Below are 113,689 nucleotides of genomic sequence, written 5' to 3' on the forward strand. Positions count from 1 at the left end.
CGGCAGTAGCCGTAGTTCGCCCAGCCGGCCAGGTCGGAGCGCTTGACGGTCTCCCGGGAGCGGGCGCACTCCACAGGGGTGGAGTCCACGATCCACAGGTTGTCCAGCCACAGGTCGGTGTCCGCCGACAGCGATCGGATAGCCCGTTTGACCAGGGGTAGTGCGGCCCGCAGGCGTTTGTTGTAGGCCGGGCGCTGGGGCAGGTAGGGGAACAGTCCGTGAAGGTGGGCGTGGGCGAAGCGCAGCCAGCGGGCTTCGCAGTGGAAGCCCAGCATCGCCTGGGCCACGGCCAGGGTGACCAGTTCCGCATCGGTCAGCCGGGGCGGTCGGCCGCGCCAGCGCGGGGTCTTCAGATGGTCATCGACGTGCACGTACAGTGCGGTCAAGAGGGTGTCTAACTCGGTCGTCACAACCCGATGTTGGACACCCTCCCTGCGTCCGTGAAGCCCACAATCGGAACTACTCGTCTAGGGCCCTGCTGATGGATGTGCGTGGCGGATCCGATCAGCGGTCGTCCTCGGGGTGCCGCTCCCCCGTCGCGTACGGGTTCTCCTGGCCCTCGGGCAGGACGCCCACGAACGGCTCGCCCTCGTCGGCGAAGGTGTAGGCGCCGCCCTCGATCCGCTCGATCAGGCCGCTGGTCCACTCGGCCTCGGAGTCGGCCGTGTGGATCCACATGTTCATGATCTCGCCGATGTGGCCGAGCTGTTCGGGTCCGTCCTCGGGCACGTAGTGCGCGAGGACGGAGGACCGCCACTCCTCGATCCGCCGGGTCCGCTCCTTCAGCAGCGACACCGCCTCGGCCCTCGGCAGGTCGACGATGAAGCCGATCGCCGCCGTCTTCACGTCGCCCCGCTGGTCGTACGTGGTCAGCGCGTCGCGCAGCAGCGCGAAGTACTCCTCGGTGCCCTTCTCGGTGATCTCGTACTCCGTGCGCGGCGGACCGCCCACCGTGGACGGGGCGGTCTCGTGCGCGTGCAGCAGCCCCTGCTTGGCCATCTGCTTCAGGGCGTGGTAGATCGAACCTGGCTTGGCGTGGGACCACTCGTGCGCGCCCCAGTACTCCAGGTCGCCCCGCACCTGGTAGCCGTGGGCCCGCCCGTGCATGCGGACCGCGCCGAGCACGAGGAGACGGATCGCTGACATGCGCTCCAGCGTAGAACCCGGGAGGTCACCCCCAGGACGTGCCCTGCTCCATGGCCACCAGCTCGAAGGCCGTCCTGCCGTCCAGGGACTCGCGGACGATGTCGGCGTGGCCGGCGTGCCGGGCCGTCTCGCGGATCAGGTGCAGGACCAGCCAGCGCAGGGAGACGCGGCCCTCCGGCGGGAACCAGGGCTGGTCGGGCAGCGCGAAGGTGTCGTCGAGGCTGGGTACCGAGCGGATGAACGCCTCCGTTTCGGCGGCGACCTTGTCCCAGTACGCCAGCTGCGACTCGACGGTCTCCCCCTCGACGAGCCGGAAACACTCGTGCCAGTTCGACTCGTCCCGGCGAACGGCCGGCTCCTCGCCCTTGGCACGGGCGATCCAGCCCTGCTCGACCTCGGCGACGTGCTTGACCAGCCCGGCCAGGGTGAGCTCGCTGGCGCTGGGCCGGGAGCTCGCCTGCTCGTCCGTCAGGCCGAGCACCGCGCGCCGGATGCCGCCGCGCTGCTCGGCGAGGAAGGAGAGCAGCGCGCCGCGCTCGTCGCCGGGTGCTTCCGCGGGAACGTGAGTGACCATGACCGGCCGCCTTTCGTGGGAACCGGCTCCTCGTCCTGAGGAGCTCTGGCACCGACGAAGCTACGGGCCCTTGCGGTCAAGTTCTGTCCGCAAGGGCCCGGGGAGTTTCACGAAAGTCGGGAGGGCTAGAACGGGAAGCCGCTCCGGCCGTGCTGCACCGAGATCCACTTCAGCGTGGTGAAGGAGTCCAGCATCGTGTCGCCGTTCAGGCGGCCAATGCCCGAGTGCTTCTCGCCGCCGAAGGGGACGATCGGCTCGTCGTGCACGGTGCCGTCGTTCACGTGGAACATGCCGGTGTCGATCCGCTTGGCGAAGTGCACGCCGCGCTCGATGTTCCCGGTGTGGACGGCGCCGCTCAGGCCGTACGGGGTGTCGTTGACGATGCGTACGGCCTCCTCCTCGCCGTCGAACGGGATGAGGAAGGCGACCGGGCCGAAGACCTCCTGCCTCAACAGGGCCGAGTCGGCGGGGACGTCCGTCAGGACGGACGGCTCGACGAGGTTGTCGGTCCTGCCGCCGCGCACCAGGGCCGTCGCGCCCTCGGCGAGCGCCTGCTCGACCACGCCCGACACCGCGTCCGCCTGCGAGGAGTTGATGACCGGGCCGATGATGGTCTCCGGGTCGCGCGGGTCGCCGGTCTTGAGGGTCCTGACCTTGGCGACGAACTTCTCGGTGAACTCCGCGGCGATCGAACGGTCCACCAGAACGCGGTTGGCGGCCATGCAGACCTGGCCCTGATGGACGTAGCGGCTGAAGACGGCGGCGTCGACCGCGTAGTCGATGTCGGCGTCGTCGAGGACCACCAGGGCGCTGTTGCCGCCCAGTTCGAGCACCGAGCGCTTGAAGTGGGCGGCGCAGACGGTGGCGACGTGGCGGCCGACCTGGTCGGAGCCGGTGAAGGAGATGACCTTCGGGATGGGGTGCTCCAGGAAGGCGTCGCCTATCTCGGCTATGTCGGTGATGACGACGTTCAGCAGGCCGGCCGGAAGCCCCGCGTCCTCGAAGATCTTCCCGACCAGGGAGCCGCCGACGATCGGCGTGTTCTGGTGCGGCTTGAGGACGACGGCGTTGCCGAGCGCGAGCGCCGGGGCGACCGACTTGATCGACAGCAGGAAGGGGAAGTTGAAGGGGCTGATGACGCCCACGACACCGACCGGGACGCGGTAGACGCGGTTCTCCTTGCCGTCCACCGGCGAGGGGATGATCCGGCCCTCGGGGGCCAGCGACAGGTGGATCGCCTCGCGCAGGAACTCCTTGGCGAGGTGCAGCTCGAAGGCGGCCTTCAGGCGCGTGCCGCCGAGCTCGGCGATGATCGCCTCGGAGATCTCCGCCTCGCGGTCCTCGATCAGGTGCAGCGCCTTCTCGAAGACGGCGCGCCGGGCGTAGGGGTTGGTGCCGGCCCACTGCCGCTGGGCGCGGGCGGCGGCCTGGTAGGCCTGATCCACCTCGTCGACCGTGGCTATGGTGATCGACGCCAGCTTCTCGTTGTCGTACGGGTTGAAGTCGATGATGTCCCAGGAGCCGGTGCCCGGGCGCCACTCACCGTCGATGTACTGCTGAGCCAGGTCGGTGAAGTAGGACGACGACATGTGATCCCTCAATCCCTCGCTGCCGGAGCAGGTCGAGCCGTGGCGGTCCAAGCCGTGGCAGTCGACACAGGCACCTGATCAACTTCACGGTCTGATCACACGTCATCCTACTTGTGTTTCAAGAGAGTTGAAGGAGTCCTCGGAGAAGGTCCCGGCTCTCGGACGGGCCCGGACTGTCCTGCTGGAGCTCCTTCAGCGCCTTCTCGTACTGGGCGACGTCCTCGGCCTTGTCGAGATACAGGGCGCTGGTGAGCTGCTCCAGGTACACGACGTCCGACAGGTCGGACTCCGGGAAGCTGAGGATCGTGAACGCGCCGCTTTCGCCGGAGTGGCCGCCGAAGCTGAACGGCATGACCTGCAGCCGGACGTTGGGCCGCTCGGAGATCTCGATCAGGTGCTGGAGCTGGCCGCGCATCACCTCGCGGTCGCCGTACGGGCGGCGCAGGGCGGCCTCGTCGAGGATGACGTGGAACTCGGGCGCGTTCTCGGAGACCAGGTATTTCTGCCGCTCCAGGCGCAGCGCCACGCGCTTTTCGACGTCGGCCTCGCTCGCGCCCTTCATGCCGCGCCTGACGACCGCCCGGGCGTACTCCTCGGTCTGCAACAGGCCGTGCACGAACTGCACTTCGTACGCCCGGATCAGCGAGGCCGCGCCCTCCAGGCCGACGTACGTCGGGAACCAGCTGGGCAGCACGTCCGAGTAACTGTGCCACCAGCCCGCGACGTTGGCCTCCTTGGCGAGGGAGAGCAGGGAGGCGCGCTCCTGCTCGTCCGTGATGCCGTACAGCGTCAGCAGGTCCTCTACGTCCCTGGTTTTGAAGCTCACCCGGCCCAACTCCATCCGGCTGATCTTCGACTCCGAGGCGCGGATCGAGTACCCCGCCGCCTCGCGCGTGATCCCCCGCGCCTCACGCAGTCGCCTGAGTTGTGATCCGAGCAGCATGCGCCGCACCACCGATCCCGGCTCTCCCGCGCTCACGTTCGCCAGCCTCCCCAACGTCTCCAGGGGCCGAAGTCTGCCACTAAAACACTTCGAGCAGTACTCGTCCGGTTACGGAAACGGAATTCGGACAGCGGATCCGCCCTGCTGCGGGACGGGGCGGACAAGGAAGGGGGAAGAGAACGGCGAGAACAGCCCGCGAAGATGACGGAAAAATTGACCAAGAAGCGGTACGGGCAGGTCCATTTCGGTCACCTGCACGTGCATCTGCCCTTGCATCTGCTGTACGCATCCGAAACCATGGTCCCCGCACCACCGCATCGCTTCGGCCGCGAACTCCCGGGAGTGCCTCGCATGGGGACGAATGGATCGACCATGCTCGAGCCTTTACGGCAGGGCCTTCCGCCGCTGGATCCCGCGGCCGTGTCCGACGCCGCATCCTGCGCTCTGCCCTCTCGCTACGAAGCCGTGCGTGAGGCACGGCAGTTCACGCGCAGGACGCTCGACCAGTGGGACCTGGGCGACCGCTTCGACGACGTGTGCCTCGTGGTCTCCGAACTGGTCACCAACGCCCTGCGGCACGCGCTGCCGGCGGGCGCCGCGCGCGGGACGGAGCAGGAACCGCCCGTGCGGCTGCATCTGATGCGCTGGACCGAGCGGCTGGTGTGCGCGGTGCGCGATCCCAGTCATGACAGCCCGGTCGCCCGCGACTCGGACGACTTCTCGGCCGAGTCGGGCCGGGGGCTGTTCCTCGTCGACTCCTTCAGCGACAGCTGGGGCTGGCATCCGCTGGCGGGGGCGCTCAGCGGGAAGGTGGTCTGGGCGCTGTTCCGGCTGCCGCGCAACACGGAGTGAGGTACCGCGGCGCTTCTTCGCGCCGCGGTTCTACGCGCGTTACAGCGGGTGGGTCGCGTTGGTTCAAGGCAGCTTGTGCTGGTTTGCCCTGACGGGCATCAGCCCGCGATCAGGTGGTCGAACTCGCCGTCCTTGACGCCGAGCAGCATGGCCTCGATCTCCGCACGCGTGTAGACGAGCGCGGGGCCGTCGGGGAAGCGGGAGTTGCGCACGGCCACGTCTCCCCCGGGCAGGCGGGCGAACTCCACGCAGGAGCCCTGCGAGTTGCTGTGCCGGCTCTTCTGCCAGGCGACACCGTGCAGCTTCGTGGCCGCCATGCCGTTGTAGTACACGTCGTGGTCCACAGGTCGCTCCCCGGTGGTGCACTGGCTGGTGTGGCCATTGATGCAGATGCAGTGGTCAACTGACCCGGATCATAGCTGTGTTCATGTGCAGATGCATGGGCAGATGCACGTGCACGCGGGGTGGTCCTGTGGTTACAGCTTTGGTTGCAACTTTGACGTCCGCTTTACCGAGCCCTCCTGACTGTTGGACGGGGTTGTAGGCGAAGTCGTTCCAGGGGCGTCGGCGAAGTTGTGCCGGGCGGGCTGCGCGCAGGCGCCTGGCTGGTCTCCCCTGCTCGAGCGAAGCAGAGAGCGTTGAGAGCCTGGGGGAGGGTGGGCGCGGCCGCACCCGGCAGCACCGGGTTGCGCGACCCACCCCGCCTCAGCACCGGCGCCGGGCGGCTGGGCACCCGGCTCGGCGCAGCGGCCCGTGAAAAATTCTCAGCGGCTGGAGTACGGCAGGAGTGCCATCTCCCGGGCGTTCTTGATGGCCTTGGCCAGCTGGCGCTGCTGCTGGGACGTCACGCGGGTGACCCTGCGGCTGCGGATCTTGCCGCGGTCGGAGATGAACTTCCGCAGCAGATCGGTGTCCTTGTAGTCGATGTACGTGATCCCGGCCTGGTCCAGCGGGTTGGGGCGGTGCTTCGCAGGCTTGCGGTCGGTCTTGCGGGGCATGGGGGTCAGACCTCCAGGAGGGCGTCGAAGGCGTGTGGCAGCCGCTGCCAGGCGTCGCGCCCGGCGGCGTACTCGGCATCGGTCAGCAGGCAGGACTCGAGGAGTCGTTCGAGTCCGTCGCGATCCAGGCCGGGGGACGTGAAGACGAGGTGCTGGCAGCGGTCGCCGTGCTCGGGGTGCCAGTCCAGCGCGGCGGCCGCGCGGCGCACCGGCGGGACCATCTCCCAGGCCGCGTCGGGGAGCGAGGCGAGCCACGGGCCCGCGCTCTCCACGCACAGGGCTCCGCCCGCCGCGTCCCAGTGGAACAGCGTGTCGGGCTTGTCGGCGAGCCAGAACCGGCCCCGGCTGCGGGCGGCGGCGCAGGTCAGGTCCTCGAGGGCCTGGTAGAGCCGCTCCGGGTGGAAGGGGCGGTGCTGGCGCCAGACGAGGGTGGAGACACCGTGTGCGTCGGCCTCGGCGGGGAGCAGGGCGCAGGCCGGGTGCTGGGCCGCCGCGGCCGCCTCCACGTCGAAGCCGACGAGTGCGGCGCCCGCCAGGTCACCGTGGCCGATCAGGACCTGGCGGGCCGTCGGATGCAGCTGGGCGAGCAGCTCGCGGTCCTCGTCGTCGGCCTCCGGGGAGTCGGTGACGGCGAGGACGGGGGCGTACTCCAGCTGGCGCGCGAAGGTGTCGGCGACCGTGCGCTGGTCGGTGGGGGCCGCGGCGAGGCCGCCCTCGGCGAGGTCGTCACCGTTGCCGAGGCAGGGCAGGACGAGGGCCGGGTCGACGGCGGTGATCACGCCGGTGACCGTGTGCCCGCCGGCCGTGATGACCTCGGCCATCGCCTTGGGCTCGACCGAGTCCCACAGCTCGACGATCGCGAGTCCTGTGCCGCCCGCGTCCCGGATCCGGTCCAGTTCCGGCACCAGGTCCTCGCGCAGGGCGCAGCAGGCGCAGTCGTTGACGAGGGGTGCCTCGCCGGCGTCGATGACGCCGGTGGCGTCCCGGATGGTTCGTACGACCGTGCCCGCGGTGGCCGTCGCCAGGTCGTGGTGGAGGACGACGCTGTCCGGCACCTCGGCGAGCAGCCGCTCGACGGCCGCCTTGCGGGCGTCGGCGTGCAGGCCGCCGACGATCACGACGGGGAGCCCGGAGAACTCTGCCACGGTGCTAGCTCCGCTTTCCGTAGCGGCGCTCGAAGCGCTCCACGCGCCCCGCCGTGTCCAGGACACGAGCCGTGCCGGTGTAGAAGGGGTGGCTCACGTCGGAGATCTCGACGTCGACGACCGGGTAGGTGTTGCCGTCCTCCCACTCGATCGTCTTGTCCGTCGGCACGCCGGCGAGCGTCGAGCGGGTGAGGAAGGCGTAGTTCGCGGCGCGGTCGCGGAAGACGACGGGACCGTAGTCCGGGTGGATTCCCTTGCGCATGGCGGTGGTCAGCGCTCCTCTCGGAAGTCGACGTGGCGGGCGACGACCGGGTCGTACTTGCGCAGGGTCAGGCGGTCGGGGTCGTTGCGGCGGTTCTTGCGGGTGACGTACGTGTAGCCCGTTCCGGCGGTGGACCGGAGTTTGATGACCGGGCGGAGTTCGTTGCGTGCCATGCTGGTATCTTACTGAAAATGAATTCCATTTACATACCCGCTTCGAGAGAGGTGCATCACCTGTGTCCGCGCACTGCATGCTGACCGGGGCCCGGCCCGGATTCGGCAACACCATCTCCCACTCGCACCGGCGGACCTCCCGCCGCTTCGACCCCAACATCCAGAGCAAGCGGTACTGGCTGCCGAGCGAGGGGCGCTACGTGCGGCTGAAGCTGAGCGCCAAGGGGATCAAGACCGTCGACGCGATCGGCGTCGAGGCGGCCGTCGCCCGGATCCGCGCCCGGGGGGTGAAGGTCTGATGGCGAAGAAGAGCAAGATCGCGAAGAACGAGAAGCGTCAGGAGATCGTCGCGCGGTACGCCGCACGCCGGGCCGAGCTGAAGGAGATCATCCGGCGGCCCTCCTCGACGGAGGCCGAACGGCTCGCCGCGCAGGCCGAGTTGCGCAGGCAGCCGCGCGACGCGAGCGCCACGCGCGTGCGCAACCGGGACCAGGTGGACGGACGGCCGCGCGGCTACTTCCGGGCGTTCGGGCTGTCGCGGGTGAGTCTGCGGCAGCAGGCGCACGCGGGGTATCTGCCGGGCGTGCGCAAGTCGTCCTGGTAGGGGCGGACTGTCGACGGGGCCGCGGGCACGCGCGCGTGGTGGTCCGGTGGCTGATGAGCCTTCTGAGGTCTGCTGAGGTCTTCTGAGGTCTCCTGAGGCCTCCTGATAGCTTGCTGCGGTCCTTCCGGTCCGTCTGCCGCTCGGAGGCTTGCAGTGACTTCGGTGATCTCGTCGCGGGCCTCGCGTCCCTCGGGTCCCCCACGTACCTGGTGCGCGGCCGCAGCCGTCGTGGCGGGTGCGCTCGTACTGACCGCGTGCGGTGGCGACGGCGACACCGGGGACGACTCCGCGGCCAGTCCCAGCCCGTCCGCCACGGCGAGCTCCGGCCCCGGCGGCGGTACGGGCGGCGGCTCCGGAGCGTCCGCGTCCCCGTCCGGGGCGCTGGAGGGCAGCTGGCTCGCCACGACCGGCGGCAAGGCGGTGGCGCTGGTGATCACCGGCGAGCGGGCCGGGCTCTTCGCGACCGGAGGGACCGTGTGCAGCGGTACCGCGGGCGAGAAGGCCGGGATGCGGGTGATCCGCCTGAAGTGCACGGACGGCAGCAAGGACCGGGCGGCCTGCGTGGTCGACTCCGTGAACCGGACCACGCTCAAGGTGACCTGGGAGGGTGGCCTCGGCGCGGAGACGTACACCAAGGCCGAGGGCGGCAAGCTGCCGTCCGGGCTGCCGACGGCGAGTCTCGGGTCGTAGGGCTTCGTAGGGCTTCGTAGGTCAGTCTTCGTGGGCTTCGTGGGCCTTCGTAGGCCTTTGTCTTCGTGGGGTCACGGGCGGGGCGGGCGATCGCGCCGCGTCCTCATGCGTGATGATCCTTGAGCCGGGCCCGCCCGCCGGGAGCACCGGCCCCGCTCATCGACGTCACCCCCAGAGGAGCCCCATGCGCGCCCTTCCCCTCGCCGTCCCCGCCGCCCTCGCCGCGACCCTCCTGCTCGCCGCCTGCGACAACGGCGGCGAGGAGAACAAGAGCAAGGAACCGGCGGGCAGTTCGGCCTGCGCGATCGACGACATGGGCGTGCAGGTCGCGGCCGGTGCCGCCCCGGCCGCCGGGGACACCGGCAACGTCACCGTCACCCTCACCAACCGCGGCGCCCAGTGCCTGCTGAAGGGCTCCCCCGGCGTCGACCTCGTCGCCGGCGACACCTCGGCCACCGTCCCCGCGGACCCGGCCGCGAAGTCCCGGCGGCTGACCCTCGCCGAGAACGCCACCGCGTCCTTCACGATCACCTACGTCCGGGGCGCGGCGGGAGGCGAGCGGAGCCTGGCGGTGAAGACGGTGACGTTCGCCCTGCCCGACGCCACCGCCACACACGACTTCGCGTGGCCGTACGGCGATGTCGCGCTCAAGGGCGACGCGGGCCGGCCGGACGCCTCGGTGAGCGCCTTCCAGACCGCGGGGGACTGACGGTTACGTCAGTCGAGTGGCGGCCGTGCTCTGACCTCGGCGCGGTCCGCCGCCTGCGCGCCCTCGGTCCAGCCCGCCGCGTCGCGCACACCGCGCAGCCGGGTCGTCGTGGTCTCGGGGAACATGCGGTCCAGGCGGTCGGCGACGGCGACCTCGCGGGAGGCGAGGACCGGGAGCAGGTCGTCGCTCACCTGGGTGTCGGCGGCGGCCTGGAGGCGGGTGCCGATGCGGTGGGCGTAGGCCGCGAGGAAGGACTGCCGGAAGGCCTTGGTGCGCCTGCGGCCGCCCGCGCGCTGAGCGGCCTCCGCCTTCGTCATCGCCGCCTGGGCCTGGACCAGGAGCGACGTGTAGAGGAGTTCGACGGCTTCCAGGTCGGATGCGAAGCCGACGACCGTGGAGAAGGCGAGGGGTTCGTTCCACACCGCGCGGCAGTGGTTCGCGGTGGCGACCGCGTCCAGCAGCACCGCCTTGGCCTGCTCGTACGGCGGTTCGACACCGATCCGGCAGGCGCCGGGCGTCTGCGCCGACGGCGTCCGGGCGGCGAGCAGCGCCTCGTCGATGCTGTGCCGGGCCATCAGCTCCTGGGCCTTGGCGCTCAGCGCCTCCGCCTCCTCCGGGAACCCGGTCGCCTCCGCCTTGGCGAGCAGCGCGCGGATACGGGTGAGCATGCGGGACTCGGGCCGGGGGTTCGCGGAGGGTTCGTCGAATGGCTCGTCGAGGGGTTCGATCGCGGGCAGGCGCAGCAGCAGGCGGTACAGCTCCAGCACGGCAGTGGCGTGCGAGAAGCGGTCGGTGCGGGGCGGGGGTTCGGTGGTCAGCTCGTCGAGCTGGGCCTGCCAGCGGGGCCCCCGCCGCCCGTCGTACGCGGCCTGCGCGCGGATCAGCGCCGACACCACGCGCACGTGGACGTCGTCCAGCTCGCGCCGCACGATCCGTACGACGTCCGCCGGCTGCCAGCCGCGCCGCCAGGCCGTTGCCACGAACTCCTGGCCGCGCCGCGCCAGTTCGGCGTCGGCCGCGGGGTCGGACGCGAGCAGGGACGCGCCGGTGTCGAGGGACGTGTCGGTGGTGTCGTACAGGGCGGCCTGGAAGGCGCGGTCGACGGTGGAGGACGTACTCACGGGGCCGATGGTGTCACGCGCCACGCGCGCGTACGCGGTGCGGAACCTACGGCGATGGCGATGCAGTGCGGCGCAGGCCACCACGCGCGCGTACGCCGTGCGGAGCCCTACGGCGATGGCCATGCAGTGCGGCACAGGCCGCCACGCGCGCGTACGCCGTGCTGTGCCGCCGCTGCCGTCTCACTCTCCGGAATTCGGTCGTCGCCGCCCGGCATCGCTTCGAGCATGGCCGCATGGTGGACATGTCTCTGTACGCGGCGTTCCTTGTCGCCGCCTTCGCGCTCTGCATCACTCCCGGTCCCGACATGATGTTCATCGTGGCGATGGGCGGCCGGGGCGGGCCCACAGCCGGGGTGATGGCGGCCTTCGGGGTGGCCTGCGCCATGCTGGTGCACTCGGTCGCCGCCGCGCTCGGCCTGTCGGCGCTGTTCACGGCGCTGCCGACGCTGTACCACGCGCTGCGCTGGGCGGGGGCGGCCTATCTGCTCTACCTGGCGGTGAAGGCGTTCCGCGACCGGTCGGTGCCGGGCGGGGAGGGCACCGCCGCCGCAGGCCCCGGAATGCGGCGGGCCTTCTGGCAGGGCACGATCACGAACCTGCTCAACCCCAAGGTGATCCTCTTCAACGTGGCGTTTCTGCCCCAGTTCGTGGATCCGTCCCTGGGGCACGTCCAGGGCCAGCTTCTGCTGCTCGGCGTCACCCTGGTGGTGATGGGCTTCCTGTGGGACGGCGCCATCGGCCTGCTCGAGGGGCGTCTGGCCCTCCTCCTCAGGCGCAGTGCGCGGGTGCACCGGTGGCTGAACATCGTTTCCGGGACGGTGTTCACGGGGCTGGCGGTGCGACTGGTGGTGGCCTCCCCGAAGTAGCCCGAGCAACTGTCAACTCTTGGTTGACACTCGCGGGGGCGCAACCTACGGTTGACACATGACGAACTCGACCATCAAGTCATCCGTGCGACTCGACGACCTCATCGAGGCGATCAAGAAGGCCCACGCCGAGCCCCTCGAACAGCTCCAGGACGCGGTGATCGCGGCCGAGCACCTGGACGAGGTGGCCGACCACTTGATCGGTCACTTCGTGGACCAGGCCCGGCGTTCCGGCGCGTCCTGGACGGACATCGGCAAGCGGATGGGCGTCACCCGGCAGGCGGCGCAGAAGCGCTTCGTGCCCAAGGAGGGCACCGACCTCGACGCGAGCCAGGGCTTCAGCCGCTACACGCCGCGGGCCCGCAACGCGGTGATGGCCGCGCACAACGAGGCCAAGAGCGCCCGCAGCGCCGAGGGCCTGCCCGAGCACCTGGTCCTCGGCCTGCTGGCCGAGCGGGAGGGCCTCGCCGCGAAGGCGATCGCCGCGCAGGGCGTCACCCTCGACGCGGTCCGCGAGGCGGCGACCGCCGCGCTGCCGCCGGCCGCCGACGAGGTCCCCGAGCTGGTGCCGTACGGCCCGGCCGCCAAGAAGGTCCTGGAACTCACCTTCCGCGAGGCACTGCGCCTCGGCCACAACTACATCGGCACCGAGCACCTCCTGCTCGCCCTGCTGGAGCACGAGAACGGCACGGGCGTCCTCAGCGGCCTCGGCATCGACAAGGCGAGGACGGAGGAGTACGTGACCGAGGTGCTGGCCCAGTTCCTGAAGGAGAAGGAGCGGGAGGAGAAGCAGCAGGACTGACGGGCCGGGGCGGAGCGGGGGGCGTTGTCAGACCCCCCTGTCACACTCGCAGCATGACCGACCGGTGGGCGCTCGCTCCGGCCGAGGACGGTGGCGTGGACGTCGCCCCCCTCGGTCCGGACGGGCTGCCCGCCGGGCCGGTGCGGCGGGAGGCGGATCTCGCCGAGGCCGTGCGGAGCCGGCCGGACGTCAAGCGGTGGGTGTGGCGGTCCACCGCCGAGGTCTATCCGCGTCTGCTCGCCACGGGGGTGCGGGTGGAGCGGTGCTACGACATCGAGGACGCCGAGACGCTCCTGCTCGGCCACGAGGGCCGGTACGGGGAACCCCGCTCGGCCGCGGCCGCCCTGGCCCGGCTGCGCGGCGGCCCAGTACCGCCCGATCCGCCGCAGCGGTCCGCCGAGCCGGGGTCCCAGTCCCCGCTCTTCGAGCCGCAGGGCGTCCGTCTGCCGCTGGCGGACCTCCTCGCGGTCTACGCCGAGCAGCAGCGGCGGCACGAGCGCGCCGAACACCCGGACCGCATGCGCCTGCTGACGGCCGCCGAGTCGGCGGGCATGCTGGTGGCCGCCGAGATGAACGCGGCCGGGCTGCCGTGGCGCGCGGACGTGCACCGCGCGGTGCTGCACGACCTGCTCGGCGAGCGGTACGCGGGCGGCGGCGAGCCACGCCGCCTGGCCGAGCTCGCCGACGAGGTGTCGGCCGCGTTCGGGCGCCGGGTGCGGCCCGATCTGCCCGCCGACGTCATCAAGGCCTTCGCCAAGGCCGGGATCAAGGTGAAGTCCACGCGCAGGTGGGAGATCGAGTCCGTCGACCATCCGGCGGTGAAACCGCTGATCGAGTACAAGAAGCTGTACCGGATCTGGGTGGCCCACGGCTGGTCCTGGCTGCAGGACTGGGTGCGGGACGGGCGGTTCCGGCCCGAGTTCCTCGCCGGCGGGACCGTCACCGGGCGCTGGGTGACCAACGGCGGGGGCGGGCTTCAGATCCCCAAGGTGATCCGGCGGGCCGTGGTCGCCGACCCCGGGTGGCGGCTCGTCGTCGCCGACGCCGACCAGATGGAGCCGCGCGTACTGGCGGCGATCTCGCGCGACCCCGGGCTGATGGAGGTGGCGGGCCGGGAGACCGACCTGTACCAGTCGGTGTCCGACCGGGCCTTCTCCGGCGACCGCGCCCAGGCCAAACTCGCCGTGCTCGGCGCGGTCTACGGCCAGACCTCCGGCGACGGCCTGAAGAACCTCGCGGCGCTCAGACGCCGCTTCCCCCGGGCGGTGGCGTACGTCGACGAGGCGGCCCGGGCCGGTGAGGAGGGACGGCTCGTACGGACCTGGCTGGGCCGCACCTGCCCGCCCGCGGCCCGTGCGACGGACGACGCCACGGAGGAGGCGGGCATCCCGGTCACGGCGGCGGACGACGAGCCCGACGACCGCCAGTGGGTCCCCGGCTACGCCTCCACCAACGCCCGCGCCCGCGGCCGCTTCGCCCGCAACTTCGTCGTCCAGGGCAGCGCCGCCGACTGGGCCCTGCTGCTGCTCGCCGCACTGCGGCGGACCTGCGCGGACATGGCGGCCGAACTGGTCTTCTTCCAGCACGACGAGGTGATCGTGCACTGCCCCGAGGAGGAGGCCGAGGCGGTGGTGACCGCGATCCGGGAGGCGGCGGACGTGGCCGGACGGCTGACCTTCGGGGACACGCCGGTGCGGTTTCCGTTCACCGCGGCGGTGGTGGAGTGCTATGCCGACGCCAAGTGATCACCGGATGCCCGGACCGGTGTCCGTGCCGGTCAGCAGGTCCCTCAGTTCCGCCACCACCGTCTGATCATCCGTGCCGTCCAGCGCCGTGAGAGCCTGCCGCCACTCCTCGTACGCCTCCCGCACACGTCCTCTCTCCCGCAGCAGGAGCCCGTGCTGGTGGCGGGCGAGGCCGCCCGTGTAGCGGTCGGTGCGGGCGTCGGCGCGGCGCAGCAGCTCCGCGCACTCGCGCGTGGCGCGTTCGGTGCGGCCCAGCAGGCGCAGGGCGCGGACCAGGCCGAGCCGGGTCTGGGACTCGCCGTGCCAGTCGCCGTGCCCGCCGAGGATGCGCAGGCTCTCCTCGAAGTGCGGCAGGGCGGCGGCCGGTTCGCCGAGGCGGAGGTGGGCGTAGCCGATGTTGCAGTGCGCGGAGTGCTGCACGAGGACGGCGCCGATCTCGACGCCGATGGCGAGCGAACGCCGGTGCTGCTCGATGGCGGCCCGCGGGTCCGTGTGCTCGTACAGGTTGCCGAGGTGGCTGTGGGTTACGGCCTCGCCGTAGGGGTCGTTCAACTGCCGCGAGTACGCCAGGCTCTGCCGCAACGCGTCCCCGGACTCGGCGTGCCGGCCGAGGCCTTCCAGCAGCAGGCCCCGGTTGTTCAGGCAGCGGCGGATCCAGGAGAGGTGGTCCAGCCGCCGCCAGATCGCCAGGGCCTGGTCGTTGAGGGCGAGGGCATCGCTCTGGCGACCGGTCAGGAAGTGCAGCCCGGCCAGATCACCCAGCGCGTACGCCTCCGCCGCGGCGTCACCGAGCCGCCGCGCCACCCGGAGGGCGGCCCGCCCGAGCACCTCCATCTCGGCGACACGACCGCTGCGGTGGAGGTAGGGGAAGAGGAGGCGGACGAGAGTGGAGACGTAGGCCTCGCTGCCGTCGGCCGCGCCGTTTCGGAGGGGATCGCCAACGTACCGCCGCACCAGCGCCACGACATTGTCCAGCTCCATGTCGCCCCAGGCGAAGGCGTCCTCGGAGCCTGCGAAGGGCGGGACGGTGGCCACGTGGGCCGTGTGGTCGGGGGGCTGGCAGGCGGTCGGGCGGCGGCGGTCGTCCTGGTCGAGGCCGGGTGCGACGATCGCGGTGAGGGTGTGCTCGGCGACGGCGGCGTACCAGCGCAGGGCGGTCTCGGCGGTGTCCGTGGCCTGGTCGTCGGCCCCCGCCAGTTCGCGGGCGAAGTCGCGGACCAGGTCGTGGGGGGCGTAGCGGCCGTACGCGGTCTCCTCCAGGAGGGCCACGTCGACGAGGCGGTCGAGCGCGGCCTCGGCGCGGCGTACATCGGTGCCGGCGAGGCGGGCCAGCAGGGGTGCGCCGTACGTCGGCAGGTCGAGCGCGCCGATGCGGCGCAGGACGAGGGCCGCGTCCCGGTCGGCCGCACGGTCGGAGGCGGCGAGCGCGTCGTGGGCGACGGCGAGGGAACGGCGGACGCTCAGGTCGTCGTACTCCAGGTGCTGCAACCGCCCTTCGGTGGCGGCCAGTTGACCGGCCAGGACATCCGGAGTGAGCGCCCGGCGCGCGGCGAGCCGGGCGGCGACGACACGCAGGGCGAGCGGGAGACGGCCGGTGAGTTCGACGAGGGGGTGGGCGGCGTCGAGGCCTGCGAGGCCGTCGAGGTCGCCGCGTCCGGAGGCCGCGCGCAGCAGCGCGGCGCTCTCCTCGTCGGTGAGCGGGACGAGCGGGAAGCGGGCCGCCCCGTCGAGGGCGGTGAGCGGCGAACGGCTGGTCACGATCACCGCGCAGCCGGAGCCGCCCGGCAGCAGCGGCCGTACCTGCGCGGCGTTCGCGGCGTCGTCCAGGACCAGGAGCGTGCGCGTGGGGGCGAGCAGCGAGCGCAGCAACGCGCCTGCCGCGTCCGGGTGTTCGGGGATACGGCATGGCTCGACGCCGAGGTCGCGCAGCAGGGCCGTGAGGGCCTGGCCGGACGTGAGGGGGGCCATGCCGGGGGTGGCGCCATGCAGGTTGATGTAGAGCTGGCCGTCAGGGAAACGTTCCGCCAACCCGTGCGCGACATGCAGCGCCAGCGCGCTCTTGCCGACGCCGGCCATGCCGCTGATGACGGCGATCGCGAGGGGCGGGGGGTTCGGGGCGTCCGCCCCGGGGGTGAGGGTGCGGTGCAGGGCGGCGGCGTCAGTGGTGCGGCCGGTGAAGTGGGCCGGTGGCGGGGGTAGTTGGGCGGGGTGGGGTGGGCGCCGGACGGCGCGGGATGCCTCGCCCGGGGCTTCGGGACGGGTGGGCGGAGCCCCGTCGTGCAGGACACCGTCCTGCGGGGCGGCCGCGCCCGCAGGAGCGCCGTGTACAAGCTCACCACCCTCCGACTCACCACCCTCCGGCCTCCCGTCCGCGACTCCCCGCAGTACCTCCACATGGGCTTCCCGCACCCCCGGGCCGGGTTCGATCCCGAGGTCCTCGACGAGGCGGGTGCGCAGGTCGTGGTGGACGGCCAGGGCCTCGGCCCGGCGGCCGGTGCGGTGCAGGGCGAGCATGAGCTGGCGGTGGTAGGCCTCGCGCAGGGGATGCTCGGCGGCCAGCGCCGCCAGCTCCGGTACGAGTGCGCCGAGTCGCCCGCCGCCGAGAGCCAGCTCGGCGTCGTACCGCCACTCCAGGAGCAGCAGCCGCGCCTCCCGCAGACGCTGCCCGAAGGCGTACCCGCCCACCTCGGGCGGCAGCCCGGCGAGCGGCGCGCCTCGCCACAGCGCGAGCGCGGCGGTGCACTCACGCACCACCCGTGGCCAGTCACGCCCGGCGTGCGCGGCGCGCGCCGCGGCGACGTGGGCGTCGAAGACCTGGACGTCCAGCTCGCCGTCGGCGACGCGCAGCAGATACCCGGAGGGCATCGTCCGCAGCCGTCCGGGGTCGTCGAGCAGCCGGCGCAGCCGGGTCACGTGGTTGTGCAGCGAGGCTCGCGCGGAGGCGGGCGGGGCACCGCCCCACAGCGCGTGCTGGAGCGACTCGACGGAGACGGTCCGGCCGGCGTCGAGCAGCAGCGCGGCCAGCAGGGTGCACACCTTGACGCTGCGGACGCTGCGGACCTCACGGTCGCCGTACGCGCCACGCCGTCGGTCGCCCGAGCCGGCCCGGACGTCGTACAGCACCGGCGGCCCCAGCAGTCCGAACCGCAGCACGCACCCCTCCCCCGGGCTCTCGGCCGCTCCCCAAAACCGCTTCTGACGGAACTCCGCCCTCCGCACGGCGGTTTTCCGCCACCTTCGTCACGACGGTCTCCGCCGGACACCGCTGCCGTTCCGGCTGTCGCCGTCATGCTCCGGCGACTTCACGCCAACCGGCCTACGACGAAACGGAGAACCGTTGGCCACATGTTAGCGGTGTGTTGGCGCAACCTGATGTGATCACTACATCGGAGTCGGCCCGGGGGCGCGCGCGTTGGACGCGCAACTCGGGGGAGTGTCGCCGCCGCGGCCGGGTCCGGACGCGAGAGGGTCCCGGTCGGCGGAGGTGAACGACCGGGGCCCTGTCCACTTTCCGCCGCGTCAACCGGGGCCCTGTTTACTTCACACGGCGTCGATGGGACCCCGCCCACCTCACACGGCGTCAGATGACGGGCGGCCGTCCGAGTCGGGTGAGCCGCCACACCGTCCGCCAGCGCATGGGCCGCCGCTCGCCCGCCGGCTCCCGCACGCCTTCCACGAAACCGCCGAACCATGCGCGCAGCCCCGCGGCCGACCGGATCCGGACGAGAGTGAGCAGCACCCACACGCCCAGGTGGACCGGGACGAGCGGGAGGGGCAGCCGGCGGCGGACCAGCCAGACCCGGTTGCGGGCGTTGACCCGGTAGTAGATGGCGTGCCGGGCGGGCGAGGTCCTCGGGTGCTGGAGGAGCAGTTCGGGCGCGTACAGGATCCGCCAGCCGGCGTCGGCCGCCCGCCAGGCCAGGTCGATCTCCTCGTGGGCGAAGAAGAACTCGGCGGGCCAGTCGCCGGTCTCGTCGAGCATCGCCATCCGCAGGGCGTGCCCGCCGCCGAGGAATCCGGTGACGTACCCGCCCCGCAGGGGATCGGAGGCACCGATCCGCGGCACGTGCCGCCGGTGCGTCTCGCCCAGCTCGTCGGCGATGCGGAAGCCGACGATGCCGAGCCGGTCGTCGGCGGCGAACAGGTCCTGGACGCGGCGCAGCACATCCGGGTCGACGAGCAGACCGTCGTCGTCCAGCTCGACGACGACGTCGATGTCACCGAACTCCCGCAGCCGCGCGATCGCCGCGTTGCGCCCGCCGGGGCAGCCGAGGTTCTCGTCGAGTTCGACCGCGGTGACCTCACCGGGCAGGGAGAGCCGCTCGGCGAACCCGGGCAGCGGGCAGCCGTTGCCGACGATCACGATCCGCTCGGGCGGGACGTCCTGCTTGGCCACGGACTCCAGCAGCGCGTCGACTTCGGCGGGCCGGTTCCCCATGGTCACCACGGCGATGGCGATCCTCGGTGCCCCCATGTCCTCACCTCGTCCCGGCCGGCGACTGACCCGCGATGCTAGCCGTTCACGACAAGGACTTCCTGAGTACGCCTGGCGGTCGGCGGTCCGATTACGCCATTCGGCCACCGGCCCCTCCACCGTCCGCACGGCCCGCGCCCGCCGCCGTCGCCGCGTCCGCTGAACGATAAAACCCCAGGTCAGCTGGTATCTGACCTGGGGTTCCAGTGGAGCCGCCTTCGGGATTCGAACCCGAGACCTACGCATTACGAGTGCGTTGCTCTGGCCATCTGAGCTAAGGCGGCGCGCCGTCCGCACCATGGTGCGATCAGCAACGCCGGTAAGTCTACACAGTTTCCGGGGGTGCTCCGACCACGCCCCGGAAGCGGGGCTCCCGGGACGCGGCGAGGCGGCTACGAGCAGCGCTTTCCGCTCCTCGGCGGGGTGCCCTTGAGGAGGTAGGCGTTGATCGTCGAGTCGATGCAGCGGCTGCCTCGGCCGTAGGCGGTGTGGCCGTCGCCGTCGTAGGTGAGGAGGCGGGCCGAGGAGAGCTGCCGGGCCAGGGACTGCGCCCAGCGGTACGGCGTCGCCGGGTCGCGGGTGGTGCCGACCACGACGATCGGGGCCGCGCCCTCGGCCTTGATGCGGTGCGGCTCGCCGGTGGGCTGCACCGGCCAGTACGCGCAGCCCAGCGAGGCCCACGCGAGGCCCTCGCCGAACACGGGGGACGCCTTCTCGAAGGCGGGCAGCGCCCTGCGGACCTCGTCGGGGCCGGAGAAGGCGGCCGGCAGGTCCAGGCAGTTCACCGCCGCGTTGGCGAACATCAGGTTCGAGTAGCGGCCGTCCGCGTCACGCTCGTAGTAGCTGTCGGAGAGGACGAGCAGGCCCGCGCCGTCGTCCTCCTTCATCGCCGAGGCCAGCGCCTCGCGCAGCTGCTGCCAGGCGCTCTCGTCGTACATCGCCGCGATCACACCCATGGTGGCGAGCGACTCGGTGAGCCTGCGGCCGTCGGCGTCGCCGGTGGGGATGGGGCGGGCGTCCAGCCTGTCGAAGAATGCCTTCAGGTTCCGGCCGACCTGCGCGGGCTTGGTGCCCGGGCCGCCCAGGGGGCAGTCGGACTGCCGTACGCAGTGCTTCGCGAAGGACTGGAACGCCGTGTCGAAGCCCGCCGTCTGCTCCAGGTTCAGCCGCCGGGCGGGCAGCGACGGGTCCATCGCGCCGTCCAGCACCAGCCGGCCCACCCGGCCCGGGAAGAGCCCCGCGTACGTCGCCCCCAGGAACGTGCCGTACGAGGCACCCACATAGGTCAGCCTCTCGTCCCCGAGCACCGCCCGCAGGATGTCCATGTCCCGGGCCGCCTCGACGGTGGACACGTGGCGCAGCAGCTTCGGCGCGTCCGCGCCGCAGCCCTCGGCGAACGTCCGGTACGCGTCGACCAGCCCGTCGGTCTCCTTCCGGTCGTCGGGGGTGAAGTCCGTCTGCGTGTACGCGTCCATCTCGCGCCCGCCCAGGCACTCGACGGGCTCGCTGCGGGCCACGCCCCGCGGGTCGACGGCCACCATGTCGTAGCGGGCGCGCACCTCGGCGGGGTAGCCGATTCCCGCGTACGACTGGAGGTAGCCGACCGCGGAGCCGCCCGGGCCGCCGGGGTTCACCAGCAGCGAGCCGAGCCGCTTCCCCGGGCCCGTGGCCTTCTTGCGGGCGACGGCGAGGCGGACGTCGCCGGCGGACGGCTCGGCGTAGTCGAGCGGTGCCTTCAGCGTGGCGCACTGGTAGCCCTGGGTGCCGCAGCTGCGCCACTTCAGCTTCTGCCCGTAGTACGGCGCGAGCGCGGCCGGTGTGGACCGCGGCAGCGCGGCCGGCGCCGCCGCCTCCGCCTCCGCCTCCGCCTCCGAGCTGGCCGTACTCGTCGTACTCCCGGAGGAGCAGGCGGAGACGAGCAGCGCGGCGGCGGCGAGGAAGACGGCTGCGGTGCGGGTTCTGCGGAGGGGGCGCCTTGTGTACATCCAGTGATCGTAACTCTGAGCGACGATATCGGCGCTCTTCGTGCACGCTGTGACTCGTACGAGTGACCCCGTACGTCAGCGCGCGGATGCCTGGCCGCCGGCTCTCCTCAGCCCGCTCTGAGGGCCATGGTCATCGCCTCCACGGCCAGCAGCGGGGCCACGTTGCGGTCGAGGGCCTCGCGGCAGGCGGCGATGGCCTCTATGCGGCGGAGGGTGGACTCCGGGGTGCTGCTGCGGGCGAGGCGCTCCAGGGCGTCCTCGGCGTCCGCGTTGGCGATGGCCACGCGGGAGCCGAGCTGGAGGGCGAGGACGTCGCGGTAGAAGGCGGTGAGGTCGGTCAGGGCGAGGTCGAGGCTGTCGCGCTGGGTCCGTGTCCTGCGGCGCTTCTGCTTGTCCTCCAGGTCCTTCATCACGCCCGCGGTGCCGCGGGGCATCCGGCCGCCGCCCGGGGCCGCGCCGAGGGCCGTCTTCAGCTCCTCGGTCTCCTTGGCGTCGGTGTCCTCGGCGAGCTGCTTGGCGTCCTCGGCGGCCGCGTCGACGAGTTCCTGCGCGGCCTTGAGCGCGCTGCCGATCTCCTCGACCCGCAGCGGCAGCTTCAGCACGGCGGCGCGCCGCTCACGGGCGGCCGGGTCGGTGGCCAGGCGACGGGACCGGTCGACGTGGCCCTGCGTGGCCCGGGCGGCCGCGGCGGCGACGTCCGGCTCGATGCCCTCGCGCCGTACGAGCATGTCGGCCACGGCGTCGACGGACGGCGTGCGCAGGTTCAGGTGGCGGCAGCGGGAGCGGATGGTCGGCAGGACGTCCTCGACGGAGGGCGCGCACAGCAGCCACACCGTGCGCGGGGCGGGCTCCTCCACCGCCTTCAGGACGGCGTTGGCCGACTTCTCGTTCAGCCGCTCGGCGTCCTCGACGAGGATGACCTGCCAGCGGCCGTTCGCCGGGGACGTGAACGACTTGCGGACGGTGTCCCGCATGTCGTCGGCCAGGATCTGCGTGCCGACGGCGGCGACGGTGGTGACGTCGGCGTGCGTGCCGATCAGGGCGGTGTGACATCCGTCGCAGAAGCCGCAGCCGGGGGCTCCGCCGAGCGCGCGGTCGGGGCTGACGCACTGGAGCGCGGCGGCGAAGGCCCGCGCCGCATGGATGTGCCCGGCTCCGGGCGGCCCCGTGAACAGCCAGGCGTGCGTCATCTTCGACGCCTCGGGCACGGGGGCGTCGGCCGCGACCGCGGTGACGAGGGCATCGGCATCCCGGGCAGCGGCGGCGAGCTGCTCGCTCACCTTCTCCTGCCCGACGAGGTCGTCCCACACGCTCATGGGTCACGCCGCCCTTTCGTCACGTCCAGCTTGCGGGATCCATTGTGGAGGCCGGCACTGACAACCGGGCACGGGCCGGTGCTGACAGGAGGACGCGGCCGGGGCCGACAGGGGCACGGGCCCGGTGCTCGCAGCGCGCGGTCCGCCGGCTGCGGGCAGTCTGCCGCCTGGGGCGATGGAGGTCCCCCCTGCTCGAGCGAAGCCGAGAGCTTGGGGGAGGGTGGGCGCGGCCGCACCCCGCAGCGCCGGGCTGCGCAACCCACCCCGTTCAGCCGCGGCCCACGCCGGCCCGCTGACCGACCTCGGCGCCGCCGGCCACCAGCCCTCAGCGCCGCCGCCCGCGGCCCCGACCGCCCCCGTCCTCGTCGTGCTCCTCCTCATGCGGCCCCAGCAGCTCGTCCGCCAACGTCGGCAGATCGTCCAGCGGCGTCTCCTCGGCCCAGTCGGACCGCTGGCGCCGCCGAGGGGCGCCCTCCGCGTCGACCTGGGGCAGCTCACGCGTACGGTCCTCGGTGCCGTCGGGCCCGGCGCCGGGACGCTCGTCCCGGAAGAACCCCGGCGGCACACGGTCCACGGGGCCCTCCCCGGGCACGGGCGGAAGCACAGCCGTCTCCTCGGCGTCCCCGTCCCCCGGCCGCACCGGAGGCAACACCGCCGTCTCGTCCCCGGCCCCCGGCACCACCGGAGGCAGCACCGCCGTTTCGTCCGCCGCGCCCGGAGGAACCGGCGGCTTCGGCAGCTCGGCCGTCACCTCGGCGTCGGACCCACCGGACGGCCTGGAAGACTCCGATCCGCCGGGGGCCTGCGCGGAGGACTGACCGGAGGACAGGCCGGCGGAACGATCGGTGAAACGATCGGCGGCGTCGGTCTCCTCCCCCCGCACCTGCGGCAACACGGCCGTCTCGTCCACCGGCCCGCCGGACGCGTTCGTCGGCGTCACCACCGGCGTCGGCACGGTCGCCGCGTCCGGCGCGGCGCCAGCCGCCGGACCCGCGGCGGGCCGCTTCGGTCCCGCCTCCGCCGCGGCCGCCGCCGCTTCCGCGAGGCGGCGTGCCTCCTCGGCCCGCAGCAGCGCCTCCTCGGCCTTGCGCTGCTTCTCCAGGCGCCGCGCCTCGGCCTCGGCACGGATGCGCGCCTCCTCCTCGGCCTGCTTGCGGCGCCGCTCCTCATCGGCCTTGCGCCGGGCTTCCTCCTCGGCCCGTGCCTGCTCCTCGGCGAGGAGCCGCGCGCGCTCCTCCTCGGCCTTCCGGCGCGCTTCCTCGGCGCGCCGCCGGGCCTCCTCCGCCTGCCGTTCGGCCTCGCGCCGCTGCGCCTCCTCCAGCTCGCGCCGCTTGCGTTCCTCCTCCTCGGCACGCAGCCGGGCGAGCTGCTCCTGTCGCTCGCGCTCCAGACGCTCCTCCTCGGCCTTCCTCCGGGCCTCTTCCTCGGCCTTGCGGCGGGCCTCCTCCTCGGCCTTCTTCCGGGCCTCCTCGCGGGCCTTGATCTCGGCCTCGGACAGCGGCAGCACCTGGTCCAGCCGGTGCCGGATCACCGTGGTCACCGCCTCGGGCTCCTGCCCGGCGTCGACGACCAGGTACCGCCCGGGGTCGGCCGCCGCCAGCGTCAGGAACCCGGCCCGCACGCGCGCGTGGAACTCGGCGGGCTCCGACTCCAGCCGGTCCGGCGCCTCGGTGAACCGCTCGCGCGCGGTCTCCGGCGCGACGTCCAGCAGCACGGTCAGGTGCGGAACGAGCCCGTTGGTGGCCCAGCGGCTGATCCGGGCGATCTCGACCGGCGACAGGTCGCGGCCCGCGCCCTGGTAGGCCACCGAGGAGTCGATGTACCGGTCGGAGATCACGACCGCGCCGCGTTCCAGGGCGGGCCGTACGACCGTATCCACGTGCTCCGCGCGGTCCGCCGCGTACAGCAGCGCCTCCGCCCGGTGGGACAGACCGGCACTCGACACGTCCAGCAGGATCGACCGCAGCCGCTTCCCCACCGGCGTCGCCCCCGGCTCACGGGTCAGCACGACCTCGTGGCCCTTGGAGCGGATCCACTCGGCGAGCGCCTCGGCCTGCGTGGACTTGCCGGCGCCGTCGCCGCCCTCCAGGGCGATGAAGAAGCCGGTCGCGGCGGGCGCCTGCTCGGGGTCGTCGCCGCCGAGCAGCGCGTCGCGCAGGTCCTGCCGCAGCGGCACCCCGGAGCGGTCGTCGGCCTTGGCCAGCACCAGCGCGGCCACCGGCAGCAGCAGCGCGCCGACCAGCATCAGCGTGAAGGCCGCGCCGCCGTGCGCGAAGACGAACTTGCCGTTCTCCAGCCGGTGCGGCCCGATGCCCGCCGCCACCAGGGGGGCGATCACCGCGCCGAGCGCGACGAAGACCCGCACCACCGCGTGCAGATGCTCCGTCGTACGCGCCCGCCGGAAGTCCTCGGTCTCCTGATCGAGCAGCGTGTGCCCGATGTTGGCGGCCATGCCCGCGCCGACGCCGGCCAGCGCGACGATCACCAGCACGCTGGTGACGTCCGGCACCAGCCCGGCGGCCAGCAGCGCGACGCCGGTGAAGGCGATCGCCAGCGCGAGGAGCCGCCGCCGCGACAGGGCGGGCAGCACGGCAGGGGCCGTACGGATGCCGACGACGACACCGCCGGTCAGCGCGCCCACCAGCAGCCCGAACAGCACCGGGCCGCCGCCCAGGTCCTTGGCGTGCAGCACCGCCACGGCGACGGCGGCCGAAACCGCCGCGGCGACGGACGCGCAGGCGAGCACCAGCAGCGGCAGCGCGCCGGTGCGGCCCCTCTCGGCGCCCGTGCCGGTCTTGGGACGGCGCAGCCCCTCGAGCGGCGACCGCGCGCGGGGGGTGCGCGTGGCGGGCAGCTCCAGGAAGGTCAGCACGGACAGGGACGCGGCGAACAGCCCGGCCGCGACGTACGAGGCGAGGGCCGCCTGGTGCTGGCCGAACCAGTCGATGCCGGCGCCCAGCAGATTGTTGAACAGGCCCGCGACGACGAGCGCGACGGCCGCGAGCGGGATCGCCACGAAGCTCGTCCGCAGCGACAGGCGCCGCAGCGCGTCCATGTGGTCCGGCAGCGGCCGGATCGAGGCGCCCTCCGGCGGCGGGGCGGGCAGCAGCGCGGGGGCCGCGCTCTCGCGGCACACCGTCCAGAACCGCTCGGCGACCCCGGTCACGAAGGCGGTGACCAGGAGGACGGCCAGTGCGTCGTCGGGCGTCCAGTCGATCCACAGCGGCGCGATGATCAGCAGCGCCGCCCGCAGCCCGTCCGCGCCGACCATGGTCCAGCGGCGGTCCAGCGGACCGTCCTGGGAGGTCAGCGAGGTCAGCGGGCCGAGGAGGACGGCACCGAAGAGGAGCGTCGCGAGGATGCGGACGCCGAAAACGGTCGCCACTGCGAACGCCACACCCCGGTAGCCCCCGCCGAACGAACCCGCGGCGACGGCCGCCTGGAGGGCGAGGACGACCAGCACCAGGAGGGCGAGGATGTCGCCCACACCGCCCACCAGCTGGGCGCTCCACAACCGCTTCAGCTGCGGCCGGCGCAGCAGAGCACGGACGGCGCGCTCGCGGGAGTCCGCGACCAGGGCGTCGTCAGGGGCGGGGTGAGGGGCCGTTGGCTGCTCGGCTCGCGTCATGCGTTCAGCCTATCGGCACCCGCCGACACGCTGGAGGGCGCGCCCGGGCGTGCGCACGCCCCGACACCGAACCGATGCCGGGGCGTTCGCACAACGAACCCGCCGTGAAGATCCGGGCCATGGCCCGCTCGGGACTGAGCCGCCCTCAGTCCTCCGCCGCCTTCGACGCGGTCGCCTTCTTCGCGGCCGTCTTCTTGGCGGTGGTCTTCTTCGCCGTGGTCGTCTTCTTGGCAGCCGTCGTCTTCTTCGCGGCCGCCGCCTTCTTGGCCGGGGCCTTCTTCGCGGCGGTCTTCTTCGCCGTCTTCTTGGCGGGCGCCTTCGCGCGCTTCTCGGCGAGCAGCTCGAAGCCGCGCTCCGGGGTGATCGTCTCGACGCTGTCGCCGGAGCGCAGGGTCGCGTTGGTCTCCCCGTCGGTGACGTACGGCCCGAAACGGCCGTCCTTGACGACGACCGGCTTGCCGCTGACCGGGTCGGTGCCCAGCTCCTTCAGCGGCGGCTTGGCGGCCGCCCGGCCACGCTGTTTGGGCTGGGCGTAGATCGCCTGCGCCTCCTCCAGCGTGATCGTGAAGAGCTGGTCCTCGGACTGCAGGGACCGCGAGTCCGTGCCCTTCTTCAGGTACGGGCCGTAGCGGCCGTTCTGCGCGGTGATCTCCTGGCCGTCGGTGTCGGTGCCGACGACGCGCGGCAGCGACATCAGCTTCAGCGCCTCCTCGAGGGTCACCGTGTCCAGGGACATCGACTTGAAGAGGGACGCCGTGCGCGGCTTGACCGCGTTCTTGCCCGTCTTCGGGGTGCCCTCGGGGAGGATCTCCGTGACGTACGGGCCGTAGCGGCCGTCCTTGGCGACGATCGTGTGGCCGGTCGCCGGGTCGGTGCCCAGCTCGTAGTCGCCGCTCGGCTTGGCGAGCAGCTCCTCCGCGAGCTCGACGGTCAGCTCGTCCGGCGCCAGGTCATCGGGGATGTCGGCGCGCTGGTGCTGTTCGGTGTCCTTCTCGCCGCGCTCGATGTACGGGCCGTAGCGCCCGACCCGCAGCACGATGCCGTTGCCCACCGGGAACGACGACACCTCGCGTGCGTCGATCGCGCCCAGGTCGGTCACCAGCTCCTTGAGGCCGCCGAGGTGGTCCCCGTCGCCGTTGCCGGCGTCGGCCGCGTCACCGTTGCTGACGCCCTCGCCGAAGTAGAACCGCTTCAGCCACGGCACGGCCTGCGCCTCGCCCCGGGCGATGCGGTCGAGGTCGTCCTCCATCTTGGCGGTGAAGTCGTAGTCGACGAGCCGCCCGAAGTGCTTCTCCAGGAGGTTGACCACGGCGAAGGACAGGAAGGACGGCACCAGGGCCGTGCCCTTCTTGAACACGTAGCCGCGGTCGAGGATCGTGCCGATGATCGACGCGTACGTCGACGGGCGGCCGATCTCGCGCTCTTCCAGCTCCTTGACCAGGCTGGCCTCCGTGTAGCGGGCCGGGGGCTTGGTGGCGTGCCCGTCGACCGTGATCTCCTCGGCGGTCAGGGCGTCGCCCTGGGCGACCTGCGGCAGCCGGCGCTCGCGGTCGTCCAGCTCGGCGTTCGGGTCGTCGGCGCCCTCGACGTACGCCTTCAGGAAGCCGTGGAAGGTGATCGTCTTGCCGGACGCGCTGAACTCGACGTCCCGGCCGTCGGCGGCGGTGCCACCGATCTTCACCGTCACGGAATTACCCGTGGCGTCCTTCATCTGGGAGGCGACGGTCCGCTTCCAGATCAGCTCGTAGAGCTTGAACTGGTCGCCGGTCAGTCCCGTCTCGGCGGGCGTGCGGAAACGATCACCCGAGGGCCGGATGGCCTCGTGCGCCTCCTGCGCGTTCTTGACCTTGGCGGCGTACGTCCTCGGCTGCGGCGGCAGGTAGTCGGCGCCGTACAGCTGCGTGACCTGGGCGCGGGCGGCGGCGATGGCCGTGTCGCTCAGGGTCGTGGAGTCCGTACGCATGTACGTGATGTAGCCGTTCTCGTACAGCTTCTGCGCGATCTGCATGGTCGCCTTCGCGCCGAAGCCGAGCTTGCGGCTGGCCTCCTGCTGCAGCGTCGTCGTACGGAACGGGGCGTACGGCGAGCGGCGGTACGGCTTGGACTCGACGGACCGCACGGAGAAGCGGGTGTTCTCCAGGGCGGCGGCCAGGGCGCGGGCGGTCGCCTCGTCGAGGTGGAGGATGTTCGCGCTCTTGAGTTGTCCCAGGGAGTCGAAGTCGCGGCCCTGCGCGACCCGGCGGCCGTCGACGGTCTGCAGGCGGGCGACCAGCGACGACGGGTCCGACGGATCTCCCGCGCGGCCGGTCGCGAAGGTGCCCGTCAGGTCCCAGTACTCAGCAGAACGGAAAGCCATGCGCTCGCGTTCCCGCTCCACCACGAGCCGGGTGGCGACGGACTGCACGCGGCCGGCGGACAGCCGCGGCATGACCTTCTTCCACAGCACCGGCGAGACCTCGTAGCCGTAGAGACGGTCGAGGATGCGGCGGGTCTCCTGGGCGTCGACCAGCTTCTGGTTGAGCTGACGCGGGTTGGCCACGGCCTCCCGGATCGCGTCCTTGGTGATCTCGTGGAACACCATGCGCTTGACCGGGATCTTGGGCTTGAGGACCTCCTGGAGGTGCCAGGCGATGGCCTCGCCCTCGCGGTCCTCATCGGTGGCGAGGTAGAGCTCGTCGGAGTCCTTCAGCAGGTCCTTGAGCTTCTTGACCTGCGCCTTCTTATCGGCGTTGACCACATAGATCGGCTGGAAGTCGTGTTCGACGTCCACACCGAGGCGGCGGACCTCGCCGGTGTACTTCTCGGGCACCTCCGCGGCGCCGTTGGGAAGGTCGCGAATGTGCCCGACGCTCGCCTCGACGGTGTAGCCGGGGCCGAGATAGCCCTTGATCGTCTTCGCCTTGGCAGGCGACTCGACGATGACGAGTCGGCGGCCGCCCTTCGCGGTCTCGCTGGTCGGGGACAACTTCGCTCTTCTCTCCGGTCGACGCTGGGGCCTCCCCAGGCCTGTGCTCCCGGGGTCGGGGGGTGGTGACGCTGCGGAGTGTGACGGTACATCCCGCCCCCGTGTCAAACGGGAAAAGCCCGCAACGGCCACTCGAACGGTAACCCGACTACCACTATTCCTGCCGCACGGAGTACCGGGTGCTCTCGGGGCCCCATGCGGAGCGCGACCTTCTGGTTACCGAGGGCCGCGGCGCCTCCGGGTGGTCAGACGCGGGTGAAGCACCATACGCCGAGGGTCACAGTGATCACCGCGGCGAGGCTCGCGAGGGTCACCGATGCGACGGGGCTCACACCCTGGGCGACGGGCCGGTGGTGCCGCACACGGGCCGCGGTCCACACCAGCAGTCCGCCTCCGAACAGGGAGAACACCATTCCCGCGAAGATCGCCGGTCCGCTCTCCATGGCCCCCCGTGCCCCTTGTCTCCGGTCCGCGTGTGCCCAGCCCCGGGAGACTGACACGCACGGGCGGCGGACAGGCGAACCTGAGGTGAACGCCGGACCGACGAGCCTGTGGATCACGGCCGACCGCCCCTTGCGACCCGTCCGGACGAGCTGCCCAAATCGGCGTGATTTTGTCGGAGCCCCGCCCTCACGTCTTCGTCCGGGCGTCTTTTCGTCGGGACATCTTCTTCGAGGGGCACCTTCTTCGTCGCCCCCCTTCTTCCCAGAGCACCTTCTTCGCACCGCACCCTCTTCGTCGGGGCACCGTCGCGTCTTGGCCGGGGCGCCTCGCGTCTGCGCCGGAGCCGCCCTCCCGTCTCAGCCGGCCGGCTCCAGGAACCCCTGCTCGATCAGCAGCCGGATCTGGGCCGGCGTGCGGTCGCGCAACAGCACCGGGTCCTCGCCGACGAGCTGGGCGATGGCGTCCAGGATCCGGCCCGCGCTCATCGTGCCGTCGCAGACGCCCGCGAAGCCCGCGCCGATGGTGTCCACCTTCGTGGCCCGGCGCATGCCGCGGTTCTGGCGCAGCACGACGTGCTCGGGGTCCTCGGCGCCGGGCAGCCCGACCTGCTCCTGGACGACCTCGGCGGCCAGCTTGAAGTGCGCTTCGAGCAGGGCCGCGTCGTCGTGCGTCCGCAGGTAGTCGAGCCGGTCGAAGTGCGCGCGGACCGTCTCACCGAGCGGTTGCTCGACCGGATGCGGCCACTCCTCCGTGGTGATCGAGGGTGCGGCGGAGTCCGTCCTGCGCAGCGTGATCCAGCCGAAGCCGACGGCCTTCACCTTGCGCGCCTCGAACTCGTCGAGCCATGCGTCGTACCGCGCCTGGTACTCGGCCACGTCACCACGGTGGTCCCCCGCGTCCCGGAGCCACAGCTCGGCGTACTGAGTGATGTCCTGCACCTCGCGCTGCACGATCCAGGCGTCGCACCCGCGAGGCACCCACGACCTGACCCTGTCCTGCCAGTCCTCCCCTTCCACGTGCTGCCAGTTGGCGAGGAACTGCGCGAACCCGCCCACGTTCAGCCGTTCCCCTGCCCCTTGAACGAGCGCGCGGCACAGATCGTCCCCGCCCATCCCGCCGTCGCGGTAGGTGAGCCGGGCACCCGGCGAGATCACGAACGGCGGGTTCGACACGATCAGGTCGTACGTCTCGTCCGCCCTGATCGGCTCGAACAGCGACCCCTCCCGCAGATCGGCGGCCGGGGCGCCGGACAGGGCGAGCGTGAGCGCGGCGATGTGCAGGGCGCGCGGATTGACGTCGGTCGCCGTCACGCGCGTGGCGTGCTGCGCGGCGTGCAGCGCCTGGATGCCGGAGCCGGTGCCGAGGTCGAGCGCGGAGGCGACGGGAGTCCGGACGGTGATCCCGGCCAGCGTCGTGGACGCCCCGCCGACCCCGAGGACCACTCCCTCGTCCCGCTTGCCGATGCCGCCGGCGCCGCCGACCGCGCAGCCCAGGTCGGACACGATGAACCAGTCCTCGCCGTCGAGCCCGCCGTACGGCCGTACGTCCACGGTCGCGGCGACGTCGTCCCCGCCGGAGTCCCCGCCTGAGTCCCCGCCGACGCGCACCAGCCAGCCGCTCTCCAGGCACGCGTCGACGGGCAGGACCTCCGCCACGCGCGCGTGCCGTACCGGCTGCTGAAGCAGGAACAGCCGTACGAGCATCTCCAGCGGCGTGTCCCCGCGGGTCGCCCGGAGCGCGGGGACGGTCTCACCGCGTGCGAGCGCCGCGTACGCCGGGGCGCCGAGCAGTTCGAGCAATCCGTCGGCGGTGAAGGAGGCTCCGAGCAGCGCGTCCCGGAGCCGGGCGGCGACGTCGGGGCGGTCGGAGGAGGGCAGGGCGGGCTGGGGTGACTGGCTGGCGTTGCTCACGCCCCCCATTCTGGCCGTTCGGAACGGCAAGGCCCCGGCACGCGCGCGTACCGGGGCCTGTTTCGGTTGACGAACGACCGCTCCTCCTGTTCGGCGCCCAGCCTGAGGCGGGGCTCAGCTTCGAGCGGCTCTCAAGCCGGGGCGCCGCAGCCGGGCCCGGCTCTCAGCCCGCCGTGGCCGACGCCGACCCGGTCGCCGCCTTGCAGCTGGGCTGCTTGGCCATGGCCTGGCCGACGTCGCCCTCCTCGAGCGTGCGCAGGGCGTCGTTCCCGCTCTTGCTGAGCTTGTCCAGCTCGGTGGCGATGTCCTTGAGGCCGTCGGCGAACTTCGCCTGGTCCTTGGTGTTGAGCGCGTCGACCTGCTTCTTCAGGGACGCGTACGAGGAGGAGATGCCGTTGAGCTCCGTCACGGCGTCCTTCTGCTTCTTCTCGCCGTTCTCGACGTCGGGCGCACCGGCCTTCTGGACGGCGGCGCCGATCGCCTTGTAGGCGTCGGACATGTCCTGGAAGGCCTGCGAGTCGGTCTTCTGGACTTCTTCCGGAGTGCTGTTGTCCGAGGTCTCCTTCTGGATCGCGGCGTTGGCGGCCTCGATCTTCTTGGCCTGCGGCTGCACCGCGTCGCAGACCTGCTTCGCCCAGGAGTCCAGCTTGTCGTTGTCGTCGCCGCCGCATCCCGACAGCGCCAGTACCAGTACCGCACCGCCGGACAGTGCGGCCGCGAGCTTCTTGTTCACCGGATTGGTCCCTTCCATGGCTCTCTCGGCCCCGGAACATACACGCCAGATGGGCTACAACCGCATGCCGAACGACTATTAAGACCTTTTTGTAACCATTTGCACCAAGAGAGAGAAGGCTCACGGTGAAGGGTGTGAACAGACACAGAGCGGGCGGGCGACGCGTCAACGCGCACCGCCCGCCCGCACCTTGAGCTGGAGCTTGTCCGAGGACCTACGAGGTGGCCTACGAAACCACCGCGGGGTCAGCCGACTTGGATTCCCGTTCGGCGCTGTCTTCGTCACCCATGGCGATGCCGCGGCGCTTGGAGACGTAGACCGCGCCGACGATCACGACGAACGCGAGGGCCGCGATCAGGATCCGTACCCCGATGCTCTTGTCGGCGCCGTACGAGAAGTTGATCACTGCGGGGGCGATCAGCAGCGACACCAGGTTCATGACCTTCAGCAGCGGGTTGATCGCGGGACCGGCAGTGTCCTTGAAGGGGTCGCCGACGGTGTCGCCGATGACGGTGGCCGCGTGGGCCTCGCTGCCCTTGCCGCCGTGGTGGCCGTCCTCGACGAGCTTCTTCGCGTTGTCCCAGGCGCCACCGGAGTTGGCGAGGAACACCGCCATCAGCGTGCCCGCGCCGATCGCGCCCGCCAGGAACGCGCCCAGCGGCCCGACGCCGAGCGTGAACCCGATGAAGATGGGCGCCATCACGGCGAGCAGACCGGGGGTGGCGAGTTCACGCAGGGCGTCCTTGGTGCAGATGTCGACGACCTTTCCGTACTCCGGTTTCTCGGTGTAGTCCATGATCCCGGGCTTCTCGCGGAACTGCCGCCGCACCTCGAAGACCACCGCACCCGCCGACCGCGACACCGCGTTGATCGCCAGCCCCGAGAAGAGGAAGACGACCGCCGCGCCCGCGATGAGGCCGACCAGGTTGTTGGGCTGCGAGATGTCCATCATCAGGCTCATCGGCGCCCCCGACCCGGACAGCTGCTCGCCCACGTCCCGCGCCCCGGTGATGATCGCGTCGCGGTACGACCCGAACAGCGCCGCCGCGGCGAGCACGGCCGTGGCGATCGCGATGCCCTTGGTGATCGCCTTGGTGGTGTTGCCGACCGCGTCCAGGTTGGTGAGCACCTGGGCGCCCGCGCCCTGGACGTCGCCGGACATCTCGGCGATGCCCTGCGCGTTGTCGGAGACGGGCCCGAAGGTGTCCATCGCGACGATCACACCGACCGTGGTGAGCAGGCCGGTGCCGGCCAGCGCCACCGCGAACAGTGCCAGCATGATCGACGCACCGCCGAGCAGGAACGCCCCGTACACGCCGAGGCCGATCAACAGGGCGGTGTAGACGGCCGACTCGAGCCCGACGGAGATACCGGCGAGGACGACGGTGGCGGGCCCCGTCAGCGAGGTCTTGCCGATGTCCCGCACGGGCCGCCGGGTGGTCTCGGTGAAGTAGCCGGTCAGTTGCTGGATCAGGGCGGCCAGCACGATGCCGATGGCCACCGCGACGAGCGCGAGGATCCGCGGGTCGCCGCTCTTGCCCGTGATCGCGGCATCGGTGACGCCGTCGAGTTCGGAGTACTTCCCGGGCAGGTAGATGAAGACGGCCGCCGCCACCAGTACGAGCGAGATCACCGCGGAGATGAAGAACCCGCGGTTGATCGCGGTCATGCCGCTGCGGTCGGCGCGCCTCGGCGCCACCGCGAAGATGCCGATCATGGCCGTGATCACACCGATCGCGGGCACGAGCAGCGGGAAGGCGAGCCCGGCGTCACCGAAGGCGGCCGAGCCCAGGATCAGCGCGGCGACCAGGGTCACGGCGTACGACTCGAAGAGGTCGGCCGCCATGCCCGCGCAGTCGCCGACGTTGTCGCCCACGTTGTCGGCGATGGTCGCGGCATTGCGCGGGTCGTCCTCCGGAATGCCCTGCTCGACCTTGCCGACCAGGTCGGCGCCGACGTCGGCGGCCTTGGTGAAGATGCCGCCGCCGACCCTCATGAACATCGCGATGAGCGCCGCGCCGAGGCCGAAGCCCTCGAGCACCTTCGGCGCGTCGGCCGCGTACACCAGCACCACGCAGGAGGCGCCCAGCAGGCCGAGCCCCACCGTGAACATGCCGACGACGCCGCCCGTGCGAAATGCGATCTTCATCGCTTTGTGCGAGACGGCGGTGAGATCCTTTTCCGGCTCGCCCGCCGCCGGTGTCGCTTCGCGCGCCGCCGCGGCGACGCGCACATTGCTGCGTACGGCCAGCCACATGCCGATATAGCCGGTGGCCGCCGAGAACGCCGCGCCGATCAAGAAGAACACCGACCGTCCGGCACGCTGATTCCAGTCGTCCGCGGGCAGCAGCATGAGCAGGAAGAAAACGATCACGGCGAATACGCCGAGCGTGCGCAGCTGACGGGCCAGATAGGCGTTGGCGCCCTCCTGGACCGCTGCCGCGATCTTCTTCATGCTGTCGGTGCCCTCGCCGGCCGCGAGCACCTGGCGCACCAGGACGCCCGCGACCACGAGCGCCGCCAGGGCCACGACCGCGATGACCGCCACGAGCACGCGGTTGTCGTCGGTCAGCACGGCGGCTGCGAGGTCTGTGGGGTGGCCCGACTGATGTGAGATGGAAAGCCCCGCCATTCGTCCTCCTTGACGCTTGGGCTGAGCTCAAGATGTGGACGGGATTGTAGGTACCGGAACCTGATCAAAACAGTGCGCGATAAATCGAATTGGCGAAATCGGTAACGCCCTCAAAGCATTCGCGCACGACCTCATAGATCGCCTATTGGGCGCACGAATGATCGTGAACGAATTCACGCAATGAACCGCACAGGAACCACTGTAAACGCGGGCACCGACAGCCGCACATGCCGAAGGGCCCCAACGAGTGGGGCCCTTCGGAACAGAAATAGTTGCGCAGTGAACGAGGTGAACGAAGGGAACCAGGTGACGAGGTGACTAGGTCAGGGAAGCAGCGTGGCCGGCGGCGTGGTCGGCCACCTCATGCGGATCTGTCCGCCCTGCTCCCCTGTGGTGACCTCGACGTCGTCGACGAGCCCGCTGATGACCGCGAGGCCCATCTCGTCCTCGTCGGCCTCCACGTCGCCGTCACCGGGCCCGGCGCCCGGCGCCCGCTCACCGGGGGCGGCGTGCGGGGCCTCGTCGCCGACCTCGATGGAGAACTGTTTCTCCTCCTCGATCAGCAGCACCTTCACCGGCGCCGAGATTCCGCTGGTCTGGTGCAGTCCGACGGCCCGGCTGCAGGCCTCGCCGACGGCCAGCCTGACCTCGTCGAGGACGGCCTCGTCCACTCCGGCCCTGCGCGCCACCGCTGCCGCCACCAGCCGGGCGGTCCGGACGTGCTCGGGCAGCGCGCTGAAGCGGAGCTCAACGGTGGCCATGCATCCCCCTCGCAACTACGGGCGTGCTGTCGAGGCGGCCGGGCCGCCGAAAGCCCGGGCCCCCTCGCTGTTCACTTTCCGAACGTCTCGCCGAACATCTCCTGCCCCGGGCACGCGGCCCGGGGCAGGTGATCAGTCGGTCGCCGCCACCGCTTCCTCGACCGAGGTGTGAATCGGGAACACCTTGGTGAGGCCGGTGATGCGGAAGATCTTCAGAATGCGCTCCTGGTTGCAGACCAGGCGCAGGGAGCCCTCATGGGCCCGCACGCGCTTGAGGCCGCCGACCAGCACGCCGAGGCCGGTGGAGTCGAGGAAGTCCACACCTTCCATGTCGACGACAAGGTGGAAACTGCCGTCGTTCACCAGCTCGACCAGCTGCTCGCGCAGCTTGGGCGCGGTATATACGTCGATTTCGCCACCGACCCTGACGATCGTGCGATCGCCCATGGTCTCGGTCGACAGGGACAGGTCCACGGATCCTCCAGCACCTTGCTATCGAGCGGTCGCCCTTGGGGCATCTCGGCTTCGGCCCCTGGACGGTTCGCCAGCCGCGATGGCATTCAATCACTTACCGGCAGGCGTGCACGACGCCTTGGCCCCATTGTCCGTCACGCCAGTGACACACTCGGTGCCGATGGCCAAGAATCACCGATCCGATCGACCCCCGACGGACCCCGCCTCCCGACCGGCGCCGGGCGCGGTCCTGGACCGGCTCGCCTCCGGGCCGAGCCGGGCTTCGCGCATTACTCATACGGAGCACTTGCCCCCGCGTGAGGGTCGCCATGCCGTCTGGCCGGACCGGATCCGCGCCGAGGTCATCGCAGCCGTGCAGGCCGCGGGCATCCAGCAGCCCTGGGCCCACCAGGCACGCGCGGCGGAGCACGCCCTGGACGGCCACTCGGTCGTCGTCGCCACCGGCACCGCCTCCGGCAAGTCCCTGGCGTACCTCGTGCCGGTCCTGTCGACGCTCCTGGACGGCGCCGAGGCCCCGAACGGCCGCGGCGCCACCGCCCTCTACCTGGCGCCCACGAAGGCGCTTGCGGCGGACCAGTGCCGATCCGTGAAGGAACTTTCACACCCGTTGGGCCATTCGGTGCGCGCCGCGGTCTACGACGGCGACACCCCGTTCGAGGAACGCGAGTGGATCCGCCAGTACGCCAACTACGTGCTGACCAACCCGGACATGCTGCACCGCGGCATCCTCCCCTCCCACCCGCGCTGGGCCTCCTTCCTGAAGTCGCTGAAGTACGTCGTCATCGACGAGTGCCACACCTACCGGGGCGTCTTCGGCTCGCACGTCGCCCAGGTGCTGCGCCGACTGCGCCGCCTGTGCGCCCGCTACGGCGCCTCACCCGTCTTCCTGCTGGCCTCGGCGACCGCCGCCGAGCCCGCGGTGGCCGCCCGCCGCCTCACCGGCCTGCCGGTGGTGGAGGTCGCCGACGACGCCTCCCCGCGCGGTGAACTGGTGTTCGCCCTCTGGGAACCCCCGCTGACGGAGATGGAGGGCGAGAAGGGCGCACCCGTCCGCCGCACGGCCACCGCCGAGGCCGCCGACCTGCTGACCGACCTCACCGTGCAGGGCGTCCGCTCGGTCGCCTTCATCCGCTCCCGGCGCGGCGCGGAGCTGATCTCCGTCATCGCCCAGGAACGCCTCGCCGAGGTCGACCGCTCCCTGGCCCGGCGCGTGGCGGCCTACCGTGGCGGCTACCTCCCCGAGGAGCGCCGCGCCCTGGAACGCGCCCTGCACTCCGGCGAGCTCCTCGGCCTCGCCGCGACCAACGCCCTGGAACTCGGCATCGACATCTCCGGCCTGGACGCGGTCGTCATCGCCGGCTATCCGGGCACGCGCGCGTCCCTGTGGCAGCAGGCGGGCCGGGCCGGACGGTCCGGGCAGGGAGCGCTGGCCGTCCTGGTCGCCCGCGACGACCCGCTGGACACCTTCCTCGTCCACCACCCCGAGGCCCTGTTCGACCAGCCGGTGGAGTCCACGGTCCTCGACCCCGACAACCCGTACGTGCTGGCCCCCCACCTGTGCGCGGCGGCGGCGGAGCTGCCCCTCACGGACGAGGACCTGGACCTGTTCGGCCCCGCCTGCGAGGAGCTCCTCCCCCAGCTGGAGGCCGCGAAGCTGCTGCGCCGCCGGGCCAAGGCCTGGCACTGGACCCGCCGGGAGCGGGCCGCGGACCTGACCGACATCCGCGGGGAAGGCGGACAGCCGGTCCAGGTCGTCGAGGCCGGTACGGGCCGCCTGCTGGGCACCGTCGACGCGGGCGCCGCCCACTCCACGGTGCACGAGGGCGCGGTCCACCTGCACCAGGGCCGCACGTACCTGGTGCGGTCACTGGACCTGGAGGACTCCGTCGCCCTGGTCGAGGAGGCCAGCCCGCCGTACTCCACGGTCGCCCGCGACACCACGTCGATCTCCGTCCTGGAGACGGACATCGAGGTCCCGTGGGGGGACGGCCGCCTGTGCTACGGCTCCGTCGAGGTCACCAACCAGGTCGTCTCCTTCCTCCGCCGCCGCCTCATCACCGGCGAGGTGCTGGGCGAGACCAAACTCGACCTCCCTCCCCGTACGCTGCGCACCCGTGCCGTGTGGTGGACGGTCACCGAGGACCAGCTGGACCGGGCCCGGATCAACCCGGAGATCCTCGGCGGCGCCCTGCACGCCGCCGAGCACGCGTCGATCGGCATGCTGCCGCTCTTCGCGACCTGCGACCGCTGGGACATCGGCGGCGTGTCGATCCCACTGCACCCCGACACGCTCCTGCCCACCGTCTTCGTGTACGACGGCCACCCCGGCGGCGCGGGCTTCGCGGAACGCGCCTTCCACACCGCCCGCGCCTGGCTCACCGCCACCCACCAGGCCATCGCCTCCTGCGAGTGCGACGCCGGCTGCCCGTCCTGCATCCAGTCCCCCAAGTGCGGCAACGGCAACGATCCGCTGCACAAGCGGGGCGCTGTACGACTGCTCACGGTGTTGCTGGAGGGGGCGCCGAAGGAGGAGGCTGCGGCTGAAGAGGGCCGGGACGAGCCGCCGACTGATGAGGACCGGAGTGGACCGCCGGCTGAGGGGGACCGGAGTGGGCCGCCGGCGGTACCGGGACGCCAGCGGCGCCCGTCGGGGGAACCTGGCCAGCGGGCCCCGTCGACGGACCCGGCTCCGCCCGCCCCACGGCCTCCGCAGGACCCGCCCGGGCCCTGACCTCCGCCGCGAACGGCCCCCGCCCGGATGCCACCGTCACGTCCGAGACGTCACCGACGATCGCGCACCGCACGAGCCGCGTGGCCTGCGCCCGGGCCACCCGGCCCGCCCGTCCACAGGCCGCCGCCTCGCCCTCCGCCCAGTGATCCGCCGCCGCGAGCGCCGCGAGATCCGCGCCCCCGGCCGCACGGTGCCGGGTCACGACGGCCTGCCCCAGGGCGAGTGCGAGGCCGAAGACGACGCACAGGACGGCGATGATCCCGACGCTCCAGACGGTGGCGGAGCCGCGGTCAGGACACCGAACGCCGCCGGCCGACCACCGCTTCCCCAAAATCCCCCTCACGACCCCACCTCCACCGACGCCACGGCCTCCTCCCGCACATCGAAGGGCAGGCCATGCAGGACCGGCGGCTCGGCAACGACGACGACACGGACCTGGTCCGCCTCCTGGCTGACCGTGACCTCCGCCCCGGGCGGTGCCACCTCGCGGGTCACCTCGACGACCGCGCCCGGCGGATCCTGACGGGCCGCCGCACGAGCGCCGGTCCGCGCCGCGTCCACGCACTGGATCTGCGCGACCACCACCAGCAGCCCCCACACCAGCGCCGCCGCGAACAACACCAGCACGGGCAGCACCACGGCCGACTCCGCCGTCACGAACCCCTCATCACCCGTGCCCCCATTCGCATCCGCATCCGCACCGACACGCGCGCCCGCGCCTGCCCCTGCCCCTGCGCCCGCACCGCGCTCACATCCGCGCATCGAGCGCCCGCTTCACGATGTTCTGCAACTCCGCGCTGACCGTGCCGCTCGTGACCACCTTGTAGAGCACCACGGCGAACGCCACCGCCGCCACGATGCCCATCGCGTACTCGGAGGTGACCATCCCCGCGTCCCTGCGCACCGCCGCGCGCGCCTTGCACACCAGGGCACGCAGCCGTGCCCGTACCGCCTGATACATCTCAACCCCCGTAAGGAAGAGTCCCGTTGAAGTGACAAAGGTCCTGTCGAAGTGACAAAGGTCCTGTCGAACTGCTGCTCGCTGCTGCCCACTTGTCCTGCGTGCCGGCGCTCACCGACCCCCGGCATCCCGCTCCGTCATCCACCACCCCCTCCCGACACCCCACCCGCCAGCCCGATCACCAGCGGCAGCACCCCGACCGCGATGAACGCGGGCAGGAAGCACAGCCCCACCGGCGCGGTGACCAGGACGGACGCCCGCCGGGCCCGTGCCGTCGCGGTGCGTGTCCAGTCGGCGCGGGCCTCCGCGGCGAGCCGTGCGACCGGTGTGGCGGCAGGCAGTCCGGAGACGTCGGCCCGCTCCAGCAACCGGGCCAGAGGTCCGGCGCCCGGTGTCGCGGCCAACCGCCGCCAGGCCGCGCCCGGTTCCCCACCGAGCCGCACTTCCGCCGCGCCCCGCGCCAGCACCTCCCCGACAGGCCCGCCCAGGGCCTCGCCCACGGCCTGCGCCGCGATCACCGGACCGGCGCCCGCCGCGATACAGGCCGCCAACAGGTCTGCGGCAAGCGGTAGTTGACGCGTCGCCTCAGCGGCGTCGCAGTCCCCGGCGGGCGTGCCGGTGACCGCCTGCCGCAGTCGCCATCGCCCCAGCGCGACCGCGGCCACCAGCCCCACCGCTACTCCCGCGAGGCCGCCGACCAGCACCCACCCGGCGCATGCCACACCCGCCAGGGGCAGCCATCTGCGCGCCGCGTTCCCCACCGCGAGGCGCGGGGCAGCCGCCGGCGTCTGCACGGCCAGCAGCGCGGCCACGCGCCGCCGCACCCTGCGCTCCCGCCGCACCGCCGACAGCGACCGCGCCAGCCATCCGAGCAGCAGCACCACCCCCACGGCCGCCCACAGCCTGTGGACAACGTCCCCGTTCACGCCGCCGCCTCCGCTCCCCGCACGATGCGCAGCACCCACCACAGCCCCAGTCCCTCCAGCACGCCGCCGGCCAGCAGACAGCCCAGGCCCGCCCCGGTGTGCAGCACCACGTGCAGCGGGTCGACGCCGAGGGCGGTGCCGAGCAGGAGCCCGAGCACCGGCAGCCCGGCGAGCATCACGGCCGTGGCGCGGGTGCCCGCCAACTGGGCACGCAGGTCGGCGCGTTGGTCGCGCTCGGCACGCAGGGCGCCTTCGAGCCGGTCGAGTCCGGCCGCGAGCCCGGCGCCCTGGTCCACGGCCACCCGCCAGCACGCCGCGAGTCCCCGGAGCCCTTCGGCACCCGGTTGCCGTGCCGCCGCCGCGAGCGCGCCCGGGACGTCCCCGCCGAACCGCGCCGCCGCCAGGACCCCCGCCTGAGCCGCACCGAGCCCGTCGGAGTCACGCGCGGCCCGCATCAGCGCCTCACCCGGCTGCCGCCCGGCCCGTACCTCCCCGGCGAGAGCCCCGCACAGCGCGATCACGGCGTCACCCCGGCGCTCCCGATCGCGCCTCGTCTGACGGGCGAGCCGCGCCCGGCGCAGCAGAGGCACCCCGGCCGCCCCCGCGACGACCGGCAGCACCGACGCGCCCAGCACCGCCAGGACCAGCCCGGCCGCCAGCGACCACCACTCGGCCCGCAGCCGCCCCCGCAGCCGCCGCAGCGCACCGGTCAGCTGCGGCCATGCGGGCGGCCCGCTGCCGACCACGCCACCGCCCGCGAGCAGCAACCGCGCCCGCCGCACCCCGGGCTGCCGCCCACCCAGCAGCCAGACCGCCGCCCCGAGGCACGCCACGGCCGCCCCCATCGACAGCTCAGCCGTCTCGTCCATCGCTCGATCCCCCTCCACAGCCGTCGTTCCGGAGCAGCCCCCGCAACCGCTCCCACCCCCGCTCGTACGCGAACGCCGCCGCGCCCCACCGCAGCGCCGGCACCGTCCGCACCAGCCCCGAGGGGTCCCGCTCCAGCACGTGCACCTCGGCGATCCGCCGCCGCCCGGCCCGGTCGCGCACCAAGTGCAGGACCACCGACAGCGCGGCCGCCAACTGGCTGTGCAGCGCCGCCCGGTCCAGCCCGGCGGCCGTGCCGAGCGCCTCCAGCCGGGCCGGTACGTCGGCGGCCGCGTTCGCGTGCACGGTGCCGCAGCCGCCCTCGTGGCCGGTGTTCAACGCGGCGAGCAGATGGACCACTTCGGGGCCGCGCACCTCGCCGACGACCAGCCGGTCCGGCCGCATCCGCAGCGCCTGCCGCACCAGGTCCTCGAGGGTCACCAGCCCCGCGCCCTCCTGGTTGGCGGGCCTGGTCTCCAGCCGCACCACATGCGGATGGTCCGGCCGCAGTTCGGCTGAGTCCTCGGCGAGGACGATCCGCTCGTCCGCCCCGACCAGCCCCAGCAGCGCGCTCAGCAACGTCGTCTTGCCGCTGCCGGTCCCGCCGCTGATGAGGAACGACAGCCGCGCCCGCAGCAGCGCCCGCAGCACCCGGTCCCCACCCGGCGGCACCGTGCCGGCCGCCACCAGTTCGTCGAGCGTGAAGGCACGCGGCCGTACGACGCGCAGCGACAGGCACGTGCAGCCGACGGCTACCGGCGGCAGCACCGCGTGCAGGCGGGTCCCGTCGGGCAGCCGGGCGTCGACCCACGGCCGGGCGTCGTCGAGCCGGCGTCCGGCCACGGCGGCCAGGCGCTGCGCGAGACGTCGTACGGCCGCCGCATCCGCGAAACCGACGGACGTCAGCTCCAGTCCGCCGCCCCGGTCCACCCAGACCCGGTCGGGGGCGGAGACCAGCACGTCGGTCACCGACGGATCGGCGAGCAGCGGCTCCAGCGGCCCGCTGCCGACCAGCTCGGACCGCAACCGCTCGGCGGCACCGAGCACTTCGGCGTCCCCGAGCACCCGTCCCTGCTCCCGCAGGGCCTGCGCCACCCGCGCGGGCGTCGGCTCGGCCCCGCTCTCAGCCAGCCACTGCCGCACCCCGTCGAGCAGCCCGGCACCGTCCGGTCCGGCGAACGCGCTCACGCGGCACCCGCCTCGATGAGCGCCCGCTCCCAGAATTCCCTGCAGAAGCGCGCGAGCGGCCCCCGCGCGGCCGCGCCGGGCGGCTGCCCGCTGTCGTTCGGGGACAGCAGCCCCGCCTCGACGGGCACCGCGCCCGCCAGGGGCAGTCCGAGCAGCCGGGCCACCTCGCGGTCGTCGAGGCCGGGCGCGTACGGCCCCCGGACCGCCACCCGAAGATCGCGCAGGACCATGCCGACGGCGGAGGCGACGCGGCCGGCCGCCGCGACGGCGCGCAGCTCGGCGGGCACCACCAGCAGACCCAGATCCAGCTGGGCGAGGACTTCGGCCACCCCGTCGTCGATGCGGCGCGGCAGGTCGACGACGACCGTGCCGCCCCGGCGCCGGGCCGCCGCGAGCACGGCGCGGACGGCCTGCGGCGGTACGGCGACGCTGTCGCCGCGGTCCCAGCTGAGCACCCGCAGCGAGTGCAGCTTCGGCAGCGACTCCTCAAGGGCACCGCCGCCGACCCGCCCCCGCGAGGCGGCGAACGCGGGCCAGCGCAGGCCTTCGGCCGTCTCGCCACCGAGGAGTACGTCGAGTCCGCCACCGAGCGGATCCGCGTCCACGAGGAGGGTGCGCAGTCCCTCCCGCGCGGAGGTGACGGCGAGCGCGCACGCGAGCGTGGACGCTCCGGCCCCGCCGCGCCCGCCGATGACGCCGACGGTGAGGGCGGGCCGCCCGACGCCCTCGGCGACGTCGGCGATGCGGTCGACGAGCCACTGTTCTCCGTCGGGCAGCATCAGCACGTGGTCGGCGCCGATCTCGACGGCCCGGCGCCAGACCCCGGAGTCGTCCTGGTCCCGGCCGACCAGCACCACTCCGCGCCGGCGCGCGGCCCCGCGTACGCGCCGCGCCGCGTCGTCGCCGACCAGGACGAGCGGGGCGGTCTCCCAGCTGCCTCTGCGTTCAGGCACCCCGTGGTGGACCTCGGGTGTGGCGCCGGCCGCCGCGCACAGGCGCAGCAGGTCGTCGAGGAGTCCGGCGTCCTCGGTGACGATCAGTGGTCCGCTCTGCCGCCCTGAGGCGGCGGGCGGCGGATCGTGTGTGACGGCTCCGGGCACGGTCTGCATCCCCCTTCGCTGCATCTCTCGCGCAGCCCCTGCGGCCCCGCGATTCCCAAACGTGTGAAGAACCGGCAAGCGGTCTCCATATGAGCGGCCGACGGAAACCGGCCATACGCGCCCGGCAAACAGATCCGGCCAGGAACTCGCCGCGAGCGGGCCGCGCAGGAATCACGGTGCAGCGATCCCGGAAATCGTGTGGATCTTGGTCGATAACTGTGGACAACTCGATGGTTGTGAATATCGCCGTCACCCAAACGGGCTAGCCCCGCGCACCCCATGTGCGAGTTCCGCAGAGCAGTCCGACGGCTACGCACAGTGACAGATCATGGGCATCAAAAAGCGGCGGCCGTGGCCGCCTCGAAGCGGCATCCCGGCCGCGCAGACAAGAAGAAAACCCACCCGGACATGCGACGACCCCCGCCGGGGGGGAGAGCGGGGGTCGTCTCCACGGCCGACTCGGGGGGGGAGGAGTCGGACCGGGTTAGCACGGTCGCGAACGATCCGTGACTTCCATGGTGTACCCGAGAGGCCTCTCAGGCAAACCCACGCGCCCACCTTACGCCGAATGGGCTGCCCCTATGCTCAAGGGCGTGGAAAACCACTCCTTGGCCCGCACAGCGGCCTTCTTCGACCTGGACAAGACGGTCATTGCGAAGTCGAGCGCGCTCACCTTCAGCAAGTCGTTCTACCAAGGGGGGCTGATCAACCGCAGGGCTGTCCTGCGTACCGCGTATGCCCAGTTCGTCTTCCTCGCCGGCGGCGCCGACCACGACCAGATGGAGCGGATGCGCGAGTACCTGTCCGCGCTGTGCCGCGGCTGGAACGTCCAGCAGGTCAAGGAGATCATCGCCGAGACGCTGCACGACCTGATCGACCCGATCATCTACGACGAGGCCGCCTCCCTCATCGAGGAGCACCACACCGCCGGCCGCGACGTCGTGATCGTGTCGACGTCGGGCGCCGAGGTGGTCGAGCCGATCGGTGAACTGCTCGGCGCGGACCGGGTCGTGGCGACCCGCATGGTCGTGGGCGACGACGGCTGCTTCACCGGGGAGGTGGAGTACTACGCGTACGGCCCGACGAAGGCCGAGGCGATCAGGGAGCTGGCCGCGTCCGAGGGGTACGACCTCTCCCGCTGCTACGCCTACAGCGACTCGGTGACCGACCTGCCGATGCTGGAGTCCGTCGGCCACCCCCATGCCGTGAACCCGGACCGCGCGCTGCGCCGCGAGGCACTCGGGCGCGGGTGGCCGATTCTGGACTTCCACCGGCCGGTCCGGCTCAAGCAGCGGCTTCCCGCGTTCTCCGTACCGCCGCGCCCCGCGCTCGTCGCGGTCGCCGCCATAGGCGCGGCGGCGGCCACCGCGGGCCTCGTCTGGTACGCGAACCGGCGCCGGACTTCGGCGGCCTGACTGCTCGCCCGATTGACACCCCCTGGCCTGCTCGCCCGCATTGACACCTCTTTGAACCTAAAAGTAAAGAAGTACAGCGAGGGGTTCCGCTTACCCAGGTTCCGGAGTACAAAGGACTCAACGGCCCGCGAGACCAAGGGCATCCGAGAGGATCACCTTCAAAACGCAACTGGCCCCACGGACCGAGCATGAACACCGGGCACCCACGCGACGTCGACCCGTCGATTACGGGCCAGCCGCACCAGGTACGGGCAAAAGTCCCCGGCCTGATGGGCACATATCGAGGACGCTTGGTAACTCGGTGGACATGCCAGCGGCGGTACGAGAACTCGTACCGCCGCATTTTGCTGAGGCCGACTGCGGCCCGTATTTCGATGAGGCCGCTTTACGCCGCCCCGCGCTGCAGCGCCTCGCACACCGCCGTCGACTCGCGCGCGCCGAGTTCGACGGCCCTGCCGCAGTGCGCGATCCAGGCGGCCATCCCCTCCGGGGTGCCGGAGACGTACCCGTCGAGGGCCGTGAGGTAGGCCTCGCGGCCCAGCTCGGCGTGGCCGACCTCGGCCGGGCACACCGACTTCGGGTCCAAGCCGCTGCCGACCAGGACGATGCGCTCGGCCGTGCGCGCGACCAGGCCGTTCTGGGAGGCGAAGGGCCGCAGCGCCAGCAGCTCGCCGTGCACGACGGCGGCCGTCACCAGGGCGGGGGCCGAACCGCCCGCGATGATCAGCTCGGCGAGGCCCTCCAGCCGGCCGTGCATCTCCGCCGCGCCCGGCAGCGGCAGCCCGATCAGCGGCTCGTCGACGGGCTCGCCCTCCTGCCGGGGCCGCCCGACGTGGTCGGCCTTGTCCGCCGCCGCCACCAGGTGCAGCCGGGCCAGCACCCTGAGGGGCGACTGCCGCCAGATGGACAGCAGTTGGCCTGCCTCGGCGGTCAGCCGGAGGGCCGCGCCCATGGTGCGCGCCTCGTCGTCCCCGCTGAAGTCGCTGCGGCGGCGCACCTCCTCCAGCGCCCAGTCGGCGCCGGCCAGCGCGGCCGAGCCGCGGGCGCCGCGCAGCGCCGCCTCGGAGGTGATCGCGTTGCTGCGGCGCCGCATGATCCGGTGCCCGTAGACCCGGTCCACGGCCTTGCGCACGGACTCCACGGACTCGGCCACGCCGGGCAGCGAGCCCAGGGTTGCAAGGGGGTCCCCCGCGCTCGAGCTCTTCCGGGAGCTCGGGGGAGGATCGGCGGTCGCGCCTGTCGTACTCATGAGTACGACAGTACGCACCCCGGGCGCCCGCCCCACGATGGAGTGGTCTTCTTCACGCCCGCGTGCCACGGAAAGCGATCACTCCACTACCCTTGGTGAACATGAAAATTGCTTTCGTGGGCAAGGGCGGCAGCGGCAAGACGACCCTGTCCTCCCTGTTCATCCGTCATCTCACGGCCACCGGCGCGCCCGTCGTCGCGATCGACGCCGACATCAACCAGCACCTCGGTGCCGCGCTCGGCCTCGACGAGGCGGAGGCCGCCGCACTGCCCGCGATGGGCGACCACCTGAGGCTGATCAAGGACTACCTGCGCGGCTCCAACCCGCGCATCGCCTCCGCCGAGACGATGATCAAGACGACGCCGCCCGGCGAGGGCTCGCGGCTGCTGCGGGTGCGCGAGGACAACCCGGTCTACGACGCCTGCGCCCGGCCGGTGGAACTCGACGGCGGAGCCGTCCGTTTGATGGTCACCGGCCCCTTCACGGACGCCGACGTGGGGGTCGCGTGCTACCACTCCAAGACAGGAGCGGTGGAGCTGTGCCTGAACCACCTGGTGGACGGGCCGGGCGAGTACGTCGTGGTGGACATGACGGCAGGCTCTGACTCCTTCGCCTCCGGCATGTTCACCCGCTTCGACATGACGTTCCTCGTCGCCGAGCCGACCCGCAGGGGGGTGTCCGTCTATCGCCAGTACAAGGAGTACGCCAGTGACTACGACATCGCCCTGAAGGTCGTCGGCAACAAGGTGCACGGTCAGGACGACCTCGACTTCCTGCGCGCCGGGATCGGGAACGACCTGCTCGCGACGGTCGGGCACTCCGACTGGGTGCGCGCCATGGAGAAGGGCCGGCCGCCCCGGTTCGACCTCCTGGAGGAGCCCAACCGCCACGCCCTGCAGCTGCTGCACGCGACCGCCGACGCGACGTACGAGCGGCGCGACTGGGAGCGCTACACACGCCAGATGGTGCACTTCCACCTGAAGAACGCCCGGTCCTGGGGCAACGAGCGCACCGGGGCCGACCTGGCGGCGCAGGTCGACCCCGAGTTCGTGCTCGGTGAGGGTGTCGTGGCGACCGCCTGACACCCAGGTGTGTCAGGGCGACCGCTTGGCCGCCGGCACCCCGGGCGCCCCCTTGGGGGCCGGGGCGGGGCGGTCGGCGAGGAAGGACGCCCAGCCCTGCTTCGGGGCCTCGCCGACCTTCAGGGTGCGCAGCTTCTGAAGCGTCTTCGGGTCCTGGGCGTCCAGCCAGTCCACGAGCTGCCGGAAGGAGACGCAGCGCACCTCGGCCTTGGTGCACACCTGCTCGATGACCTCCTCGACGGCCCGCATGTACGTGCCGCCGTTCCAGGACTCGAAGTGGTTGCCGATGATCAGGGGCGCGCGGTTGCCGTCGTAGGCCCGCTGGAAGCCCTGGAGCAGGCCGTCCCGCATCTGGTCGCCCCAGTGGTCGTACTTGGCGGGGTCGCCCTGGGTGGTGGTGCCCGACTGGTTGACCATGAAGTTGTAGTCCATGGTGAGCTGCTCGAAGGAATGCCCGGGGAACGGCACGAGCTGCAAGGACACGTCCCACAAGCCCTGCTTCTTCGTGGGCCAGACCTGGTCGCTGACGCCGCTGGTGTCGTAGCGGAAGCCCAGCTCACGGGCGGCCTTCAGGAAGTTCGTCCGGCCCTCCAGGCAGGGGGTGCGGGCGCCGATGAGCTCCTTGTCGTAGTCGAAGGGCAGCGGGGCCGCGTCCTTCAGGCCAGCGTTGGTCTTCCAAGTCTTCACGAACTGCTTGGCCTGGGCGATCTCGTCCTTCCACTCCTTGACCGACCACTCGCCGACCCCGCCGCCGCTGCCGCAGAAGTGGCCGTTGAAGTGGGTGCCGATCTCGTTGCCCTCCAGCCACGCCAGGCGCAGCTGCTCCACGGTGGCGGCGATGCCCTTTCGGTCGTTGAAGCCGATGTCGGAGCGGCCCGGGGTGTGCTGCGGCGGCCGGTACAGGTCGCGCTTGTCGTCCGGCAGCAGGTACACGCCGCTCAGGAAGTACGTCATCGTCGCGTTGTTCGCCTTGGCGACCTTGCGGAAGTGGGAGAAGAGCCGCTGGCCGTCCTCGCCCGCGCCGTCCCAGGAGAAGACCACGAACTGCGGGGGCTTCTGCCCGGGCTTGAGCCGCTCGGGCCTGGGCAGATGCGGCTGCGCTCCGGTGTAGGCGGTCGAGCCGTCGCCGATCAGCCGGAACGCACTCTTCGGCGCCGGCGCCGGTTGTGCCTGCTGCGGGCCGTTCGCCCCCTGCCGCGAACCGTCGGAGCCGAACGCGCAACCGGCGAGCGATGCGGCACAGACCGCGGCGACCGCGGAGCCCGTAACGATCCTGTGGGTGGCGGCCATCCGCCCACCTTCTTCCTTCTCTCGGGTGCCGACAGCGCCGCCAAGGTCGCACGGCAGAAAGAAGGAATTAGTACGACGAGCCGATTGAAATCTCTGCTTCACCTCTGCGAGTGACTTATTGGGCCATTTGCCCGGAAATCCTATGCTCGCCCTTTACTCTGCATTACGATTCGTTTACTGATTGTGATGCATCCCGCCGCTGTACGCCGTGACCCACGGCCGCGACCGAACCCCGCCCCCGAGCGGGGGACCACCAGATACGCGACCGCGCAGCCCCGGAGGAGACGGGAAACATGTCAGCCTGCGTCCCCGCCCGCGCCGCCGACTCGACTCGGACGACGCGCTTCCACCCGCCCCACAGTCCGCCACCCAGCGGCCCCCGCCGCTTCCGTGTCGCGGGGGCCGACCTGTCGGCCTCGATCACGGTCTTCCTGATCGCCCTTCCCCTGTCCCTCGGCATCGCCCTGGCCACCGGAGCGCCCCTGCAGGCCGGCCTCGTCGCCGCCGCCGTGGGCGGACTCGTCGTCGGGTGGCTCGGCGGCTGCCCGCTCCAGGTCAGCGGCCCGGCCGCCGGGCTCACCGTGGTCACCGCCGACCTCATCCAGCGCTACGGATGGCGGACCACCTGCGCCATCACCGTCCTGGCCGGTCTCGCCCAGCTGGGCCTCGGCTGTCTGCGCGTGGCGCGCAGCGCGCTCGCCGTCAGCCCCGCCATCGTGCACGGCATGCTCGCCGGCATCGGCGTCACCATCGCCGTCGCGCAGCTGCACATCGTCCTCGGCGGTACGCCGCAGAGCTCCGTCCCCGACAACTTGCGCGCGCTGCCCGCCCAGTTGGCGGACCTGCACCCCGCGGCCGTGTCGGTGAGCGCGCTGACCCTGGCGCTCTTGCTGGTCTGGCCGCGGCTCCCGGGCCGGGTCGGGGGCATCCTGCGCAAGGTCCCGGCCGCGCTCGTCGCCGTCGCCGGGGCGACCGCGGCCGCCGCCCTGGCGGGCCTGCACCTGCCCAAGGTGGACCTGCCGTCCTGGAGCAACCACGCCCTGGCCGGACTGCCCGAGGGCCCCGTGCTCGGCCTCGTCGCGGCCGTGCTCACCACCACGCTGGTGTGCAGCGTGCAGTCACTGCTCGGCGCGGTCGCCGTGGACAAGCTGGTGGCCGCACGCCCCGGCCCGCACATCCGGCGCTCCGACCTGGACCGTGAACTGCTCGGTCAGGGCACCGCGAACATCGTCTCCGGCACACTCGGCGGCCTGCCCGTGGCCGGCGTGGCCGTACGCAGTACCGCGAATGTGCACGCGGGTGCCGTCAGCCGGAACTCCACGATGCTGCACGGCGTTTTCGTAGTAGTCGCCGCGCTGCTGATGGTCCCGATCCTGGAGCTCATCCCGCTCGCCTCGCTCGCCGCCCTGGTGATGGCCATCGGCATCCAGATGGTGTCCCTGCACCACATCCGCACGGTGACCCGCCACCGGGAAGTGCTGGTCTACGCCGTCACCACCCTCGGCGTGGTGTCCTTCGGTGTCCTGGAGGGCGTGGCGCTGGGGATCGCCGTCGCCGTCGGCGTCGCCCTGCACCGCCTGACCCGCACCCGTATCACGCACGAAGAGAGGGAAGGAGTCCATCATGTACACGTACGAGGGCAGTTGACGTTCCTCGCGGTGCCCCGGCTCAGCAGGGCCCTGCATCTCGTGCCCCAAGGGACGGACGCCGTCGTGGAGTTGGACGGCTCGTTCATGGACCACGCCGCGTACGAGACGCTGCAGGACTGGCAGAACACGCACACCGCGCGGGGCGGCACCGTCCAGATCACCGGCCGCCGCGCGGCAGTCAAGATCGCCGAACCCGCGGCCCTCCGCGAGCACGACCCGCAGGACGGAACCGACGGGACCGACGAAACCGCCGGCTCCTCCTCCGGCTGCCGCTGCCGTCCCTGGACGCCCTGGCGCAACCACCAGCGCGAATGCCCGCAGTCCGCACCGTCCCCCGAGCAGCACCACGAGGGGTCCGTCCGGCCCGAGCCCACCGGAGCCGGCACCAGCGGGCACGAACTGGCGCGTGGCATCAGCGCGTTCCAGCGCAACACCGCACCCCTGGTGCGCGGCGAGCTGGCCCGGCTGGCACGGGAGGGACAGCGGCCGTCCCAGCTCTTCCTCACCTGCGCCGACTCACGGCTCGTCACCTCGATGATCACCTCCAGTGGTCCGGGCGACCTGTTCGTGGTGCGCAACGTGGGCAACCTCGTGCCGCAACCCGGTGAGGAGAGCGGCGACGACTCGGTGGCGGCGGCCATCGAGTACGCGGTGGACGTACTGAAGGTGCGGTCCATCACGGTGTGCGGGCACTCCGGGTGCGGGGCCATGCAGGCGCTGCTCAGCTCCGAACCGGACGGCGCGCGGACGCCGCTCAGGCGGTGGCTGCGGCACGGGCTGCCGAGCCTGGAGCGCATGACCGACGACAACCGGCCGTGCCCGCGGCTGGCCGGGCGGGCGCCCGCCGACCCGGTGGAGCAGCTGTGCCTGACCAACGTCGTCCAGCAGCTGGAGCACCTGCGCGCCCACGACTCGGTGGCCCGCGCCCTGGGGGAGGGCGACCTGGAGCTGCACGGGATGTACTTCCACGTGGGCGAGGCCCAGGCGTACCTGCTCACCGAGGCGGACGGGGAGAGGATCTTCGACCGGGTGATGGCGGCGGACCTGACGGCGTGACGCCGAACGCGTCCGGTGGCGCGGCCCCGCCCGGTGCGGGGCCGCGCCGCGTCCTCAGGGGCCGGGTGTGAAAGGCGTCAGACAGGCTGAACTTTGCCTGGTCGGCGTCCGTGACTACGGATGACCCGGGCCACGGGGCAACACGACCGAAAGGTCTACACCAATTGCCCGACGACCCTTGTCAGCGGACCCCCCGGTCTGATGAGCTGTGGCCTGGGACACAACGGACACCCTGGGAAAGGCAGATGCCGTGAGCAACGAAAGCCTGGCCAACCTGTTGCGCGAAGAGCGCAGGTTCGAACCCCCCGCCGACCTGGCCGCGAACGCCAACGTCACCGCGGAGGCGTATGAACAGGCCAAGGCTGACAGGCTCGGCTTCTGGGCCGAGCAAGCCCGCCGGCTGACCTGGGCCAAGGAGCCCACCGAGACCCTGGACTGGTCGAACCCGCCGTTCGCCAAATGGTTCAAGGACGGCCGGCTCAACGTCGCGTACAACTGCGTGGACCGGCATGTGGAGGCGGGTCACGGTGACCGGGTCGCCATCCACTTCGAAGGGGAGCCCGGCGACAGCCGCGCCCTCACCTACGCCGAGCTCAAGGACGAGGTCTCCAGGGCCGCCAACGCGCTTGAGGAGCTGGGCGTTCAGAAGGGCGACCGGGTCGCCGTCTACATGCCGATGATCCCGGAGACGGCGATCGCGATGCTGGCCTGCGCCCGCATCGGCGCCGCGCACTCGGTCGTCTTCGGCGGCTTCTCGGCGGACGCGCTCGCCACCCGCATCCAGGACGCCGACGCCAAGGTCGTCATCACCTCCGACGGCGGCTACCGGCGCGGCAAGCCGTCCGCGCTCAAGCCGGCCGTGGACGAGGCGATCGAGAAGGCGGGCAACGTCGAGCACGTCCTCGTGGTCCGCCGCACCGGCCAGGAGGTCGCCTGGACCGAGGGCCGCGACGTGTGGTGGCACGACCTCGTCGGGCGGCAGTCCGCCGAGCACACGCCCGAGGCGTTCGAGGCGGAGCACCCGCTGTTCATCCTCTACACCTCCGGCACGACGGGCAAGCCGAAGGGCATCCTGCACACCTCCGGCGGCTACCTCACGCAGGCCGCGTACACGCACTGGGCGGTCTTCGACCTCAAGCCGGAGACCGACGTGTACTGGTGCACCGCCGACGTCGGCTGGGTCACCGGGCACTCGTACATCGTGTACGGGCCGCTGGCCAACGGCGCGACCCAGGTCATGTACGAGGGCACGCCCGACACCCCGCACCAGGGCCGTTTCTGGGAGATCGTGCAGAAGTACGGCGTGACGATCCTGTACACCGCGCCGACCGCGATCCGTACCTTCATGAAGTGGGGCGACGACATCCCCGCGAAGTTCGACCTGTCCTCGCTGAGGGTCCTCGGCTCCGTCGGTGAACCCATCAACCCCGAGGCGTGGATCTGGTACCGCAAGCACATCGGCGGCGACCGCACCCCGATCGTGGACACCTGGTGGCAGACCGAGACCGGGGCGATGATGATCACGCCGCTGCCGGGCGTGACGGCGACCAAGCCCGGGTCCGCACAGACCCCGCTGCCCGGCATCTCCGCGACCGTCGTCGACGACGAGGCCAACGAGGTGCCCGACGGCGGCGGTGGCTACCTGGTGCTCACCGAGCCGTGGCCGTCGATGCTGCGCACCATCTGGGGCGACGACCAGCGGTTCATCGACACGTACTGGTCGCGCTTCGAGGGCAAGTACTTCGCCGGTGACGGTGCGAAGAAGGACGACGACGGCGACATCTGGCTGCTCGGCCGCGTCGACGACGTGATGCTGGTGTCCGGCCACAACATCTCGACCACCGAGGTCGAGTCCGCTCTCGTCTCCCACCCGTCGGTCGCCGAGGCGGCCGTCGTCGGCGCGGCGGACGAGACGACCGGGCAGGCGATCGTCGCCTTCGTGATCCTGCGCGGTACGGCCGCCGAGACCGAGGACCTGGTCGCCGAGCTGCGCAACCACGTCGGCGCCACGCTCGGCCCGATCGCCAAGCCGAAGCGGATCCTGCCGGTGGCCGAGCTGCCGAAGACCCGGTCCGGCAAGATCATGCGGCGCCTGCTGCGGGACATCGCCGAGAACCGCCAGCTGGGTGACGTCACCACGCTGACGGACTCGACGGTGATGGACCTGATCCAGGCGAAGCTGCCCAAGGCGCCGAGCGAGGATTGATCACCGCACGGCAGGGCACCCGGCAGCGGACGCGCCGGGTGCCCTTTCGGTGCCTACATGTGAAAATCGCCGGGTAGGGCCTGACGCGCGTTGGCCAAAACCCAACACCGTTAGCTAAACTAAGCAAAACAACAGTCTCCAACCGTCTCAAGGTGTGCCGGGAAGTCTGGTCGGCAAGCGCTCTGTGCTGCCCACCGACTGGAGGTCCTTCCGTGCCCGCGCCCCGCACCACCAGCCCCCGCAAGATCTTCGGACGTCTCTCCCTGCCGGAGCGGACCTTCGTCGCGGACGCGCTGCGCACCGAGACCGTCGGCGGCGTCCTCCTGCTCGTCGCCGCGATCGCCGCGCTGGTCTGGGCGAACATACCGGCGCTGCACGACAGCTACGAGAGCGTCGCCCACTATCACCTGGGCCCCGCCTCCCTCGGCCTGGACCTGTCGATCGCGCACTGGGCCGCCGACGGGCTGCTGGCGATCTTCTTCTTCGTCGCCGGCATCGAGCTCAAGCGCGAGCTCGTCGCGGGCGACCTGCGGGACCCCAAGGCCGCCGCGCTGCCGGTCGTCGCCGCGCTGTGCGGCATGGTCGCGCCGGCCCTCGTCTACGTCCTCACCAACATCACCGGCGGCGGCTCGCTGGCCGGCTGGGCCGTGCCCACCGCCACGGACATCGCCTTCGCGCTCGCCGTGCTCGCCGTCATCGGCACATCCCTGCCGAGCGCGCTGCGTGCCTTCCTGCTCACGCTCGCCGTCGTCGACGACCTCTTCGCGATCCTGATCATCGCGGTGTTCTTCACGGCCGACCTGAACTTCGCCGCGCTCGGCGGCGCCGTCGTGGGCCTCGCCGTCTTCTGGCTGCTGCTGCGCAAGGGCGTACGCGGCTGGTACGTGTACATCCCGCTCGCCCTCGTCATCTGGGCCCTGATGTACAACAGCGGCGTCCACGCCACCATCGCCGGCGTCGCCATGGGCCTGATGCTGCGCTGCCACCGGCAGGAGGTCGCCGGGCCGAATGGGCGGGAGATGGAGAAGCACTCCCCCGGCGAGCACATCGAGCACCTCGTACGCCCCCTGTCGGCGGGTCTGGCCGTTCCGCTGTTCGCGCTGTTCAGCGCGGGCGTGTCCGTCTCCGGCGGCGCGCTCGGCGACGTGTTCACCAAGCCGGAGACCCTTGGCGTGGTCCTCGGGCTCGTCGTCGGCAAGGCGCTCGGCATCTTCGGCGGTACGTGGCTGACGGCCCGCTTCACCCGGGCCTCGCTCAGCGACGACCTGGAGTGGGCCGACGTGTTCGCGGTGGCGACCCTCGCGGGCATCGGTTTCACCGTCTCGCTGCTCATCGGCGAACTCGCCTTCGAGGGCGACGCGACCCTGACGGACGAGGTCAAGGCCGCCGTCCTGCTGGGCTCGCTGATCGCCGCCATCCTGGCGACCGTGCTGCTGAAGATACGTAACGCCAAGTACCGCCGCCTGTGGGAGGCGGAGGAGCGCGACGAGGACCTCGACGGCATTCCGGACGTCTACGAGGAGGACGACCCGGCGTACCACCTGCGGATGGCGGAGATCTACGACCGCAAGGCCGCCGAACACCGCAGGATCGCCGAGGAGAAGGAAGCCGAGCGACGCGCGCTTGCCGAAGTACCGGGCGGGGCAGGCGAGGACCGCGACGGTCGGGCATGATCTGACGAGACGGCACAAAAGACGGGACCGTACGCAGTCAGGCACGCAAAACGATCGATCACGGAACCGCACGCAACAGCAGAAGAGGGAGACCGCGATGAGCGCACCCGACGGCAGCCCGGTCGGCGCCGAACGCAGCATCGGCCAGCTGTTCGCCTCCGCGACGGCGGACATGTCGGCGCTGGTGCACGACGAGATCGCGCTGGCGAAGGCGCAGCTCAAGCAGGACGTCAAGCGCGGCGCGACAAGCGGCGGCGCGTTCACGGTGGCCGCAGCGATCCTGCTGTTCTCCCTGCCGATGCTGAACTTCGCGCTGGCGTACGGCATCCGCACCTGGAGCGACTGGAACCTCGCGATCTGCTTCCTGCTGTCCTTCGCGGCGAACGTGCTGATCGCGCTCGTCCTCGCCCTGATCGGCGTGGTCTTCGCGAAGAAGGCCAAGAAGAGCAAGGGCCCGCAGAAGGTCGCCGCCTCGATGAAGCAGACCGCGGGCGTGCTGCAGAAGGCCAAGCCGCACCCGCGGCCGGAACTGCCGAAGGACCGGACCCCCGAAGCCATCGAGGCTGTGGCACGCTCATCCTCATGACGGGCTCCTCCACCCCTTCGGGGCAATCCCCCTCCGCGCAACCCGCTTCGGTCGTACGGCCGGAAGGCCCCTGGAGCCACCGCGATGTCGCCGCCAACGGCGCGCGTTTCCACATCGCGGAGCTCGGCGACGGCCCGCTGGTACTGCTGCTGCACGGCTTCCCGCAGTTCTGGTGGACCTGGCGGCACCAGCTCGTGGCGCTCGCCGACGCGGGCTTCAGGGCCGTCGCCATGGACCTGCGGGGCGTCGGCGGCAGCGACCGCACGCCGCGCGGTTACGACCCCGCCAACCTCGCGCTCGACATCACCGGCGTGATCCGCTCCCTGGGCGAGCCGGACGCCGCGCTGGTCGGTCACGACCTGGGCGGATATCTCGCGTGGACGGCGGCCGCGATGCGCCCCAAGCTGGTGCGGCGGCTCGCGGTCACCTCCATGCCGCACCCGCGGCGCTGGCGCGCGGCGATGCTGAGGGACGTCAAGCAGACGCGCGCGGGGTCCTACGTCTGGGGGTTCCAGCGCCCCTGGATCCCGGAGCGGCAGCTGACCGCCGACGACGGCGCGCTCGTCGCCGAGCTGATCCGGGAATGGTCGGGGCCGCGCCTGCCGGACGAGAAGGCGCTGGACACCTACCGGCGTGCCATGTGCATCCCGTCCACGGCGCACTGCTCGATCGAGCCGTACCGCTGGATGGTGCGCTCCCTGGCCCGCCCGGACGGCATCCAGTTCAACCGCCGTATGAAACGGCCCGTGCGCGTGCCGACGCTGCATCTGCACGGCTCTCTCGACCCCGTGATGCGCACGCGCAGCGCCGCCGGCTCCGGCGAGTACGTCGAAGCCCCGTACCGCTGGCGGCTGTTCGACGGACTCGGCCACTTCCCGCACGAGGAGGACCCGGTCGCGTTCTCGTCAGAACTGATCAACTGGCTGAAGGATCCCGAACCCGATCGGTGACCGATCGAGCGCGCCCGGTGTCCGCACCTGAACGCCCGTCCTACGAACGGCCAATTGCCCGGCGCATAGGCCAATTGAGTGCCCTGGAGGCGGTTATCGACCATGGGGCAGGGGCACACGTCGGGGTATGGGCTGGACGCACGACTACAGTGACGCAAGCCGCAATCGCCGCTCGGCGGGCGGTGCAGGATCCCACCAGCGAAGCGGTCCACCGCAGATGGCGAGCACGGACCCGAGGGTGGGGATCCCGCGGATTCTCCGCCGCCGGGCCCGCTGGGTCTCGGTACGTCTGCGCCACCCGCGCGGCTGACACGCCTGACGCTCTAGGCCCAGGGCCTAGAGCGCGCAGCTGTCGCTGCCCACCTGCTGGTTGGCGGTACGCCCCTTGGCGATGTCCTCCTGGATCTCGTCCACGGTGAGCGCGTATCCCGTCTCGGCGTCGTCGAGGGACTTCGCGAAGACCACGCCGTAGACCCTGCCGTCCGGGGTGAGCAGGGGGCCACCGGAGTTGCCCTGGCGGACGACCGCGTACAGCGAGTACACGTCACGGCGGACCGTGCCGCGGTGGTAGATGTCCGGGCCGTTGGCGTTGATGCGCCCGCGCACGCGCGCGGCACGCACGTCGTACGCCCCGTTCTCCGGGAACCCGGCGACGATCGCGCTGTCGCCGCTGCTCGCGTCCTTGGACGTGAACTGCAGCGCGGGCGCGTCCAGGTCCGGCACGTCGAGTACGGCGATGTCACGCCGCCAGTCGTAGAGGACGACGGTGGCGTCGTATTTGCGGCCCTCACCGCCTATCTGCACGGTCGGCTCGTCGACGCCGCCCACCACGTGCGCGTTGGTCATGACGCGGCGGTCGGCGAAGACGAAGCCGGTCCCCTCCAGGACCTTGCCGCAGCTCGGCGCGGTGCCCATGACCTTGACGATGGAGCGCTGGGCGCGGGTGGCCACCGCGCTGTCGGCGAGGGCCGGGTCCGGGGGCCGTACGTCGGTGATCGGCTCGTTGGCGAACGGGCTGAAGACCTGCGGGAAGCCGTTCTGCGCGAGGACGGAGGAGAAGTCCGCGAACCAGGTGTCGGCCTGGTCGGGGAGCGCCCGGGAGACGCCGAGCAGCACCTTGGAGCTGCGGACCTCCTTGCCGACCGTCGGCAGCGTCGTACCGGCGAGGGCCGAGCCGATCAGCCAGGCGACCAGGAGCATCGCGACGACGTTGACCAGGGCGCCGCCGGTGGCGTCGAGGGCGCGGGCCGGGGACCAGGTGATGTACCGGCGTAGCTTGTTGCCGAGGTGGGTGGTCAGGGCCTGGCCGACGGAGGCGCAGACGATCACGACGACGACCGCGACGATGGCGGCGGTCGTGCTGACCTCCGCGTTGTCCGTCAGGGCGTCCCAGATCACGGGCAGCACGTACACGGCGGCGAGTCCGCCGCCCAGGAAGCCGATCACCGACAGGATGCCGACGACGAAGCCCTGGCGATAGCCGACGATCGCGAACCATACGGCGGCGACCAGCAACAGGATGTCCAGCACGTTCACGAGGGCCACCCTGTCATGACCGCCAGTCCAGCGGGACCTGCTTCTCTCTGTCCCAGGGCCGCTCCCAGCCCGCGAAGTGCAGCAGCCGGTCGATGATCCCGGCCGTGAAGCCCCACACCAGGGCCGATTCGACCAGAAATGCCGGACCTCGGTGGCCGCTGGGGTGGATCGCCGTGGCTCTGTTGGCGGGATCCGTGAGATCCGCCACGGGGACTGTGAAGACCCGGGCGGTCTCGTTGGGATCGACGACCCCGACCGGGCTCGGCTCGCGCCACCAGCCCAGCACCGGGGTGACGACGAAGCCGCTGACCGGGATGTACAGCCTGGGCAGGACGCCGAAGAGCTGGACACCGGACGGGTCCAGCCCGGTCTCCTCCTCGGCCTCGCGCAGGGCGGCCCGCAGCGGACCGTCGACCTGCGGGTCGCCGTCCTCGGGGTCGAGGGCGCCGCCGGGGAAGGACGGCTGCCCGGCATGCGACCGCAGGGAGCTCGCGCGCTCCATGAGCAGCACCTCCGGCCCGCGCTCGCCCTCCCCGAAAAGGATCAGGACGGCGGACTGGCGCCCGGCGCCGTTCTCCGGCGGCAGGAAGCGGCTCAGCTGCCCCGGCCGGACCGTCTCCACGGCCCGCACCACCGGGTCCAGCCAGCCGGGCAGGCCCTCTTTGCTGAGCATCACCTGGCCGCCCTGGGTATCACTCGCGCGCGTCATCGCCACCCCCGTCGTCCTGCCCGATCCAACGCCCGACGGCCCGTAGATCGTTCCTGGGCCGTGGCCGGCGTTTGCCGGGATCGCTGCTGAGATCGCTGCCGGCGCCTGGGTTCGTCCGACCGCCCGTCATCCGGCCCCCAGCGGCGGGGCCGGCTTGCCGCCCGCGTCCAGATAGGCCTGCGGGGGCTTCAGGCGCTGGCCCGGGAAGCCGCCTTTCTCGTACTTCAGCAGCTTCTGCGCCTTCTCCGGGTCCGTCTCGCCCTCGCCGTACGCCGGGCAGAGCGGGGCGATGGGGCAGGCCCCGCAGGCGGGTTTGCGGGCGTGGCAGATACGGCGACCGTGCCAGATCACGTGGTGCGACAGGTCCGTCCAGTCGCTCTTCGGGAACAGCGCCCCGACGGCCGCCTCGATCTTGTCGGGGTCGGTCTCGTCGGTCCACTGCCAGCGGCGCACCAGGCGCTGGAAGTGCGTGTCCACCGTGATGCCGGGGCGGCCGAAGGCGTTGCCGAGCACGACGAAGGCGGTCTTGCGGCCGACGCCGGGCAGCTTGACCAGGTCCTCCAGCCGGCCCGGGACCTCTCCTGAGAAGTCCTCCACCAGGGCTTTGGACAGCCCTATCACCGACCTGGTCTTCGCCCGGAAGAAGCCGCACGGGCGAAGGATCTCCTCCACCTCCTCCGGGTTGGCGACGGCCAGGTCCTCGGGGGTGGGGTATTTGGCGAAGAGCGCGGGGGTCGTCTGGTTGACGCGCAGGTCGGTGGTCTGGGCGGACAGCACCGTGGCGACCAGCAGCTGGAACGGGTTCTCGAAGTCCAGCTCGGGGTGGGCGTACGGGTAGACCTCGGCGAGCTCGCGGTTGATACGGCGGGCGCGGCGGACCAGCGCGGTGCGCGACTCGTTCCTGGGCGGCTTGACGACGGTCTTCGCCGGAGCGGCGCCCTTGACGGCGGCGGTGGCCTTCTTGGGGGCGACGACGACCTTCTTGGCGGGCGGGGCCTTCTTCACGACCTTCACGGCCGGCCGCGCCGCGGTGACCTTCTTCGCGGGCGCCTTCTTGGCGGGCGCCTTCTTGGCGGGCGCCTTCTTCGCCGTCGCCGTCTTCGGTGTCGCCGTCTTCGGTGTCGCCGTCTTCGCCGTGGCCTGTTCGGCGGGCGCGGCCTTCTTGGCGGGCGCCTTCTTTACCGTCGCCTTCCCGGCAGCTGCCCCCTCAGCGGGCGCGGCCTTGCTGGCGGGCGCCTTCTTGGCCGTCGCCTTCTTGGCGGCCGTCTTCTTAGCGGCCGCTTTCTCCGCCGCTGCCTTCTTCGCAGGCGTGGCCTTCTTCCCGGCCGCCGCATCCTTCACCGGCGCCTTCTCTGTCGCTTTCGCCGTTTTCCTACCGCCATCAGGGCTCTGTTCGCCCACAGCGGAATCGCGACGTACAACCACCCGCGCAGCCCCCTCGGCCTGTGCTCTCACCGGCGATTTGGACACCCGGCCAGCCTACGACCCGGCACCGACATCCGCCCCGGCCCCTGAAGATCGGCCCCCAATTGGACCCCTGCCGCGTACCCCGGGACACCTGTACGGCATCCTTGTGACAGATCACACTGTTTGGACCGTCCGGCAAAATGGGCACCACGGTCCCCTGGTACACGGGGGAGCAAGATCCCCTGAGCAGGTCGACAAGGAGAGAACTCGTGGACGACGTTCTGCGGCGCAATCCGCTCTTCGCGGCTCTCGACGACGAGCAGGCCGCGGAGCTTCGCGCCTCCATGAGTGAGGTGACCCTCGCGCGGGGCGACTCCCTGTTCCACGAGGGCGACCCCGGAGACCGGCTCTACGTGGTCACCGAGGGCAAGGTCAAGCTCCACCGCACGTCCCCGGACGGCCGCGAGAACATGCTGGCCGTCGTGGGCCCCGGCGAGCTCATCGGCGAGCTGTCGCTGTTCGACCCGGGCCCGCGCACCGCGACCGCCACCGCGCTGACCGAGGTCAAGCTGCTCGGTCTCGGCCACGGTGACCTCCAGCCCTGGCTGAACGCCCGCCCCGAGGTGGCGGCGGCGCTCCTGCGCGCGGTCGCGCGCCGACTGCGCAAGACCAACGACGCGATGTCCGACCTGGTCTTCTCGGACGTCCCGGGCCGGGTGGCCCGCGCCCTGCTGGACCTTTCCCGCCGGTTCGGCGTGCAGTCCGAGGAGGGCATCCACGTCGTCCACGACCTCACGCAGGAGGAGCTGGCCCAGCTGGTCGGCGCGTCCCGCGAGACGGTCAACAAGGCCCTTGCCGACTTCGCGCAGCGCGGCTGGCTCCGCCTGGAGGCCCGTGCCGTGATCCTGCTGGACGTGGAACGCCTCGCCAAGCGCTCGCGCTGACGTCGCTCTGCCGGCCGTACGCATCGGGCCCCGTCTCCTCTCGAGACGGGGCCCGACGTCGTACCGGCACCGGCACCGGCATCGGCTCAGCCACCCGGCGTCAGCGCACCCCGGCTAGATCAGTCCGTGCTCCTCCAGATAGTCCAGCTGCGCCCGCACCGACAGCTCCGCCGCCGGCCACAGGGAGCGGTCCACGTCCGCGTACACGTGGGCGACGACCTCGGCCGGGGTGCGGTAGCCGTCCTCGACGGCCGTCTCGACCTGGGCGAGGCGGTGGGCGCGGTGGGCGAGGTAGTACTCGACGGCGCCCTGGGCGTCCTCCAGGACCGGCCCGTGGCCCGGGAGCACCGTGTGCACCCCGTCGTCGACCGTGAGCGACCTGAGCCGCCGCAGGGAGTCCAGGTAGTCGCCGAGGCGGCCGTCGGGGTGGGCCACGACGGTCGTACCGCGGCCCAGGATGGTGTCGCCGGTCAGGACCGCGCGGTCGGCCGGGAGGTGGAAGGAGAGGGAGTCGGCGGTGTGCCCGGGGGTCGGTACGACCCGCAGCTCCAGGCCGCCGACGGTGATCACGTTCCCGGCGGCCAGGCCCTCGTCGCCGAGCCGCAGCGCCGGGTCGAGGGCGCGCACGCGCGTGCCGGTCAGTTCGGCGAAGCGGGCGGCGCCCTCGGCGTGGTCGGGGTGACCGTGCGTCAGCAGGGTCAGGGCGATGCGCCTGCCGGCCTTCTCGGCCGTGTCGACGACGTGCCGGAGGTGTCCCCCGTCCAGCGGGCCCGGGTCGACCACGACGGCCAGGTCGGAGTCGGGTTCCGACAGGATCCAGGTGTTCGTGCCGTCCAGGGTCATCGCCGAGGGGTTGGGCGCCAGGACATTGACGGCCCGGGGAGTGGCGGGGCCGGAGAGGGCTCCGCCTCGGGGCTGGCCGGGAAGGGCTGCTGCGTCCGTCATGCGGGGGCTCCACCGGTGGGGAGGTTCGGGATGTGCTTGGTGAACTCGTCGTGCCCGGGCCAGGAGAGCACGATCTCGCCGTCCTCCAGGCGGGCCGTGGCCAGGACCGGGGTCAGGTCGCGCTGCGGGGCCGCGGCGAGCGCGTCGGCCGCCGTGGCGTACGGCATCAGCTGGCGCAGGGTCGCGATGGTCGGCGGCATCATCAGCAGCTCGCCCTTGTCGTACGCGGCCGCCGCCTCGCCCGGCGCGATCCACACCGTGCGGTCGGCCTCCGTGGAGGCGTTGCGGGTGCGCTGCCCCTCGGGGAGCGCGGCCACGAAGAACCAGGTGTCGTAGCGGCGGGGCTCGAACTCCGGGGTGATCCAGCGCGTCCAGGCACCCAGGAGGTCCGAGCGCAGGGCCAGGCCGCGGCGGTCGAGGAACTCGGCGAAGGACAGATCGCGGGCCACCAGGGCGGCCCGGTCCGCCTCCCAGTCCTCCCCCGTGGTGTCGCCGACCACCGAGTCCGGCGTCGGTCCGGCCAGGAGGACGCCCGCCTCCTCGTACGTCTCCCGCACGGCCGCGCAGACGATCGCCTGGGCGGCCGTCTCGTCGACGCCGAGCCGGTGGGCCCACCACGCGCGCGTGGGGCCCGCCCAGCGGATCTGGTGATCGTCGTCACGGGGGTCGACGCCGCCGCCCGGATACGCGTACGCGCCCCCGGCGAAGGCCATGGAGGCGCGTCGGCGCAACATGTGGACGGCGGGACCGGCGTCGGTGTCCTTCAGGAGCATGACGGTGGCCGCGCGCTTCGGGGTGACCGGGGTGAGGGCGCCCGCCGCGAGCGCGCGGATGCGATCCGGCCACTCCGGGGGATACCACTGACCATTCGCCATGGCCGGAGGCTATCCCGTGGTGAGCGGATGTTCGAGAGGGGACAGTGGGCTAGACGAGCTCCACCTGGATCTCGACCTCCACCGGCGCGTCCAGCGGCAGCACCGCGACGCCCACCGCGCTGCGCGCGTGCACGCCCTTGTCGCCGAGGACCGCGCCCAGCAGCTCGCTCGCACCGTTGAGGACGCCCGGCTGGCCCGTGAAGTCGGTGGCCGAGGCCACGAAGCCGACCACCTTCACGACGCGCGCGATGCGGTCCAGATCACCGGCGACGGATTTGACGGCGGCCAGGGCGTTCAGCGCACACGTGCGTGCCAGCTCCTTGGCCTCCTCGGGCGTGACCTCCGCGCCGACCTTGCCGGTGACCGGAAGCTTGCCGTCCACCATCGGCAGCTGCCCGGCCGTGTACACGTACGGCCCGGACTGCACGGCAGGCTGGTAGGCCGCGAGCGGCGGAACGACCTCGGGAAGGGTCAGCCCGAGTTCGGCCAGCTTCGCCTCGACGGCGCTCATTTCTGCTTCTCCCGCTTCAGGTAGGCCACGAGCTGCTCGGGGTTGTTCGGCCCGGGCACGACCTGGACGAGCTCCCAGCCGTCCTCGCCCCAGGTGTCCAGAATCTGCTTGGTCGCGTGGACGAGCAGCGGCACGGTTGCGTATTCCCACTTGGTCATGCGGCCGACTCTAGCCGCTGCCGGTCACGGCTCCGGTGGCCGACCACGACCCCTGTTGTCCACAGCCTCCTGCTTGGACCGCGCCCGGACTGGTTACGCTCGAATACGTGAGCAGGCTCCAGGTCGTCAGCGGCAAGGGCGGTACCGGCAAGACCACGGTGGCCGCGGCCCTCGCGCTGGCCCTGGCCACGGAGGGGAAGCGGACGCTTCTCGTCGAGGTCGAGGGCCGCCAGGGCATCGCGCAGCTCTTCGAAACGGAAGCGCTGCCTTATGAGGAGCGGAAGATCGCCGTCGCTCCCGGGGGCGGGGAGGTGTACGCCCTCGCCATCGACCCCGAACTGGCCCTTCTGGACTACCTCCAGATGTTCTACAAGCTGGGGGGCGCCGGACGGGCCCTGAAGAAGCTCGGCGCGATCGACTTCGCCACCACCATCGCGCCGGGCCTGAGGGACGTACTCCTGACCGGCAAGGCGTGCGAGGCGGTGCGCCGCAAGGACAAGTCCGGGCGGTTCGCGTACGACTACGTCGTCATGGACGCGCCGCCGACCGGGCGCATCACCCGCTTCCTCAACGTCAACGACGAGGTCGCCGGGCTCGCCAAGATCGGCCCGATACACAATCAGGCGCAGGCCGTGATGCGGGTGCTGAAGTCGGCGGAGACGGCCGTGCACCTGGTGACGCTGCTGGAGGAGATGCCCGTCCAGGAGACGGTGGACGGCATCGCCGAGCTGCGCTCCGCGCGGCTGCCGGTGGGCCGGATCATCGTGAACATGGTGCGGCCCGAGGTGTTGGACGCGGCCGATCTGGAACTCGTGCGGACGGTCCCGCGTTCCTCTGTTGCCCGGGCACTGTCGGCCGCCGGGCTCGGCGGGGCGCGGCGCGGCGGGCACGCCGAGCGGCTGGTGGACCCGCTGCTCGCGCAGGCCGAGGAGTACGCCGAGCGGTACGCGCTGGAGCAGGAACAGCGTGCGGTGCTGGGCGAGGTGGGCCTGCCGACGCACGAACTGCCGCTGCTCGCCGAGGGCATGGACCTGGCGGGCCTGTACGAACTGGCCCGCGAACTGCGCGAGCAGGGCGTGTCGTGAGGCCGGCTGTCCAGGAGACGGGGCTTGTCATGAGTCGGAAGCAGGGGATGTCATGAGTCGTACGGACCCGGCGCACACGCACGACCCGGCCCGCCACCACCTCACCCCCGCGCGCGCACTCGACCTCGATCCGCTCATCGAGGACCCGAAGACCCGGATCGTGGTGTGCTGCGGCGCGGGCGGCGTCGGCAAGACGACCACCGCGGCGGCCCTGGGCCTGCGCGCGGCCGAGCGGGGCCGCAAGGTGGTGGTCCTCACCATCGACCCGGCCCGCCGGCTCGCCCAGTCCATGGGCATCGACTCGCTGGACAACACCCCGCGCCGGGTGAAGGGCATCGACGACTCCGCAGGCGGCGAACTGCACGCGATGATGCTCGACATGAAGCGCACCTTCGACGAGATCGTCGAGGCGCACGCCGACCCGGAGCGGGCGGCGGCGATCCTGAGCAACCCCTTCTACCAGTCGCTCTCGGCGGGCTTCGCGGGCACGCAGGAGTACATGGCGATGGAGAAGCTGGGCCAGCTGCGGGCCCGGGACGAGTGGGACCTGATCGTGGTCGACACCCCGCCGTCCCGCTCGGCGCTCGACTTCCTGGACGCGCCCAAGCGCCTCGGGTCGTTCCTGGACGGGCGGCTGATCCGGCTGCTGACGGCTCCGGCGAAGCTGGGCGGCCGCGCGGGGATGAAGTTCCTGAACGTCGGCATGTCGATGATGACCGGCACCCTCGGCAAGCTGCTCGGCGGACAGCTGCTGAAGGACGTCCAGACGTTCGTGGCCGCGATGGACACGACCTTCGGCGGGTTCCGTACGCGCGCGGACGCGACGTACAAGCTGCTGCAGGCGCCCGGCACGGCGTTCCTGGTGGTGGCCGCCCCGGAGCGGGACGCGCTGCGCGAGGCCGCGTACTTCGTGGAACGCCTGGCGGCGGAGCAGATGCCGCTGGCCGGTCTGGTGCTCAACCGGGTGCACGGCAGCGGCGCCGACCGGCTGTCGGCCGAGCGGGCGCTCGCCGCCGCGGAAAATCTTGAGGACTCCCGCATTGTGGATCAGGAGGGCGGGAAAGCTGGACTTCGTAACTCCCCCGACACGTACGACAGTTCAGACTCTCCCGCATCCTCTCCCGCGTCCGGTGCACCAGCTCCCGACGATGGCTCCCCCGCCACGACGGATCTGCCTGCGGCTACCGATGCGCCCGCCGACGCCACGGACGGTACGGACGGGGAGCGGTCCGTGGACCGACTCGCCGCAGGCCTGCTGAGGCTGCACGCGGATCGTATGCAGTTGCTCGCCCGCGAGCAGCGCACGCGTGACCGCTTCACCGCGCTCCATCCCGAGGTGGCGGTGGCGGAAGTGGCCGCGCTCCCCGGCGATGTGCACGACCTCACGGGACTGCGGGACATCGGAAACCGGCTCGCGGACAACCGGCCGGAGCTGCCCCAGGCGAGCGCCTGAACGCAGGCACGCCTGAGGAGTGTCCGGCCCGACCGAGGAGGTCACGGACCGAGAGCCCGACGAGGAGGTCACGGACCGAGAGCCCGAGGAGGCCCGGAGGGGACCCCTCAGCTCACCGCCGCGTAGTTCTCGTACACCTCGTCGTCGCCCAGGGGCACGACACCGGTGCCCCGCTCGTACTCCATGCGCGCGGTCTCCAGCAGCCGGCGCCAGGAGGTCACCGTCGGCCGCCGGCGCAACAATGCGCGGCGCTCGCGCTCCGTCATGCCTCCCCACACGCCGAACTCGACGCGGTTGTCCAGCGCGTCGGCCAGGCACTCCGTGCGCACCGGGCATCCGGTGCACACCGCCTTGGCCCTGTTCTGCGCTGCTCCCTGAACGAACAGTTCATCCGGATCGGTAGTGCGGCAGGCCGCCTGCGCACTCCAGTCGGTTACCCAGCCCATACCGGCGCCGTCCTCTCCCGAATCGAGGCTCCCCCACGGCGGCAGCGGCATATTCACCGCCGCCAGTTGAGGACGTTACGGAAGGTGGGCACAGCGCAACACCCCCAGCGGGCCCAATCTTGAATGGTCCGAACGGACTATGGGTAAGCGGCAGATCACCCGGGGGAGTGAGCTGACGACATGTGCGACATCCCTGGCAAACCGGGACAGTTCTCTTGCGTCACAACGGACGCCGGATGACACACAAGGCGGATTCGGACACGCCCCCGCCGAAAAAGTTGGGGAACACCCGGAACGTTTCGGGGTCGCCGGACGTATTGATACGTGGCCTCACTGCTGTGACAGTTGAGAGCAGCTTAGGCCAAGGCCTGTGGGCCTGTCCGGCGAATGCGAAGGTAGCCGCAGGACTCTGTCATGCCGTCATGCGGGGGGCCGGATGCCTTCATCCGGGGGGCAGATGCCTTCATCCGGGGTGGCGCCTGCTGTCATCCGGGGTGGCGTTGGTCCCACGGGTCGGCCGCCCTTAGGAACGTTCACCGTCACGGATTAGGCTGCCTCCATGCCAAAGAAGCGCTCGGGCGGGGGCCTGTCTCCCACGCAGCAGGCCGCCAAGTTCCTCGGTGTCAGTGTCCTCGCGGGAGCCGTGCTGGCCGGCATCGCGCTTCCGGCCGTCGGCGCGCTGGGACTGGCGGCGAAGGGATCGGTCGAGAGCTTCGACGACCTCCCGGCCACCATGAAGACCCCGCCGCTCAGTCAGCGCACCACGATCCTCGACGCCGACGGCGGCCTGATCGCCACGGTCTACTCGCGCGACCGCACGGTGGTCGGCCTGAAGAACATCTCGCCGTACATGCAGAAGGCGATCGTCGCGATCGAGGACGCGCGCTTCTACCGGCACGGCGCGGTCGACCTGAAGGGCATCCTGCGCGCCCTCAACCGCAACGCGCAGACCGGCGGCGTCGCCGAAGGCGCGTCCACGCTGACGCAGCAGTACGTGAAGAACGTCTTCGTGGAGGAGGCCGGCGACGACCCGACGAAGGTCGCGCAGGCCACCCAGCAGACCCTCGGCCGCAAGATCCGCGAGCTGAAGTACGCGATCCAGGTCGAGGAGGAGCTCGGCAAGAAGAAGATCCTCGAGAACTACCTGAACATCACGTTCTTCGGCCAGCAGGCCTACGGCGTCCAGGCCGCCGCCCAGCGTTACTTCTCCAAGTCGGCCAAGGACCTCAACCTCCAGGAGTCGGCCCTGCTGGCCGGCATCGTCCAGTCGCCCAGCCGGTACGACCCGGTCAACGACGAGGCGGAGGCCATCAAGCGGCGCAACGTCGTGCTGCAGCGCATGGCCGAGGTCGGCGACATCTCCCAGGCGGAGGCCGACCGGGCGAAGCGGACGCCGCTCGGCCTGGACATCAGCAAGCCGAAGAACGGCTGCATCACGGCGGTCAAGGGCGCCGGCTTCTTCTGCGACTACGTGCGCGAGGTCTTCCTGAACGACCCGGTCTTCGGCAAGACCAAGGAGGCCCGTGCCAAGGTTTGGAACCAGGGCGGTCTGACCGTCCGTACCACGCTCGACCCGCAGGCCCAGGAGTCGGCACAGGACTCGATCAAGGAGCACGTCTACAAGAGCGACGACGTGGCGACCGCCGCCACCATCGTCGAGCCCGGCACCGGCAAGATCCTCGCCATGGGCCAGTCGCGTCCGTACGGCTTCCGCAAGAACGAGACGCAGATCAACCTCTCCGTGGACCAGCGGATGGGCGGCGGCATGGGCTACCAGCCCGGTTCGACGTTCAAGCCGATCGTGGCCGCTGCCGCCATCGAGGACGGCATGCCGGCGACGAAGGTGTACCCCTCGCCGTACGAGATGGCGTATCCGAGCCCGGTCTCGGCCTGCGGCGGCAAGATCTGGAAGAACGACCCGAACGACCCCGCCAAGCTCGAGAACGAGAACGAGACGGAGGTCGGCCCGTACGACATGAAGGAGGCGACCGCCAAGTCGGTCAACACCTACTACGTGCAGATGATCAGCGACATCGGCATCTGCCCGGTGACGACGATGGCGAAGAAGATGGGCGTCGAGCGGGCCGACGGCAGGAAGATGGACCAGGCTCCGTCCATCGCCCTGGGCACCCAGGAGATGTCCCCGCTGACCATGGCGAACGCGTACGCCACCTTCGCCTCGCGCGGGATGTACTGCACGCCGGTCGCCATCGAGTCGGTCAGCCAGCGGATCGGCGACAAGACGAAGTCGCTCCCGGTTCCCAAGTCGACCTGCTCGCGGGCGATGTCCGAGACCACCGCCGACACCATCAACACGCTGCTCAGGGGCGTCGTCGAGGACGGTACGGGTCAGCAGGCGGGCCTCGGCAGCCGCCCGAGCGCAGGCAAGACCGGTACGACGGACTTCCGCTACGCGGCCTGGTTCGTGGGCTACACGCCGAACATGGCCGGCGCCGTGTGGGTCGGCGACCCCGCGCACAAGCGGAAGATGGTCGACATCACCATCGGCGGCCGGCCGTACGGCAAGGTCTTCGGTGGTGAGGTTCCCGGTCCGATCTGGCGCGACATGATGTCGGGCGCGCTGGAGGGCAAGCCCGCGCCCGACTTCACCCTCGTCGACATCCCGGACGCCCTCGACCGCGACCGCGACCGCGACCGCGGTGACGGCAACGGTGACGACGACGGGAACAACGGCGACAACGGGAACGGCAACGGCGGCTTCATCGGCGGCACGGGCGGCGACACCTTCCCGACGCCCTCCTTCTCCATCCCGGAGGACTTCTTCCAGGGACAGGGCAACGGGGGGAACGGTGGCAACGGCGGCAACGGGAACGGTGGAGGACGCGGCTGAGCGGGCCACCGAACCAGCGGACCAGCGGACCAGCGGACCAGCGGCTGAACGACTGAAGAGCTGAACGGGTGAACGGCTGAACGCGCCATGAGATCGGCCCCTTCCTCCGTACGGGTTCGTACGGAGGAAGGGGCCGACTGTCGAGCCGGGCCTTCGGCGGCCTGTCAGCCGGCCAGCATCTTCTTGACCGCGGCGGCGACGCGGCCGCCCTCGGCCTGGCCGGCCACCTTCGGGTTCACGATCTTCATGACCGCGCCCATGGCCCGCGGCCCCTCGGCGCCGGCGGCCTTCGCCTCCTCGACCGCCTGGGCGACAATCGCGTTCAGCTCGTCGTCGGACAGCTGCTTGGGCAGGTACGCGGCGAGCACCTCGCCCTCCGCCTTCTCCCGCTCCGCCTGCTCTGCGCGGCCACCCTGCGCGAAGGCGTCCGCGGCCTCGCGGCGCTTCTTCGCCTCGCGGGTGATCACCTTGAGGACCTCGTCGTCGGAGAGCTCACGCTTCTCCTTCCCCGCAACCTCCTCCTTGGTGATCGCGGCGAGCGTCAGCCGGAGCGTCGAGGAGCGGAGCTCGTCGCGCTCCTTGATCGCGGCGTTGAGGTCATCCTGCAGCTTCGACTTGAGCGTGGTCATGGGTGCGATTGTCGCAGGTGCGGGAGGAAGGGCGCCTGCTGATTTGGGTGGCCTGTTTTCAAGGCTGTTTTAGGTCGCTTGTGCGCAAGGGGCGTTGGAGGGGGGTCGCCCGGCACGCGATACCGGCCCGGTCTGACACGATGGAGGTATGCGCGCGCGATACGGAGTGCCCCTGGGAATCGCGGCGGCTGGCGCCGCCGGTCTGTTGTACGCGGCGGGCTTCGAGGTCCGCTCCTTCCGCCTGCGACGGGTGACGGTCCCCGTCCTGCCGTCCGGGATGCGCCCCCTGCGCGTGCTGCAGGTCTCCGACATCCACATGGTCGGCGGCCAGCGCAAGAAACAGCGCTGGCTGCGCTCGCTGGCGGGCCTGCGCCCCGACTTCGTGATCAACACGGGCGACAACCTCTCCGACCCCGAGGGCATACCGGAGGTCCTGGACGCCCTGGGCCCTCTGATGGAGTTCCCGGGCGCGTACGTCTTCGGCTCGAACGACTACTACGGCCCCAAGCTCCGCAACCCCGCCCGCTACCTGCTCGAGAAGGCCCAGGGCCGCCACGGCCTGAACGGCAACCCGCCGGCCGTCGGCGTGGTCCACAACCCGTGGGAGGACCTGCGGGACGCCTTCGACGCGTCGGGCTGGCTGAACCTGACGAACACCCGGGGCCTGCTGAAGATCGACGGCCTGTCGATCGAGCTGACGGGCCTGGACGACCCGCACATCAAGCGGGACCGGTACGCGGAGGTCGCGGGCGGCCCCTCCGGGACGGCGGACTTCTCGATGGGCGTGGTGCACGCCCCGTACCTGCGCGTCCTGGACGCGTTCACGGCCGACGGCTACCCCCTGATCCTGGCCGGCCACACGCACGGGGGGCAGTTGTGCATACCGTTCTACGGGGCGCTGGTGACCAACTGCGACCTGGACACGGAGCGGGTGAAGGGCCTGTCCACGCACACCGCCGAGGGCCGTACGGCGTACCTCCACGTGTCGGCGGGCTGCGGCACGAACCGGTACACGCCGGTGCGGTTCGCGTGCCCGCCGGAGGCGACGTTGCTGACGTTGGTGGGGCGGGAGTAGGGACCCGGCCGGGCTGGACTGGGCCGGTCGGGGCCAGGCCAGGCCGGCAGTAACGGCACCCGGCCGGAATGACGGACGGTAACCCACACAGCCGCACCCACAGCGCCCGATATGCACCGTTCTGCCTAGCGTGAGGGCATGACCGCCCCGATACCCAGGGACATCCCGGACCTCCCCGCGCTTCCGCGCAGAGCCGCGCTGCTGCCCTCACCCGTCCCCGCCGCGGCCGTGATGCCCCCCGTCCGCCGCCCCCTGACCGCCGTCTTCCGCCTGCTGACCGCCCTGGCGGCGGCCGCGGGCGTGACGGTCGAACTGCTCCTCGACAGCCCGGCCCGGGTACTGAGCCACTTCACGGTCCAGAGCGCCATCCTGCTGGCACTGGTCCTCACACTCTCGGCCCGCCGCGCCTGGACGGCCCGCCGCCCCCTGCCCGGCGCGCTGACGGGCGCGGCGCTGCTGTACGTCGTGATCGCCGCCCTGGTCCACCACCTGCTCCTGGCGCATCCGGCGAGCCCCTTCGCCCTGCCGGCCGAGGCCGCCCCCACGGGCTGGGCGGCGACGCTCGCCGACCACACCCTGCACACCGTCGTCCCCCTGGCAGCGGTGCTGGACTGGCTCCTCCTGACCGCCCCCGGCCGCCTCCACCTGCGCCAGGCCGCCTGCTGGCCGCTCTACCCCCTGGCCTACCTGGGCTTCTCCCTGGCCCGCGGCGAACTGCTCCTCCCCGGCACCCAGGCCCGCTACCTCTACCCCTTCCTGGACGTCGACCAGCACGGCTACGAGAGCGTCCTCGGCAATGCCCTCCTGCTGGGCCTGTCGATCTACGCCCTGGCCATCCTCCTCGTGGCCCTCGACCACGCCCGCCCGGACCCCACCCGTCACCGCGGGAAAACCGGATTTCGTCTCGAGCCACCAGTGGGCTAAAGTAAACGACGTCGCCGCGACGAGCGGCGACGATCGGGGTGTAGCGCAGCTTGGCAGCGCGCTTCGTTCGGGACGAAGAGGTCGTGGGTTCAAATCCCGCCACCCCGACAGAGAAACACCAGGTCAGGCCCGGTGCTGAGAGATCAGCACCGGGCCTGATTTGCTGTGCGGCCCCGTTTTGGGAGCCATTTGGGAGCCAACTGGGTGTGATCTTCGGGATGCGGCTCCCGGCGGCTCCCAGCGAGGGGCGTTCCGCCTTCGAGCGCGCTGTGCGCCGGGTGCACCCCGGGAGAGCCCTTCCCCACGGCTTGTGCCAAAGAGCCCACGGACGGTACGACGATCGCCATGCACCCATGGTCTCCGTTAAATGACCGGCAGCTCGCGCTCCTCACCCGCATCGGTGGGGACGGAACCGACCCTGTCACGTCGGACAGCCCCGAGCTCGCGACCACGGCCCGCGCGCTCAAGGACCGGGGGTCGGCAAGACCACCCTGGCCCACCAGGTGGTCTTCGCTGCTTGTCACGCAGACGGCGACGCGACGCAGACTGGAGCGGCACGGACGTCACCGTCGATGACGAGCGGCTGCGGCCAGCGCATCATCACCCCGGCCACGTCCTGCCGGGACGGCATCCTCAGGTCCGAGGGCAGGAAGTCGGGCGCCACCGATTCCTCCGTAGCCGGAGCCGGTGCGGTCGGATCGGGGGTAACGGGCCACGGCTGCGTGGCCTGCAGAAGCAGAGCGAAGCCCGCACGCTGGGCCTCGCGGAATGCGCGGTCCTCACGAGCGCGTCGAAAGAACAAGATCTCTTCCTCTCTGTAATCCGGCGGGCACGGGAAACGTGCCTCTGCTCGGGGAGACTGGCGACGAGCCGCACACCAGCGGCTCCAATGGGGCAGGAGTCGTCAGCTGCGGCGGACGACGGTGAGTCGGCCCTCGGCGCTCTCGGGCACAGTGCGGCGGGGCACCGGGACCGGCGAGGCGAGCGAGGAGGCGAACGCGGCGACCAGGTCGTGGGGGACGCTGGCGCTGAAGCTGGCGCACCACAGGTACGGTGCGCCGGGAACGGGGTCCGCCCACGCCTGCCAGCCCACCAGGTCAGGACGCGGGTCGGCATCCTCGATGAACGGCGGCAGCATCTCCAGGGACACGCTGCAGGAGAACCCGGGGTCCACCGCGGTGGTACGAGGACGATCCAAATCGCGGACCCAGCCACGGGCACAGAGCGCGTTGAGGACGGCCTCGGGCCCCGCGAAGCCGACGTCGGGCGTCTTATGGCTGTCGATCTCCACGAGGAGGTCGGCGAGCGCCTCGTACGGAACGCCGGCGGTGAAGTACGCATTCCACTCCGTCATCACGGACGCGGCATGCGAGCGGGCGCTCAGCTGCCAGGCCACCGGCAGTCCGCCCAGCTCGAACGGGTAGGCCGCGAGGACCCATTCGGCGCCCCGCAGCCCGTCCGGGCTCCCGTACAGCAGGGTGTGGCGGGCGGTGGGCCACACGCGCCAGCCGAGGCTGGTCAGGGTGTCGCCGATCCGCTCGGCGAGCGCGTCGTCATCGCCGGCCAAGTGACGCGGGGTGACCCAGTACACGGGGTCAGGCGAGTCAAGATGGGAGGGTTCGCTGGGGTGGTGCGGGTGCAGGGGCGCCTCCGGGCGAAGGGGGTGGTGTCCAACAGGGCGTTGTACGTTGACATGGCTTGCCGCACGTGCACCAGCCCTTCGAGGGTCTTTCCTGTCTGCCTCCGGCGAACTTGTCCGTCCACGAGTGATCTTGACCGTTTATCAGGTGCGTTTGATCGCCGTGTTTCCGTTTTTCCGGGTCTGCCACCGTCGGCCATGCGCGTTGGCTACCGTCCCCTAATGAAGTCACAGGTCGCCGAAACCACTGAAGCTTGTACCTGCCCCGCGAAGGACAGCGTCTGTCAGGACTGCAGAGGCGAAGGGTGGGTGACGCCGCTGCCTGAAGACGGGCGTCGGCGAGACGCCACTGGCCGCTGCACTTCGTGCGCTGGGCGGGGAGGCCACCGCCTGCCACACGAACCGACGTGCCCTGTGATGCAGAAGCATCCTGGGCTTGAATACTTCGCACCGCAGCTCATCAGTGACTCGGGCGACATCACGTTCTTCAGTACCGGCAACGCACTCGCTCGACCAGAGGTACGGCAGCGTCTCGCGCAGATTCTGTTCGGGCCGCGTCCCTGACGACCGGAGCCGCGCCGTGAGCAGAGTCCTCGGACAACTGGTCAAGATCACTTGTCAGCGGGGAGAACTGACACCGGGCGCCCTACAGGCGCATCTCTTCTTCGATAGCCCGAGCGATCTCTGGCCACGGTGCGCGCAGGACGCCGAAGATCGACCAGTAACCGTACATGTGCCGTACCAGGGCCCCGACGCCAAGGCGTGCGGCGTCTCGGTCGATGGTACCTATGACCCGCCGGGTGATTCCTCCCGCTCCTCGGGCGGCTGGGGTGATCCCGTGCCCGAGGAGGAGCGTGCCCGTTCGGATGGCATCCAGTGTGGTCGGTGGCGCAGCTCCAGAAAAACTGCCGTAGATCAGTTGGTGCCAGGGCTCTTGGGTGCGGGCCCAGGCCAGGCGTTCCAGGCCGCTGCCGAGGTCTACGGCCATGCGGTCTGGGCGTTCGGTGTTCCACAGAAGGACGATGTCGCCGAGGGTGCGGTCCAGATGGCGGAAGCGCAGCGTGATTCCCTCGACCTGTCGCCGCCGCCACGAGACCAGCTTGCCGTTGATGCTCAGGTGCCTTGCGTGGAAGCCGAGTTGGGAGAGGACCGTCAGCCAGCCGTCAAGGACGGCGCCGTACTCGTCCAGGCCACCTATGGGTTGGACCCGGGAAACGTTGACGAAGGAGGTCAGGAAGCCGTCCTTCAAGTGGCCGGTGGCATCGCGCTCGCCTGTGAAGCGGACGACTGGCTGGGGAAGGAACCCGCTTCGGTACGTGCGGAGTTGGCCGTCCTTGAGGAGTGGGTCGAGTGCTTGGATGGCGGAGATGGTCAGTTCGGTCTCCCGCCCCCAACGGAGGGGAAGGCAGGCATCACGTGCGACCCCAGCCCGGGCGAAGCCGGTCTCCAGGGAGTCGAGTAGGTCCCTCCAAGAGGGTGGTTTGCGTGGTGGCCTGTAGGGGGTACCGCGGTTCGGGTGGCGGACCTCGATGTGATGGTCGTCGCCCGTGAACTCCCAATGAGGGCCTAACGCGGTGCGCATAGCGACCGGTATCTGCTTGGCCAAGATGTCTCCGGCCGTGCTTTTCGCGCGGGTCAGCACGGCCGCGTTGCCATCGCCTTGAAGTGGCGTGCCGGGTCGAAGCGCCGCATCCCGATGTCTTGGACCCTGCGGTGGTCGAGACCTTCCGCCTGCGCGATTGCGTCGGCGAGCCTCCGTGCCGCCGTCTCATCGTCTTCCCGCGGGTCGACGACGGCGATCGCGCCCGTCTCGTCACACAGGGCGGCCTGGGCGCATGTCCCAACCCGCCAGGTCAGAGCGGCCATGGGAGTGCCGGCGCGGAGGGATTCACCGAAGACGGCGGCCCCGGCTTCCACGTACGCACGGGCGTACGTGTAGACGAAGACGGACGCTTCGGCGATCGCGGCGGTCTTGTCGGGGCCGCCGAGTTCCCCGATCCACTTCACGTGGTCGGCCATGAGGAGCCGCTCGTGCCGGCGTACGTACTCCTCGTCGAAGACGGGACCGACGATCCGGATGCGACGGCCAAGGATCTGCGCCGCCCGCACCGCGATGTGCGGGGCCTTGTCCTCGTCGACCCGGCCGAGCCAGACGAGGTCGGTACCAGCGATGGCGGGAGGCTCCTCCTCGCGGAGGCCCAGGTGAACGGCGAGTTCGGGGATCGGCCGGTGGTCGACGTACCGCTCGATCATCTCGGGCGAGTAGCAGTAGAGCCGCAACCGCTGGCCATCGAAGGCCGTGGCGGTGTGTTGGAAGACCGGCGAGTGCTGGAACGTGGCGACGTCGCAGTCCAGCTCGCGCCACGTACGGGTCCAAGCCGGAAGCGACGGGTACTCGTGGCCCACGACCAGGAGGTCGTACCCGCTGTCGCGTAGCTCGCGCTCGGCGAGCGTTCCGGGGGTGACGTCCTCCAGGCGGACCGGCTTGCGGACCCAGTCGTGTTCCAGGTCCGTGAGCCAGCCCGGCCCGAGGAGGTGTACGTCGGCGCCTGCGGCTCGGGCGCCTGTGGCGACCGCCCACAGCCATCGTTCGATTCCGCCGTATCCGGCAGGTGGAAAGGCGTAGCTACCAGGGAAGTCGCAGACGCCGACGAGCACTATGCCTCCGGTGTTCCGTCCGCCGAGATCCGGCGGAAGCCGAGGTACGGGACGAGGGATTCGGGCAGGAGGATGGAACCGTCCTGCTGCTGGCACTGCTCAAGGAGAGCGGCTAGGGTGCGGCCGATGGGCAGGCCGGAGCCGTTGAGGGTGGCGACGAGCTTGGGCTTGCCGTCCTCGCCACGAGTCCGGATGTTCGCCCGGCGAGCCTGGAAGGTGCCGAAGTTGGAGACCGAGGAGATCTCGCGGTACGTGTTCTGGCTAGGGATCCAGACTTCGATGTCGTAGGTGAGCTGGGCGGAGAAGCCCGTGTCGCCGGCGGCCAGCTTGATGACGCGGTAGGCGAGGCCGAGCTCCTTCAGGCACGCCTCGGCGTGTCCGATCATTTTCTCCAGCTCGGCGTCGGCGTCCGCGGGGTCGACGATGCGGACGATCTCGACCTTGGCGAACTGGTGCTGGCGGATCAGGCCGCGGGTGTCGCGGCCGTACGAGCCGGCCTCGGACCGGAAGCACGGGGTGTGCGCGGTGAGTGCGAGCGGCAGCTCGGCCGGGGGGATGATCTCGTCGGCGTAGAGGTTGGTCAGCGGGACCTCGGCCGTCGGGATGAGGAACAGCTCGCGGTCGGCGACGCCGGTCTTGAACAGGTCTTCCTCGAACTTCGGGAGCTGGCCGGTGCCGGTCATGGTCTTGCGGCTGACCAGGTAGGGGACCGCGTACTCGACGTAGCCGTGCCGACGGGTGTGGAGGTCGAGGAAGAGCGTGGCCAGGGCGCGCTCCAGGGCGGCACCAGCCCCGCGGGAGACCGCGAAGCGCGGGCCGGACAGCTTCGTGGCCCTGCCGAAGTCGAGGATGCCGGTCGCCTCGCCCAGGTCGACGTGGTCCTTCGGCTCGAACGGGAACGCCGGGGGCGTGCCGACGCGCCGGATCTCCACGGCGAACTCCTCGGAGTCGCCGTCGGGGGCCGAGTCGTCCGGCAGGTTCGGGATGCTGAGGAGCAGGTCGCGGAGCTGGGCCTCGATCTGCTCCTGTCCGGCCTCGATCTCGCGGATCTGGTCCTTCAGCTCGCGGGCGCGCTCCTTGAGCTTGGTGATGTCGCCGCCCTGCCTGGCCGTCTGCTGGACCTCGCTCGCCACTCGCTTGGACTCTGCCCGCATCTCGTCGGCCGAGCGGATGTTCTGGTTGCGCCGAGAGTAGAGGGACTCCAGCTCGGACAGGTCCAGGGTGTAGCCGCGACGAGCGAGCCGACGAACCGCTTCGGCACCCATGTCGATCAGGGCGCGGGCATCATGCATGAGGAAGATCCTTCTGATCTTGCGAGTGGGATGGGGATGCGGAATCGACGGTAGCAACCGCCGAGTTGTTCCCGTTCCGGAATATCCCACTGTCGCCGGTATCGGCGGCAAGGCGCTCTGGGCCGACTTCAAGATCGTTCATCAGTGTCCCGATGAATTCCGGCAGCTCCTCGTCAGGGATGGCGATGGGCTCGACGTACGGCGCCTCAGGGAAGAACAAGGGCATGGCCTGCCCCGGAGTCCGGGCGCTGTGCCACAGGAGTACGGAGAGCAGTAGGCCGTGGGCCACGAGGACGCGGGGGCCGGGGTGGTCCAGGGATGCGAGGACCCCCGTGAGCATCCTGCGGATGCCCTCGCTCTGCGATTCGGCACTGCCAGGCGGTCGCTCGTCGGCGCTGTGTCCGTCGAGCCATGCGGCGTATTCGAGGAACGGGCCCCCTTCGAAGTCCCCGTAGTCGAGTTCGTTCAGCCGCGCGTCGATGATCAGTTCCGGTCCGGGAACCCCCATCAACAGGTTCGCGGTCTGCTGGGCGCGGGGGAATTCGCTCGCCACCCACGCTCTCACGCTGTGGAGGGGCAAGGTGCTCCATCCCCTGGTCAACGCGTGCCGACCGTCCTCGTTCAGGTGGATGGGTTTGGCCGGGTCGCCGTTGACGAGATAGCGCCGGCTGTAGTCTGTCGGCCCGTGGCGGAGGACGTAAGTCGTCATGGTCGGGTCCCTGGGGTTGGCGCCGACAGCCACGCGAGGACGTCGGCCATCCGTGGCACGCGTGGATCGGCGGTTTCGAGGTAGTAGAGGAGACCGTCCAGTGCCAGGGCTCGGCACCACGGTGCGAGCACGGGGACGGGGATGCGGGCGATCCGGGCGGCTGTTGCCAGGCGAGTGTCCGTGTCGTGCCCGAGGTCGTAGTACACGGTCCAGAAGGCCCAATCGAAGGCGGCGTCACCGACCATCGGAAGAGGATCGATGAACCTTGGGTGCCCCAGCCAGTCGAACAGCACGTTTTCGCGGTAGAGGTCTGTGTGCAAGACCGTCGCGCGGCCGTCGTCCTCCTCCAGGGCCATGAGCTCGGGGAGGATCGCGCTGGCGAGGTCGCGCCACGGGCCAAGATCGACCGACTCCAATCTGCGCCAGATCCGGGGGCGAATCCCCTGGTGCAGGTATGTGGCCAGAAGCGGGATTTCACGCTGTCGGCGACGGAGACGGCCGAAAGTGTGGAGGCCCTGAAGGGCGGCGGCCACCGTTTGCAGCTCCCGTGGTGGCCGCTCGCCGCCGCCCGGCTGGCCATTGACCATCTCCAGGGCCGCCACGGCGAGGTCGTCCGCCACCTCGACAACGTCCGCCGTGGGTCCGCCCGCCCAGAGGCGCAGGGCGGTCACCTCGTTGTGGAACCGTGCGGGGTCGGCCCATGCCTTGAGGAGCAGCGGACGCCCGTCGAGGGTGTCGGCCGTGGCGATCACGGAGGCGTGTCCGGCGTCGTGGTACCCGCCGAGCGTGAGCTTCCAGCGCTCCGCCGCCTGATCCAACAGAGCCGGCACAGCATCGAGCCACCCGGAGACCTCGGTGCCATAGTGGGTGATCAGGCGCCGCCGACACTCCGGGGAGACCTCTCCAAGCGTCCGCTTCACCATCAGCTCAGCACGATCCCGTCGGAGACCAGCTCGTCGGTGAGGGCGGGAAACTCTCCCAGCGCCTCCTCCACCAGCGCCTGCACCTTGTCCACCTCGGCGTCCGGAGACGACAGGCGGACGAGAACACGCCACGGCTGGTCGAGCCGCTGCCCGGTAGCACTCACCAGGTGGACCTCGGCGTACTCCCCGGTCGCCTCGTGCAGCCGCTCGGCGAGCCGTCGCGCGGCGATGTTGTAGAGCTTGCCCACGTGATACACGGGGTTCTTGCCGTTGGCGCCCTCCAGGTTCATCGGTCGCAGCGGCGTGATGAGCCCGTTGACACGGTTGCCCCGGCCGACGACTCCTTCGTCACCGGACTCGATCGAGCTGCCGGTGTAGGTCAGATACAGCTCGTCTTTCTCGGGTACGTCGCGCGCATTGAGTCGGAACCGCGCCCACGCACCAGCGAGCCGGAGGCCCGCGAGCCTGTGGCACTCGGCGAGCACGCTCTCCGCGTTCAGCACGTACTCGGCCCGGCTGGCGACGAACCGCGACTTCTGCGGGACGCAGAGCACGACGTCAGCCTGCTCCCCATCCCAGTAGCCCATGAGCTTGACGTCCGACCCGCACCAGGCGTGGGTACGGGTGAACTCGCTGTCCCCAGAGAAGTGGTTCACCAGCTCGCGGACGAACGACTCGAAGCTGTTCTCCGGTGCCCAGCCCGTACCCAGTGAGGTGTCGTTGGACAGCCGCACCCGCCGCTCCCGCAGGTCCTCGATCGAACGCGGGTTGAACCAACGCGTCCGGTCAGGCACCGCGTCGCCCGTGAGGACGGCACCCGGGCTCGAATTGCTGGTGATGTTGAAGACGATGTCGAGGTGGTCCGAGACCTCGGGGAGCCGCTCGGCGAAGAACGCCCGCACCTCGGCCTCCACGATCTCCTCAACGGGAATCCGCTCCCCGCCGCACATGGGCGCGGCACGGCCGTTGACGAGCACCCTGACCGGGGAGGTCATCCGGCCCGCGCCGTACCGGACCTCGCTCGCACCGCCGAGGAGGGCGAGCTTGTCGAAGTTGTGGTGCAGCACGGCACCGAAGCGCTCGACGGTGTGGTGGCTGTAGGCGCGGGAAAGCCGCTCGGCGAGGTGGTCGGCCAGGGTGTCCGGGTGACCGAGGCCCTTCCGTTCGACGATGGACGTCGCGTCCGGTCTGGCCATGGCTGTGTCGATGACAAGGTTGCTGTTGCCGATGATCGTGCTGGTACGAGGCATGACGAACTCCCATTTGGCGTGGACGAAAGGTGGATGAGTGCACGCGTCGACGCGCCTGGTCGAGCAGTGAGCGAGGAGTCAGCGCGGGACGCCGGCGGCACGCAGGGCAGAGACAGCCCGAGCCAGCGACGCGTACGCGGCTGGGGCCTGGTCCTCAGCGGCCAGCCGGTGGACATCGCGGGCCGCGATGAGGTCGATGTCCTCAGGGCGACGGCGATCAAGCCAGAGCAGCAGGCGCCAGGCCAGAGCAGGACCGCAGAACGGCAGGCGGATCATGAGATCGATCGGGACACGGCCTGGCTTCACGCCCGCGTACAGCAGGTCACGCACGAGGTGGAACACCACGTCGGCGTAGTCGACGACGGCAGGCCCGCGGGCACTGGCCTCCCAGTCAACGACGCTCAGCCGGTGGCCATCGACCAACAGGTGCTCAGGCTTGAGATCACCGTGAAGGTAGACGACGGGATGCGATTGAAGAGGCTGGAGTGACGCGGCCAAGTCTGCCCACCACGGTTGTGGTCGGCAGCGAGGAGAGAGCTGGTTGAGCAGGAAGTGGTGGAGCGCAGGGTGCCCTCCTTCATCGGTCCAGCCGGAACCAGGCGTGAGCCCGGGCGTAGGCCGGTGAAGCCTCTCCGCCAGACCAAGGACGTGGCCGACGTACTCCTCGACCGCCTCGCCCGAACGGACGCTGCATGGCACCCCCGGCAGCACACGGAACACCGACCACGACTCAGCGTCGCACCTGCCCGTGGCCAGGACTTCTGATACGGACAGACCCCAGTGAGCCGCACGCCGGACCGTGTCTGCTTCACGGCGCCGCCGGCCCTCGGGATCGACCCCCACGTAGACCTTCAGCAGAGAATCGCCGTCGGCTGCCCGCTGCGTCCTGGAGTACGGCTTGACGGTCGCACAGCCGAAGGGACCGTACCGGAGCTCGGCCGTCCGTAACGTCACGTCGCCCTCGGGCACAGGTCGCCTCCTGTCAGGGGAGTCATTCCAACGGTCGGACGAGTGCGAATCCGCCGGCGCGCTCACAGCCTCAGCCCCGATAGCAGGTTCGCGACCGAAGCCGTGACGTCCTTCACGAACGGGCCGACGTTGCGGGTCCCAGCGAGGTAGAGGCCGAAGACCGCACACACCAAGGCATGACCCGCCTTGAGCCCACCTCCTCGGCACAAGAAGACGATCACGATGCCGAGGAGCAGCAGGACAGCGACATCGACAGCCACCGCGGAGCCCCTTCCGATCTCGTACGGACACTGGAGACCGAAGCGGACTATGTGGTGCGCGTCGGTGTGACCATGACAGCGGCTTGGAGCTGTGCGGAGTATCACAAGCTGTTGCCGAAGCTAATCATCAGCAGCTCATGGCCGGTTGGTCTGACTTTTCAACATCCGCTTACACACGGGTTCATGACAGGCAGACTTAGGCTCCGGATCATGACCAGGGATGGGCAGGCGGTAGGAGCAGTGGGGAAGAGTCGCCCGGGGTGGCGCCCGGACAGGCTGAGGCAGCAACGCGAAGCCCACGGCCTGACGCTCGAAGGCGCGGGTGAGCAACTGCGCGAGGTGGCCCGGGCAGCCGGCCTCACGGTGCCAGCCGCCAACTTCCAGACGCTGTGGCAGCACGAGCAAGGTGAGGTCTATCCCGGACCGCACTATCGCCGCGCCTACTGCCTGCTGTACCGCGCGACCGAGCCTGAGCTCGGCTTTCGCAATGCCCTACCCGACGAGGCCAGGAAGCTCAAGTTCACCGCGTCGAGCGAACAACACAACGGCGCCCATGTGCTGGCAGTAGAGCGCGCCTTGCTCCAACTCGCTCCCGGTACTGAGGACACCGACGGACAGGGCGTACAGCAGCGGATCCTCGACGCCTGGAAGCGCCGCCACACCGGCGGCGACCCGAACAAGCCGACCCTGATGATGGTCGGCGGCTACGCGGGCAGCGGGAAGTCGGAATTCGCCCGCTTCATATCCCAGCTCACCGGCTGGCCCGTCCTCGACAAGGACCCGATCACGCGCCCCCTCGTCGAGCGACTCCTCGTGGAGATGGGCAGCGACCCGAATGACCGGCACACTGACCTCTACCGGGAGAAGGTCCGCCCGCTGGAGTACCAGTGCTTGCTGGAGACCGCGTACGCGAACATCGACTGCGCGATCAGCACCGTACTCTCCGCCCCGTTCATCGCCGAAGCCACAGATGCCCGGTGGATGCGCCGCCTGATCAACCGCTGCGAAGCACGCGGGGTCACCGTCGTTGTCGTGTGGATCCAGTGCGACATCGAGACGATGCACGAATACATCAGCTTCCGGTCCGCCGCCCGGGACAGCTGGAAGCTCCAGAACTGGGACACCTACGCCGCGGGTATAGATCTCGAACTGCGACCCGTCGTACCGCACTTGGTTGTCGACAACCGGCTTGGGGCCGCGATCTCGCTCACAGACCAGGTGCGCCAGGTCTTCGGGACGGTGTTCCAATGAGGCAGGGCATTCTGCTGTACGGGCCGCCGGCAGCAGGCAAGGACACGATCACAGACGTACTCCGTGAACTCGATGCGCGATACGTGCCGTTCAGCCGCCTGAAGATGGGGACCGGGAAGACCAAGGGCTACCGGATGGGCACACCGGAGCAGCTGGCCGACCTGGAGGCACGTAGCGACGTCATCTACCGCAACGAGCGGTACGGCAACATCTACGTCGTCGACCGCCCCGGCCTCGACCAGGTCATGGAGGGGGAAAAAATCCCCATCGTCCACCTGGGGCAGATGGTGGGGATGGAGCAGGTGACCGCCCGCTTCCCGGCGAACTGGGTGCGCGTGCTGCTGTGGTGCTCCAGAGAGACCACCGCCCGACGCTCGCCACAGCGGGGCGACACCGACACGGCGGCTCGGCTGGCCGCGTGGGACGTCACCGAGGCCGATCTTGCGGCTCATCTCCAGGCTCAGTGGGAGCTGCGCGTGGACACGGATACGACGCCTCCCCCTGAGGCAGCGAAGAGGATCGACGACATCGTCCGCGCCACGTCACATCGTGCCTGACAGCCAGGACGCCAACGACCCAGCGGATGCGATCTAATCAACTCGGACCGTCCAGGTCCCTCTCACCACGTAGGGCCTCCAGTGCCTCGGCGACATCGAGCCGCTCGTCCCTCTTGCCATCCCATCGGGCGAGCGTCGAGGCAGCGGCATGCATCAGGGAGTCCGGCAGGTCGGCGTCTGCCAGCAGAGCCGCTGCGTCCTCGAGCTCCGGGCCCCAACGCCAGGCGCGAGCTGCGGTCTTGGGGATGTAGTCGGTCTCCAGAAGGTAGCTTCGGGTGCGCTTGGCCGCGATCACCAGCAGCTCGTCCGCTACTCCGTACGATTCGGCTGCTCCGTACGCCACAGCGGCGAGGACGCGGGAGACCTTCTGGTAACTGGAGTACGCGAGCTTGAGCGCGGACGCTTGGCCGATGCTGTCGCCCAGCACGTGGGTCCGCACATCGGTTCTCGCGAAGAGTTCGACGATCCGGTCGGCCTGCTTGCTAGGGCCGGAGAGGTACAGCGTGGGAGTCTTTCCGCCCACCGGAGGCGATCCGACCACTGCGGCATCAATGACCGGCATGGGGGCCAGGCGGTCGGCGATGCGCTGGACGCGCGGCGGCGCGACGGCGTTCGCTTCGACATAGATCCTGCTCGTGTCGAGCACGCCCTGCTGGGCCACCTGGGCGGCAACGTCCTCCGCAGCGGCCGGCGGGCAGAGAGTGAGCAGCACGTCGGAGCGGGAGACGAGCTCGGGCAACGTCCCGGGTTCGAGGCCCGCCTGCTCGGCCCGGTGGCGGGTTGCGTTGCTGCGCCCATCGGGACACCACAGGACCGTATGGCCTCCGGCGCGCAGCTGGGCGCCGAAGGCACATCCCATGCTGCCGGGGTGCAGCAGTCCAACGGTGTACGTCATGCCCTGGTCCTTGCGCGGTTTGCGGTGTGTAGAAGCAGGTGGTCGATGGCGGCGCGTGCGTGCGGCACCGTGTGGTCGGGCCCTGGGTCGTCCAGCGGCCAGGAGCGGCCGTTGCTTACCCAGATTGTGCGCAGACCCGCGGAACGTCCGCCGTCGATGTCGTTTACTGGGTTGTCGCCGACCATCCAGCCGCCGTCGCCCAGCACAGCGCCGCAGCGGGCCGCAGCCAGGGCGAAGTGCTGGCGCTGCGGTTTGCGGGCGTCAGCCTCCTCGGAGACGAAGACGCCGTCTACACGTTCGGCAACACCAGTTGCCCGCAGCTTGGCGCGCTGGATGTCCGACGCACCGTTGGTCGCCACCCCGACCCGCCAGCCGACCGCACGCAGTTCGTCCAAGCCGTCGAGGGTCTCGGCGGGGCACGACACCATGGCCGCGATGTCGGCGCAGTACGCTCGCCACAACTCCGCAGCTGACATGGGTAGCCGGTACCGGATGCGGATCGCGTCAAAGGTGGATGGATATGCTCGCACAGCCACCCTGCTCAGGATATACTCCCTCTCCTCATCCCCCAGGTCGTGGCGGGCGGTGAACTCAGCCGCCCAGTCGGCGAGCGTGCCTCGCCGGTCCACGAGTGTGTTGTCGAGGTCGAAGAGAACCAGGAGGCGCTGCACATCCCGCACCCTAATGCGAGAGGGACAGCGCTATGAGCAACCCTGGCCTTCGGGCAGCGAACGGCCTGCCCGCGTGAGGTGCAGGCGCCGGTCATCCTGGCTCATCCAGCTCGGTGACACCCGGCGGCCGTCGAGTTCACGCAAGGTCCAGGTATGTCTCGGTGGCTGGGTGCGGCCACGGCAGTTCGTCGTAGTCGCTCACCTGCTGCGCGATGTGGGCCTCGACCTCCACGACCAGCTTGTAAACGTCGTGGACGATGCCACCGTGAGTACGCCGACGTCCGTCATGCACCGTGTCCCACTTACTCTTTTTGCTCTGGCGGGTCGTCGCCCCCTGCTCTTTGCTACCGAAGCCCTTGAGCTTGCTGTTCCAGACCGGCGTGTATCCAACGCGCAGCGCGTTCTCTCCCAGATCGGCGTGCACGTCAGGCAACAGGAGAGCCCGGAACCGGAACTCGGCGATCGGCAGCCCACCCTCCATGATCGACAGACGGTGTTGCTTGAGCCTGCTATGGAGGGGGTACCGCTCCCGAACCCTTTCCCCGGTAGCGCTGTTACTGGAAAGCGCCTGCCCCGCGTAGACGGGGATTTGAAGGCCGGCAAGCGGGAGGTACAGGTCTACGCTCGAACCGCGGTAGTACAGGGCGTAGAGCCCGGAGCCCTCGAACCTCGGGATCTCGTGCGTCATGGAGACCAGAGGTTGCCGCTCGAAGGTCTCACAGATGGTGATCGCGATCTGCTCGGTCGACAGAGGGTCGAATTTCGCGGGGGTGTACTCGGCGGGCATGGCTTCCTGATCCTTGATCGACCCACCCTGGGAGATGTCTACCGGGGGAGGGCCTATGTACGGCTACTGCGGTTTCCGGTCACTCATCGGCGTCAAAAAGATCATCCTGGGTGATCTCCTCGAGCGACGCCTCGGGCTCGCTCTCGACCACCTCGCCAGACCGGTAGTACCGCCAGGCACTCTTGTACTCGTTCGGGGAGTCCGAGTACATGATCACGTACCCCATGAGGGCAGTGATCTGCCACTTCTCTGGAAGCGTCGCGGAGACCATACGGAACGCCTGGTCAGCGGAGAGGCCAGTCTGCGGCACTGTCAAGAAGGTCGCCTTGGAGCGCGGCGGTTCGAGGTACCGGAAGTTGTAAGACAGCCCGTTCTTGAGCGCCTTAAGGAAGGAACTCAACGCGATCTGCCCAGGTTCCAAACCCTCGACGGGACGATCCAGGTCAATCGGATATAGAACGTCGAAGTGGTTCTTCTTCAGGACCGTGCTGTCACGCTGACGCCCCGGGTCCTTATTGCCGAACCCGTTGTTGTTCCACGGTATGTTGCCCATTTCCTTGTGGTGGCTTATGAGCAACTGCTCGGGCGCCAGGGCGGAGAAGTCCTCATCGACGTACAGGCAGGAGAAGGTGACGTCGCGGAGGTCGACGTTACGCCGACCCGAGAGCTTCCGTAGGTGGTTAGCCAGTCGACCGGGCAGGGATTTGTCAGCCTTGCCTACGTAGACGAACTCACCGTGCAGGTAGAGCTGGTATACGCCGGGCCGCTCATCGAGACTGGCGAGGTACTGATCGGCGAGCGGGGCCCGACCGAGGTGCTTCAATGCCTTGGCCAGTTGATCGCCAAGGGCCTTGGTGATGCTCAGTCGGAAGTCATCGTGATAGGTGCCACGGCCGTCCGACCTGGCCGCCTGCGTCATGCTCTTGAGCCCCTTCTGCCGCGTTGATCACTGAGAACCCTATGGTCTTGGTCACTTACGAGCGACTCGTTCGAGTGAAAAGCCGCCGTGATCACTAACTCCGCGGTATGGTTTCCCCATGGTTGACCTGCCTGAAGAACCGAAGAAGCCTCGGACCAGCGTCGAACTGTTCGCGGGTGGAGGCGGCCTTGCCATGGCGGTCCACCAAGCGGGCTTCCGCCCACTCCTGTTCAACGAGTTCAACAACCGAGCCTGCGAGACGCTCATCGCGAGCGCGCGGAAGACCCTCGGCGTCGACGGCTTGGAACTCACCGAGGACAAGAACCCCAAGCCGCCGCAGCCGGGGCAGCCCGCCCCCCTCTACCCGGGAGACGTGCGCGACCTAGACCTGAGCGCCTTCCAGGGCGAGGTCGACGTCCTCGCCGGAGGCCCTCCATGCCAGCCGTTCAGTGCTGGCGGGGTCGCCAAGGGCGATGAGGACAAGCGCAATATGTTCCCCGCCATGTTCAAGGCCGTGCGGGAGATGCGACCGAAGGCGGTTATCTGCGAAAACGTCCGCGGGCTCCTGCGGCCGTCGTTCGCCGAGTACTTCCAATACATCCAGAACGAACTGTGCCTTCCGTTTGAGAAGCGCGTGGATGAGGTCAAGTGGCAGGACCACAACGCCCACCTAACGCGCATCCTCGACCAACTATCCGATGAGGACAGTGACCCGGATCACTACAAGGTCGTGGTGGTGCCGGTCAACGCCGCCAAGTACGGCGTCCCACAGGTACGTAACCGGGTCATGATCGTGGCCTTCCGGGCAGACCTCGGCGTGGATGTCGATGCCTTCGAGAAGTACGTCAAGACGGAAAGGTTCTCTGAGGCGGCTCTATTCCGGTCCATGCGCGACGAAGACGGCCCCTACTGGAAGCGCCACCCAGACGTGGAGGACCATGTTCGCGACCGAGTGCGCGCACGCCTCCCCAAGGTGATCAAGGAGGATGACTGCCAACCGTGGCGCACATTGCGTGACGCCATCCAGGGCTACGGCACAGACGTGGAACTTCCGGCGCTGCCACCTGTCGACCTGGATCGCCTCCACGAGAAGCCCGACTTCGGCCGAGAGATCGATGTCGTAGGTCACATTGGATGGCCTGGGGCCCGAATCTATAAGGGTCACACCCCAAACGAACTAGACCGTCCCGCGAAGACGGTCAAGGCCGGCGTTCACGGCGTGCCGGGCGGCGAGTCCGTGATGCTGCTCGACGACCGCATCCCCGACACCTCGTCGCCGGATGGCTGGAAATACTTGCACCGCTACATGACCGTGCGCGAGACGGCTCGAGTGATGACGTTCCCAGACGAGTGGCACGGCTCAGGCCCCCGCGGCGAACAGATGCGGCAACTGGGCAACGCGGTTCCGGTCGTCCTGGGCGAGTTCTTCGCGAAGGCCGTCGCCGACGCCCTGGCCGCAGCGGGACACTAGATTCATGCCGCAGACAGGGGTCGGAGGGCACTGGAAGGACAGGCTGCCCCCGGAGCGTGCGTACAAGCGTCGAGCTGGCGCGGCCGCGCCAGCAATCGAACAGGACCGCGCCGCCGGCGGTCGCAATCGGCGCAATGTCGACCTGGGCGACGGGCGCCTCGCACGCGCCTCGATCACCCTCCGCTTGTACCGGAGCACACGGCGCATTCGCGCCTATCTACGCTGGTCAAAGGACGGCAAGACCGAGGAGAGGTACGTCTGCGAGGTCGAGTCCGATTCACGCAAAGAGAATCTAGCTGAGGCATGGCGGCAAGCGCGGGCGAAGGGGCTCCTAGCAGAAGAACAGCTGCCTCCCGAGTCAACCGCGTCGTCGCTCGACGTGCGGGCCTCGATGCGTGGCAACCGCGGCAAGGACACCAAGCCGGAACTACTACTCCGCAGCCTGCTCTATCGCCGCGGCATGCGTTACCGGGTCGACATCCGGCCAATCGCTGATGTCCGGCGCAGGGCCGACCTCGTCTTCCCAGGCGCCCGCATCGCGGTGTTCATGGACGGCTGCTTCTGGCATGGCTGCCCGGACCACTACCGGCCCGCCGTGAAGAACGCGGACTTCTGGCGGGAGAAGATCAACAGCAACAAGGCAAGGGACGTTGAGACCAACGAGACGCTGGCGGCGGCCGGATGGACAGTCATCCGCGTATGGGAGCACGACGACCCGGCCCGAGCAGCAGCTCAAATCGAGAACGCCGTCCGGCGAAAGCGTGGCTCAGCGCACCTCGTCGCTACAGCAGACGCCCACTCATCAGGTCACTGACAGCGTCATCCAAACGGCGAAGGACGATTCTGCCATCCCCGTCACTGTGAGCCAGCAATGTCTCACCCGGGTTAATCCCAGCCTCGGCCAAGATGCTCATGGGCAGGGCAACCGTGCCGTCGGCGCCGACGGTGACTTCGGATGGGCTTTGAATCATCACCCCAGTCTTTCATGTATGGAGAGGGAGAGGGCCGGACGCAAAGGGGTGCAGCGATGGTGAGGCAGTTGTTTAGCCGTGTGGTGTGAGTCGACGCGGGCACGACATCTGGCTACGGAGTCCGCCGAGACGTGGGCACGGGGCCAGTGAGGCGAGCGACCGTTGCTGGCCGGCGACGACCAAGCGACTTCTGGCAGGTCAAGATCGCCGCACCCTGATCCGGGACGTCGAGATGGATCGGATCCTCGCTGACAGCGCTGAGAAGTCGTGCGGCTCTGGGAGCGCGAGGACCCTGATGTCGCTGTGGAACGCGTCGCGGACCTGGTGCGCGAGAAGGCCGCGGCCGCTACAGCCGCCAGCTCTGCCACACCATCCGGGACCGGATTATCCCTGTTCACACGGGTTTGACGCCTTCTTCCCCGTCCCCGTAGCCACACGATTCGCCGGGGTCCGCAAACTACGGCCGGATTGTCAGTGGCACCCCCTACTCTCGAGATCGAAAGCTCGGCTCATGAGAGTCGGGCGGCTTCGCCGTGCCTACGCATGCCGCGGCCACCGTGACAGCGTCCCGATCCGCCAGGAGGGTTCCGCCGGAGTGAAGATCACCCCTTCCGCCCGCGTGCTGAGCATGCTGGGCGAGATCGACTTCGATGAGTGGCAGTGCGTCGCCGAACTCGTCGACAACCCTTTCGATGACTTCCTCGACATCATCCGCGCGGGGACGGAGTGGCCGGACGGCTTCACGGTGAGCGTGACCCTGCCGTCGTCCCCGAAGGGGATCCTGGAGGTCCGCGACACGGGGCGGGGCATGTCGTACGACCGGCTGGCGCGCGCAGTGCGGGCCGGCTGGTCCGGGAACGACATGCACGACAAGCTCGGCCTGTTTGGCATGGGCTTCAACATCTCGACCGCCCGCCTCGGCAGGCGCACCCGCGTCCTGACGACCCGCGCGGGCGACACGGAGTGGATCGGCGTCGAGATCGACCTCGACCAGATCAAGGACGACTTCGAGGCGAAGGACATCACCGAGCCGAAGACCGACCCGTCCCAGCACGGAACGAGGATCATCGTCGACCGCCTGCACAGGACGCGCGCCGAGTGGCTGCGCCGCAACGGCGCCTCGCTGCGCAACATCCTGGGCTCCGTGTACTCGTGGATCCTCACCGAGCACCCTTTCGAGCTCTACGTGGGCGGGACCCGCGTCAAGCCGGTCCGCCACTGCCGCTGGGGCGACGACCGATATGTGCTCTACAACGGCAAGGAGCGGATCCCCGCCTACATCCCGATCGACGAGAAGCTCCAGGATGGGATCGCCTGCCGGGACTGCGGGGAGTGGCAGATCGGTTCGGGCGAGATTTGCTCGGTCTGCGGCAGCGGCAATCTGACCGTGCGCGAGCGCCGGATCCACGGCTGGCTCGGCGTCCAGCGCTATCTCGACAAGACCGAGTACGGGATCGACTTCCTGCGCAACGGCCGGAAGATCCTGCGCTGGGACAAGCAGCTCTTCACCTGGAACAACCCTGACGGGATCGCGGGGAACGAGGAGCCCGAGTACCCGGTCGAGCTCGCCCACCAGGGCGGCCGTCTCATCGGTGAGATCCACCTGGACCACGTCCCCGTCACCTACCAGAAAGACGCCTTCGAGTACGGGGATCGCAGCTGGCTCACCGCTGTCGAGCTGCTGCGCGGCCTGGCTCCGCTCCAGCCCCAGCGCGCCCGCAAGCTCGGCTACCCGGAGAACGAGAGCCCGCTGGCCCTGCTGTTCAAGGGCTTCCGCCGCAATGACGCGGGCCTGCGCTGCCTCGTCCCCGGCGACGGCCACAAGCCGATCCACGCGGATACCCGGGACTGGGGCCGGAAGTTCCAGGCAGGTGTCTCCGAGTTCCAGACCGACGAACACTGGTGGCAGGCGGTCCTGCGGCACGAGGAAATCAAGAAGCGAGGCAAGGAGGCCAAGACGGCGGCCAGTGTGCCGGCGCAGCCCGACGAGCAGGCTGTCCTGGGCGCCCTCGGCCTGCCCGCCGACATCCCCGCCTCCGGCGCCGCCAAGCCCGAGACCGAGCAAAAGACTGTCACCACTCTGCCCGCCCCGGCTGCTGTGGCGGTCAAGGAGAAGACGGAGACCCGTGGCGAGCGCCTGGCCCGGTACGAGAGCGCGGCGTCGCCGCACACCTACCTGAGCCGGTCGTTCGGGCACCCCGAGCTCGGTTACGTGAAGGTGCGGACCCTGCTGCTGAAGCCGGGCGAGCGGCTCCTCGACGACAACGGGCTGCCCGTCCCGGTCCTCCTCGACCAGCGGTCCGGCAACGAACTTACCGCCCTCGTCGACCCCGAGCACGATGCCTTCCGGCGGTTCGGCGCGGACTACGCTGACCTCCTCCTGGTCGAACTGGGCGCCGTCCTGAAAGTGCGGGCGCGCTCCGACTGGAGCCCATCTCAGCTCGTTGCCGCGATTCGCGCCGAGTCCCTGCAGGACAGCGTGCTCGACGGCACGACAGTCGGCGCGGAGGCCCGCGACCTCCTGTCGGAGATCCGCGAGCGCGTGGCCGAGGCCCTCGATGAGAGCGGCAGCTGCACTACGGCCTACGGTCATCTCTCCGACGAGGAGGAGAACGCGACCGAGGAGGCGGTGATCGCCGCCGGACGGGTCGGCCTCGTCGGCCGTCTCGGCCAGGACTCCGGTTTCGTCCACCACATGCCCGCACTGGCCCTGGTCCGGCTCGTCCAGGCGATGCCGGAGTCGTTTATGGACGGCGCCGTCTTCCGTGGCCCGTACGCCGGGGTGTCGTCGCCGTCCGGGAAGGCGCTGAGCCTGGCCCGAGTCACGGGCTGCCTCGCGGACGTGGCGACACTCGGCACGTTCGCGGGTGGGGCGACCACCCAGCAGCTGCGGCGGGCCCGCCTGAGTATCGCCTTGCTGCGCGACGAGCTGGCTGGCGAGGGATGAGCGCCGTGTTCCTGACGGCCGCCGAACTGCGTGACGGCGGCCCGGAGGGATTGACCAAGGCGCTCGAGCGGACCCTGTGGCACCTGGGGTTTCAGGACGTCCGCGTCATCGATGGCGCTCACGACCACGGCGCCGACCTGCTCGCGGTCCGTGCCCGGGAGCAGTGGGTGTTTCAGAGCAAGTGGAAGGCGCACGGCACGGCCGACCATGCGGGCGTCGACGACCTCGAACGCGCGCGCACCCACTACCGGGCTGACAAGGCCGTGCTGGTGACCAACACGGACATCACCGCGTCAGCCGAGGCGCGGCGCCAGGCGCTGGCAGGGATCGGCGTCGACATCGCCCTGTGGCACGGGGCCACCCTGGACGCGATCGGTCAGAGGATGCCCGATCGCGTGCCCGCCCCCTACTCCCTGCGGCCGTACCAGGAACAGGCCGTGGCCGCGATCGAGCGGGACCTCGGCACCGAGGGGACGGCGTTGCTGGTCCTGGCGACAGGGCTGGGAAAGACGGTCGTCGGCGGCGAGGTCGTCGGGAACCTGCTGGCGTCGCGGCCGGACGCGCGCGTCCTGGTCGTCGCCCACATGCGCGACTTGGTCGGTCAGCTGGAAAAGGCGCTGTGGCGGCACCTCCCGAAGAGCGTGCCCACCCGCCTCCTTACCGGAGAAAGCAAGCCCCGGGCCCTCGACGGCGTCGTCGTCGCGACGGTCGAGTCGGCGCTATCCGCCGTGCGCGCGGGCTACGAACCTGACCTCGTCATGATCGACGAGACCCACCACGTGGCCGAGACCGGCAGGTTTGCGGAACTCCTCGATCTGTGTGGGACTGCGGGACGATTCGGAGTCACCGCCACCCCTTGGCGCGGCGATAAATTCGACATCACCGCCCGCTTCGGCCGCCCCAGCTTCAAGATGGGCATCGCCGAGGGCATGGCAGCGGGCTATCTGTCGGCCGTCGACTACAAGCTGTACGCGGACGGTGTCGACTGGGATGCCGTCCAGGACATCAGTCGTCACGGCTACTCGATCAAGGACCTCAACCGGCGTCTGTTTCTCCCCCAGCGGGATGAGGAGATCGTCGAGCATCTGCGGGCGGCGTGGCGGGAGACCGCCGAGCCCCGCGCCATCGTGTTCTGCCAGACAATCGAGCACGCCGAGCACATGGCAAATCTCCTCGCCGTCTCGGATCCGGCGTGGGCCAATGCCTCCCACCTGCACAGCGGTTTGCCGAAGCGTCACCGTGACGTCCTGCTTAACCAGTTCCGTCTCGGCCGCGTCCCGGTGATCACCTGCGTTGACGTGTTCAACGAGGGCGTCGACGTGCCCGACGTGAACTTGATCGCCTTCCTGCGCGTCACCCACAGCCGACGGATCTTCGTGCAACAGCTCGGCCGAGGGCTGCGTTTGAGCCCCGGCAAAAAGGCTCTGAAGGTTCTCGACTTCGTGACCGACATCCGTCGGGCCGCAGCGGTGCTGAACCTTCGCCGGACGCTGGAGGCCGAGGAGACCGAGCACTTGGAGCTCCCGCACGTCTCCCGGATCGACTTTCAGGACGAGACGGTCGGCTCCCTGATGGACATGTGGATCCAAGATGCCGCCGACCTTGAGACCGCGGCGGACGAAGTCCGCCTCCAATTCCCCCTGCCGAAAGGAATACTGTGACCGACTACAGGATCCCGCCCTCCGTCGAGAAGGCCGTGGTCACGCGGATCTACGCCCAGGCTGACGAGGCACAGTGGCCGCACCTCCAGGACGCGGACCGCACCCGCCTGTACCGGGAGTGGACGGAGGATCCGGAGATCGGCGGCCGCCTCCTTGACTTCGTGGGGCAACGGGCCAATATCCGCCCGTGGTTGAAGGACTGTCCCATGAAGGAGTACGAGCGGGCACGGCGCGGCGAGGGCAAGTACGCCAAGTACGTGACCCGGCCGGCCGCGACGCTCGAGCAGATGGTCGCGGCGACCCTTGGCCCGGGCTGGGAGGTCATCCCGGGTACCACCCAGCAGAAGCCGATGCGCGCGAGTATCCGCGAGGTCGGCACGGAGGACGAGGAGCGGTACTTCGTGGCCGGCACGGCGGCGAATCTCAAGCACCTCGTGTGGCCGGCCATCCTCGACCGGTCCAACGGGGAGACCTGGCCCTGGACGATCTGCGTCGTCGATCCGTTCCGCGCTCCCGTACCGCCCGAGAAGAAGGAGGAACACCGGCGCGTGGCCGAGTTCCTCGGCGTGCAGGTCGTCTATTTCAACGAGATGTAGGGGGAACTATGGGGGACGAGTGGCTGGTCAGGGCGTGGGAGGTCTTCGACGAGCGTGAGCGGGCCGTCGTCGCGGGCCGTTCCCAGGGCCGGACGCTGGACGAGGTCGGGGCGGCACTTGGGCTGAGCCGCGAGCGCGCGCGCCAGATCCAGAACCGAGCGCGGAAGCAGCTCGCGGCGATGGCGGACATCGTCCAGGACGGTTGGCGGGAGACGGCCCGCACTGCGGGCGCGGGCCCGGCCGCCCCGCGAGAAGCCTTCGCCGCGGCGCTCGGGATCGTCGACCACGTGGCGCTGGACGAGCTGCTGGCTGCGGCGGGGCTGGACGCGCCGCGGACGTGGGCCGGGCCCCTGCGCGGCTGGTGGACTGCCAACCCCGGCGCGCTGGACAGCGCCCTGCGCCGTCTCGTTGACGCCGCGCCCTTCCGCGGCGACGACCTCGGCCAGGCGGCTTCCGAGGCCGGACTGCCTGCGGGTCTCCCCCTGGCGCGGCTCCTGAGCCACTCCGAGTCGCGGCTCGCCCTGAGCCCCGACGGGCACTGGGTCCGCCGCAAGGCACGGGGGCGCGACGCCGCGTACCTGTGGCTGCTGGAGACCGGGCGCCCGGGCCGGGCCGACGAGTTGCTCGACCCGATGGCCGCGACGACCGTCGCGGCCGTGCGGGAGGCGCTGCGCCGTGACGACCGGTTCCGGCAGATCCGCCCCGAGGGCACCTGGGCCCTGACTGAGTGGACGCACCTGCGGGCGTCCACGTACGCCACTGCGGAACAGGCGATGGTCGCGGTGGTCACCGAGTCGGGCCCCCTCTCCCGGGCGCAACTCTTCGCCAGAGTGACGGAACTGTACCCGGTCACCCCGTGGCGCCTGAAGCAGTGCCTGCTCAGTGACCAGCTCGGTGAGACCCCCGACGGCCTCGTCGACCTCGTCTCCCGCGGTGCCCGCCCCTTGGAGGAGGAGGAACCAGTCCGGCCGGACACGATGGCCGTCGAAGGCGAGGTGCTCGGCGTGCGGATCCCCGTGAACCGGGACATCCTGCGCGGCAGCGGCGTCAACGTGCACACCTGGTTGACCTGGCGGCTGGGGCTGCGCCAGGCCCCGATGACCCGCACGTTCACGACGCCCGGCGACCATTCACCGCTCGTCGTCCGCCGCGGCACCAGCAGCGCCCAGATTTCCAGCCTGCGTCGCCACGCGCTCGAACTCGAGGTCGTCGACGGCTGTCTGCTCGCCGTCCTCCTCCGCCTCGACGACGGCACCGCGCGCGTCGGTCACGGCTGCGCGCCGGACACCTGCCCGGCGCGGCGGACGCAGGCCGCCGCGCCGCCGACAGTGAACGTCTGACGCGGCGTCGGCATCAGCGTTCCTTGGCCAGCCCAAGGCCATTTGCACTGGCCCATATAAGGGAGGAGCCGCAGACTTGCTGGCTACCTCACACGAAGACTCCTGATACGAGGGGGACATGAACCAGTTCGAACTGCGCCGTGTGGAGCAGCAGCTCCGCGAAGCACTGCAAGATACCGCCCTGAGTTGGGTGCTCGACGACGTCGACGCGGCAATCGCCGCGGGAGTGCCTGAGGAGAAGATCCTCCGCCGGCGCCAACAGCGCCGCGATGATGACTCCCCTGGCGCGAGCCCGGCCGCAGCAGCGCTTCGATATGAGGTCGTGGACCGCAGCGTGCTTGGTCTCGTCGAGTTCGAGGCATCGCGCAAGCGGGGAACGCTGGTCATCGCAACGCGAGCCATGACGGATGAAGAGCGTGTCCAGCTCCTCCTGGATGCGGTGAGGCGAGTACTCGTCGAACTGCCTGAAATGGAACTGGAGGTGCTGAAGACGCTCCGGACCGAGCCCGAGGGCGATGTCGGCAGCCGGAGCATCGCTGAGGCGGTCGTGTTCGAGCCGGACGAAAGCGCTCGATCGCGCCGTAGCCGAACGGAGTTCCGGGGCGATCGGATGCCGACTGAGCGACGTACACGCGTCAGTCAACTACTGGCCGATGTGACGAGGGAGGTCGTCAGTTGAGCACGGTCGATGACCTGGTCAACGAGATCAAGAGCCTTCTGGCGGCGGGGGCAGTGTCGTACGACTCCGCTTCGAAGCCGTCCGACGTCTACGAGGGCTTCGTCTTCTCCCTAATTGTCGCCACTGCGAGTCGGCACGGTGCCACCGTCACCTACGAAGACGTCTACGGGGCGAAGGCCAGCAGCCTTGTCTTCCGGACGGGGCCCGGTCATTTGTACAGCAACAGCCAGCCCTTCACCCACGCCTTGATCGAGTTCGACGGTGCTCCCGCCCTTGAGGTCCATCTCGGCGTGTACGTGACCGGCTCGTCGGGCGTCCTGCACGAGTGCGACGTGCTGGTGTTGCCGGCCGAGGAAGCCGCCCTGAGTCGGGCGCAGGGCGTCGCACCACGAGGCAGTCAGTGCGTCCTCATCGTCGAGTGCAAGTACTACATCTCCAACCTCGGCATCGGCCTCGCGCGGAACTTCGAGGGGCTGCGCGCCGATATTCGCACCCAGAACGAGCTCTTCGTCTCCAACACAAGGTCATCGAGCATCGTGCGGTACCTCGACGCCCGAAAGAGAGGTTTCGAGCCGGACGTGGTGCCCAACTCACCGCAGGCAGGCTATCTCCAGGCGGAGATCAGGAAGACCTTCAAGGGCTACCTGAGCAAGCACGCGCCCTCAACGGTGATCTGAGCCCGCTGGTCAAGTGCCACGGCGCCGAGGATTTCGTGTGAGCCAATACGGCAGGCGGCTGGACTCGGCGGCCGTTGGCCAAGGCCCCGCTGGGAGCCATCTGGGAGCCAACCCGCTCCCCAAGCCCCTTCCAGACCACCCCAGACCACCGCACCCCAACACCCTGACCAGGCAAAACACCAAACGACCCGGCACCAATCCCGCCCGAACCTCATTCGGGACGAAGAGGTCGTGGGTTCAAATCCCGCCACCCCGACAGGGAAGTACCAGGTCAGGGGCCTGATCCGCGAAAGTGGATCAGGCCCCTGGCTCGTTTCGCAGGCCTCTGGGTGTCAGCTGGGTGTGATCTTCAAAGACCGTCAGCGGGACGCGGCCCGCTCCTGCAACAGCCGGTCCAGCACAGGCACGGCGGACCTGGGGGCCAGGGCCAGGCGCTCATCGAGTGAGCGGAGCCACAGCGTGGTCAGGCCCTCCATCAGCTCGATGCGCATCGCGTCCGTTACGTGCGCGTACCGCGCCGACACCGACCCGTCGAGATGGCCCATCCGTTCATCCATCAGAACGACGGAGGCCGTGCCGGGTGAGCCGGTCCTTGATCGGTAGCCAGCACGCCTCCGCCCGGCCGGCCGCACCCCGGCCGCGCACCCGCGACGCCCTCACCATCGACATCTCCGTCGACCCTCGGTCCCTGGACCACCTCAGCCCGCACCCGAGCCCTACCCGAGTACGCCACTGGGTGTCACGGGCGCCGAGCTGCGCCGCATGGACCCGGTCGACGTCGTCCTCCTGGTGCACGCCGCGCAGCCCGACGCCCCGCCCGCCGAGCTCGCCACCCTGTGCACCGAGTACGGCGTACCTGTGTCCGAGGCACAGGTACGCGTCGCCCTGCGCCTCGCGCCCAAGCAGCCGACCCAGCCCGTACCCGCAGCACCCCAGCGGCCGCAGATCACCGCCGTCCCCGAGCAGGCTGACCTACCCGCCCCCGCCGTCGGCCGCACCGAGTACGCCTCCGGTGACCTGCACCTGGACCTGGTCTCCAGCCCCCAGGTACACCGGCAGGTCGCCTGCGCTTGTCGAGAGAAGGGGGACGTCGTGGCCGGGGCCGGTCGGCTCCACGGCTTTAGCCACCTCCCCGGTCCGGGCCCCGCGTCGAGCAAGACCAGGGGGCCACTCGTGCACATTGCGGGCAGGTCCAAGCCTGCCCGAGTTACCAAGCAGCGTACGGCCCCCTGGCCATGCTCGACCCCAGACCGGGCAGGCCACCGGCCAAACCCGCTCCGCCGACCTTGGGAAAGGTCTGCTCGCATCTGCGCTCTTTACACCAACTAGCAGGAAGGCCCACGCTGACCATGGTGCTTCTCGCCGAACACAACGTCACCGCCACCCCCGGCCGCCGTGTGCTGGAGGTCTACGACGCGGACGCCTACCTCGGCGACGAAGCAGCCCTGGACGCCGCAGAGACACAGGTGGTGGCCGGCAACGGCTACCACCTGTACCTCCTCAGCCTGCAACCGGACATGAAGGTCCAGGTGACGATCCGCATCTGGGACACACCACCGGCCCCGCCCCCCGAGGCCGAAGGCCACACCGACATCAGCCTCGAATCCGAAACAGGCATCCTGGTCGTCGGCCAACTCGACCGCGGACCCGCCGACGAGATCGCTCTGCCCCACCCCGGCGTCTACGAAGGCCACGCCTGGTGGCAGGGCCGTCAAGCAGCAGGCGACTACTACAACGCCACCCTCGACCAGCTCACCGACGACTTGCCCGAAGACCAGCTCACCGAAGCCTGGAACAACTGTCCCGTCACCGAACGCTACGTCCTCGATCTCGCCTACACCCGCGAACCCGAACCCATCGACGACGAAGATCAATAAGAGGCGCTCCGCCGCAGCGACCTCGCCGGAGGGCAGCGAGGCCGACTGTGCGACGGCTACAGGTGCGACGGCGGAACGAAATAGCCCCGCCGCGGCGTGGGTTCACGCGGCGAGGCGACTCTTTGCTGCGGTCAGCAGGATTCCCCGAACTTCACCGCGGTGAAGGTGACCGGCTGCCCGTCGAGCGTGTCCCCGGAGGCCGGCTCCTGGCTGCAGACCTGCCAGTTGGACTCGACGATGATGAAGCGGTCCTGCCCGGAGGCGTCGTTGACCGTGATGCTGGTACCGCTGTCGAGAGCCTCACGAGCGACGTTGACAGACTCGCCCGTGAAGTCAGGCATCGTGGAACCGGCTGCTTCCGGCTGGGCTCCTGCGTCCTCGGCCGGGCAGGTCTCCTCCAGCTTGACCGTCGCGAAATCGACGGTCGTGTCTGTCGAGTGCTCGCCCGCCTCAGGCGACTGCGAGCAGACCTTCCAGTTGCGGTCAAAGGCCTGCATGCGGCCGCGGCCGGAAGCGTCGTGCGAGGAAAGCGCGTAGAAGCCGGCTGCCTGCGCCTGGTCCTGAGCGGACTGGAGACCCTTGCCCGTCATGTCGGGCAGGGCTGCGGTCTCGGCCTTCCCGGTGTCGTTCTCGCTGCCGGCCGAGGCAGTCACTTCCGGGACAGTATCGGGCTGGCTCGTGCGGGACGCGAGGGCGCTGGGCTTGCTCGGAGTGCTGCTCGTGTCGGTGTCTTCGCAGGCGGTGAGCGCGCACAGCGCTGTGACAGCGAGTACGGCGGCGGTGATGCGGCTGTCCATGGTCCCCCCACAGATGGTGCTTGAGTTGTGGATGCATCATGCATCAACCAGTGGACCTGTGGGGATCGTGTGACGTTTCCGTGATGCATTCGGGTGGGGACGTGACGAGGCCCCGCCGGACGGGAGTTGGCGAGGCGAGGCGTGCGGAAGTATCAGCCCTCGTTCGTTCGGCGAAGTCGCCGGTGGGCTGCGGCCAGAGTCAGGAACGCTTCTCGGAGCCTGTGTCCGGCCAACTGTCCAAGCTCTCGCGTCCGTTGCACGAGCTGAGCACTGTCGGGGCAGCCGGCCCTGCCCCAGTGCCGGGTGAGGACTCAGTCCGAGCCAATCTGATGAGCCGCCATTTTCCTTGCTTCGCAAGGGTGTTGGAATCATGCCTGTGATTCGTCTGTGAACTCCTGATTGTCTGGAGGACATCCTTGCCGTCCAACCCCCCACTGGCACCGCGCGCGAGACGACGCGGGAGGCTGGCCGTCGGAGTTCTGGTCTCCGCGCTGTTAGGCCAGTTGCTGGCCGGGACCGCCGTCGCCGTCCCCTCGGCCACGACGTCCCCGGCCACGACGTCCTCGGCCACGACCCCCTCGGCCACGACCCCGTCGCCCGGGCGAATAGCCTGGAAACCCTGCGCATCGCCCTCCGGCGAGGGCACCTTCGAGTGCGCCACCGTCAAGGTGCCCGTGGACTGGAAGCGGCCGCGTGGTGCCAGCATCGATCTGGCCCTCGCCCGCCACCCGGCCACCGACCCCGCACGCAGGATCGGCTCGCTCCTCATCAACCCCGGCGGCCCAGGGGGCTCCGGCGTGGACTTCGCGTTCAGCGCGCCCGGCAGCTTCTCTCCCGAACTGCTGGAGCGGTTCGACATCGTGGGGTTCGACCCGCGCGGCGTCGGCCTCAGCACCCCGGTCAAGTGCGACGAGGACCGGGTGAACGCCCAGGAGGCGCTGCTCTACCCGGACAGCGCCGCCTCCTTCGCCGCCCTCCGCGCGGCGAACCGCGCGCTCGGCGAGAGTTGCCGCGACCTGACGGGACCGCTCGTCGACCACATGGACACCGCGAGCGTCGTCCGCGACATGGAGGCGATCCGCGCCGGCCTCGGCGAGCAGCGGATCAGCTACTACGGCGTCTCCTACGGCACCGCGATCGGTCAGCAGTACGCCGCGCGCTACCCGCACCGCGTCCGCGCGATGACGCTCGACTCGAACATGGACCACAGCCTGGGCAGGTGGGGCTTCCAGAAGACCGAGGCCATCGCGGTGGAGGAGTCGTACGGCCAGTTCGCCGAGTGGTGCGCCCGTACTCCTTCATGCGCGCTCCACGGCCGGGACGCCCGCGCCCTGTTCGATTCCCTCTACAAGCGCGCGGACGCCGGTGAGCTGGTCCTGCCGGGCGACCCGCCCCAGACGGTCACCCCGCAGGACCTCCAGGCCGCCGCCTTGACCTACATGTACGACCCGGCCTCCTGGTTCCGGTTCGCTCAGCTCCTCGCCGACGTGGACGCCGCCGCCCCCGCGGCGGCACGGTCCCTCAAGACATATGGCGAGCCGACGGAATTCCCGTTCTTCCCGGTGATGTGCCAGGACTACGACTTCGGCGTTCCCTCGTACGCCACCCTGGCCCGCTTCGAGCGCGAACTCGCCCGCCGCGCCCCGGTCACCCGGTTCAGTACGCTCGCCTGGACGGTCCAGACCGGCTGCCAGGACTGGCCGGCCGAGGTGACCAACCCGCAGCGCAGGCTCCGTGTCGACGGCACTCCCCCGATCCTGCTGACCAACAGCCGTTACGACCCGGCCACGCCGCACTCGTGGGCCTCCAACGCGGCCCGCCAGATAGGACGCGAGGCCGTGTTCCTCACGTACGACGGTGTCGGCCACGGCGACTACTGGCTGAGCCCGTGCGCGCGGGACGCCATCGACACCTACCTCCTCACCCTGAAGACGCCCCGCAACGGCACCCACTGCCCCGCGGTCTGGCCGACCGGGCCCTCCGCCCAGCGGCAGTCGCCGACCGGCGGCCTCGTCAACCCGCTGCCCGAGCTGCTGGGCACGGGGACGTACGGGTGAACCGCGTGACGCTGCCCGACCGGACGCGGTCCTGAGCGGGGGAGGTCCCTCTCACACTCGAACGGAGGGTGAGGGGGACCTCTTCGCGAGGACTCCTGGCCTGCGCGTTTCAACGCCTGACGCCCTCTCCGGGGGACTGAAACCCGGCTGAAGCCGTTCTGAACCGCCTCGGTCGCAAGCTCTGTGGCATGACGACGACGCACCGCGAACCCGCGATCGCAGCCACCGGGCTGCGGAAGTCCTACGGGGACAAGACCGTCCTCGACGGCATCGACATCCACGTGCCCGCCGGCACGGTCTTCTCGCTCCTCGGGCCGAACGGCGCGGGCAAGACCACGGTGGTCAGCGTCCTGTCCACCCTGATCTCCGCCGACGGCGGACAGGCGCGGATCGCAGGGCACGACCTCACCAGCGAGGCCCAGGCGGTACGGGCCGCCATCGGTGTCACCGGCCAGTTCTCGGCCGTGGACGGCCTGATCACCGGCGAGGAGAACATGCTCCTCATGGCCGACCTGCACCACCTGCCCAAGCTCGAGGGGCGGCGGGCCACCGCCGAGCTGCTGGAGCGCTTCGACCTGGTGGAGGCCGCGAAGAAGCCCGCCTCCACCTACTCCGGCGGCATGAAGCGCCGCCTCGACATCGCCATGACCCTGGTCGGCAACCCGCGGATCATCTTCCTCGACGAGCCCACCACCGGCCTCGACCCCCGCAGCCGCCACAACATGTGGCAGATCATCCGCGAGCTCGTCGCGGGCGGTGTCACCGTCTTCCTCACCACCCAGTACCTGGAGGAGGCCGACCAGCTCGCCGACCGCATCGCCGTGCTCAACGGCGGCCGGATCGTCGCCCAGGGCAGCGCCGAGGAGCTCAAGCGGCTCGTCCCCGGCGGCCATGTGCGGCTGCGCTTCTCCGACCCGGTGGCCTACGAGCGGGCTGCGACCGCCCTGCGCGAGACGACACGCGACGACGAGGCGCTCACGCTCCAGATCCCCAGCGACGGCAGCCAGCGCGAGCTGCGCGCCATCCTCGACTGGCTCGACACCGCCGGCATCGAGGCCGACGAACTGTCCGTGCACACCCCGGACCTGGACGACGTGTTCTTCGCCCTGACCGGCAGCTCCGCCCCGGCCCAGTCCTCCCAGTCCTCCCAGTCCTCCCCCTCGTCCCCGTCCTCCCCGTCGACCGAGTCCAGCCGCAAGGAGACCGTCCGATGAGCGCCGCACCCCATTCCCTGCGGACCCAGCCCTTCCGCGACAACCTCACGATGCTGCGGCGCAACCTTCTGCACGCGCGCCGCTACCCCTCCCTCACCCTGAACCTCCTGCTCACCCCGGTCATCCTGCTGTTGCTCTTCGTCTACGTCTTCGGCGAGGTGATGAGCGCCGGCATCAACGGCGGTACCGCCGACCGTGCCGACTACATCGCCTACCTGGTCCCCGGCATCCTGCTCCTGACCGTGAGCATGACCTCGCTCGGCACCGCGGTGTCCGTGGCCACCGACATGACCGAGGGCATCATGGCGCGGTTCCGCACCATGGCCATCTCCCGCACCTCCGTGCTGATCGGCCACGTGACCGGCAGCGTGATCCAGACGTTGATGGCTCTGGTGCTGGTCCTGGCCATCGGAGTGGCCATCGGCTTCCGGCCCGACGCGACGCCGGTGGAGTGGATCGCGGCGGCCGGGCTGATGGCTCTGGTCAGCCTCGCGCTGGCCTGGCTCGCGGTCGGCATCGGTCTGGTGAGCCCCAACGCCGAGGGGGCCAGCAACATCGGGACGCCGCTGGTGATGCTGCCGTTCCTGTCCAGCGCGTTCGTGCCGGTGGACGCCATGCCGAGCTGGTTCCGCTGGTTCGCCGAGTACCAGCCGTTCTCGCCCGCCATCGAGACCCTGCGCGGGCTGCTGCTGGGCAGCGAGATCGGCACCACCCACGCGGTGCTGGCCGTCGCCTGGTGCCTGGGCCTGACCGTGCTGGGCTACCTGTGGTCCAGGGCGCGGTTCAACCGCGAGCCGAGGCGGTGAGTTCGCGCAGCGCCGCGGCCCGCAGCTCCTCCCGCCCCAGGGTGGCGTACGCCGACCTCGCCTCGGCGTACGCCGCCCTGTCGGCGTGCTCGGCCGCCTGCCGGGACCGGGCCGCGGACAGGGTGGGGAACTCCCGCACCGCCGGCATGCGCTCCGCCAGCGCCACCAGCCGTACGGCGGCCGTCTCGCCCCCGGCCAGCCCGGCGAGTCCGAGCGCCAGCAGGACCGTGCCGTACACGGGCAGTTCCACCGGAGACCTGTCGTCCGAAGAGCCCGACAGCATGCCGAGCAGCCGTTCCCGCAGCTGCCCGGCCAGCCCTGCCACCGGCTCCAGGCGGCCGTGCAGCGCGTGCGCCGCCACCGCGGCCGACTGCACCTGAAGCGACCACCGCTCCACGAACGGGTCGCCGGCCTGCAGCAGGCTGTCCTCCCGTATCCGCTCCACCGCCCGGCGCCACAGCCCGAGCCCGACCTGGGTCAGCCCCCGGGCCAACGCGATCTCCGCCCGGGCCGGCAGATCGGGCAGGTAGATCAGGGCGGACTCCGGCAGCCGGTCCGGGGCCGCGAGCCCCAGCCAGTACTCCGCCTCCTCGACCTCCCCGCGGTGCAGACAGGCGAGCACCAGCCCCCAGCGCACCCCGATCGTGTCCAGCCAGTCGCCGCACTCATCGAGCGCGTCCAGCGCGGCCCGCAGATGGTCGTACGCCTCGGCCCCACGCCCGGACTGCAGGCACAGCTCGCTGATGCGCCCATGACTGAGCAGTTGCATGGCCGGATTGCCGAGCGGATCCAGCGCGTCGACCATCCGGCGGGCACACTGAAGCGCGCGCTCCGTCTCGTGTTCGGATTCCCACACGTAGCTGGCGACGCCCGCCGCGACGCCCGCCAGCAGGGGCTCGTCGGCATCGCACAGCTCCTGCAGCCGCGCGTACCCCGGCGGGTGCATGTCCGGTACGGCGCACAGCACGATGGCCTGCGCCCTCATCAGGGTGTCCGGCGGAGCGGGCGGCAGCCGGCGCAGCGTGACCAGGTGGCGTACGGCGTGCGGGCCGTAGCCCATGAAGAGGCTGGCCGTGCACACCGTCGCCGCGCTGCGGGCCGGCTCGACATCCTCGGGTCCGGGGCGGAAATGGGACAGCGGCCCGCCGGTCTCGGCGGCGAGCGCGACGAGCCGGGCGTAGTTGGAGTCGGTGGCCCACAAGGAGGACAGCACCGCGGTGAGCGCCGCGGTGGTGGGCCCGTCGGCGCGGGCCAGCGCGTATCGCAGCGCCAGGAGGAGGTTGTCCTGCTCGGCCCGGATGCGGTTCCAGGAGGACAGCGGATCGCCGCGGAACAGCACATCGTGGTGGGCACGGCCGAAGTCCCGCGCCCAGGAGAGGAACCGGTCGGTCACCACCTCGTCCTCGCCCGCCTCGGCACGCCGGGCGGCGCTGAACTCCCGTAGCGTCTCCAGCATGTGGAAGCGCAGCCCGGAAGGGCTGTCGCCCACATTGATCATGGACTGACCGGCCAGCTGCTCCAGCAGGTCCAGCACGTCCCCTCTCTCGCCGAGCACCCGCTCCGCCGCGTCCTCGGTGAAGCCCCCGGGGAACACCGACAGGGCGCGCAGCGCCGCCTTGCCGTCGGGCTCCAGCAGATTCCAGCTCCACTCGACCACGGCCTGCAGCGTGCGATGCCGCTCGGGTGCGTCGCGAGCGCCGCCGCGCAGCAGCGCGAAACGGTCCTGCAGCCGACGCGAGATGTCGGCCACGGAGAGCACCCGCACCCGGGCCGCGGCGAGCTCCACGGCCAGCGGCAGCCCGTCCAGATGACGGCAGATCTCGGCCACCCGGTCGGCGGGCAGGTCCACGCCGGGCCGGGCGGCCCGCGCCCGCTGCTCGAAGAGCTCGACCGAGGCCGCCAGGGACAGCTCCGGCAGGGCGTACACGAACTCCGAGGTCAGCCCCAGCGGAGCCCGGCTGGTGGCCAGCACCCGCAGCTCCTTGGACCGCGACACCAGCTCCTGTACGAGACCGGCCGCGCCGGCGATCACGTGCTCGCAGTTGTCCAGCACCAGCAGGACGGGGCCCTGACCCAGCGCGCCGACGATGCCGCTCACCACGTCCTTGTCCGTGCCGCCGGCGAACTGCCGGCCCTCCCCGGCGCCGACGGCCGAGGCCACCTCACCGGCCACGTCGTCATCGGCGGTCACCCCGGCCAGCGGGACGAAGTGCACGACGGGCTGCTCGGCCGCCCGGCTCACCGCGTGGGACAGGCGGGTCTTGCCCAGCCCGCCGGGACCGACGACGGTGACCACCCGGGTCTCGCGCAGCAGCCCGGCCACGGCGGCGACGTCGGCGTCCCGCCCCAGTAGCGGGTTCGGCTCGTGCGGCACGCCGTGGCGGACCGGCGGCACGTCCGCGCGCAGCAACTCCTGGTACACGGACCTCAGTGCGGGCCCCGGATCGGTCCCCAGCTCCTCCCGCAGCCCGCGGCGATAGGCGTCGTACCGGCTCAGCGCCGCGGCCCTGCCCGCCGTGGCCGCCTCGCAGCGCAGCAGCTCCGCCAGCACCTCCTCGTCCCGCGGCAGCTCCCGGACCAGCTCGGCCAGGGGTGCCGCGGCCTCCTCCCGCCGCCCCACCCGGGCGAGTGCGAGCGCCCGTAAGCGGACCAGCGAACGCAGCACCCGCACCCGGTCGGCACGCAGCGCCACCACCGGATCGCGCAGTTCCTCTCCTGCCCCGCCGCCCACGCTCCCGTCCCACAGGGCCAGACCCGCCTCGGCCTGCGCCAGGGCGCCTTCCTGATCCCCCGCCCTGGCCCGCTCGGTGCTCGCCGCCTCGTACAACAGCAGCGCGGAACTGTCGACCTGCGTCTCCTTCAGCGCCAGCCGGTATCCCGTCGGTGTGCTCACGATCAGGTCCGCACCCAGCTGCGCCCTGAGCCGCGACACCAGCACCTGTACCGCCTTGCCCGGCCGCTCCGGCAGCTCGTCCGGCCACAGGCCCTCCACCAGCCGACCCGTGCTGCAGCCGGTGCGGAGATCCTCCGCGAGCAATGCCAACAACCCGCGCAGTCGGGGCGCGGTGATCTCCCGGCCGCGCCAGGCGACTCGGGACAGCAGGGTCAACTCGGTCGTCACGCGTGCAGACTAGCCAGCAGGGTGCCGGACGTACCCCCGGGACCGCCAAGCGGCCACTCCACCCCACCGCCCCACCGCCTCGGTACCGGTCCCTCCCCTCGTGGGGACCGGTACCGAACGGTGGGGCGGTGTCGATCCGTGCCGTGCGATGCCGGTGCGGATCGGGAGAGGGTGGACCGTGGTGGACAGGGGCAGACAGGGGGCGGGAGGGAAGTCCGGGCGGGGCGGCTGCGCGGATCCCCTCGGGATCACGCGTCGGGATCACGCACCCCTCGGGATCACGTGTCCTTGTGGATCACGTGTCCTTCCGGTTCGCGGCGTCATGAGTGAGGTCTCCGAGCGCTGAGCCGGTGGCCGTCCGGGGATGCGCGGTGGCCGCGCGAGTGCGTCACGATCCTGCCCGCTGCTGCTCACCCCGAGGAGGTTCCGGTGTCCGGACACCGGCTTATCCGCAGGTCAGCCGTATAAAGTGAGTTTTCCGGTCCGGAAGCGCAGGCGCGGGGAGGTAAGGGGTGGAGACCTCGGGTTCCGGCTCAGGGGCACGTACGGCCTTCGCGGAACGTCTCGCGCTGCTGTACAAGGAGGCCGGCAACCCACCCCTCAAGCGCGTGGCCGAGGCGGTCGTACGACTGCAGCGGGTCGACGAGCGCGGGCGGCCCGTACGGGTGTCCGCCCAGCGGATCAGCGACTGGCGGCGGGCCAAGAACGTGCCCGCGCAGTTCGCCGCGCTCGCGGCGGTGCTGCACGTCCTGATCCCCCAGGCGCGGCGCGCGCGGCCCACGCCCGTGTCCCCGGGGCTGTACGACCTGGCCCAGTGGCAGCGGCTGTGGGAGCGGGCGGTGGCCGACCCGGTCGGCGACCGGGCCGCGGCGGCCGCGGATGAGGAGGAACGGGCTCCGGCCGAGGCAGCGGCCGTGCCCGGGGGTGTGTGCCCGTACCGGGGGCTGGCCTCCTATCGGCAGGAGGACGCCCGGTGGTTCTTCGGGCGGGAGCGCAGTACGCAGGCTCTCGTCGCCCAGCTGCGCTCGGTCGAGGAGACGGGTGGGCTGGTCATGCTCGTGGGCGCCTCGGGGGCCGGGAAGTCCTCCCTGCTGAACGCCGGGCTGGTGCCCGCGCTGCGGGCCGGTGCGCTGGGCGAGGGCGGTGCCGGGCCGAGCGAGGTGGTGCAGCTGGTGCCGGGTGCCGATCCGCTCGGCGAGCTGACCCGTCGTATCCCCGAGCTCGCGTCCGTCGTCTCCGACGGCATCCGGCCGGAGGAGTCCGGAGGTGCCGGGTTCGGGGAGGCGGTGCGGGAGGCCGTGGCCGCCTGGGCGCGGCGCTCGGGGGGCTCCGCGGGGCGTCCCGTCGTCATCGTGGACCAGTTCGAGGAGGCGTTCACCCTCGGCTCCGACGAGGCGGAGCGGCGTACGTTCGTGCGGGTCCTGCACGCCGCGTGCTCGTCCGCCGGTCCCGGCACCCCGGCGCCCGTGCTCGGGGTCATCGGTATACGCGCCGACTTCTTCGAGCAGTGCCTGGCGTATCCGGAGCTGGCCGACGCGCTGCAGCACCGGCACATGGTGCTCGGCCCGTTGAGCACGGCGGAGCTGCGGGAGGCGGTGACCGGGCCGGCCAGGGCCGTGGGGCTGGAGCTGGAACCGGGGCTGGCGGAGCTGATCGTCCGGGAGGTGGGCGCCGACGGCCCGCGCGGGGCGCACGACGCGGGCGTGCTGCCGCTGCTGTCGCACGCCCTGCTCGCCACCTGGCAGCGGCGGAAGGCGGGACGGCTGACGCTGGCCGGCTACCGCGCGGCCGGCGGCATCCAGGGGGCGGTGGCGGCGACCGCCGAGCGGGCCTGGTCCGGTCTCGACCCGGCGGCCCGTACGGCCGCGCGGCTGCTGCTGCTCCGGCTGGTCCGGCTGGGCGAGGACACCCAGGCCACCCGCAGGCGGGGCACGCGGCGGCAGCTGGCGCAGGAGTCGGCGGACCCCGGCAAGACGGAGGAGTCGCTCGAGGCCCTCGTACGCGCCCGGCTGGTGACGCTCGACGCGGAGACCGTGGAGATCACCCATGAGGCGCTGCTGCACGCCTGGCCCCGGCTGCGGGAGTGGATCGACGAGGACCGGCACGGCAACCTGCTGCGCCAGCGGCTGGAGGAGGACGGCCGGGCCTGGGAGGGGTCGGGCCGCGACTCCTCGCTGCTGTACCGGGGTTCGCGGCTGGAGCAGGCGCACAGCTGGGCGCGGTCCGCCGACGACACGTCTTTGACGCGGAGCGCGGCGGAGTTCCTGGCCGCCTCGGTGCGGCTGCGCAGGCGCACGGTGTGGATCAGCCGGAGCGCGGTGGCGGCTCTGGTCGTGCTGGCGCTCCTGGCCGTCGGTTCGGCGGTGGTGGCCTGGCAGCAGCGCAACGACGCGGTGTTCGAGCAGGTGGTCGCCGAGGCCGACCGCTTCCAGTACACGGATCCCTCGCTGTCCGCCCAGATCGACCTGGTGGCCCACCGTCTGCGGCCGGACGACGAGGCGACGAGGAACCGGCTGATCTCCATCGTGAACGCGCCGCTGGCCACGCCGCTGCTCGGGCACACCGGCGCCGTCTACCTCACCTCGTTCAGCCCCGACGGGCGGCTGCTGGCCACGGCCAGTTACGACCGGACCGTCCGGCTGTGGGACGTGTCGGACCCGACCCGCCCGAGGCCCCTCGGCAAGCCCCTCACCGGCCACACGAGCTGGGTGAGCAGCGCGGTCTTCAGCCCGGACGGCCGCACCCTGGCCAGCGCCGGGGACGACGGCACGATCCGGCTGTGGGACGTGCGCGACCCGGGCCGGCCGAAGGCGCTCGGTGCGCCGCTGACCGGGCACAAGGGCACGATCTACCTGGTCGCCTTCAGCCCGGACGGGCACACGCTGGCCTCCGTCGGCGAGGACCGGACCGTGCGCCTGTGGGACGTGACCGACCCGGGACGGCCGAAGAAGCTCGACGCGCTGACCGGCCACACCGCCGCCGTACGGTCCGTGGCGTTCAGCCCCGACGGCCGCACGCTGGCGGCGGGCAGCGACGACAACACGATCAGGCTGTGGAACACGGCCGATCCGCGCCGGGCGAAGCCGGTCGGCACGGTGCTGACCGGCCACACGGACCTCGTGCACTCCGTGGCCTTCAGCCCCGACGGGCGCACCCTCGCCAGCGGCAGCGCGGACGACACCGTCCGGCTGTGGAAGGTGACCGACCCGGCGCGCCCGGCACCGATCGGCTCGCCGCTCACCGGCCACACCGGCCCCATCTGGTCGGTGGCCTTCAGCCCCGACGGAAGCACGCTCGCCGCGGCCAGCGCGGACAGCACGGCGAGCCTGTGGGACGTCGGCGATCCGGCGTACCCGTCCCAGGTCGGCGAGCCCCTCGCGGGCAGCAGCGGCGAGATGTACGCCCTCGGCTTCAGCCCCGACGGACGGACCCTGGCCACCGGAAGCGGCGACAGCAAGGTCCGCCTGTGGTCGATCCCGGCGTCGGACATGATCGGCCGCAGCGGGGCGTTCCGGCCCGACGGGCAGGTGCTCGCCACGGCCGCACGCGACGGCCGGATCCGGCTGTGGGACGTGCACAGTCCCGGCCGGCCCGTGCGGCTGGGCACACCGTTCATGCCCGGGGACGGCGACCAGCGTTCCATGGTGTTCTCCCCCGACGGCCGCACGCTCGCCGTGCTGACGGGAAAGCTGACGGTGCACCTGTGGAACGTCACCGACCCCACCCGGCCGGTCTCCGCCGGGCCGCCCGTCACGCTGCGGACCCGCTTCATGGGCCCCGACGCGCTGGCCTACAGCCCGGACGGGCGCACGCTGGCCACCGCCCACGACGACCGCACCATCCAGCTGTGGAACGTCAGTGACCCCTCCCACGCCGTTCCGCTCGGTGCCCCGCTCACCGGCCACAAGGGCTTCGTCAACGCCCTCGTCTTCAGCCCGGACGGCCGCACTCTGGCCAGCGGCAGCGCCGACGGCACCATCCGGCTGTGGAACGTGACCGACCCCCGCCGCACCACCCGGCTCGGCCCGCCTCTCAAGGGACACCAGGGGCCCGTCAACGTGCTCGCCTACAGCCCGGACGGCCGCACCCTCGCCGGCGGCGGCGACGACGACACGGTCCGGCTCTGGCGCATCTCGGAGTCCGCCGGGGAGACCCGGCTGGGCTCCACCCTCACCGGCCACACCGAGGCGGTCGCGTCACTGACCTTCAGCCGGGACGGCACCACCCTGGCGAGCGGCGGCAACGACAACACCGTCCGGCTGTGGAAGGTCACCGACCCCGCCCGGGCCACGCCGATCGGCCAGTCGATGAGCCCCAACGCCAAGACGGGCAACTTCCTGTCCTTCAGCCCGCGCAGCCACATGCTCGGGGTGTCGAGCGGCGTCGGCACCATCCGCCTGTGGAACCTGGACGTCGACGCGGCCATCCGCCGCATCTGCTCGGTCACCCGGGGCGTTCTGACCCCGGAGGAGTGGCACGCGTACCTGCCGCGTCTCTCGTACGACCCTCCGTGCGGCGAGGAGTGACACCCCTGCGGGGGCGACGGGTGAGGGCACCGATGAGCAGCGGAGCGCGGCCGCGGGCAACCGCTGGCAGCGGCCTGGTGATACCGGTCACAGCCCCTCGCCGCACCTGAGCGGTCGCCTCCCGCCGTACCAGCGGCCTTGTTAGTCTTGGCCACAGCCCGATCGCTGGTGCTTCCCCCGTCGCCAGCGGTCGGGCGCTTCCATGCCCGGGGCCGGTTTCCCCAACTCGTGATGACCTGTTGAGGAGTCGTACGCTGATCCCGTGCCCAAGGCGTACGAGGTGATCGCGGACCACATCCGCCGGTCCCGCCGCGAGGGCCCGCGCCGCCCCCGCACTCCGGTGGTCCGTGACAACAGCCGGCACCAGTGGGAGAAGGACCGCGCCCGCCGCCCGCTGGAGCAGCGGGCCGGGACCGGAGCCACCGAGCACGACACCGGCCTCGACTCCGAAGACCTCGTCTTCCACGCGAAGTACCGCGAGACCAGGGCCCCCAAGGCGCTCGCGGACGCGTTCGGCGTCCCGGAGGGCACCGTCCTGCTGGAGCGCACCTACCGGACGCGCCGCGCGACGGAGACCGCTGCGCTCGGCCTGGTCACGTCCCACCTCGTCCGCGACATGATCGCGGGGAACCCCGACCTCCTGGACGAGGCGAAGGAACCCTGGCCGGGCGGCACGCAGCACCAGCTCCGCACGGTGGGGATCGAGGTGGACCGCGTCGAGGAACGCGTCACGGCCCGCCCGCCGACCCCCCGGGAGGCGAGCGAGCTGGATCTGCCGCCCGGGGCGCCGGTGATCTTGCTGCGCAAGACGGCGTACGACACCGACAACCGCGTGGTGGACATCTGCGAGGTCACCCTGCCCGGGGACCGTACGGAGCTGGTCTTCACCACCGTCCTGGAAAGGTGGTGAGTGCCGCCGTGAGGGGTCGGCGCATCACTGTCGTCACCGCTGTCCACGCCCCGTCGGCGGGCTTCCTGCCGGAGGCGTACACGTCCCTGCGCGCACAGGACCTGCCGCGGGGCTGGGAGTGGCGGTGGCTGATCCAGGAGGACGGCCGGACGGACGAGGTCCGCCCGTACGTCCCCGACGACCCGCGGGTGACCTTCCGTCAGGGCCGCCCCGGCGGCCCCGGTACGGCCCGTACGATCGCCCTGGCCCACGCCGACGGCACGTATGTGAAGGTCCTGGACGCCGACGACCAGCTCACGCCCGGTGCCCTGGCCCGTGACCTGGCGGCCCTCGAAGCCGACCCCGCCCTCGGCTGGGCGACCTCCCGGGTCCTGGACCTGCTGCCCGACGGCTCGACGGCCGGGTTCCCGGGCGACCCCGACCACGGCCCGATCGAGCGCGGCGCGGTCCTCGACTTCTGGACGGCGCACGACTACCGCGCCCAGGTCCACCCGGCCACCCTCTTCGTCCGCCGCGAACTGCTGCTCGCCCTCGGCGGCTGGATGGCGCTGCCGGCGTCCGAGGACACGGGCCTGCTGCTCGCGCTGAACGCGGTGAGCCGCGGCTGGTTCTCGGCGGAGGTGGGGCTCCTGTACCGGAAGTGGGAGGGGCAGGTCACGGGACAGGCGCCGCACGTCGACCCAGCGGAACGGGAAGCGCGGATGGCGGTCGTCGCGGCGCGGGCGAGGGCGTTGGCGGGTTTCCCGTGGCACTGGCCGGCCGCCGGGGACCGAGGGTCGTCTACTCGCTGAGGGTGATGGCCTGCGCCGGGCACTTCTCCGCGGCCTCCCGCACCTGCGGGTCGTCACCGGCGTCCTCGTGTCCCGGGAGGACGGCCCCGAATCCGTCCACCACGGTGAAGACGGAGGGCACCCGGTAGGCACAGTCGCCGGAGCCGTAGCACAGATCGCGGTCCACGGAGATCTTCACGTGCACTCCCGTCGCAAGCGAGCACCGGCCCGTGACGCGGTCGACGGCCGACGCGAACCCAGAGACCTTCACGACGTCACTGCCCTGAGAGCCACCCGTTGAACCGGCCCGCCGAAACGCCTAGCGGCCGCCGCCGGCGGCGGCGAGCCAGTGGGCGATCTGGCGGACGGTGGTCTCGTCGACCCGGTCGACGAGCGTCCGGACGGCCGCCACGTCGTCCGGGTCGAGGTCGTACAGGCCCGCCTTGCTCAGACCCGCCATGAGTACTTGGT

The 113,689-nt window shown here is 70.8% G+C and carries 98 protein-coding genes, 2 tRNA genes and 2 pseudogenes (1 of these 102 cut by a window edge); 41 read left to right on the forward strand and 61 right to left on the reverse strand.

Going from position 1 to position 113,689, the window contains the following annotated elements; translation table 11 throughout:
• The 5 genes from ACYVMZ_RS16175 to ACYVMZ_RS16195 form a co-directional block, all read right to left on the reverse strand.
• Nucleotides 1-410: transposase family protein (locus ACYVMZ_RS16175; protein WP_461080062.1), on the reverse strand; the 410-nt coding region annotated here is incomplete at its 3' end.
• A 94-nt stretch (nt 411-504) separates the two neighbouring features.
• Nucleotides 505-1,146 (reverse strand): PadR family transcriptional regulator, encoded by a 642-nt coding sequence (locus tag ACYVMZ_RS16180; protein ID WP_461080064.1) that lies wholly within the window; start codon nt 1,144-1,146, stop codon nt 505-507.
• Nucleotides 1,147-1,171: 25 nt separating this feature from the next.
• Nucleotides 1,172-1,720 (reverse strand): DinB family protein, encoded by a 549-nt coding sequence (locus tag ACYVMZ_RS16185; RefSeq protein ID WP_461080066.1) that lies wholly within the window; start codon nt 1,718-1,720, stop codon nt 1,172-1,174.
• 125 nt (nt 1,721-1,845) lie between these two features.
• Complete coding sequence (locus ACYVMZ_RS16190) at nt 1,846-3,309, reverse strand: aldehyde dehydrogenase family protein (protein ID WP_461080068.1); 1,464 nt, start codon at nt 3,307-3,309, stop codon at nt 1,846-1,848.
• 118 nt (nt 3,310-3,427) lie between these two features.
• Entirely contained in the window at nt 3,428-4,252 is an 825-nt protein-coding gene (locus ACYVMZ_RS16195; RefSeq protein WP_461080548.1) for a helix-turn-helix domain-containing protein, read from the reverse strand.
• A 351-nt stretch (nt 4,253-4,603) separates the two neighbouring features.
• On the opposite strand from ACYVMZ_RS16195, the gene ACYVMZ_RS16200 reads away from it, so the two are divergent.
• Nucleotides 4,604-5,104, forward strand: a complete 501-nt coding sequence (locus ACYVMZ_RS16200; protein ID WP_461080550.1) for an ATP-binding protein — start codon at nt 4,604-4,606, stop codon at nt 5,102-5,104.
• 98 nt (nt 5,105-5,202) lie between these two features.
• Here ACYVMZ_RS16200 and ACYVMZ_RS16205 read toward each other — a convergent pair whose 3' ends face one another.
• The 5 genes from ACYVMZ_RS16205 to rpmG form a co-directional block, all read right to left on the reverse strand.
• The gene (locus ACYVMZ_RS16205; protein ID WP_461080070.1) at nt 5,203-5,448 is read right to left on the reverse strand and encodes a DUF397 domain-containing protein; all 246 of its coding nucleotides are present in this window, start codon (nt 5,446-5,448) and stop codon (nt 5,203-5,205) included.
• Nucleotides 5,449-5,868: 420 nt separating this feature from the next.
• Nucleotides 5,869-6,102 carry a 30S ribosomal protein S18 gene (gene rpsR, locus ACYVMZ_RS16210; protein ID WP_461080072.1) on the reverse strand — a complete coding sequence of 78 codons (234 nt, stop codon included), beginning with the start codon at nt 6,100-6,102 and terminating at the stop codon, nt 5,869-5,871.
• A gap of 5 nt (nt 6,103-6,107) precedes the next feature.
• Complete coding sequence (locus ACYVMZ_RS16215) at nt 6,108-7,247, reverse strand: CobW family GTP-binding protein (RefSeq protein WP_461080074.1); 1,140 nt, start codon at nt 7,245-7,247, stop codon at nt 6,108-6,110.
• Between the two features lie 4 nt (nt 7,248-7,251).
• Entirely contained in the window at nt 7,252-7,509 is a 258-nt protein-coding gene (locus ACYVMZ_RS16220; RefSeq protein WP_461080076.1) for a type B 50S ribosomal protein L31, read from the reverse strand.
• Nucleotides 7,510-7,517: 8 nt separating this feature from the next.
• Nucleotides 7,518-7,682, reverse strand: coding sequence for a 50S ribosomal protein L33 (gene rpmG, locus ACYVMZ_RS16225; protein WP_043685264.1), 165 nt, complete (start codon nt 7,680-7,682; stop codon nt 7,518-7,520).
• A 62-nt stretch (nt 7,683-7,744) separates the two neighbouring features.
• Here rpmG and rpmB point away from each other — a divergent pair, with 62 nt between their 5' ends.
• The 4 genes from rpmB to ACYVMZ_RS16245 all read left to right on the forward strand — a co-directional run bounded on the left by rpmB (nt 7,745) and on the right by ACYVMZ_RS16245 (nt 9,685).
• Nucleotides 7,745-7,981, forward strand: a complete 237-nt coding sequence (gene rpmB / locus ACYVMZ_RS16230; protein ID WP_461080079.1) for a 50S ribosomal protein L28 — start codon at nt 7,745-7,747, stop codon at nt 7,979-7,981.
• Nucleotides 7,981-8,286, forward strand: a complete 306-nt coding sequence (gene rpsN, locus ACYVMZ_RS16235; protein WP_461080081.1) for a 30S ribosomal protein S14 — start codon at nt 7,981-7,983, stop codon at nt 8,284-8,286. The genes rpmB and rpsN overlap by 1 nt, the downstream gene beginning before the upstream one ends.
• 153 nt (nt 8,287-8,439) lie before the next feature.
• Nucleotides 8,440-8,976, forward strand: coding sequence for a hypothetical protein (locus ACYVMZ_RS16240; protein ID WP_461080083.1), 537 nt, complete (start codon nt 8,440-8,442; stop codon nt 8,974-8,976).
• 184 nt (nt 8,977-9,160) lie between these two features.
• On the forward strand, nt 9,161-9,685 hold the full coding sequence (locus tag ACYVMZ_RS16245; protein WP_461080085.1) for a DUF4232 domain-containing protein: 525 nt from the start codon (nt 9,161-9,163) through the stop codon (nt 9,683-9,685).
• A gap of 8 nt (nt 9,686-9,693) precedes the next feature.
• Here the strand turns inward: ACYVMZ_RS16245 and ACYVMZ_RS16250 are convergent, their stop codons facing one another.
• Nucleotides 9,694-10,806, reverse strand: coding sequence for a DUF2786 domain-containing protein (locus ACYVMZ_RS16250; protein WP_461080087.1), 1,113 nt, complete (start codon nt 10,804-10,806; stop codon nt 9,694-9,696).
• Nucleotides 10,807-11,039: 233 nt separating this feature from the next.
• On the opposite strand from ACYVMZ_RS16250, the gene ACYVMZ_RS16255 reads away from it, so the two are divergent.
• The 3 genes from ACYVMZ_RS16255 to ACYVMZ_RS16265 are packed head-to-tail and all read left to right on the forward strand — an operon-like array spanning nt 11,040 to nt 14,219.
• The gene (locus ACYVMZ_RS16255) at nt 11,040-11,672 is read left to right on the forward strand and encodes a LysE family translocator (protein ID WP_461080089.1); all 633 of its coding nucleotides are present in this window, start codon (nt 11,040-11,042) and stop codon (nt 11,670-11,672) included.
• 58 nt (nt 11,673-11,730) lie between these two features.
• Nucleotides 11,731-12,474 carry a Clp protease N-terminal domain-containing protein gene (locus ACYVMZ_RS16260; protein ID WP_461080091.1) on the forward strand — a complete coding sequence of 248 codons (744 nt, stop codon included), beginning with the start codon at nt 11,731-11,733 and terminating at the stop codon, nt 12,472-12,474.
• Nucleotides 12,475-12,527: 53 nt separating this feature from the next.
• A complete protein-coding gene (locus ACYVMZ_RS16265; protein WP_461080093.1) occupies nt 12,528-14,219 on the forward strand; it encodes a bifunctional 3'-5' exonuclease/DNA polymerase in 1,692 nt (563 codons plus the stop codon).
• On the opposite strand, the gene ACYVMZ_RS16270 is transcribed toward ACYVMZ_RS16265, so the two are convergent.
• From ACYVMZ_RS16270 to bldG, 13 genes are all read right to left on the reverse strand, one after another.
• Nucleotides 14,220-17,372: an AfsR/SARP family transcriptional regulator gene (locus tag ACYVMZ_RS16270; RefSeq protein WP_461080095.1), complete on the reverse strand. Its 3,153-nt coding sequence runs from the start codon at nt 17,370-17,372 to the stop codon at nt 14,220-14,222.
• 427 nt (nt 17,373-17,799) lie between these two features.
• Complete coding sequence (locus ACYVMZ_RS16275; RefSeq protein WP_461080097.1) at nt 17,800-18,693, reverse strand: glycosyltransferase family 2 protein; 894 nt, start codon at nt 18,691-18,693, stop codon at nt 17,800-17,802.
• A 207-nt stretch (nt 18,694-18,900) separates the two neighbouring features.
• Nucleotides 18,901-18,977 (reverse strand) — tRNA-Thr (locus tag ACYVMZ_RS16280).
• Between the two features lie 108 nt (nt 18,978-19,085).
• Nucleotides 19,086-20,678, reverse strand: coding sequence for an alpha/beta hydrolase (locus ACYVMZ_RS16285; RefSeq protein WP_461080099.1), 1,593 nt, complete (start codon nt 20,676-20,678; stop codon nt 19,086-19,088).
• A 107-nt stretch (nt 20,679-20,785) separates the two neighbouring features.
• Nucleotides 20,786-21,994: a DNA polymerase III subunit delta' gene (locus ACYVMZ_RS16290; protein WP_461080101.1), complete on the reverse strand. Its 1,209-nt coding sequence runs from the start codon at nt 21,992-21,994 to the stop codon at nt 20,786-20,788.
• 325 nt (nt 21,995-22,319) lie between these two features.
• Nucleotides 22,320-25,622 (reverse strand): dTMP kinase, encoded by a 3,303-nt coding sequence (gene tmk / locus ACYVMZ_RS16295; protein WP_461080103.1) that lies wholly within the window; start codon nt 25,620-25,622, stop codon nt 22,320-22,322.
• Between the two features lie 145 nt (nt 25,623-25,767).
• Nucleotides 25,768-28,587, reverse strand: a complete 2,820-nt coding sequence (gene topA / locus ACYVMZ_RS16300) for a type I DNA topoisomerase (protein WP_461080105.1) — start codon at nt 28,585-28,587, stop codon at nt 25,768-25,770.
• Between the two features lie 245 nt (nt 28,588-28,832).
• Nucleotides 28,833-29,030 (reverse strand): hypothetical protein, encoded by a 198-nt coding sequence (locus tag ACYVMZ_RS16305; protein ID WP_461080107.1) that lies wholly within the window; start codon nt 29,028-29,030, stop codon nt 28,833-28,835.
• 357 nt (nt 29,031-29,387) lie between these two features.
• Nucleotides 29,388-30,950: a DUF7059 domain-containing protein gene (locus ACYVMZ_RS16310; protein ID WP_461080109.1), complete on the reverse strand. Its 1,563-nt coding sequence runs from the start codon at nt 30,948-30,950 to the stop codon at nt 29,388-29,390.
• 154 nt (nt 30,951-31,104) lie between these two features.
• Nucleotides 31,105-31,692, reverse strand: a complete 588-nt coding sequence (locus tag ACYVMZ_RS16315) for a small secreted protein (RefSeq protein WP_461080111.1) — start codon at nt 31,690-31,692, stop codon at nt 31,105-31,107.
• A gap of 208 nt (nt 31,693-31,900) precedes the next feature.
• On the reverse strand, nt 31,901-34,306 hold the full coding sequence (locus tag ACYVMZ_RS16320; protein ID WP_461080113.1) for a sodium-translocating pyrophosphatase: 2,406 nt from the start codon (nt 34,304-34,306) through the stop codon (nt 31,901-31,903).
• Between the two features lie 323 nt (nt 34,307-34,629).
• Nucleotides 34,630-35,067 carry an ATP-binding protein gene (locus tag ACYVMZ_RS16325; RefSeq protein ID WP_461080115.1) on the reverse strand — a complete coding sequence of 146 codons (438 nt, stop codon included), beginning with the start codon at nt 35,065-35,067 and terminating at the stop codon, nt 34,630-34,632.
• A gap of 132 nt (nt 35,068-35,199) precedes the next feature.
• A complete protein-coding gene (gene bldG / locus ACYVMZ_RS16330) occupies nt 35,200-35,541 on the reverse strand; it encodes an anti-sigma factor antagonist BldG (RefSeq protein WP_003991900.1) in 342 nt (113 codons plus the stop codon).
• 79 nt (nt 35,542-35,620) lie between these two features.
• On the opposite strand from bldG, the gene ACYVMZ_RS16335 reads away from it, so the two are divergent.
• Nucleotides 35,621-38,272 carry a DEAD/DEAH box helicase gene (locus tag ACYVMZ_RS16335; protein WP_461080119.1) on the forward strand — a complete coding sequence of 884 codons (2,652 nt, stop codon included), beginning with the start codon at nt 35,621-35,623 and terminating at the stop codon, nt 38,270-38,272.
• Here ACYVMZ_RS16335 and ACYVMZ_RS16340 read toward each other — a convergent pair.
• From ACYVMZ_RS16340 to ssd, 7 genes and pseudogenes are all read right to left on the reverse strand, one after another.
• Nucleotides 38,243-38,603: pseudogene (locus ACYVMZ_RS16340) on the reverse strand (Rv3654c family TadE-like protein); the annotation flags it as partial. The gene ACYVMZ_RS16335 and the pseudogene ACYVMZ_RS16340 sit on opposite strands and share 30 nt — an antisense overlap.
• Before the next feature lie 8 nt (nt 38,604-38,611).
• Nucleotides 38,612-39,034: a TadE family type IV pilus minor pilin gene (locus ACYVMZ_RS16345; RefSeq protein WP_461080121.1), complete on the reverse strand. Its 423-nt coding sequence runs from the start codon at nt 39,032-39,034 to the stop codon at nt 38,612-38,614.
• Complete coding sequence (locus tag ACYVMZ_RS16350; RefSeq protein WP_461080123.1) at nt 39,021-39,233, reverse strand: DUF4244 domain-containing protein; 213 nt, start codon at nt 39,231-39,233, stop codon at nt 39,021-39,023. The genes ACYVMZ_RS16345 and ACYVMZ_RS16350 overlap by 14 nt, the downstream gene beginning before the upstream one ends.
• 137 nt (nt 39,234-39,370) lie before the next feature.
• Nucleotides 39,371-40,159, reverse strand: coding sequence for a type II secretion system F family protein (locus tag ACYVMZ_RS16355; protein WP_461080125.1), 789 nt, complete (start codon nt 40,157-40,159; stop codon nt 39,371-39,373).
• A complete protein-coding gene (locus ACYVMZ_RS16360) occupies nt 40,156-41,028 on the reverse strand; it encodes a type II secretion system F family protein (RefSeq protein ID WP_461080127.1) in 873 nt (290 codons plus the stop codon). Before ACYVMZ_RS16360 ends, ACYVMZ_RS16355 begins: the two co-directional genes overlap by 4 nt.
• On the reverse strand, nt 41,012-42,214 hold the full coding sequence (locus ACYVMZ_RS16365; RefSeq protein WP_461080129.1) for a TadA family conjugal transfer-associated ATPase: 1,203 nt from the start codon (nt 42,212-42,214) through the stop codon (nt 41,012-41,014). Before ACYVMZ_RS16365 ends, ACYVMZ_RS16360 begins: the two co-directional genes overlap by 17 nt.
• On the reverse strand, nt 42,211-43,323 hold the full coding sequence (gene ssd / locus ACYVMZ_RS16370; protein WP_461080131.1) for a septum site-determining protein Ssd: 1,113 nt from the start codon (nt 43,321-43,323) through the stop codon (nt 42,211-42,213). Before ssd ends, ACYVMZ_RS16365 begins: the two co-directional genes overlap by 4 nt.
• Before the next feature lie 572 nt (nt 43,324-43,895).
• Between ssd and ACYVMZ_RS16375 the strand changes: the two genes are divergently transcribed.
• Nucleotides 43,896-44,729: an HAD family hydrolase gene (locus ACYVMZ_RS16375; protein ID WP_461080133.1), complete on the forward strand. Its 834-nt coding sequence runs from the start codon at nt 43,896-43,898 to the stop codon at nt 44,727-44,729.
• A gap of 385 nt (nt 44,730-45,114) precedes the next feature.
• On the opposite strand, the gene ACYVMZ_RS16380 is transcribed toward ACYVMZ_RS16375, so the two are convergent.
• Nucleotides 45,115-45,978, reverse strand: a complete 864-nt coding sequence (locus ACYVMZ_RS16380) for a Fic family protein (protein ID WP_461080135.1) — start codon at nt 45,976-45,978, stop codon at nt 45,115-45,117.
• Between the two features lie 101 nt (nt 45,979-46,079).
• Between ACYVMZ_RS16380 and ACYVMZ_RS16385 the strand changes: the two genes are divergently transcribed.
• Nucleotides 46,080-47,060, forward strand: a complete 981-nt coding sequence (locus ACYVMZ_RS16385; protein ID WP_461080137.1) for an ATP-binding protein — start codon at nt 46,080-46,082, stop codon at nt 47,058-47,060.
• A 12-nt stretch (nt 47,061-47,072) separates the two neighbouring features.
• On the opposite strand, the gene ACYVMZ_RS16390 is transcribed toward ACYVMZ_RS16385, so the two are convergent.
• Nucleotides 47,073-48,350 (reverse strand): polysaccharide deacetylase family protein, encoded by a 1,278-nt coding sequence (locus ACYVMZ_RS16390; protein ID WP_461080139.1) that lies wholly within the window; start codon nt 48,348-48,350, stop codon nt 47,073-47,075.
• Nucleotides 48,351-48,643: 293 nt separating this feature from the next.
• On the opposite strand from ACYVMZ_RS16390, the gene ACYVMZ_RS16395 reads away from it, so the two are divergent.
• The 6 genes from ACYVMZ_RS16395 (at nt 48,644) to ACYVMZ_RS16420 (ending at nt 56,780) form a co-directional block, all read left to right on the forward strand.
• Nucleotides 48,644-51,055 (forward strand): bifunctional SulP family inorganic anion transporter/carbonic anhydrase, encoded by a 2,412-nt coding sequence (locus tag ACYVMZ_RS16395; protein ID WP_461080141.1) that lies wholly within the window; start codon nt 48,644-48,646, stop codon nt 51,053-51,055.
• A 250-nt stretch (nt 51,056-51,305) separates the two neighbouring features.
• On the forward strand, nt 51,306-53,261 hold the full coding sequence (acs, locus tag ACYVMZ_RS16400; RefSeq protein ID WP_461080143.1) for an acetate--CoA ligase: 1,956 nt from the start codon (nt 51,306-51,308) through the stop codon (nt 53,259-53,261).
• Nucleotides 53,262-53,473: 212 nt separating this feature from the next.
• Entirely contained in the window at nt 53,474-54,934 is a 1,461-nt protein-coding gene (gene nhaA / locus ACYVMZ_RS16405; RefSeq protein ID WP_461080145.1) for a Na+/H+ antiporter NhaA, read from the forward strand.
• 97 nt (nt 54,935-55,031) lie between these two features.
• Entirely contained in the window at nt 55,032-55,520 is a 489-nt protein-coding gene (locus ACYVMZ_RS16410) for a phage holin family protein (protein WP_461080147.1), read from the forward strand.
• The gene (locus ACYVMZ_RS16415) at nt 55,517-56,470 is read left to right on the forward strand and encodes an alpha/beta fold hydrolase (RefSeq protein ID WP_461080149.1); all 954 of its coding nucleotides are present in this window, start codon (nt 55,517-55,519) and stop codon (nt 56,468-56,470) included. Before ACYVMZ_RS16410 ends, ACYVMZ_RS16415 begins: the two co-directional genes overlap by 4 nt.
• A 127-nt stretch (nt 56,471-56,597) precedes the next feature.
• Entirely contained in the window at nt 56,598-56,780 is a 183-nt protein-coding gene (locus tag ACYVMZ_RS16420; protein ID WP_461080151.1) for a hypothetical protein, read from the forward strand.
• Between the two features lie 26 nt (nt 56,781-56,806).
• On the opposite strand, the gene ACYVMZ_RS16425 is transcribed toward ACYVMZ_RS16420, so the two are convergent.
• From ACYVMZ_RS16425 to nth, 3 genes are all read right to left on the reverse strand, one after another.
• A complete protein-coding gene (locus ACYVMZ_RS16425) occupies nt 56,807-58,006 on the reverse strand; it encodes a MarP family serine protease (RefSeq protein ID WP_461080153.1) in 1,200 nt (399 codons plus the stop codon).
• A 13-nt stretch (nt 58,007-58,019) separates the two neighbouring features.
• Nucleotides 58,020-58,715 carry an NUDIX hydrolase gene (locus ACYVMZ_RS16430; RefSeq protein WP_461080155.1) on the reverse strand — a complete coding sequence of 232 codons (696 nt, stop codon included), beginning with the start codon at nt 58,713-58,715 and terminating at the stop codon, nt 58,020-58,022.
• A 126-nt stretch (nt 58,716-58,841) separates the two neighbouring features.
• Complete coding sequence (gene nth, locus ACYVMZ_RS16435) at nt 58,842-59,720, reverse strand: endonuclease III (RefSeq protein ID WP_461080552.1); 879 nt, start codon at nt 59,718-59,720, stop codon at nt 58,842-58,844.
• A gap of 671 nt (nt 59,721-60,391) precedes the next feature.
• On the opposite strand from nth, the gene ACYVMZ_RS16440 reads away from it, so the two are divergent.
• Nucleotides 60,392-61,066, forward strand: a complete 675-nt coding sequence (locus ACYVMZ_RS16440; RefSeq protein WP_029382547.1) for a Crp/Fnr family transcriptional regulator — start codon at nt 60,392-60,394, stop codon at nt 61,064-61,066.
• Between the two features lie 114 nt (nt 61,067-61,180).
• Here ACYVMZ_RS16440 and ACYVMZ_RS16445 read toward each other — a convergent pair whose 3' ends face one another.
• From ACYVMZ_RS16445 to ACYVMZ_RS16460, 4 genes are read right to left on the reverse strand one after another with little or no spacing between them, the layout of a single operon-like run.
• Nucleotides 61,181-62,011 carry an MBL fold metallo-hydrolase gene (locus tag ACYVMZ_RS16445; RefSeq protein ID WP_461080157.1) on the reverse strand — a complete coding sequence of 277 codons (831 nt, stop codon included), beginning with the start codon at nt 62,009-62,011 and terminating at the stop codon, nt 61,181-61,183.
• Nucleotides 62,008-62,886, reverse strand: a complete 879-nt coding sequence (locus tag ACYVMZ_RS16450; protein WP_461080159.1) for an NUDIX hydrolase — start codon at nt 62,884-62,886, stop codon at nt 62,008-62,010. The genes ACYVMZ_RS16445 and ACYVMZ_RS16450 overlap by 4 nt, the downstream gene beginning before the upstream one ends.
• A gap of 49 nt (nt 62,887-62,935) precedes the next feature.
• On the reverse strand, nt 62,936-63,397 hold the full coding sequence (locus ACYVMZ_RS16455; RefSeq protein WP_461080161.1) for a RidA family protein: 462 nt from the start codon (nt 63,395-63,397) through the stop codon (nt 62,936-62,938).
• The gene (locus ACYVMZ_RS16460; RefSeq protein WP_461080163.1) at nt 63,394-63,555 is read right to left on the reverse strand and encodes a DUF4177 domain-containing protein; all 162 of its coding nucleotides are present in this window, start codon (nt 63,553-63,555) and stop codon (nt 63,394-63,396) included. Before ACYVMZ_RS16460 ends, ACYVMZ_RS16455 begins: the two co-directional genes overlap by 4 nt.
• 107 nt (nt 63,556-63,662) lie before the next feature.
• Here ACYVMZ_RS16460 and ACYVMZ_RS16465 point away from each other — a divergent pair, with 107 nt between their 5' ends.
• Both ACYVMZ_RS16465 and ACYVMZ_RS16470 read left to right on the forward strand, forming a co-directional pair.
• The gene (locus ACYVMZ_RS16465) at nt 63,663-64,640 is read left to right on the forward strand and encodes an ArsA family ATPase (RefSeq protein WP_461080165.1); all 978 of its coding nucleotides are present in this window, start codon (nt 63,663-63,665) and stop codon (nt 64,638-64,640) included.
• 52 nt (nt 64,641-64,692) lie between these two features.
• On the forward strand, nt 64,693-66,093 hold the full coding sequence (locus tag ACYVMZ_RS16470; RefSeq protein WP_461080167.1) for an ArsA family ATPase: 1,401 nt from the start codon (nt 64,693-64,695) through the stop codon (nt 66,091-66,093).
• Nucleotides 66,094-66,200: 107 nt separating this feature from the next.
• Here ACYVMZ_RS16470 and wblA read toward each other — a convergent pair whose 3' ends face one another.
• Nucleotides 66,201-66,539, reverse strand: a complete 339-nt coding sequence (gene wblA, locus ACYVMZ_RS16475; RefSeq protein WP_365668330.1) for a transcriptional regulator WblA — start codon at nt 66,537-66,539, stop codon at nt 66,201-66,203.
• Between the two features lie 559 nt (nt 66,540-67,098).
• Here wblA and ACYVMZ_RS16480 point away from each other — a divergent pair.
• The gene (locus ACYVMZ_RS16480; protein WP_461080170.1) at nt 67,099-69,390 is read left to right on the forward strand and encodes a transglycosylase domain-containing protein; all 2,292 of its coding nucleotides are present in this window, start codon (nt 67,099-67,101) and stop codon (nt 69,388-69,390) included.
• 164 nt (nt 69,391-69,554) lie between these two features.
• On the opposite strand, the gene ACYVMZ_RS16485 is transcribed toward ACYVMZ_RS16480, so the two are convergent.
• A complete protein-coding gene (locus ACYVMZ_RS16485; RefSeq protein WP_461080172.1) occupies nt 69,555-70,019 on the reverse strand; it encodes a GatB/YqeY domain-containing protein in 465 nt (154 codons plus the stop codon).
• A gap of 148 nt (nt 70,020-70,167) precedes the next feature.
• Between ACYVMZ_RS16485 and ACYVMZ_RS16490 the strand changes: the two genes are divergently transcribed.
• The 3 genes from ACYVMZ_RS16490 to ACYVMZ_RS16500 all read left to right on the forward strand — a co-directional run bounded on the left by ACYVMZ_RS16490 (nt 70,168) and on the right by ACYVMZ_RS16500 (nt 72,126).
• Nucleotides 70,168-71,094, forward strand: a complete 927-nt coding sequence (locus ACYVMZ_RS16490; protein ID WP_461080174.1) for a metallophosphoesterase — start codon at nt 70,168-70,170, stop codon at nt 71,092-71,094.
• Between the two features lie 138 nt (nt 71,095-71,232).
• The gene (locus ACYVMZ_RS16495) at nt 71,233-72,018 is read left to right on the forward strand and encodes a Pr6Pr family membrane protein (RefSeq protein WP_461080176.1); all 786 of its coding nucleotides are present in this window, start codon (nt 71,233-71,235) and stop codon (nt 72,016-72,018) included.
• A 34-nt stretch (nt 72,019-72,052) separates the two neighbouring features.
• Nucleotides 72,053-72,126, forward strand: a tRNA-Pro gene (locus ACYVMZ_RS16500).
• 412 nt (nt 72,127-72,538) lie between these two features.
• On the opposite strand, the gene ACYVMZ_RS16505 is transcribed toward ACYVMZ_RS16500, so the two are convergent.
• The 9 genes from ACYVMZ_RS16505 to ACYVMZ_RS16545 all read right to left on the reverse strand — a co-directional run bounded on the left by ACYVMZ_RS16505 (nt 72,539) and on the right by ACYVMZ_RS16545 (nt 81,749).
• Entirely contained in the window at nt 72,539-72,682 is a 144-nt protein-coding gene (locus tag ACYVMZ_RS16505; RefSeq protein WP_461080178.1) for a hypothetical protein, read from the reverse strand.
• Between the two features lie 240 nt (nt 72,683-72,922).
• Nucleotides 72,923-73,609, reverse strand: a complete 687-nt coding sequence (locus ACYVMZ_RS16510) for an SPDY domain-containing protein (RefSeq protein WP_461080180.1) — start codon at nt 73,607-73,609, stop codon at nt 72,923-72,925.
• Between the two features lie 694 nt (nt 73,610-74,303).
• Complete coding sequence (locus tag ACYVMZ_RS16515; protein ID WP_461080182.1) at nt 74,304-74,906, reverse strand: hypothetical protein; 603 nt, start codon at nt 74,904-74,906, stop codon at nt 74,304-74,306.
• Between the two features lie 386 nt (nt 74,907-75,292).
• Nucleotides 75,293-76,315 (reverse strand): glycosyltransferase, encoded by a 1,023-nt coding sequence (locus ACYVMZ_RS16520; RefSeq protein ID WP_461080184.1) that lies wholly within the window; start codon nt 76,313-76,315, stop codon nt 75,293-75,295.
• The gene (gene serS / locus ACYVMZ_RS16525) at nt 76,315-77,607 is read right to left on the reverse strand and encodes a serine--tRNA ligase (protein ID WP_461080186.1); all 1,293 of its coding nucleotides are present in this window, start codon (nt 77,605-77,607) and stop codon (nt 76,315-76,317) included. Before serS ends, ACYVMZ_RS16520 begins: the two co-directional genes overlap by 1 nt.
• Nucleotides 77,600-78,316 (reverse strand): histidine phosphatase family protein, encoded by a 717-nt coding sequence (locus ACYVMZ_RS16530; protein ID WP_461080188.1) that lies wholly within the window; start codon nt 78,314-78,316, stop codon nt 77,600-77,602. Before ACYVMZ_RS16530 ends, serS begins: the two co-directional genes overlap by 8 nt.
• Nucleotides 78,313-79,239: an aminoglycoside phosphotransferase family protein gene (locus tag ACYVMZ_RS16535; protein WP_461080190.1), complete on the reverse strand. Its 927-nt coding sequence runs from the start codon at nt 79,237-79,239 to the stop codon at nt 78,313-78,315. Before ACYVMZ_RS16535 ends, ACYVMZ_RS16530 begins: the two co-directional genes overlap by 4 nt.
• Nucleotides 79,239-80,489: a methionine adenosyltransferase gene (locus tag ACYVMZ_RS16540; protein ID WP_461080192.1), complete on the reverse strand. Its 1,251-nt coding sequence runs from the start codon at nt 80,487-80,489 to the stop codon at nt 79,239-79,241. The genes ACYVMZ_RS16535 and ACYVMZ_RS16540 overlap by 1 nt, the downstream gene beginning before the upstream one ends.
• Before the next feature lie 78 nt (nt 80,490-80,567).
• On the reverse strand, nt 80,568-81,749 hold the full coding sequence (locus tag ACYVMZ_RS16545) for an aminoglycoside phosphotransferase family protein (protein ID WP_461080194.1): 1,182 nt from the start codon (nt 81,747-81,749) through the stop codon (nt 80,568-80,570).
• 179 nt (nt 81,750-81,928) lie between these two features.
• Here ACYVMZ_RS16545 and ACYVMZ_RS16550 point away from each other — a divergent pair, with 179 nt between their 5' ends.
• A complete protein-coding gene (locus ACYVMZ_RS16550; RefSeq protein WP_461080196.1) occupies nt 81,929-82,969 on the forward strand; it encodes an AAA family ATPase in 1,041 nt (346 codons plus the stop codon).
• Entirely contained in the window at nt 82,966-83,526 is a 561-nt protein-coding gene (locus tag ACYVMZ_RS16555; RefSeq protein WP_461080198.1) for a phosphotransferase-like protein, read from the forward strand. The genes ACYVMZ_RS16550 and ACYVMZ_RS16555 overlap by 4 nt, the downstream gene beginning before the upstream one ends.
• Before the next feature lie 37 nt (nt 83,527-83,563).
• Here ACYVMZ_RS16555 and ACYVMZ_RS16560 read toward each other — a convergent pair whose 3' ends face one another.
• The 4 genes from ACYVMZ_RS16560 to ACYVMZ_RS16575 form a co-directional block, all read right to left on the reverse strand.
• On the reverse strand, nt 83,564-84,421 hold the full coding sequence (locus tag ACYVMZ_RS16560; RefSeq protein WP_461080200.1) for an NAD(P)-dependent oxidoreductase: 858 nt from the start codon (nt 84,419-84,421) through the stop codon (nt 83,564-83,566).
• Nucleotides 84,418-85,092: an HAD family hydrolase gene (locus ACYVMZ_RS16565; RefSeq protein WP_461080202.1), complete on the reverse strand. Its 675-nt coding sequence runs from the start codon at nt 85,090-85,092 to the stop codon at nt 84,418-84,420. The genes ACYVMZ_RS16560 and ACYVMZ_RS16565 overlap by 4 nt, the downstream gene beginning before the upstream one ends.
• 136 nt (nt 85,093-85,228) lie before the next feature.
• Nucleotides 85,229-85,879, reverse strand: a complete 651-nt coding sequence (locus ACYVMZ_RS16570; protein WP_461080204.1) for an Eco29kI family restriction endonuclease — start codon at nt 85,877-85,879, stop codon at nt 85,229-85,231.
• A 79-nt stretch (nt 85,880-85,958) separates the two neighbouring features.
• On the reverse strand, nt 85,959-86,798 hold the full coding sequence (locus ACYVMZ_RS16575) for an Eco29kI family restriction endonuclease (RefSeq protein WP_461080206.1): 840 nt from the start codon (nt 86,796-86,798) through the stop codon (nt 85,959-85,961).
• A gap of 118 nt (nt 86,799-86,916) precedes the next feature.
• On the opposite strand from ACYVMZ_RS16575, the gene ACYVMZ_RS16580 reads away from it, so the two are divergent.
• Together ACYVMZ_RS16580 and ACYVMZ_RS16585 are read left to right on the forward strand one after the other, a co-directional pair.
• The gene (locus ACYVMZ_RS16580; RefSeq protein WP_461080208.1) at nt 86,917-88,269 is read left to right on the forward strand and encodes a DNA cytosine methyltransferase; all 1,353 of its coding nucleotides are present in this window, start codon (nt 86,917-86,919) and stop codon (nt 88,267-88,269) included.
• Between the two features lie 4 nt (nt 88,270-88,273).
• Complete coding sequence (locus tag ACYVMZ_RS16585; protein ID WP_461080210.1) at nt 88,274-89,083, forward strand: very short patch repair endonuclease; 810 nt, start codon at nt 88,274-88,276, stop codon at nt 89,081-89,083.
• On the opposite strand, the gene ACYVMZ_RS16590 is transcribed toward ACYVMZ_RS16585, so the two are convergent.
• Nucleotides 89,052-89,240 carry an AbrB/MazE/SpoVT family DNA-binding domain-containing protein gene (locus tag ACYVMZ_RS16590; protein ID WP_461080212.1) on the reverse strand — a complete coding sequence of 63 codons (189 nt, stop codon included), beginning with the start codon at nt 89,238-89,240 and terminating at the stop codon, nt 89,052-89,054. The genes ACYVMZ_RS16585 and ACYVMZ_RS16590 overlap by 32 nt on opposite strands.
• A 595-nt stretch (nt 89,241-89,835) precedes the next feature.
• Between ACYVMZ_RS16590 and ACYVMZ_RS16595 the strand changes: the two genes are divergently transcribed.
• From ACYVMZ_RS16595 to ACYVMZ_RS16620, 6 genes are all read left to right on the forward strand, one after another.
• On the forward strand, nt 89,836-92,187 hold the full coding sequence (locus tag ACYVMZ_RS16595; RefSeq protein WP_461080214.1) for an ATP-binding protein: 2,352 nt from the start codon (nt 89,836-89,838) through the stop codon (nt 92,185-92,187).
• Complete coding sequence (locus ACYVMZ_RS16600) at nt 92,184-93,848, forward strand: DEAD/DEAH box helicase family protein (RefSeq protein ID WP_461080216.1); 1,665 nt, start codon at nt 92,184-92,186, stop codon at nt 93,846-93,848. Before ACYVMZ_RS16595 ends, ACYVMZ_RS16600 begins: the two co-directional genes overlap by 4 nt.
• Complete coding sequence (locus ACYVMZ_RS16605) at nt 93,845-94,444, forward strand: hypothetical protein (protein WP_217142858.1); 600 nt, start codon at nt 93,845-93,847, stop codon at nt 94,442-94,444. Before ACYVMZ_RS16600 ends, ACYVMZ_RS16605 begins: the two co-directional genes overlap by 4 nt.
• Nucleotides 94,445-94,452: 8 nt before the next feature.
• Nucleotides 94,453-95,784 (forward strand): sigma factor-like helix-turn-helix DNA-binding protein, encoded by a 1,332-nt coding sequence (locus ACYVMZ_RS16610; RefSeq protein ID WP_461080218.1) that lies wholly within the window; start codon nt 94,453-94,455, stop codon nt 95,782-95,784.
• Between the two features lie 118 nt (nt 95,785-95,902).
• Complete coding sequence (locus tag ACYVMZ_RS16615; RefSeq protein WP_217142856.1) at nt 95,903-96,463, forward strand: hypothetical protein; 561 nt, start codon at nt 95,903-95,905, stop codon at nt 96,461-96,463.
• Nucleotides 96,460-97,140, forward strand: a complete 681-nt coding sequence (locus ACYVMZ_RS16620; RefSeq protein ID WP_461080220.1) for a hypothetical protein — start codon at nt 96,460-96,462, stop codon at nt 97,138-97,140. Before ACYVMZ_RS16615 ends, ACYVMZ_RS16620 begins: the two co-directional genes overlap by 4 nt.
• A 359-nt stretch (nt 97,141-97,499) precedes the next feature.
• Here ACYVMZ_RS16620 and ACYVMZ_RS16625 read toward each other — a convergent pair.
• Nucleotides 97,500-97,782: pseudogene (locus tag ACYVMZ_RS16625) on the reverse strand (LacI family transcriptional regulator); the annotation flags it as partial.
• A gap of 707 nt (nt 97,783-98,489) precedes the next feature.
• Between ACYVMZ_RS16625 and ACYVMZ_RS16630 the strand changes: the two are divergent.
• Nucleotides 98,490-99,017 (forward strand): hypothetical protein, encoded by a 528-nt coding sequence (locus ACYVMZ_RS16630; protein WP_461080222.1) that lies wholly within the window; start codon nt 98,490-98,492, stop codon nt 99,015-99,017.
• A 131-nt stretch (nt 99,018-99,148) separates the two neighbouring features.
• On the opposite strand, the gene ACYVMZ_RS16635 is transcribed toward ACYVMZ_RS16630, so the two are convergent.
• The gene (locus ACYVMZ_RS16635) at nt 99,149-99,814 is read right to left on the reverse strand and encodes a hypothetical protein (protein ID WP_461080224.1); all 666 of its coding nucleotides are present in this window, start codon (nt 99,812-99,814) and stop codon (nt 99,149-99,151) included.
• Nucleotides 99,815-100,230: 416 nt separating this feature from the next.
• Between ACYVMZ_RS16635 and ACYVMZ_RS16640 the strand changes: the two genes are divergently transcribed.
• The 3 genes from ACYVMZ_RS16640 (at nt 100,231) to ACYVMZ_RS16650 (ending at nt 103,891) form a co-directional block, all read left to right on the forward strand.
• Nucleotides 100,231-101,871: an alpha/beta hydrolase gene (locus ACYVMZ_RS16640; protein WP_461080226.1), complete on the forward strand. Its 1,641-nt coding sequence runs from the start codon at nt 100,231-100,233 to the stop codon at nt 101,869-101,871.
• Between the two features lie 188 nt (nt 101,872-102,059).
• Nucleotides 102,060-103,085, forward strand: a complete 1,026-nt coding sequence (locus tag ACYVMZ_RS16645; protein ID WP_461080228.1) for an ATP-binding cassette domain-containing protein — start codon at nt 102,060-102,062, stop codon at nt 103,083-103,085.
• Nucleotides 103,082-103,891 (forward strand): ABC transporter permease, encoded by an 810-nt coding sequence (locus ACYVMZ_RS16650; protein ID WP_461080230.1) that lies wholly within the window; start codon nt 103,082-103,084, stop codon nt 103,889-103,891. The genes ACYVMZ_RS16645 and ACYVMZ_RS16650 overlap by 4 nt, the downstream gene beginning before the upstream one ends.
• Here the strand turns inward: ACYVMZ_RS16650 and ACYVMZ_RS16655 are convergent.
• Entirely contained in the window at nt 103,869-107,012 is a 3,144-nt protein-coding gene (locus tag ACYVMZ_RS16655) for an ATP-binding protein (protein WP_461080232.1), read from the reverse strand. The genes ACYVMZ_RS16650 and ACYVMZ_RS16655 overlap by 23 nt on opposite strands.
• Before the next feature lie 512 nt (nt 107,013-107,524).
• Here ACYVMZ_RS16655 and ACYVMZ_RS16660 point away from each other — a divergent pair.
• From ACYVMZ_RS16660 to ACYVMZ_RS16670, 3 genes are all read left to right on the forward strand, one after another.
• Entirely contained in the window at nt 107,525-111,538 is a 4,014-nt protein-coding gene (locus ACYVMZ_RS16660) for an nSTAND1 domain-containing NTPase (protein ID WP_461080234.1), read from the forward strand.
• A gap of 262 nt (nt 111,539-111,800) precedes the next feature.
• Nucleotides 111,801-112,448: a UTRA domain-containing protein gene (locus ACYVMZ_RS16665; RefSeq protein ID WP_461080236.1), complete on the forward strand. Its 648-nt coding sequence runs from the start codon at nt 111,801-111,803 to the stop codon at nt 112,446-112,448.
• An 8-nt stretch (nt 112,449-112,456) separates the two neighbouring features.
• Complete coding sequence (locus tag ACYVMZ_RS16670) at nt 112,457-113,239, forward strand: glycosyltransferase family 2 protein (protein ID WP_461080238.1); 783 nt, start codon at nt 112,457-112,459, stop codon at nt 113,237-113,239.
• On the opposite strand, the gene ACYVMZ_RS16675 is transcribed toward ACYVMZ_RS16670, so the two are convergent.
• Together ACYVMZ_RS16675 and ACYVMZ_RS16680 are read right to left on the reverse strand one after the other, a co-directional pair.
• A complete protein-coding gene (locus ACYVMZ_RS16675; protein WP_461080240.1) occupies nt 113,229-113,417 on the reverse strand; it encodes a ferredoxin in 189 nt (62 codons plus the stop codon). The genes ACYVMZ_RS16670 and ACYVMZ_RS16675 overlap by 11 nt on opposite strands.
• A 120-nt stretch (nt 113,418-113,537) precedes the next feature.
• A protein-coding gene (locus ACYVMZ_RS16680) for a hypothetical protein (RefSeq protein WP_461080242.1) crosses the window boundary here: on the reverse strand, nt 113,538-113,689 show its 3' end. 328 nt of this gene lie beyond the right edge of the window; the window shows 152 of its 480 coding nt (coding positions 329-480); its start codon lies beyond the right edge, outside the window — the gene reads right to left on this strand; its stop codon occupies nt 113,538-113,540.

It is taken from the genome of Streptomyces deserti (assembly GCF_054782695.1).

Bases quoted from the DNA above. Each gene is read 5' to 3' on its own strand.
- ACYVMZ_RS16180 (WP_461080064.1), bottom strand. From the start codon at position 1,146: ATGTCAGCGATCCGTCTCCTCGTGCTCGGCGCGGTCCGCATGCACGGG.
- ACYVMZ_RS16185 (WP_461080066.1), bottom strand. From the start codon at position 1,720: ATGGTCACTCACGTTCCCGCGGAAGCACCCGGCGACGAGCGCGGCGCG.
- ACYVMZ_RS16190 (WP_461080068.1), bottom strand. From the start codon at position 3,309: ATGTCGTCGTCCTACTTCACCGACCTGGCTCAGCAGTACATCGACGGT.
- ACYVMZ_RS16195 (WP_461080548.1), bottom strand. From the start codon at position 4,252: ATGCTGCTCGGATCACAACTCAGGCGACTGCGTGAGGCGCGGGGGATC.
- ACYVMZ_RS16200 (WP_461080550.1), top strand. From the start codon at position 4,604: ATGGGGACGAATGGATCGACCATGCTCGAGCCTTTACGGCAGGGCCTT.
- rpsR (WP_461080072.1), bottom strand. From the start codon at position 6,102: ATGCCCCGCAAGACCGACCGCAAGCCTGCGAAGCACCGCCCCAACCCG.
- ACYVMZ_RS16220 (WP_461080076.1), bottom strand. From the start codon at position 7,509: ATGCGCAAGGGAATCCACCCGGACTACGGTCCCGTCGTCTTCCGCGAC.
- rpmG (WP_043685264.1), bottom strand. From the start codon at position 7,682: ATGGCACGCAACGAACTCCGCCCGGTCATCAAACTCCGGTCCACCGCC.
- rpsN (WP_461080081.1), top strand. From the start codon at position 7,981: ATGGCGAAGAAGAGCAAGATCGCGAAGAACGAGAAGCGTCAGGAGATC.
- ACYVMZ_RS16245 (WP_461080085.1), top strand. From the start codon at position 9,161: ATGCGCGCCCTTCCCCTCGCCGTCCCCGCCGCCCTCGCCGCGACCCTC.
- ACYVMZ_RS16255 (WP_461080089.1), top strand. From the start codon at position 11,040: ATGGTGGACATGTCTCTGTACGCGGCGTTCCTTGTCGCCGCCTTCGCG.
- ACYVMZ_RS16260 (WP_461080091.1), top strand. From the start codon at position 11,731: ATGACGAACTCGACCATCAAGTCATCCGTGCGACTCGACGACCTCATC.
- ACYVMZ_RS16265 (WP_461080093.1), top strand. From the start codon at position 12,528: ATGACCGACCGGTGGGCGCTCGCTCCGGCCGAGGACGGTGGCGTGGAC.
- ACYVMZ_RS16275 (WP_461080097.1), bottom strand. From the start codon at position 18,693: ATGGGGGCACCGAGGATCGCCATCGCCGTGGTGACCATGGGGAACCGG.
- ACYVMZ_RS16285 (WP_461080099.1), bottom strand. From the start codon at position 20,678: ATGTACACAAGGCGCCCCCTCCGCAGAACCCGCACCGCAGCCGTCTTC.
- ACYVMZ_RS16290 (WP_461080101.1), bottom strand. From the start codon at position 21,994: ATGAGCGTGTGGGACGACCTCGTCGGGCAGGAGAAGGTGAGCGAGCAG.
- tmk (WP_461080103.1), bottom strand. From the start codon at position 25,622: ATGACGCGAGCCGAGCAGCCAACGGCCCCTCACCCCGCCCCTGACGAC.
- ACYVMZ_RS16305 (WP_461080107.1), bottom strand. From the start codon at position 29,030: ATGGAGAGCGGACCGGCGATCTTCGCGGGAATGGTGTTCTCCCTGTTC.
- ACYVMZ_RS16310 (WP_461080109.1), bottom strand. From the start codon at position 30,950: ATGGGGGGCGTGAGCAACGCCAGCCAGTCACCCCAGCCCGCCCTGCCC.
- ACYVMZ_RS16315 (WP_461080111.1), bottom strand. From the start codon at position 31,692: ATGGAAGGGACCAATCCGGTGAACAAGAAGCTCGCGGCCGCACTGTCC.
- ACYVMZ_RS16320 (WP_461080113.1), bottom strand. From the start codon at position 34,306: ATGGCGGGGCTTTCCATCTCACATCAGTCGGGCCACCCCACAGACCTC.
- ACYVMZ_RS16325 (WP_461080115.1), bottom strand. From the start codon at position 35,067: ATGGCCACCGTTGAGCTCCGCTTCAGCGCGCTGCCCGAGCACGTCCGG.
- ACYVMZ_RS16335 (WP_461080119.1), top strand. From the start codon at position 35,621: ATGGCATTCAATCACTTACCGGCAGGCGTGCACGACGCCTTGGCCCCA.
- ACYVMZ_RS16345 (WP_461080121.1), bottom strand. From the start codon at position 39,034: ATGCGCGGATGTGAGCGCGGTGCGGGCGCAGGGGCAGGGGCAGGCGCG.
- ACYVMZ_RS16350 (WP_461080123.1), bottom strand. From the start codon at position 39,233: ATGTATCAGGCGGTACGGGCACGGCTGCGTGCCCTGGTGTGCAAGGCG.
- ACYVMZ_RS16360 (WP_461080127.1), bottom strand. From the start codon at position 41,028: ATGGACGAGACGGCTGAGCTGTCGATGGGGGCGGCCGTGGCGTGCCTC.
- ssd (WP_461080131.1), bottom strand. From the start codon at position 43,323: ATGCAGACCGTGCCCGGAGCCGTCACACACGATCCGCCGCCCGCCGCC.
- ACYVMZ_RS16375 (WP_461080133.1), top strand. From the start codon at position 43,896: ATGCTCAAGGGCGTGGAAAACCACTCCTTGGCCCGCACAGCGGCCTTC.
- ACYVMZ_RS16380 (WP_461080135.1), bottom strand. From the start codon at position 45,978: ATGAGTACGACAGGCGCGACCGCCGATCCTCCCCCGAGCTCCCGGAAG.
- ACYVMZ_RS16385 (WP_461080137.1), top strand. From the start codon at position 46,080: ATGAAAATTGCTTTCGTGGGCAAGGGCGGCAGCGGCAAGACGACCCTG.
- ACYVMZ_RS16390 (WP_461080139.1), bottom strand. From the start codon at position 48,350: ATGGCCGCCACCCACAGGATCGTTACGGGCTCCGCGGTCGCCGCGGTC.
- ACYVMZ_RS16395 (WP_461080141.1), top strand. From the start codon at position 48,644: ATGTCAGCCTGCGTCCCCGCCCGCGCCGCCGACTCGACTCGGACGACG.
- ACYVMZ_RS16410 (WP_461080147.1), top strand. From the start codon at position 55,032: ATGAGCGCACCCGACGGCAGCCCGGTCGGCGCCGAACGCAGCATCGGC.
- ACYVMZ_RS16415 (WP_461080149.1), top strand. From the start codon at position 55,517: ATGACGGGCTCCTCCACCCCTTCGGGGCAATCCCCCTCCGCGCAACCC.
- ACYVMZ_RS16420 (WP_461080151.1), top strand. From the start codon at position 56,598: ATGGGCTGGACGCACGACTACAGTGACGCAAGCCGCAATCGCCGCTCG.
- ACYVMZ_RS16430 (WP_461080155.1), bottom strand. From the start codon at position 58,715: ATGACGCGCGCGAGTGATACCCAGGGCGGCCAGGTGATGCTCAGCAAA.
- ACYVMZ_RS16445 (WP_461080157.1), bottom strand. From the start codon at position 62,011: ATGACGGACGCAGCAGCCCTTCCCGGCCAGCCCCGAGGCGGAGCCCTC.
- ACYVMZ_RS16450 (WP_461080159.1), bottom strand. From the start codon at position 62,886: ATGGCGAATGGTCAGTGGTATCCCCCGGAGTGGCCGGATCGCATCCGC.
- ACYVMZ_RS16455 (WP_461080161.1), bottom strand. From the start codon at position 63,397: ATGAGCGCCGTCGAGGCGAAGCTGGCCGAACTCGGGCTGACCCTTCCC.
- ACYVMZ_RS16460 (WP_461080163.1), bottom strand. From the start codon at position 63,555: ATGACCAAGTGGGAATACGCAACCGTGCCGCTGCTCGTCCACGCGACC.
- ACYVMZ_RS16470 (WP_461080167.1), top strand. From the start codon at position 64,693: ATGAGTCGTACGGACCCGGCGCACACGCACGACCCGGCCCGCCACCAC.
- wblA (WP_365668330.1), bottom strand. From the start codon at position 66,539: ATGGGCTGGGTAACCGACTGGAGTGCGCAGGCGGCCTGCCGCACTACC.
- ACYVMZ_RS16480 (WP_461080170.1), top strand. From the start codon at position 67,099: ATGCCAAAGAAGCGCTCGGGCGGGGGCCTGTCTCCCACGCAGCAGGCC.
- ACYVMZ_RS16485 (WP_461080172.1), bottom strand. From the start codon at position 70,019: ATGACCACGCTCAAGTCGAAGCTGCAGGATGACCTCAACGCCGCGATC.
- ACYVMZ_RS16490 (WP_461080174.1), top strand. From the start codon at position 70,168: ATGCGCGCGCGATACGGAGTGCCCCTGGGAATCGCGGCGGCTGGCGCC.
- ACYVMZ_RS16495 (WP_461080176.1), top strand. From the start codon at position 71,233: ATGACCGCCCCGATACCCAGGGACATCCCGGACCTCCCCGCGCTTCCG.
- serS (WP_461080186.1), bottom strand. From the start codon at position 77,607: ATGCATGATGCCCGCGCCCTGATCGACATGGGTGCCGAAGCGGTTCGT.
- ACYVMZ_RS16530 (WP_461080188.1), bottom strand. From the start codon at position 78,316: ATGACGACTTACGTCCTCCGCCACGGGCCGACAGACTACAGCCGGCGC.
- ACYVMZ_RS16535 (WP_461080190.1), bottom strand. From the start codon at position 79,239: ATGGTGAAGCGGACGCTTGGAGAGGTCTCCCCGGAGTGTCGGCGGCGC.
- ACYVMZ_RS16540 (WP_461080192.1), bottom strand. From the start codon at position 80,489: ATGCCTCGTACCAGCACGATCATCGGCAACAGCAACCTTGTCATCGAC.
- ACYVMZ_RS16550 (WP_461080196.1), top strand. From the start codon at position 81,929: ATGACCAGGGATGGGCAGGCGGTAGGAGCAGTGGGGAAGAGTCGCCCG.
- ACYVMZ_RS16555 (WP_461080198.1), top strand. From the start codon at position 82,966: ATGAGGCAGGGCATTCTGCTGTACGGGCCGCCGGCAGCAGGCAAGGAC.
- ACYVMZ_RS16560 (WP_461080200.1), bottom strand. From the start codon at position 84,421: ATGACGTACACCGTTGGACTGCTGCACCCCGGCAGCATGGGATGTGCC.
- ACYVMZ_RS16570 (WP_461080204.1), bottom strand. From the start codon at position 85,879: ATGCCCGCCGAGTACACCCCCGCGAAATTCGACCCTCTGTCGACCGAG.
- ACYVMZ_RS16575 (WP_461080206.1), bottom strand. From the start codon at position 86,798: ATGACGCAGGCGGCCAGGTCGGACGGCCGTGGCACCTATCACGATGAC.
- ACYVMZ_RS16580 (WP_461080208.1), top strand. From the start codon at position 86,917: ATGGTTGACCTGCCTGAAGAACCGAAGAAGCCTCGGACCAGCGTCGAA.
- ACYVMZ_RS16585 (WP_461080210.1), top strand. From the start codon at position 88,274: ATGCCGCAGACAGGGGTCGGAGGGCACTGGAAGGACAGGCTGCCCCCG.
- ACYVMZ_RS16590 (WP_461080212.1), bottom strand. From the start codon at position 89,240: ATGATTCAAAGCCCATCCGAAGTCACCGTCGGCGCCGACGGCACGGTT.
- ACYVMZ_RS16600 (WP_461080216.1), top strand. From the start codon at position 92,184: ATGAGCGCCGTGTTCCTGACGGCCGCCGAACTGCGTGACGGCGGCCCG.
- ACYVMZ_RS16610 (WP_461080218.1), top strand. From the start codon at position 94,453: ATGGGGGACGAGTGGCTGGTCAGGGCGTGGGAGGTCTTCGACGAGCGT.
- ACYVMZ_RS16615 (WP_217142856.1), top strand. From the start codon at position 95,903: ATGAACCAGTTCGAACTGCGCCGTGTGGAGCAGCAGCTCCGCGAAGCA.
- ACYVMZ_RS16630 (WP_461080222.1), top strand. From the start codon at position 98,490: ATGGTGCTTCTCGCCGAACACAACGTCACCGCCACCCCCGGCCGCCGT.
- ACYVMZ_RS16635 (WP_461080224.1), bottom strand. From the start codon at position 99,814: ATGGACAGCCGCATCACCGCCGCCGTACTCGCTGTCACAGCGCTGTGC.
- ACYVMZ_RS16645 (WP_461080228.1), top strand. From the start codon at position 102,060: ATGACGACGACGCACCGCGAACCCGCGATCGCAGCCACCGGGCTGCGG.
- ACYVMZ_RS16650 (WP_461080230.1), top strand. From the start codon at position 103,082: ATGAGCGCCGCACCCCATTCCCTGCGGACCCAGCCCTTCCGCGACAAC.